This is a genomic window from Dokdonia sp. Asnod1-B02 (assembly GCF_045063955.1).
Taxonomy (GTDB): Bacteria; Bacteroidota; Bacteroidia; order Flavobacteriales; family Flavobacteriaceae; genus Dokdonia.
On sequence record NZ_JBEFNW010000002.1, the window covers coordinates 1,378,872 to 1,494,214 of the forward strand.

A 115,343-nucleotide genomic window follows, 5' to 3' on the forward strand; every position below is an offset into this window, starting at 1 on the left:
TACCACACAGCGAGCAACACAGGCCATTGCGCCTATCCTTGCTGCAAAAGATTTAGGAATCAAAACTGCGTGCTGGATATATAGTTGGGACAACCTGCCTAAGGGAATGACCACCATAGAGACGGATTACTATTTTGTATGGTCTGAGTTGATGAAGGAGCAGCTCTTACAGTATTATCCAAAAACGAGAGAAGAGCAGATATTTATAACAGGTACACCACAATTTGAGCCTCATTATGATAGTAGTATTTTACTTTCGCGAAAGCAATTTTGTCTAGAGCATAACCTTAGCGAAGAGACACGATATATTTGTTTTTCTGGGGATGATCAAACCACATCACCACTGGATCAATATTATCTAGAAGACACGGCAATTGCTGTACGCAAATTGAGAGAAGAAGGTGAAGATATAGCCATTGTATATAGAAAAGTGCCTATTGATTTTTCGGGCAGGTATGATGAGGTTTTGGCTAATTATAGTGATGTCATAACACCTATAGATCCTTTGTGGAAACCAATGGGCTCACAATGGAATCAAGTGATGCCTACCAAAGAAGATTTTGCTTTATTAGTAAATACTTGTCACCACTGCGAGCTCGTTGTAAATATATGCTCGAGTATGGTGTTTGACTTTGTTGCTCACGATAAGCCTACAATCTATCCAAACTATGAGCAGCCACAACTTAAAAATGGAATACGTGACATAGGGCAGAACTATAAATATGTCCACTTCCGCTCGATGCCAGATTATGATAAAAGTGTCACTTGGGCAATGAATAAAAAAGAGATTTATGATGGAATTAAGGGTTTGCTTAATGGTAGTCTTAATCCAGTGCCTGTCACAAAAAAGTGGTTTGGGATTGTAAATAAACCAGAAAAGCCTGAGAAAGCTAGTGAGCGTATTTGGGAGGGGATACATCAAACCTTAGAGTAAATGCTTTTTAATTCATTAGAATATCTCGTCTTTCTGCCATTAGTCTTTGTAGTCTATTGGTTTGGTCTTAAAAAAAGTCTGAAGGGGCAAAACTTTTTTATTCTCTTAGTAAGCTATGTGTTTTATGGATGGTGGGATTGGAGGTTTCTTGCGCTTATAGCCTTCAGCACACTTGTAGATTATATGGTAGGATTAAAAATCCAAAATAGTGATTCTAAGAAAAATAGAAAGCTACTTCTCGGCATCTCTTTAGCTGTGAATTTAGGGTTGCTAGGCTTTTTTAAATACTATAATTTCTTTGTTGATAGTTGGGTAGAAGCTTTTGATGCAATAGGCATAACGATGCACACTAGTACCTTACAAATTATCTTACCTGTGGGGATTTCATTTTATACATTTCAAACATTAAGTTATACGATAGATGTATATCGTAAGAAGCTAACAGCGACTCCTGATTTTATAAATTTTGCTGCGTATGTAGCATTTTTTCCACAGCTCGTGGCGGGTCCTATAGAAAGGGCATCTAACTTACTTCCGCAGTTTGCAGAGAAGCGAACTTTTGATGAGGAAAAAGCAATCTCAGGTATTAATCTTATTATCTGGGGTCTGTTTCAAAAAGTGGTAATTGCTGATAGTTGTGCTCCTTATGTGAATGCAATATTTGACAACTACGAGAGTATGAATTCCCTTAGTCTTTTACTGGGAGCTTTTTACTTTGCTTTTCAGATTTATGGGGATTTTGCGGGGTATTCAAACATTGCAATTGGTTCAGCGCGGTTATTAGGTTTTGACCTTATGCGTAATTTTAATTATCCGTACTTCTCAAGAGATATTGCTGAGTTCTGGAGGAGATGGCATATTTCTCTATCTACTTGGTTCCGAGATTATCTTTATATCCCATTAGGAGGTTCAAGAGGATCCAAGGCTAACCAACTGCGCAATGTATTAATCATTTTCATTGTCAGCGGATTCTGGCACGGAGCAAATTGGACGTTTATATTTTGGGGAGCGCTTCATGCCTTATTTTTTACACCGGTATTGTTATTTAATGCTAATAGGAAGAACTTAGATCAAGTTGCTACAAATCGATTACTACCCAATTTCAAAGAACTAGGGCAAATGCTGTTTACTTTTATACTTGCCTGCTTTGCTTGGATATTCTTTAGAGCAAGTTCTGTAAGCACTGCGTTTGCTTATATAGAAAGGATTTTTACAGATATGACCTTTACATTAGAGTACTTAAACATAGAGCGATATAATGTAGAGATGATATTGATTTTAGGTATTTTAATAGGTATAGAATGGTTTAATCGAACTTATGAGCATCCATTTCAAGGAAGATTTAAATGGGTGAAGTTTACCGCTGTTATCATCATGTTGCTTACACTTGGTATTTATTCTAACCATAACGACTTTATTTATTTTCAGTTTTAATATGATAGCATTTTTAAAACATATTGTATTAGTCGTAGTTATCCTCATTCTAAGTGCGGTAGGATTAGATAAAATTTATTCATATTTACTCATTATTCCAGGTTCTGATTCTCCATTGAAAGAAGCATTTAGTTATTCTAATCAAGAGTGGGATCTTGTTTTTTTTGGTAGTTCAAGAGTGGTGAATAATATTGACTGTGATTTAATTACAGAGCTAACAGGTAAATCGTGTTTAAATATGGGGGCAATGGGATCAACTTCAAAACTTGATGCTTTTTTATTTGAGACATTATTAAGTAATCAAAATACTATAAAAGAGGCTTTTTTTCAAGTTGATTATAAGTATAATGATCTTTCCATAGGTAGTCAGTTTAAAGCTGATTTAATACCCTATTCAGGAAGGAAATTAGTGGATCAACATCTTGAAGAGGAAAGAGAAAATATTTGGCTATGGAATACTCCTTTCTATAGATACGCAATTCATGATAAGGTTATTGGAATAAGAAAGGTTTTGATACCTGTCTTAGGGTTTTTCGGTAGAGATTCAAAAAATGGTTATAGGCCGTTAAATGGTGAAAGTGTCTTGATAAATGTATCGCTTCCTAAATCATATAAAAAAAACAGTAACTCGGATTTGTATATAATCGCTAAAGGAGATAATAGTGTAAATCTTAATTATTTTACAGCTCCTTTTTGCAAAGACATTGAAAATAGAGAAGAAATTGAGGTACTCGCTAGCTTTTACAATAATTATATTAATTATACTAAGATTTATGATGACAAGCAGGAATACTTTAATGACTGCCTTCATTTGAACAGTGCGGGAGCATCTTCATTTTCTAAACTTTTAGCAGAAGAAATAAAATCTAATTAATAACTAATTGTATCAACTTTGTTATCATTATTTATCGAAACATTTTTTTACTATTGTAAATTACGATGCGACTGATACGTTGATAAATTGCGACTAATTAGATGCTTGTGATGTCATAATAGCTACGAAAGTCTTAACTAAAGATAGATGAAAAAACTAATGCATATAGCCTATTTAACACCTGAGTACCCTCACCCTAAGCTAGGTAATTCTGGAGGAATGGGAACAAGCATAAAAAATCTTGTAACTGCTATCGTTGCTGAAGGACATCAAGTAAGCCTCTTTGTTTATGGTCAAAAATTAGATGAAGTTTTTAGCGAAGGTGGAGTGACATTTCATATCATTAAACAAAAGAGATATGGCTATGGAGGTTTTTTTCTATACCGAAAACATATAAGTCGCTATCTAAACAAGTACTCAGATAACATAGACATCATAGAAGCTCCTGATTGGACAGGAATCACGGCGTTTATGAAGCTTAAAAAACCGTTGGTGATACGTTTTCACGGAAGTGATACTTATTTCTGTCATATTGAAGGACGTTTGCAGAAGAAGAAAAATGCTTATTTTGAAAAACAAGCAGTCAAAAAAGCAATTGGCTTTATAGCTCCAACTACTTTTGCAGGAGAGGAGAGCATGCGGCTTTTTAATTTGCCATTATCAAAACTGAAAGTAATATACTATGGTCTTGAATTAGCTCAATTTAATAATGACAACCCTGATGATTTTTCTTCTAAGCGACTTTTAAATATAGGCACTCTTATTAGAAAAAAAGGAGTATTTCAATTGGTAGAGATGTTTAATAAAATTATAGTTAATCATCCTGATGCAACGCTTTATTTTATAGGGGTGGATAGTAATGATGTGAAGACGGGTAAAGATTCTACATGGGAACTTATGCAAGAATTAATGTCTCCAGCTTCCAAAAAAGCAATTACATACCTAGGTAAAATACCTTATAGTCAAGTTAAAAATGAAATAGAAAAAGCGCACGTGTGCGTGTTTCCATCACTAGCAGAAACTCTAGGTATGGTTACCATAGAATCCATGGCGCTACAAAAGGCAGTAGTAAATACGAGTATAGGTTGGGCTCAAGATCTCATTGAGCATGGTAAAGATGGGTTTATGCATCATCCAGATGATGTAGAGGCTTTTGTAAATACGATACAAACATTATTTCAAGATCCTCATTTAACACAAAAGATTAGCCTAAACGCTAGACACTCTGTCGCTCAAAAATTCGATATAAGTAAATTAGTACACGAGAATATTGCGTACTATAAAAAAGTAATTGCTTCATGATTTTTGTTGAATACGATAACGCTAAAATCACTAGCAGCCTTTGTTGTGGAGAGGAGGTGGTAACAGGATTGTACAGCATAGCAAATATGCATCCTGAGGATGGAATCATAATTCATAGAAAGGGGTGTGATACAGCCGAGTTTGAGGAAGTTATTAATACATATTATTCTGAGGCACTGCTTGTTTCTAATTCTAATACATTTAATGAAGATTTACAATATGTCGAGGACAGGCCTTTTTTAAGTATAAACACTACTGTTTATTATCCAACGTGGGCAAAAGGGACTAGGCTTGTTTATATACATGCTTCATTGATCAATCAAGTTCAAGGTCAAGTAACACAAGATTGTGGATTGCTATATTGGATAAATTCAGTAAGTAAACTTACTAGAGGACCAGGAGTGTTAAGTTATCAAGCTCCCGTTGCACCTATTTTAGAGAAATTACATATTACAGATGTATATCGTTTTGTCGCAGAGCATTATAAAAAAAGGTGGACTTTTTTATTATTAATTAATCATATTTTCTATGAAAAGCGATTTCCTCTGTACGCTTTCGCGAAAGCGCAATTTTATAAACAAAGGCATCCACAAATAGATATAGCCTCACTTCAAAAAAGTCACTCAAGTTCTGAGTATGAATTGATAGCTTATGATGTTGTGATTCCGACGGTTGGTAGACCGAGTTATTTGTATGACGTTTTAAAAGATCTGAATAGCCAAAAATTAACACCAGTTAACGTTATTATAATTGAGCAAGACGGGGATGAAAGCGCTCAGTCTCAATTGTCTGAAATTTTAGAGAATGATTGGAATTTTAATATAATACATGAGTTTACCCAGATAACTGGGGCTTGCCGTGCAAGAAATCGGGGTGTTCTTTTAAGTACTGCTCCGTGGTTATTGTTTTTTGATGATGATGTTAGTATTGAGAGTAATTTTATAACTAGAGCAGTACAATTTATAAATACTACAAAAGCGAAATGTATCACTTTTGCTTGTTTGCAAAAGGGAGAAAAGGAGTTGCAATTAACTTACAAACAATGGGAATCTTTTGGCTCTGGCTGTTCATTAGTGCATAGAGATATTTTTAGTAAGTGTTCTTTTGATATGGCTTTGGAGCATGGTTATGGAGAGGATATGGATTATGGAATGCAAATACGTAATCTAGGGGAAGACATTATATATGCTCCCCAAATACAAATACTGCATCTCAAGGCACCTGTGGGAGGTTTTAGAAAGCCTCACGTATTTCCTTGGCATAATGAGAATGTCCAGCCTAAACCTTCTCCGCAAATCATGTTTTTTAGAAAAAAGAATTTTACTAAAAAACAACTTCAAGGTTATAAAATGATCCAATTTTTTAAAAGTTTTGGCTTCTTCAGAACTAAGAATCCTTTTAAGCACTTTATGAGATTTAGAAAAGCTTGGGAGCAAAGCGAGTTATGGGCCTCAAAATTATTAGAATTGAATAAATAAGTTTAATCTTGTTTTTAATAGTGCAAGTGTTTTGCATGAAACTAATTAAACACAGAGTGTCTGCCAAAACAAGCAAAAATTAAGAAATGGCAAATAGGCTTAAAATCATAAGTTTTTTAATAACGCATTACAATAGACCTAAAGACTTGCTTAAATGTCTTGAGGCTATTCGTTTACTTGAACTAGATGACTACGAGATTGTCGTGAGTGATGATGCAAGTAGTCAAGAAGTTTTAAATACGATAAGAGCGTATCCTATAGACACATTAGTAAAAACTTCCATAAACGAAGGATTAGCTTCAAATATAAATCGAGGTCTTAAGGCATGTAAGGGTAGTTATGTAATATATTGTCAAGAAGACTTCTTAATCACAGCTGGCTTTAAAGATATATTGTCTAGCTTACTAAGCAATATTGATAATGGAACTGCCGACATGGTAAGACTTACGGCATATTTCCATTTTAATAAACTACATAAAATTGATGATGACCTCTCTCTAATTCCTAGATTCTCATTTTCAAATTTTTTTCAGAATTATTATAGATATAGTGATCATCCCTACATTGTAAAGCGTTCTTTTTATGACACTTATGGTTATTATTTAAACAATACTTCTGGTGGATATGGAGAGTCAGAATATGGAGTCCGCTTATCTAGATCTTCAGTAAAGATTGCTATTACAAATGTCTTTTATGCAAAAGGAATATTAGAAAGTAATTCTGTAATGATGTTAGAGAAAGGTAGGGTAGATGTTTCAAAAAAATACAACAAGAAACTAGTAAAATTACTGAGAGCCTTCAGGTTATATCTTGAATGGATATTATATAAGAAGGAAAAGAGAGGGTTAGTAACCTATAAAAATGAAAGGAATACCTAGTTTTCTGCATATGATCAAATTATACACAGACAGCTCACTTGTAATACCTGAAAATAGAGGAGAAGTACATCCGCTCATTTTTGACTTGCATTATTTTGAAAAAACGCATCAGGATGTAACGTCGCACTACTCGCTAGTAACAAATCCGGAAATAGCAGATGTATTTCTATTTCCTATTAATTACAATAGCATTCAAAATAAAGGGTATCAATCCCACTACAAGGCCTTGTATAATTTAGCTCAAAAAAATGATAAAAAATTAATGGTTTATACAGGTGGAGACTATGGTAAAACTTTTAATGACGATACTATCATTGTATGGCGAAATGCTGGCTTTAAAAAATCTAACGATACGCATACCATAATTATTCCCGCATTTATAGATGATCCTTTGCAAAGAAAGGGAATGAACCATAAAGCTATAGCATATGCAGCGAGACCTCAAATTTCTTTTACTGGATTTGCGACAGCGAGTTTAAAAGAAGTACTAAGAGCCACAACAGCTACATTAAAAGCTAATGTGTATAGATTGTGTAATAAAGATCAATCAGATAAGCAAGTGTTATTTAATGCGGCGAGAGAGCGATTTAAATATCTCAAACAATTAGAACAATCTGAGATTATAGAAACAGATTTTATTTACCGTTCAAAATATAGAGCAGGCGTAAAAACGCAACAAGAGAGAGCACGCACAACAGAAGAATTTTATACAAACCTCAGTGAGTCGCCTTACACATTTTGTTTACGCGGTGCAGGTAATTTTTCTGTGAGATTTTATGAATCTTTGGCATCTGGTCGTATTCCTGTTTTAGTAGACACAGATTGTCAATTGCCACTGGAACATGTAATTAATTGGCATGAACATGCGTGTATCGTGCATGATGACGAAAACCTTATAAAGGCTTTGAAAACTTTTCACAAAAAATACAATCAGGATTCCTTTACTAAGTTACAGGAATCTAATCGTAATTTGTACCAAAACTATTTAGTGCGAGATCGTTTTTTTTGCAGCCTATATAATCATCTTAAATCAATACTTTAAATTGAAATTTTCTCTAATTATTTGTACTTATATGCGTCCTGAGCCACTTGCTATCTTGCTAGCATCAGTGGTACAACAGACTATGTATCCTGACGAAATATTAATAATCGATGGAAGTACAGATGATGTTACGGGCGTTCGCTTTCGCGAAAGCGAAATAGAAAATCTCATATATCACAAGGTGCCTGAAACCGCAAGAGGACTCACAAAACAACGCAATTACGGAATAGATCGTGTAGACCCATCTATGGATATCGTGTGCTTTCTAGATGATGATACAATATTAAGACATACCTATTTTGAACGAATTCTGGATGTTTATAAAAAATATCCTGAAGCTTTGGGCGTAGGTGGGCATATAGATAATGAGGTGAGTTGGGAACAAGTTAATAATGAAAACCCTAGCGATATAAACCATTTTTATTATGATGGTTATAGAAGAACGGAAGGTGCTCGTTTTAAACTAAGAAGGCGTTTAGGCCTAGATGCAGATACGGTTCCTGGAGTTTTGCCTAAATTTGGTCACGGTCGCTCTACAGGATTTTTGCCTCTTTCCGGAAAAATTTACGAAGTAAAGCAGTTAATGGGTGGAGTCTCAAGTTTTCCGCTTAGTGTATTACAAGCAAATAAATTTTCAGAGTATTTTGAAGGATATGGTCTTTATGAGGATGCCGACTATACATTTAGAATTTCAAAATTAGGGAAGTTGTATGTCCATACAGGTGCAAATTTAGGGCATTATCATGCAGCTTCAGGCAGACCTAATCGATTTAAGTATGGAAAAATGGTAACACGTAATGGCTGGTATGTATGGAGAGTGATGCATCCTAATCCTGGATTTAAGAATGTTCTTAAATGGTATATGATTAGTACATTACTTTCTAAAATACGTTTAATAAACGTAATTACTACTTCAGAAAGAAAAGAATCTTTTACCGAATACTTAGGGCGCACAGTTGGCTTACTAAGCCTTTTTATTAATAAACCTAAATAAAGGGCTGTGCAAGACAATAAAGAAACAATCATAATAGCGACATCCTTGCCTTTTGGTACAATTACGAGCTATTTTCATCATCTAGCAAAGGCCTTTGTTAAAGAAGGATATCGAGTGGTTGTGGTAATAGATAATAATCCAAGTACGCTTCCTAAAGATGAGGTAAACTTGTTTTTTAGAAAATGGCCAAATCATAGACCTACAAAATGGAAGGATTTCGCTTTTTTAGTACAATTGTTAAGAGAGTTTAAGCCACTTATGTGTTTATCTAATTTCGGATCTACTAACATTGTTTCAGTAGCGAGTTATTTCAAGGGTGTCCCACATAGATGGAATTTTGTACATACACTAGGTGGGCAGATACGTATAGACAGTGGAAAAAAAGCAAGCTTTAAAAGCAACTTGCTAGATATAAGAAAACGAATCGTTTATCGATTAAATACTCATCTGATTGCAAACTCCCAAGGAACAAGAAATGATGTTATAAAGCGTTTTAATGTAAAAGGTAGTAAAGTATTTGTACATACCTTTTTGATACCTGAGACACAGCTATCTTTACAAACGCTAAAGGAACGAAGTAATACGTTATCTATAGTAGGGCGGTTAGCAAAATCAAAGGGACATTTTGAGCTCTTATCACAGTTTAAGGTGTTACTTGCTAAATATCCGGAAATTACATTGAATATTGTGGGTAATGGTGATGAAAGAGAACATCTTGAGAAAGAGGTGGCAAGGTTAGAGATTAAAAATAACGTTATATTCTCTGGAAATAAATCTAATGACCAGATAGGTAGTGTTTATGCAAATAGCTTAGCACATATATCAGCAAGCCATGAGGAGGCCTTTGGAATGGTTACTATTGAAGCACTGCGAGAAGGCACGCCTGTTATATGTACAAAAACAAGCGGGAGTTTAGATATTCTTGAACCGGGTATTAATGGCGAATTCTTTGAGCATTCTAATCAAAATAGTTTGCTAGAAGCATTTGATAAAGTAATAGCTCACTGGAAAATATATTCTCAAGGCGCTATCCGAACTTTTGAGAATACATATAGCTTAAAGAGTATGCCTTATCATATTAAGATATTAATTAACAAGCTAAACAATAATAATAATTAGTGAAGCTACTTGTAATCACAGACGCGCATCTCATTACCCAAAATGGACAAAAAGTAGCCTATGCTCCTTATGTGAAAGAAATGAACCTATGGATGTCACAAGTAAATCATACTACCTTCATTTGTCCCAATAAAATAAGAGGACCTTTACTTGGACTGCCATTTGAAATTCAAGACTTTAAGCAGATAGCCCTGCGCAGGTTAGAATTTCACACACTTATTTCAGCATTAATCTCGTTTCTAACCATTCCATACCAAGCCATAGTGCTATGGAATGCTATGCACAAGGCAGATCATATCCATCTAAGATGTCCAGGTAATCTTGCTTTGCTAGCCAGTATGATACAGGTTACGCTTCCGCGAAAGCGTAAAACGGCTAAGTATGCTGGGAATTGGGACCCTGCATCTAGGCAACCCCTAGCTTATAAAATGCAGAAGTGGATACTTTCTAATACCGTATTGACTAAGAATATGCGAGTACTGGTTTATGGAGAATGGAAGAGCCAAACTAAAAATATTAAACCCTTTTTTACGGCAAGTTATTACAATAATGAAAATGAGCCCATCATACAAAGAGATTTTAAGCTACCTCTGAAAGCCATGTATGTGGGCACTATGGGAGCAAATAAAAGACCTTTTGAAACTGTACAGCTTATAAAATTTTTACGTAGCTCTGGATTAGATATTACCCTTGAGATGTACGGTGATGGACCAGTGGTAGAAGACATCAAGTGGTATCGAAAAGAAAATGGGATTTTAGATCAAATCGTCATACGAGGAAACCAACCTGGGCATGTAGTAAAAGAAGCCTACAAAAATGCAGATCTTCTCATATTACTCTCCAAAAGTGAAGGATGGCCTAAGGTTGTCGCAGAGGCAATGTTTTGGGGTGTAGTGCCTATTGTCTCGAGTGTATCATGTGTGCCTTGGATGATTGGAAACGATAAGCGAGGGATACTCATACATGATCCAGAACATATCGATGTTGAGTATTTAGGAAAACAACTAACTAACAAAGAAGCTCTTCTAGAAATGAGTAAAGAGGCCGCAGAGTGGTCTAGACAATACACAATGGATACCTTTGCTCAAGAAATCAAAAAGCTATTGCAATGAAAGTGCTCCAACTCATAGATACATTGGATGCTGGCGGGGCAGAACGGATGGCTGTAAATATAGCTAATGCCGTAAATGAAGAGGGAGTAACCTCTTATCTGTGTGCAACCCGACGAGGAGGTACCTTAGAAAGAGAATTATCTTCTCAAGTGAGTTTCTTAATGCTTGGAAAGAAGGGTAAGCTAGATCTAGTCGCCTTTCGCCGATTTTTTAAATGGGTCAAGAAAGAACAGATTACTATCATCCACGCACATTCTACATCGCTAATGCTGGCAGTGCTGGCCAAAATCAATAAACGTAACATAAAGATTGTTTGGCACGATCACTATGGGATGAGTGATGCGTTGGAAGAACGTGATAGCAAACTCCTCAAAATTGTTGCTAGATATATTGATGTGACAATAGCGGTTAATGAGAAGCTTACAACATGGTCTAGGGAAATATTAGGTGTCAAGCAAACTTATTTTTTAGAGAACTTCGCATCACTTTCTGGGGATGCACTTAAAGTTACTACGCTAAAAGGAGTAGAAGGTAAACGCGTAATTTGCTTAGCAAACTTAAGACCACAGAAAAATCATATAGAGCTCATTGAAGCCTTTTCAAAAACACAAGATAATTTTCAAGAGTGGACTTTACATTTAGTAGGAAAGTCCTTTGAAGATGACTATTCTAGTGAATTAACCACTGCTATTGAAATACATAACCTTTCAGAGAAGGTATTTCTCTATGGTAGTTGTAATGATATAGCGCACATTTTAGAGCAGAGTACTATAGGCGTACTTGCTTCTATTTCAGAGGGATTACCTGTTTCGTTGTTAGAGTATGGAAACAGTAGTTTACCTGTTATTGTTACAAGTGTTGGACAATGTGCTGCTGTTGTAGGGAATGACGGTATAGTGATTAATAATGTAAGAGAAGAACTAAGCAAGGAGCTAGTAAAATTGTTTCATTGTGATCAAAAAGAAAGAGATCAGATGGGATTACGCTTTCGCGAAAGCGTACTGAAAAATTATAGTAAGAAGGCTTTTATGGACAAGGTGTTGCCTATCTATAAAGGATTGATATCTTAGAGCTGTGAATATATCCAAACAATCTACATACTTAACTTTTATGGTGATTCATATCATCATAGGAGTTTTAGTGTATCTCGTAAGGTCGCTTGCACTCGTGTATTTTGCAGGTAGTATTCTCTATTTTTTAGTGCAAATATTTAGAACTGGAAATAAAAATAATGAAGCACTCATGGCAGCAGGTTATATGACTGGTGCTGAGGTTTTCTTTAGAATGAGCCAATCTATACCTATCTATGAAGCAGGTAAGTATTCTGTAATTACTTTTATGCTTATTGGTCTTTTCTTAAATGGGACTAGTCGGAAATCTGGAATTTACTGGTTATACATTTTCTTATTGCTTCCTAGTATACTTGTGGCTTCGATGAACCTTAATTTAGGTACCAACGTTAGAAACGCAATCTTCTTTAATCTTAGTGGTCCGGTATGTTTAGGTCTTACTGCATTGTATTGTATAGATAGAAAATTAAGCTATAAGCAGCTTTCTACCTTGACTAGGTGGATATTATTACCTATTGTGGGGATGTCAATCTACATCACTTTAGGAACTCCAGACTTAAGAGAATCTCTAAGCGGTACTGGGGCTAACTATTCGGCTACAGGTGGTTTTGGGCCTAACCAAGTGTCTACAGTGTTAGGTTTAGGGATGTTCCTAGCACTTGTCCAGCTTGTTATTTATAGTAAGGATAAAGTGTTTTTATTTATTCATTTAGGATTAACTGGTTTTTTACTCTATAAGGGAATCATCACCTTTTCTAGAGGTGGAGTGGTTACGGGACTTGTATGTAGTGCAGCTTTTTTAATTATTTACTTTGCAGGTTCAAAAGGAGTCGCCCGTAGAAGAATGATGACGTACCTAATATTATTAGGAGGTGTGCTGGTGGCTGCGGGTGCTTATAGTTCTTTTCAGACTAATGGTCTGATTAATAAGCGATACACCAATAGAGATGCAGCTGGACGACTTAAAAGTGATATTACTACTGGGAGAGCAGATTTATTTGAAACAGAATTGAGCGCATTTTATAATAACCCGATAACAGGAGTAGGTGCAGGTAAGTCAAAAGAACTAAGAGCAGAGGAAACAGGTATAGGAGCAGCCTCCCACAATGAGGTGGGTAGATTGCTCTCCGAGCATGGTGTTTTAGGATTAATCATTCTAGCGATTCTTATTATTTATCCTTTAGTGTATCGCTCTAAAAATAGACGCAATTACTTATTTTATTCGGCTCTAGGATTTTGGTTTATGACCATAAATCACTCCTCAATGCGTATTGCAGCACCAGCATTTATATATGCACTTTCCCTTTTAAACGTTGTTCATGAAAAGAAAAAGACTCCTGTACGTAGGGAACGCGTTATCCAATAAAGGGAAGACGGTTACTACTATTGAGACGCTTAGTTTATTACTGAGGCAGGAAGGGTATGATGTTGAGGTAACGTCAACAATATCAAATAAGTTACTTCGCATGCTTGATATGATGCGTGCATTATTGCGTTCTCGCAAGAGTGTAGACACTGTTTTCATAGATACATATAGCACATCCAACTTTTGGTATGCGGTGGTCATTGCTAGTTTATGTAGAGCTTTCAGTATTCCGTATATCCCAATTCTACACGGAGGTAATTTGCCAGAACGCCTCATTAATAACAAAAAGGCATGTGAGAAACTCTTTGGCAAAGCAGCAGTAAATGTGGCTCCTAGTAGGTATTTATATAACGCTTTCGCGAAAGCGGGATTCTCAAACATCAAACACATCCCTAACAGCATTGAATTAGATAATTATCCATATAAAAAACGATTAGTATTTAAACCCAACTTATTATGGGTTCGGTCATTTGTCGAAATTTATAATCCGCTTATGGCTATTAAAGTGCTTGAGAAAATACTTGAAAAGTATCCCGAAGCTACTCTTACAATGGTTGGACCAGATAAAGATGGTAGTATAGTACTTTGTGAGGAATATGCAAGGAAAAACAGCCTCCCTGTACATTTTACGGGTAGATTATCCAAGGAGGATTGGACGACTCTAGCGCAAGACCATGATGTTTTTATAAGTACCACAAACTTTGATAATACTCCTGTGAGTGTGATAGAGGCAATGGCATTAGGATTACCTGTAGTATCTACAAATGTAGGTGGAATGCCATATCTTATTCATGACACCGTAGATGGTCTATTATCAGCTCCAGAGAATGTTTCTGCTTTCTCAGAAAAGATAAGTAAGTTGCTTGAAAACACAGCTAGCACAAAGGAAATAGTGTTGAATGCTCGTCAAAAAGTAGAATCCTTTGATTGGAGCGTAGTAAAAGAGCAATGGCATAAAGTGCTCTGCTAAATTTGTGATATATTTACGGTACTCAACCAACCTCGAATGTCCCTCTTACCTAGTATCCATTTTGATGTCTCAGAGCGTAAAGTATTACTGCGCATATTTGATATCTTATCTGTTCTGGGAGCACTTTATCTCACAGAATTATTCTTAGAATTTGATTACGTAATTATTAGTAAGGAAAACGCAACGGCAATCATAGTGCTTGTGGGGTATCTGTCCATCTTTGGGACGGTGTTTGAACTTTATTTCTTACCTAAGACGGTGAAGTTTCAAACCATGCTTAAGAATGTGATTCTTACCGTAGCAGTTACTGTGTTATTCTACTTGCTAACTCCTTTTTATACTCCCATTCTCCCAGAAAATAGACTACAGATAGTGTACTTCTTCTTGGCAATGATTATTGGTATTTCTTTGTGGAGGTGGTTATACGTGTCTATAATTTCAGCACCAAGATTTTATAGAAAAGCAATCGTAGTAGGAGATTCCTTTAATATTCATAAGATTATTAAGAATCTAGAAGGAGCAGATCCTAATTACAAAATAGCGGGTTATATCAACACAGAGCCTATGTCTATTGCAGATGTAATCTCAACAGAGGCAAAACGATTTCCTATTAAAGATCTCCAAGAAACCATTTCAGAAAATGGAATTTCAGAGATTATTGTTGCAAGTACATATGAGGATGGCGTTTCACTTGAGCTCTATAACCAGCTTATAGCACTCTTGAAATCAGGCTTCCCCATACGAGAGTATATGCAGGTTTATGAGGATATCACGCAGCGTGTTCCTGTAGAATATGTAGATAAAGATTTTTACCGTTACTTTCCATTTAGTCGTAGTAATCAAAACAAATTCTATAAACTCATTCATCGCATTTTTGATGTGGTCATGTCTGTCTTGGGGATTTTATCATTTATTGTAGTACTACCTATAGTCTTTATGGGTAATCTTATTGGTAATCGAGGTCCCCTATTTTATACACAAATACGCATAGGAAAAGGTGGTAATACATTCAAGATTATAAAGCTGCGCACCATGATTGTTAATGCAGAAAAAGATGGTGCTGCATGGTCTACTAAAAATGACACGCGTATTACTTCATTCGGTAAATTTTTAAGGAAGAGTAGACTAGATGAAATCCCGCAGTTTATTAATGTGTTTCTAGGAGAAATGAGCGTGATAGGCCCAAGACCTGAACGTCCCGTATTTGTAAAGGAACTTTCTAAAGAGATACCTTTTTATGAGACACGCCATATTATAAAGCCAGGACTTACAGGGTGGGCACAAGTGATGGGTGGTTATGCAAGCTCTGAAGAAAGTTCGCTAGAAAAGCTACAGTATGACTTATATTATATCAAGCACCGCAACCTCTTTATGGATTTAAGTATAGTACTTAAAACTATTAGTACTATAGTAAATTTTAGAGGGCAGTAATACTACTCCTCATTACCATTTGTTCTTGTAACTTTAATTCTTCTAAGTATAAATACGTAACGTATCGTAATTGCTATAAGGAGCGGTAAAAGAGATAATGCAAATCGCTGGACTCCTATAATCCAGTGAAAGAATAAAAGCGACATCATAATTACAGCCAACTTCATATAGGGATATACCCATTGTGGTGGCTGTACTCTTTTTACAGCAAATGCTGCTAGTATATGAAATGGGAAAGCCCAAAGTAAATTATAATTCCACGCCGTAGCATTATGATCTGTGCCAAACCATAATAAAAAGACTACAACTCCTATAAGCCCTGTGATTAGTAAAATACTCGTGTCTAGCCAGCCTAGTGGATTTTCATTCTTATGATCTTTGTAGGTTTTGTAGATGATAAGCCCTGCTAGAAGTCCAAGTATAAACAATGGACTTAGTAAGAAATTAGTACTATAGCGATGTTTGATTTGCGGTGAGAATACGGTTTTAGTTTCTTTTACGAGTGGTAGTGTTCCTGAAGGTGTACTTATGGTAGCTTCTTGAAAAGCATACATAAGCTCATGTGGTAAAAACAAGTACTCTTCTGGAGTGGCAGTTCTATCAATTACAGATCCTAGTGCAATATCAATTCCCATACTTCCCCAAGTGTTCCATGACACGTATTCATGTATGAGATCACGGTGTGTCATGCCAGTTTCTTGGTGATCATAGCTCATTGTTACATTAGATTCATCTTTGATGATCTCAAACGGTCTTGTAGAGCAATTATCGTAGAAGAAATCATATTTGTAATATTTGTTTTCTTCTTTGGCATTATTCACCAAAAACTCAAAGACGTCTTGCTTCTGATCTTGAGTGAGCTGTAGTTCTTGAGACTCAATCCATCGTTGCTGGAGCTTATAACTATATTCAAAGTCGTCATACTTATCTACACCGACCTCATATAGTAATTTTCCTCTTGCAAACTTGAGATAGAAGTTAGGAGTTTTAAAGTTGAACTTACCGTAGTTAAAAACTATATCTAACCCTTTTTTATAATCACGTACGTGAATTGCATTGTGCCCAAAAGCGTCATTGAGTACAGCTCCAGGACCTATGGTGATTAGATTAATAGTTGCGTCATCAGATAGGCTAATGAATTTATTCTGTCCAAACCCTAGGGTAGAGATACACAGAGAAATTAAAAGGATAAGATTTTTCATACCTTGTAAAGATAGTGGAGGTATAAAAATCTCACAATCAATACAGGGCATAAAAAAAGCCGAGCGACGCTCAGCTTTACGAACTTAGGTGAAGCTTCTTAAGCTCCTGGGACGATGCGTACTGGTAATGTAAATTGCTCTCCTATGGTTCTTGTGCTTAGCTTTTCATAGTTAAGACGAGCCTTAATAAAATCTGCTACATACTCTTCGTCAGTATCTACGCTTAATACAACAACTTCATGTTTGTTGTTTACCATTAATGTTACTTGAGCAACAAGCTCCTTAGTAACTTCAAATTCTGGCTTGTTCAAAAGTACAGCTACTTGCTCTGTAACTGTTTTTTCTTTGTTGTCTGATGTTGGTTCTGTTCCTGTTGCAAAGGCTGTGTTTACTGCAAGTAAAGCGGCTACCAATAATACGTTTAATGTTTTCATAATTTACTTTTTTGTCTCGACGTACTCGAGGTTTTTGATGAATTATTACAGTACAAATAGACGACTTATTTCTCGTTTTTCTACGGGAGTTAGTCAAGCTTAACTGTTGTTTAATGCTGGTTATGAGTTGTTAACGTAGGGGATTTGTTGGGGTAACGCTTTCGCGAAAGCGTGATTGTCAACTTCATAATGTATTGATAACAACAGTAAGTATTACGTGAAATATGGAGTAATATTTTATTATAATAGCTTGAGAATCCTTAAAGAAAGTATGGAGTAGTCAATGTTAAGAAAATGACCTATTTGGTAGTTGTCTAGCTAGAGATTATAATACCTAATGACATTTGTAAAACAAAAAAATCCCACTTTAAAGAAAGTGGGATTTAAAGGATGCCACAAGTAGCATCTATGTATTAAAAAGTATTAAGCTAGTACAGCCTGTACTTTGTCTGCAGCTTCTTGGAATTCAATAGCAGATTGAACATCAAGTCCAGAATCATCTATTAATTTCTTTGCGATATCTGCGTTAGTTCCTTGTAAACGTACAATGATAGGCACGTTGATAGTTCCCATGTTCTTGTATGCATCAATAATACCTTGTGCCACACGGTCACAACGTACAATACCTCCAAAAATGTTTACTAAGATTGCCTTTACAGCTGGATCTTTAAGTATTAATTGGAAAGCAGCTTCTACACGCTCAGCATCTGCAGTACCTCCTACATCAAGGAAGTTTGCAGGCTCACCACCAGATTGCTTGATAAGGTCCATAGTTGCCATTGCAAGTCCAGCACCGTTTACCATACATCCTACGTTTCCGTCTAGATCTACATAGTTAAGTCCTTTCTCACCAGCTTCAACCTCTACTTGGTTTTCTTCACGCTTGTCACGCATTGCTGCATATTCCTTACGACGGTATAATGCGTTATCATCTAGTGATACCTTTGCATCTACTGCCATAATTTTATCGTCACTTGTTTTAAGAACAGGGTTGATCTCAAAAAGTGAACTATCAGAATCTGTGTATGCTTTATAAAGAGCAGCAACAAATTTTGTCATGTCTTTAAAAGCAGCACCACTTAATCCTAAGTTAAAAGCAATTTTACGTGCTTGGAAAGGAAGTAATCCTGTTGCAGGATCAATTTCTTCATGAAAAATTAAGTGCGGAGTTTCCTCTGCTACTGTTTCAATATCCATTCCACCTTCTGTAGAATACATAATCATATTGCGACCAGTACCACGGTTAAGTAGTACAGACATATAATATTCTTCTGGCTCGCTGTCACCTGGGTAGTATACATCTTCTGCAACTAGCACTTGGTGAACTCTTTTACCTTCTGCACTTGTTTGTGGAGTAACAAGATCCATCCCGATGATCTGATCTGCAATAGATCTTACTTCATCTAGGCTCTTTGCTAGCTTTACACCACCACCTTTACCACGACCACCTGCGTGAACTTGCGCTTTAATAACGTGCCATCCAGTACCAGTTTCCTCAGTAAGTCTTTCGGCAGCTGCAACAGCCTCATCCGGAGTCTGTGCTACATAACCGCGCTGGATACGTACGCCAAAACTATTTAATATCTCTTTTCCTTGATATTCGTGTAGATTCATAATCTTCGTTTAAGATGCTTAATTTGCCTCGCAAAAATAACAAATGCGCCACGAGAGCGCAATAGTTATTGTGATTAATTATAAGTATTGGATTTTATACAATTTCTGCACTCAGTCCTGCTTGTAAAAGTTTTGAGCATCGAGGCTCTAGATCTTTATACTCACCAGACTTTACAGAGCATTTTCCTTTGTAATGCACTAGTAACGCACATTGATGTGCTTGATTCTCCTCATGATCACATGCATAAATAAGCGTATTTATCACATGGTCAAAAGTATTTACTTCATCATTATACAGAATAATCTCGTGTGATGGAGTTTCTTCTGTTAGTACATCTACGTCTTCTTGATATTTTTCTTGATTACTCATAGCGTTGAGATTTATGATGCAAATTTACAAATTTTAGAGATTATGCTTTCGCGAAAGCATAATTCTAACAATTATTTATCATCAATAACTTGAAATTACCCTCTTTTTTCAAACTTGCAAGCAACCCAATTATTACGCTCATAATTACTTACAAAGTAGAGTCCGTGCTCATTACACTTTTCTGAAATTAACGGAATGTCTTCTGTATAGAAACCACTTAACAAGAGTATGCCATCCTCAGAAAGGCAACTCGCATACACGCCGATATCTTGTAAAAGAATGTTGCGGTTTATGTTTGCGATAATGAATTCGTAATTTTTATCAGATAGCAATGAAGCCTCACCTTCATAAGTAGTAATGTGCTTACAGTTGTTGCGTTCTACATTTTCAATAGTATTAAGGTAGCACCAGTTATCAATGTCTATCGCGTCTATAGGTTGTGCACCTCTCATTTCGGCTAGGATGGCGAGTACGCCAGTACCACAGCCCATGTCAAGTGTTTTTTTGCCAGCAACATCAAGTTTGAGTAAGTGCTTGATCATCATGTGTGTAGTCTCATGGTGACCCGTGCCAAATGACATTTTTGGCTCAATCACTATATCAAACTCAACATCAGTTTTCTCGTGAAAAGGTGCGCGTACGGCACATTTTCCGTCTACCTCAATAGGTTCAAAGTTTTTCTCCCATTCCTCATTCCAGTTTACTTGCTCAATTTCTTCGGCAGTGTAGGTGATGTTAAACTCATCAGATTTGAGAATCTGAATATCAGTAAGAAGTGCGGCAAAATCAACTTCACCACTAGGAAATGCTTCTTCTTTCTGGATATATGCAATCACACCACTTGTAGTTTCTGTAAAGCTTTCAAAACCAGCGTAGCCTAGCTCTGCAATGATAATTTCTGTAGCAGGGTCACGAGGCTCAATAGTAAAGGTATATCCTAAGTAAATGGGTGTCATTCTTTTATAGTTTCTAAGTTATAAGATGCATTAGGATCAATAGTAAGTTTTATAGATCCGTTTTCTCCAGGCAAAAGTACGGTTTCTGCATTGATGAGAATCTCATCTTTTACAGTAAAATCTACTTTAGCGTCCTCTATAAATTGCTCATTTTTAATCATAATTTTATGCGCGGCATTAATTTTAAAGTTCCACCGAGCAAATCGCTGATTTTCAATGATCATATACGTGTCAGGTTGTAGCATTTCATGGGTCATCTTTACAGCTCTGCCTGTGTGTAATGATCCTGCTCCCCATAATCCTTTGAGTGGCGCGTTTGCTTTTATATGATCAATATTAGTCGCGCTTAATTTTATAATGCTGTTCACTTCATCTACTGAGAGCGATGGGTTAAGTGAAAACATAAGTCCTATAGTTCCGGTGACAAGTGGCGCCGCAGGAGATGTCGCTTGAAACGGATTATGAAATACTTCACCATTCTCCTTATAATTATAATATTGGAAAATATCATTTCCCGGTGCGACAATATCTACAGAGCTATCCAGATTATTTGTAGAACTTAGGTATAGCGTATATTCATTTTGCGGATCATTATTTTTAAAGCCGCCTGTGCGCGATAAGCGATATTGTTGCTTCTCTGCATAGTATTTTCCGTTCTTCTCTTCAATGAGAAGTCCATCTGAGATTTCATCATTTTTATGCTGCACACTTCCTACAGATATCACATGCTCATAAGCGCCTGGATATCTCAATTGTTCTCCATTAGTAACACTATATGCCGCATTATGTGGTACAGAAACAATGACGGTGCCAAGGTCGCGCATTTCATTAATGGCTTCTTGTGCAGTTTCATAATAGGTACGTGATCCCCAGCTGCAATTAATCACTTTTGCGCCTGCTCTTGATAGTTCTAGTAGTTGGCCCAACTCTTTAAAGTTACCATAGGTGGTTGTGTATATGTTGCAGTCATAGCAAACTCCCGCCGCGCCATATCCATTATTACCGCGAGCTGCAGCTATGGCAGCGATTGTAAATCCATGACCTTTGGATAGGCTGCTTTTTTTGAACATGGTAGTTTTGCCTGCAAACTCTGGATCTTCTGGGTCTATGTAACCGTCAGATATTCCAATGGATACTTTAGGAGAGCCTGTGATATAATACCAAGCCTGTGGTACACCGAGGAAATCATAATAATCAAGAACCGCTTGGGCTCCGGTATTCTTGCCAGTAGTGCTTGTAACGCCGTAATCATTAGGTTCATAAATTTGTAGCGATTCATTGGAGATACTCTCTGCAAACTCAAAAAGATCTGGCACTAGATTCATCAACTCTTCTTGAAACGTTTTATTCTCTGCAATAACAAAGTATGTGCGTTTGAGTTTATCTCGCTGCGCGTATTTAAATTCTTTTCTAAATACTTTAACCTTGTGCTCAGTAAACATTTTTTTGAGTCTTGTATCATTACCTAAGTAGGTTACAATCGAATCGTTTGTGCTAACAGGTACCTCCACTTTTTCAGATGTTGTGCGTATGTAAAAGCGATCTTCTTGCGCTTGAAGCAGGCAAGAATAGAATAGGAGAGATAAGATAATGAGTTTAGCCATTATTCTTGGTGTCAGATGGAGCGATAGTTTCTTTGAGAGCCTGTACGTCTTTAGTTAGTTGGTCAATTTGTTTTTCTTTCTCAATGAGGTGTAAGGTGAGCTCTTCAATTTTTTTTAGAAGTAGTGCATTCATGGCACCTAGTTCAATACCATTTTGTTCAACTTCTGCAGCAGACGGAATTTCGGGTAAGTGCCCATTTTTCTGAATGTAGGTTTCAATTTCGCGTAAGCGTGATAAATCATACCCATCTTCAAATACCGTATCCGCCCATTCTTTTATATCCACCTTTACTGATCTTGCATGTACCTGGCCATTTACCTCAAGCTTAACTTTTGGCTCTTTTTTACCTATTCCCATATTGCCATTAGTTGCGATATAAATGGACTTGGCTTCTTGAGCATTTTTGAGAAGTACGAGTGTGTCATCTTCTTGAGTGCTTGTGGTAACTGCTTGTTGTGAGGTGCAACTACAGATGGTGAGGAGTAGGACTAGCGATGTAAAAAAGAATTTCATGTGATAAAAGATTAAGCTCTAATGTACTAATACCAATTGATATAAAATAAAAATGCGCTTCCATCTCTGGAAGCGCATTGTCAATTCTTAAATTATTTGAGACTATGCAAACGCATTTACAATATCAAAAAAGTCATCTGCTTTAAGTGCAGCACCACCTATGAGACCACCATCTACGTCTGGCTTCCCAAAAATTTCTTTTGCATTAGCAGGTTTTACAGATCCTCCATAAAGGATTGATACGTTTTCAGCTACGTCACTATTATATTTTTCAGCAACAGTTTTTCTTATAAAGGCGTGCATGTCTTGTGCTTGCTCTGGTGATGCTGTTTCTCCAGTCCCTATTGCCCATACTGGCTCGTATGCAAGAACAATATTTGACCACGCGCTAGCATCTAAGTGAAATAATGCATTTTTGAGTTGGCTACCCACCACATTTTCTTCTTTTCCTGCTTTACGATCTTCTAGTTCTTCGCCAAAGCAGAATATAATTCTCATGTCATTTTTAAGAGCGCTATCTACTTTTTGAGCAAGTAGTTCATCACTTTCGTGAAAATAAGCACGGCGTTCACTATGTCCTAAAATCACAGAGTCTACACCTATTCCTTTAAGCATACCTGCCGAAATCTCTCCCGTAAAAGCACCACTTTCTGCTTGATGCATGTTTTGCGCAGCAACAGTGATGTTTGAGTCAGAAAGACTATCAAAAGCACTGTAAAGGTTTACAAATGTAGGAGCGATAATAACCTCTGCATTTCCCTCATTCTTCTTTTGTTTAAGTGCTGTTATTAAGGTTGCAGTAGCACCTAGGTCATTATTCATTTTCCAGTTTCCAGCGACGATATTTTTTCTCATTATAGTTCTTTTTTATCTCTTCATACAAAGAGATCTCGTTAGTAGTTAATTTCAGAAGCCTCAATGATGAAAACCAATAATGTAGTATTACATGTGGTTTTAAAAAGGCGTATGTGTTTTAATTTGCTGTGTTTCGGTTTCGCGAAAGCGAGTTCCTTAGAAACCAAATATACTAAGAGTAAGAGAGGTTTGCTCTTGATTTAACCCAGTTTTCACGATTACGTTTTCGTAAGAAGCTTGCAACCTAGCGTAGCCTAATTTTTGGATCTAGCCAGCCGTAGATAAAATCTACAAGAATATTTATGATTACAAATAGCGTAGCGATAATAAGTACGGCACCCATGATAATAGGTAAATCCAGTGTGTTGAGTGCATCTACTATTTCCTTACCTAAGCCATTCCACCCAAAAATATATTCTACAAAAACTGCACCTGCAAGCATAGAAGCAAACCATCCAGACACTGCAGTGACTACAGGATTTAATGCATTTTTAAGTGCGTGGTTTTTTATAATCTGGTAGGTGGTAAGTCCTTTAGCTTTTGCAGTTCTTATATATTCTTGATTATAAACCTCAAGGAGCGAGTTGCGCATTAATTGAATTACAACGGCAAGCGGACGTATACCTAAAACTAGCGCTGGTAAAATCAAGTTCTTCCACTGGATGTGAACATGCTCCCCAAAATCATCCATCTCATACAAGCTACCTGTCATATTGAGATTTGTATATTTATGAAGGGCATAACCAAAGAGCCAAGCAAAAAGAATAGCGCTAAAAAAACTAGGAACACTCATTCCTAGTGTACTTACAACCTGTATGGTTTTGTCAACCCATGTGTCCCGCATTTGCGCAGAAATAATCCCTAAAAAAACACCAATACATATGGCAATCACAATAGCGCTTACGGCAAGAACAATCGTGTTAGGTAACGTTTCGGCAATTACCTCTGTGACGGGTTTACCTGTCTTTTGAAAACTCTCTCTGAGGTATGGATATTTTACTGCTAGCGTGCTATTGCCAATCTCAAATAATGGAGTTGCGCTGTACTTGCCAGAAGCTAGCGACGTATAGTTTTGCTCATCATTAGCATGTAGAGAAAGTATAGAAAGGTCGTTAATGTAGTATGCGTATTGCGTACTTATAGGCTTATCAAAACCATATTTTGCTCGCACCTTTGCTAGTTGTTCTGGATTTTCATTTTGGTCAAGCATCATACTCGCTGGATCTCCAGGAAGTACGGTAAATAAGAAAAATATAACCGTTACTACTCCCCACAACGTGAGCAGCGCATAACCTAATTTATATAATAGGTATTTAATCAATTTGATGCCGCCTTTCCTTCGAGCATTTGCTGTTTTGCAGCAAGTGCTTCGTCTAGAGTTATTTCTTTGTATTCAAAGTCTTGACCAAAAAGGTCTTTTCCATATTGCTCAATAGTTTGAGGAAATCCAGCTGCAGCACGTCTTTCATTTACATCTTGAGGATTTGCTATAGGCCATATAAAATCGGCCATGTTTGGGTATGTTGCTCCTTGAGTACCGTAAATTTGAGGTTCGCCGTTACTCATAAGTAAGCGGTCTTCCATCATAGCAACCAGCGTGTATGGTAATTCTCCATCTTGTCCAGCTTTTTTAATGGTATCTATGTAGGTTGGGATTTTATCAGGATTGTGCTGGATCACATACCAAGCAGCAGTATTTGTAGGTTCGCCCACGATACTCTTCCCAGGATATCCTTTAGTTCTTATAGTATATTCAATGCGTTCAAGATTAATACTATCCAGTAATTCCTGTTGCTTCCATATAAAATTTTGAAATTCCTCTGGAGCTACGCCTAGCTTTTTAGCTTCGGTATTCTTTTCTTCTCCGTCTTGTAAGTACATCATCCGTCTGTACTTTTGATCGAGAACGGCGATACTATCTAGCTCATGTTTGAGGGTGAAATCAAGGTTAGGCTTACTGTTTTCTAGAGTTTGTAAGCGCAAGTCTTGGGCGTCATTATAGTGAAGCTTTTGTAAAATAGTTCCTTTATGAAGACTCACAATCCCAGGATTTGCACGTACAATAGTTTTTAAAACCGTTTCATCTGTAAAGTAAAACTTAAAAGGAAGTTTAAAGTCTTGCACAAACTCATCTGTTACATCTTGTGACGAGGAGCTTAGCCCTATGACGTTATATCCTTTTCTAATTGCATCTTCTGCAATGGTTCTTATATTATAGTAACCTTCTCGCTCAGTATTAGTTAAGTTATAAGCAACAATTACAACGAGATTTTCTTTCTCTAGAAATTCTGTAGTATAGTTTTCTTCTCCGCGCTCTATTGTAAAATCGTGTACTGGTGGCTCATAACCTTCGGCTGTCTGTACCACCTTGTATGAGATAAACTCTCCGTCTACCTGCGGGTAGCCACCTTCTGTAGTAATTACTTCTTCTTTGCCATCAATATTAAATTTCCATTGGTACTCAAACGTAGCTTCTGGTGCGCCCTCTGGGATTTTCATTCCTTCGGCTATGTTTGAGCCTACTTTATAAGCCCTAAAATCTAACCATGGCAGGTGCTCGAGTACGTGCATACCAAAGAACATACATGCTAAAAATGATACAAAGACAATAGAGGTGTTAATGAGTTTCCCAAAAGTAGGTAGGATATATTTCTGATTAAACATCAAGAAAAGGATAAGCACTAGCAAAATCACATCTTTTGCAAAAGACTCCCACGGCACTAGCGGAATAGCATCACCAAAACATCCACAATCTGTCACCTTGTTAAAATAAGCGGAGTAGAAGGTGAGAAATGTAAAAAATGCAATCATTGCAAACAGTAGCCACAGCGTAATTTTTTTACGATACCCTACCAGCAAGGCAATTCCTAAAAGTACTTCAACCACCACAAGTATGATGGCAATAAGTAAGGCATAAGTTGATAAGAACTCAAGGCCTAAAACCTCTGCGCTAAAATATTCTTGAAGCTTATAAGAAAACCCTAGAGGGTCGTTAAGCTTTATAAATCCGCTAAAGATGAAAAGCGCTCCTACAATAAAGCGAGCTATGTGTGTAAGTAGTTTCATATATAATCCAGCAGCACTGGAGGTGTATTAGTCACATTTTCGCGAAAGCGTAACTTTTATTCATAAATACTAATTCTTATGCTTCACCTAAGTGAATCATTGCAAAAACAGCATAATTAATCATGTCTTGATAGTTTGCATCAATACCCTCAGAAACGAGCGTTTTTCCTTTATTATCTTCTATTTGTTTCACGCGCAGCAATTTCTGGAGAATTAAGTCTGTAAGACTGCTCACTCGCATATCACGCCATGCTTCACCATAGTCGTGATTTTTATCCATCATTAACTGTTTTGTGAGTTTTATTTTCTCATCATATACACGAGTGGCCTCCTCAAGTTGCATGTCTGGTTGTTCTACCACGCCGCGCTCAAGATTTACTAGCGCCATAGCGCAGTAATTAATGATCCCTATAAATTCAGATTGCTGCCCTTCATCCACTTTTTGCACCTCGTTTTGCTGTAAACCGCGTATGCGCTGTGCTTTTATAAAAATTTGATCAGTGAGAGAAGGAAGTCTTAATATGCGCCATGCACTCCCATAGTCTTTCATTTTTTTAATAAAAAGGTCTCTACATTGTGTGATTATCGCATCATATTGGGCAGAAGTGTCAGGCATGCTGTGTTGTTTGATTTTCGGTAAATTTCGGTTAAAATCTTCAATATAAGAAATGAGTTCTTGCTTAGAAAGTAATGCTAGCTATTATCCTTTTGAAGCACAGCGTTTATGGTGTATTTTTGAAGCAGTATCCCGCTTTCTGTTGCAATTCCTCGCGGCGGTTGCACCAGCCAGCTGCGGGATTTTCACTACAATCGGGGCTATGGAGTAGAGGTAGTTTGTGATTAAAAGTAGCTGCTAAAGAAGTCAAACTATCCTAGAATAATAGCCAAAGATTTATAAATAATCATCTATGAAAATAAACTGTAAAGGAACGCTAATAGATCTCTCAAAGCCTAAGGTTATGGGAATACTAAACCTTACTCCAGATAGTTTTTATGATGGTGGTAGGTATAAAGATATGGAAGCTGCTATAGACCAAGTAAGAACAATGCTTGATGATGGTGCCACATTTATTGACGTAGGAGCTTATAGTTCGCGACCAGGAGCTGTAGATATTTCGGTAGAGGAGGAGGAGTTAAGATTGATACCAGTGATAGAGCAATTGGTGATATTATTCCCTGAGATTATAATCTCTGTAGACACCTTTCGCGCAAGCGTAGCAAGAAAAGCAATAGCAGCGGGAGCAGCTATTATTAATGATATTAGTGCAGGGCAGTTAGATCATGAAATGATGTCTACAGTAGGGGAGTTGGGTGTTCCTTATATAATGATGCACTTGCGTGGCACTCCACAAACCATGAAGAATCTTGCGATGTATGAAGATATTACTAAGGAGGTATTATATTATTTTAGTGAGCGAGTTGCTGTCGCAAGGTCTCATAAAGTAAATGATCTCATAGTAGATCCAGGATTTGGATTTGCAAAAACAGCTAGCCATAGTTTTGAGTTACTTAATAAGTTGGCAATCTTTAAACAGTTTGACCTCCCTATTCTCGCAGGCGTTTCCCGTAAATCTATGATTTATAAGACCCTTGAAACATCACCAGATAAGGCACTTAATGGGACTACAGTATTAAATACAATCGCGATAAATCAAGGCGCACATATATTAAGAGTTCATGACGTAAAGGAAGCTATGGAAGTAGTAACTCTTTGCCAAGCATGTTCCTGGTAGTTAAGCTTGTTTATTTTGCTGGTATTGACATTGCTAATTGGGATTTTTATTGTCAATAGTTCTTAACAAAACGAGTCTCTGTTAACAGGATTTTAGCAAAAAAACGCTATTTTTCACTCCTTAAATAATTCTATAATGAGAATCCTACGTGTAGCTTTAATTCTAATAGCTTTTTCTTTTATAAATACGTCGCTTTTTGCTCAGACATCGGCAGGAGGTTCTACGTTTCAAGATGCAGTTCCATTTTGTACCAATGACCCTGTTTTTGCAACGCCATTTGACGCTTGTTTTGCAGGTAGTGCAGACTCAAACTGTACTACCTCTGGACAAGCGGGTCCAGATTATGGTTGTTTAGGTAGTCAACCTTTTCCTACTTGGTATTTCTTGCAAATTGATCAAGCAGGAAATTTAAATTTTCAAATCACCCAGAATACAGCAATAGATGATGACGGAACTCCAACAGGAACAGGCCTTGATGTAGATTATATAATCTGGGGTCCTTTTGCAGATACTGATGTTTTTGACCAATTGACTGCAGCTAATATTGAAAGTTGTAGCTTTTCTTCAGCACCAGTAGAGTTTCCTACAATTACAAATGCGCAAGAAGGTGATGTCTATGTTTTTATGGTTACTAATTTTTCTGGTCAACAAGCGGAGATTTTTATAGAGCAAACTAATGACCCAATGAATACTGGAGTTGGTAGTACAGATTGTTCGATTGTAAATGCTTCACTAGGAGCAGATCAAGATGCTTGTGAAGGAACAACAGTAACACTAGATGCCACAAGTACCGAAGCAGCGAGTTATGCATGGGCTGTCGATACTGGAGCAGGTTTTATGCCTGTTTTAGATGGTGGTGGAGCTCAAGTTACCACAGCGATGCTTGATGTAACTACTAGTGGTGAATATCAAGTTACTATCACAGATACTGCTGGTGATACAGGAACAGACGAGGTTGTCGTTACATTTTTTACAGTTCCAACAGCAACAGCTCCAGATGATATTTTTGAGTGTGATACAGATGCAGATGGTTTTGCAAGTTTTAATCTAGACGCTCAGAATTCTGATATTTTAAATGGACAGAGTGCGACCGAGTTTTCTGTTTCTTTCCATTTGAGTCAAGCAGACGCAGATACAGGAGCGGGAGCTTTAGCAGGAACCACAACATATAACTCTGTAAGTGATGAGATTTTTGTTCGTGTAGAAAACAATGGCTTGCCTGCATGTTCAAGTACTACCTCATTTAATATTGAGGTTGTTGCATTACCTATAGCAACAATGCCTGCTACCTATGAAATTTGTGACGATAATATAGATGGTGATGATACCAATGGGGTGGCAACTTTCAATCTCTCGACATTAGATAGCCAAGTTTTAAATGGCCTAGATCCTGTGCAGTTTGAAGTGACTTATCATGTAAACGGACCAGAAGCATCTAGTAATACAAATCCACTCCCTGCAGCATATACGAATACATCGAGCCCTAATAACGATACTATTTTTGCAAGAGTTGAAAATACAGCTTTCACTGGTTGTTTCTCAATAACTCCAATTAATCTTAGAGTTAATGCTCTCCCAGTCCTAACCACACCAGTAACTTTACGTCAGTGTGATGATGACACTAATGGAGTTACAACTTTAAACTTAACGCAGTCACAAAGCGAGTTGAGTACAAATTCGGCCAACGAGACTTTTACTTATGTAGACGCTTCTGGCACACCTATAACTGATCCTACGGCTTATATAAACAGTGGTTCTCCTTTTAATGAGGCTATTGCTGTGACTGTTACAAACCTAGATGGATGTTCACGAGAAGGAATTATTAACGTTGTTGTGAGTGCTTCTCAAATTCCAACAGGAACACTCTTTGCAGATGAGATTGAGTGTGATACTGATGGTGATGGTATTGCTGTATTTGATTTCTCTGGCGCTACTGCTACTATAGAAACATTTTTCTCACCACAAGTAGTATCTGTTGCTTATTATGAAACAGAGCAAGAAGCCTTATCTGAGATTAACCCTATTATAGATACTGCTGCTTATAGCAACAATCCTTTATTTACAAATGCTGGCGGAGTTCAAAATATTTGGGTTCGTGTAGAGGCAGATACAGATAATGGATGTGTAGGTCTTGGAGAGCACGTGAGACTCACCGTCACTCCCAACCCAACATTCCTTCCTAATATTAGTAGTATTGAGACTTGTTCTGCTGTAGCAAATGCAGCTACTTTTGATTTAACGCAGAATGTAGCGGAGATCACTGGTGGAGATGCAGATCTAGAAGTTACTTTTTACGAGAGTATTGCGGCTTACACAGCAACACCTCCTGTAGCTATTGCAAGTCCTACTTCTTTTTCAAACAGTAGTAATCCGCAGACTATTTTCTATAGTTTAAGAAGTACGAGTAGCACGTGTACGACGTTTGATACTGCGATGAATTTTGAGATTATTGTCAATCAAAACCCTGTGGCTATAACGCCGTCTGAGCTTCAAGTATGTGATGATGATGGCGTGGTAGATGGATTTACAACGGTAGATCTTTCTCAAAAAGATGCAGAAATCACTAGTGGTTTTAATGCAAATCTTACAGTGACCTATCACTTGGATGCCGCTGGCGCCAGCACAGGCGATACAAGTATTCCAGATAGTACGACGTTTACCACCACGAGCAATCCTCAGATTGTAGGAGTGCGTGTGACTGATAATACAACAGGTTGTTTTTCAACGACGAGTTTGAGTATCCGTAGCTTCCCAGTTCCTGTGGCTGTCACTCCAGCCGACTATGAGGCTTGTGATGATGATAATGATGGTGTGTTTGACTTTTTTGTGCTTTCATCTAGAGATACTGAAATTACTGGTGGTGATCCTAGTTTAAGTGTTGCTTATTACCTCACCCAAGCAGATGCAGATAACGCGCCTGTAGGCCAAGAGCTGGACGCAGCAATGTATATCAATAACGATCCTTTTGAGCAGATTGTTTTTGCTCGTGTGTTTAATGCGATAGGTTGTTATGACACGACACCACTTACCTTGAGAGTGCTTAACACTCCAATGCCTAATGAAAATGCAACTCCTTTTGCACTTTGTGATGATAATAGCGACGGACTACAGATTTTTGATTTAAGCACGCAGGTGGTAAATATTTTAGGAGGTCTAGACCCTGCTACTCACAGTGTGGTGTGGTTTTCTTCTCTCGCTTCCGCGGAAGCTGGAACGCCTGCCATAGCAACTCCTACCGCTTACACCAGCAATACGGCAACCGTTTTTGCAGTAGTAACAGATACGGCGCAACCAACGACCACGGCTACTTTTTGTAGTAACATAGCGACCCTTTCTCTTGTTGTGAATCCGCTGCCTACACCAGTACAACCTGCCGAATATGAGCTTTGTGATGATCTAGCCAGTGGTAGTGATACTGATGAGTTTGCGAGTTTTGATTTACGTAGCCGTGATGATGAAATTACTGGTGGTAATGATGATTGGGCAGTAAGCTATCACCTTACCCAAGGCGATGCTGATGCAGGTGCACCAGCGCTTCCAGATGTATATCAAAACACCGTAATGGCTAACCAAACTATTTTTGCTAGAGTAGAAAATATAGTAACTAGCTGTTTTGAAACCACCACGCTTACTTTAGTGGTAAACCCATTACCATCACCTACTATCATTGTAGCGGTAGAAGAATGTGATACCATGGCAAATGATGGTGATGTGGATAATGATGGAGATGCGGTATTTGATCTAACGGGTCAAGTAACTACAGATATTATCAATGGAGAGACGTTTATGTCACTCACTTTTCACGAGACACTCGCTTCCGCGGAACTGGGCAGTCCATCGATAGCAACACCGGGGACTTATGAGACTGTATCTAGAACGATATTTGTACGAGCAACCGATACGGATCCAGCAACTGCAACCCAGTGTTACCGTGTTATCGAATTAGAACTTATCGTACAACCAGCTCCTGTGCTACCTACGGTAATTCCAGATCTTACCTCTTGCGATGATAATGAAGATGGACAAGCACTTTTTGATCTTACTCAAAATGATGCGATTGTTCTAGGAACACAAACCACTGCTGATGTTACTTTAACGTATCATGAAACCCTTGCCAGCGCAGAAGCTATGGTAGGAAGCGTAAGTGATATGCCAGTTGCTGATCCGCTGAACTATTTAGCAAGTGCGCCAACCACACCAATCTGGGTACGTCTAGAAAATACAACTACAGGATGTACGGTAGTTGGGACTTTTAATTTAAACATAGCGATGATTCCAGCAATCACACCTCCTGGTGTTTTTGAGGAGTGTGATAGCGAAGGAGCACTGGTAGGCACCGATACTGATGGAATTACAAGTTTTGATTTAACAAGCCTTGATACTTTAATTACTGGAGGAGACACCACTTTAAGTGTTAGCTATTATGAGTCGCAAGCAGACTTAGATGCTGGGACAACCAATGCGATTTCTACTCCAACAGCTTATGTAAATACAGGAATGAGTCCGCAGACTATTTTCATTTTAGTCACGAGTGATCAAGTAGGAATGTGTGGTGCTCAGACTACGGTAGACCTTCAAGTGAATCCGCTGCCAGTAATTGGAGAGCCTTTGCCTGCTGCAGCAGCTTGTGATGAGGACAATGATGGCTTTGGAGCTTTTGACTTGCAACAATATAATGACGACTTACTAGCAACAGTAACAAACATAGACTTACGTTTTTATGAAACACTAGATAATGCAACGGCAGATACAGGAGCAGGTCAAATAGACATTACTCTTCCTTATAATAACATCTCAGGAATGACTTCGCTATATGTAGTTGCACAAGATACAGACGCTACGACAGCCACGAGTTGTACGAAGATCTATGAGTTTGAGCTTATTGTGTTCCCTATTCCTGAACTTCCTACAACACTAGCAACCCTTGCTGCTTGTGATGATAACAATGATTTAATGGAGGTTATTGACCTTACCCAAAATGAGTCAGCGATTATAGGAACGCAAGATCCGGTAACCCTTGTCATTACCTACCATAATACACAAGCAGATGCTGATTTGGGAATCAATCCAATTGTAAACCCTACCGCTTATACAGCAACGCAGATAGCACCACTAGAAATTATCTGGGTACGCTTACAAGTAAGTGACGGCTCTCCAAATATATGTGCTGCCATTGGTTCCTTTCAGATATCGGTAGAGACACCACCTACGGCAAATCCGAATGGTGATGAGCTAGACCTGATGATTTGTGATGATGATACCGATGCCTTTACCGTATTTGACTTGAGCGTAAACCAAGCGAGTCTCACTGGTGGTGATCCGCTGCTTACGGTAACGTATTATGAGAGTCTTGCTGCTTTGAATGCCGGAAATCCTATTGTAGATCCTTCGGCTTACACTAATATTTTAAATCCGCAGACCATCCAAGCGGTAGTATCAAGCCCAGCAGGGTGTAGTGATGGAACGACCTTTAATATTGAAGTGTTACCACTGCCAACGCCAAATACCAATCCAGATGCGCTAGAAGTGTGTGATACGACTACAAATATTGATACTGATGGTGACGGAGTGATTGATGCAGGTTCAGGTTCGGCAACAGATGGTTTTGAAGTCTTTGATTTAACACCTGCTATCGCGCAGATTGCGGGAGCAGAACCGGTAAATATAACGGTGTATACAGAACTCGCTTTCGCGGAAGCGAACCCAGAAGACACCACGCTCGCCATTGCAGATGTGACTGCGTTTATCAATACCGTGACTGGCAACCAAACGTTATACGCAAGAGTAGAACGTGATGTGCCAGGAAACAGCGACTTGGATAGCGACGGAAATCTATGTTTTGTAGTCGTTCCTTTTGAAGTAGTGGTAAATCCGCTACCGATCTTGGCAGCAGCAGGACCTGTAGATTATACCTTCTATAGTTTAAGAAGTACGAGTAGCACGTGTACGACGTTTGATACTGCGATGAATTTTGAGATTATTGTCAATCAAAACCCTGTGGCTATAACGCCGTCTGAGCTTCAAGTATGTGATGATGATGGTGTAGTAGATGGATTTACAACGGTAGATCTTTCTCAAAAAGATGCAGAAATCACTAGTGGTTTTAATGCAAATCTTACAGTGACCTATCACTTGGATGCCGCTGGCGCCACTATTGGTGACGCAAGTATTCCAGATAGCACGATGTTTACCACCACGAGTAATCCGCAGATTGTAGGAGTTCGTGTGACTAATAATACAACAGGTTGTTTTTCAACGACGAGTTTAAGCATTCGTAGCTTCCCAGTTCCTGTGGCTGTCACTCCAGCCGACTATGAGGCTTGTGATGATGATAATGATGGTGTGTTTGACTTTTTTGTGCTTTCTTCTAGAGATACTGAAATTACTGGTGGTGACACTAGTTTAAGTGTTGCCTACTACCTCACTCAGGCAGATGCAGATAATGCGCCTGTAGGTCAAGAACTCGACGCAGCAATGTATATCAATAACGATCCTTTTGAGCAAATTATTTTTGCTCGTGTATTTAATGCGATAGGTTGTTATGACACGACACCGCTTACACTGAGAGTACTGAATACTCCAATGCCTAATGAAAATGTAACTCCTTTTGCACTTTGTGATGATAATAGCGACGGACTACAGATTTTTGATTTAAGTACACAGGTGGTAAATATTTTAGGAGATCTAGACCCTGCTACTCACAGTGTAGTGTGGTTTTCTTCTCTCGCTTCCGCGGAAGCTGGAACGCCTGCCATAGCAACTCCTACCGGTTACACTAGCAACACGGCAACCGTTTTTGCAGTAGTTACAGATACGGCGCAACCAACGACCACAGCTACTTTTTGCAGTAACATAGCGACCCTTTCTCTTGTTGTGAATCCGCTGCCTACTCCGGTACAACCTGCCGAATATGAGCTTTGTGATGATCTAGCCAGTGGTAGTGATACCGATGAGTTTGCGAGTTTTGACCTACGTAGCCGTGATGATGAAATTACTGGTGGTAATGATGACTGGGCAGTGAGCTATCACCTTACCCAAGGCGATGCCGATGCAGGTGCACCAGCGCTTCCAGATGTATATCAAAACACCGTAATGGCCAACCAAACTATTTTTGCTAGAGTAGAAAATATAGTAACTAGCTGTTTTGAAACCACCACGCTTACTTTAGTGGTAAACCCACTACCATCACCTACCACCATTGTAGCGATGGAAGAATGTGATACCATGGCAAATGATGGTGATGTAGATAATGATGGAGATGCGGTATTTGATCTAATGAGCCAAGTAACTACAGATATTATCAATGGAGAGACGTTTATGTCACTCACTTTTCACGAGACACTCGCTTCCGCGGAACTGGGTAGTCCATCGATAGCAACACCGGCGGCTTATGAGACTGTATCTAGAACAATATTTGTACGAGCAACCGATACGGATCCAGCAACTGCAACCCAGTGTTACCGTGTTATCGAACTAGAGCTTACCGTACAACCAGCACCTGTGTTACCTGCGGTGATTCCAGATCTTACCTCTTGTGATGATAATGAAGATGGACAAGCACTTTTTGATCTTACTCAAAATGATGCGATTGTTCTAGGAACACAAACCACTGCTGATGTTACTTTAACGTATCATGAAACCCTTGCCAGCGCAGAAGCTATGGTAGGAAGCGTAAGTGATATGCCAGTTGCTGATCCGCTGAACTATTTAGCAAGTGCGCCAACCACACCAATCTGGGTACGTCTAGAAAATACAACTACAGGATGTACGGTAGTTGGTACTTTCAATCTTAACATAGCGATAATCCCGGCAATCACACCTCCTGGTGTTTTTGAGGAGTGTGATAGCGCAGGAGCACTGGTAGGCACCGATACTGATGGAATTACAAGTTTTGATTTAACAAGCCTTGATACTTTAATTACTGGAGGAGACACCACTTTAAGTGTTAGCTATTATGAATCGCAAGCAGACTTAGATGCTGGGACAGCCAATGCGATTTCTACTCCAACAGCTTATGTAAATACAGGAATGAGTCCGCAGACCATTTTTATCTTAGTAACTAGCGATCAAGCAGGAATGTGTGGTGCTCAGACTACGGTAGACCTTCAAGTGAATCCGCTGCCAGTAATTGGAGAGCCTTTGCCTGCTGCAGCAGCTTGTGATGAGGACAATGATGGCTTTGGAGCTTTTGACCTGCAACAATATAATGACGACTTACTAGCAACAGTAACAAACATAGACTTGCGTTTTTATGAAACACTAGATAATGCAACGGCAGATACAGGAGCAGGTCAAATAGACATTACCCTTCCTTATAATAACATCTCAGGAATGACTTCGCTATATGTAGTTGCACAAGATACAGACGCTACGACAGCCACGAGTTGTACGAAGATCTATGAGTTTGAGCTTATTGTGTTCCCTATTCCAGAACTTCCTACAACACTAGCAACACTTGCAGCTTGTGATGATAACAATGATTTAATGGAAATCATTGACCTTACTCAAAATGAGTCAGCGATTATAGGAACGCAAGATCCAGCAACCCTTATCATTACCTACCATAATACACAAGCAGATGCTGATTTGGGAATCAATCCAATTGCAAATCCTACCGCTTATACAGCAACGCAGATAGCACCACTAGAAATTATCTGGGTACGCTTGCAAGTAAGTGATGGCTCTCCAAATATATGCGCAGCCATCGGTTCATTTGAGATATCGGTAGAGACACCACCTACGGCAAACCCGAATGGTGACGATCTAGATCTCATGATTTGTGATGATGATACAGACACCTTTACCGTATTTGACTTGAGCGTAAACCAAGCCAGTCTCACTGGTGGTGATCCGCTGCTTACGGTGACGTATTATGAGAGTCTTGCTGCATTAAACGCAGGAACTCCTATTACAGATCCTTCGGCTTACACTAATATTTTAAATCCTCAGACCATCCAAGCGGTAGTATCAAGTCCAACAGGATGTAGTGATGGAACGACCTTTAATATCGAAGTATTACCACTGCCAACACCAAATACTAATCCAGATGCGCTAGAAGTGTGTGACACGACTACAGATATTGATACTGACGATGACGGAGTGATTGATGCAGGTTCAGGTTCGGCAACAGATGGTTTTGAAGTCTTTGATTTAACACCTGCTATCGCGCAGATTGCGGGAGCAGAACCGGTGAATATAACGGTGTATACAGAACTCGCTTTCGCGGAAGCGAACCCAGAAGACACTACGCTCGCCATTGCAGATGTGACTGCGTTTATCAATACCGTGACTGGCAACCAAACATTATACGCAAGGGTGGAACGTGATGTGCCAGGAAACAGCGACTTGGATAGCGACGGAAATCTATGTTTTGTAGTCGTTCCTTTTGAAGTAGTGGTAAATCCGCTACCGATCTTGGCAGCAGCAGGACCTGTAGATTATACCTTCTGTGAAGAATTTGATGGTGATGACTCGATGGGAAGTGTAGATCTTACGACCCTCGCAGATTTAGCTGGATTACTTGCTGCGCCGCAGGTAACCAGTGANCTGCCGCTAGCGTTCATCCTGAGCCAGGATCAAACTCTTCATCGTGTATTGTAAATAAATTTAACTCCTCACGACTCGAAATATCTGGTCAATAATAAACTTCTAGTTTTCAAATTCTTTGTAATAACACCCGAAGGTATTAATACGCGCTGTCAATTCAATAAATCAATGAACTTTCTCTACCACTATTAATAATAGAAAACTCTTGTAAATGCTAAGGATTCGAACCTCAAATTAGACTAACTAATCTTCCAAAACATCTCAATAAAAACTTTTGAACTTCGCTAGATATCTTACTGTTTCTCTAAGCGGGTGCAAATATACAACTGTTTTTTAAACTCACAACTTAATCTTAAAAATAATTGAAAATTTAATTTCAAACTCTAAAACCAAGTAACAATCGCAATGAACATAACTCCCAAATAACCTCCATTTGTTAGCGGCTGCAAAACTACAACCTTTTTCCTAATCACAAACTATCTTTTTGAAAATAATTTAAAGAAATAAAAACAAACTTTTGAAGACATTTAAAAGAACAACCGCTTGCTGTTAAGCGGGTGGCAAAGATACACCGAAGTTCTAATCTGACAAGAATAAATATCAAAATATTTAAAATTATCTCAAAATAGACCTCCTAGAACCACCCAAAAACCCCTAATCAAATGAAAATAAAGCAGTTATTGTATTTCAAATTTTCGCGAAAGCGAAACAATCTTTCTCCTTATTATATAGTCAAACAGAATGTAATATATATTGTGAACCTTCATTGAAGATACTATCTTTGCGCCTTTAAACAATCGAACTATGATCAATATCACTTTGCCAGATGGCAATGTAAAACAGATGGACAACGGAGCTACTCCTATGGACGTCGCAAAGAGCATCAGTGAAGGACTGGCGCGTAATGTAATTTCGGCAAAATTTAACGGGCAAACGGTTGAGACCTCTACCCCACTTACCGAAGATGGTTCGATCACACTTTTTACCTGGAATGATGATGAAGGAAAGACAGCTTTTCGTCACTCTTCTTCCCACGTACTAGCTCAAGCAATTTTACAATTATATCCTGGAGCAAAACTTACTATAGGACCAGCTATCGAAAATGGTTTCTATTATGATGTTGACCTGGGTGACCAAACCATATCTGACAAAGATTTTAAGTCTATAGAAGACAAAATGCTTGAAATCGCTAGAGGTAAGCATGACTTTAGCCTACGCTCTGTAACTAAGCAAGAGGCTTTAGATAAATACAAAGCAGAAGGAAACGAGTTTAAGGTAGAACTTATAGAGAATCTAGAAGATGGAACAATCACCTTCTGTGATCATGATGACTTTACAGATTTATGCCGTGGTGGCCACATTCCGAATACAGGAATCATCAAGGCTGTAAAAATAATGAGTGTTGCTGGAGCTTACTGGAGAGGTGATGAGAACAAACCACAACTTACTCGTGTTTATGGAACATCGTTCCCAAAACAAAAGGATCTTAAGGAATACTTAGAATTAATAGAAGAAGCAAAAAAACGCGATCACAGAAAATTAGGTAAAGAGCTTGAACTTTTTACTTTTTCTCAACGTGTGGGCCAAGGTCTTCCATTGTGGCTACCTAAAGGAGCTGCACTACGTGAGCGTCTTGAAAATTTCCTTAAGGCTGCACAGAAAAAGCAAGGTTATGAGATGGTAGTTTCTCCTCATATAGGTCAAAAAGAACTTTATGAAACATCTGGTCACTATGAGAAATACGGTGCAGATAGTTTTCAACCTATACTTACACCTAATGAAGGAGAAGAGTTCTTACTTAAACCTATGAACTGCCCTCATCACTGTGAGATCTATAATAGCCGCCCTTGGAGTTACAAGGAACTACCTAAACGTTTTGCAGAATTTGGTACAGTATACCGTTATGAGCAATCTGGCGAACTTCATGGACTAACCCGTGTACGTGGCTTCACTCAAGATGATGCACATATATTCTGTACGCCAGATCAACTGGATGAAGAGTTTATGAAAGTAATAGACTTAGTGCTTTATGTTTTTGGTTCTTTAGGTTTTGAAAACTTTACAGCGCAGGTTTCTTTACGTGATCCAGAAAAACCAGAAAAATATATAGGAGCAGATGAAAACTGGGTAAAAGCAGAAAATGCTATCCTCAATGCTGCAAAAGCTAAAGGACTTAACTACGTTGTTGAAACTGGTGAAGCTGCTTTTTATGGACCTAAGCTTGACTTTATGGTTAAGGATGCTCTAGGCCGCAGCTGGCAACTGGGTACTATACAAGTGGACTACAACTTGCCAGAACGTTTTGAATTACAGTACAAAGGGAGTGATAATGAGATGCATCGCCCTGTAATGATACACCGTGCACCCTTTGGAAGTATGGAGCGTTTTATCGCAATTTTACTAGAGCACACAGGAGGAAACTTCCCACTTTGGTTAATGCCACAGCAAGCTACTATTTTGACATTGAGTGAGAAATACGAGAAATATGCTCAGAATGTTTTAACTTTGCTTGAAAATCACGAAATTCGCGCTCTTATAGATAACCGTGGTGAGACTATGGGTAAGAAAATACGGGAAGCAGAGATGCAAAAACTTCCGTTTATGATTATCATAGGAGAGCAAGAAGAGAATGATGGCACAATATCTGTAAGAAGACATGGTGGTGAGGATTTAGGTAGTATGACTATGGACGCTTTCGCGAAAATGGTAAATGCCGAGATAGCATCCACAATAAAAACATTTGAAGTTTAATTTAAAATAGAAACGCCATAGCAATACGTAGAAAAAGATCGAGAGGTCCTGCTAGGATCATTAAGGAAGACCAACACAAAATCAACCAAAAGATTCGTGCCAAAGAAGTACGACTCGTGGGAGAAAACGTGGAAGTAGGGATTTACCCTATCCAAAAAGCACAAGCACTAGCTGCAGAATTAGAGCTAGATCTTGTAGAGATATCACCTAATGCCGCACCACCGGTTTGTAAAATTATAGACTATAAGAAGTTTGTATATGAGCAAAAGAAGCGTGAGAAGGTAATGAAGGCAAAAGCCTCAAAAGTGATTATCAAAGAAATACGTTTTGGTCCGCAGACAGACGATCACGATTACGAATTTAAAAAGAAGCATGCTGAAAAGTTCCTTAAAGAAGGAGCAAAACTTAAAGCTTATGTATTCTTTAAAGGTCGTTCTATCATCTATAAGGATCAAGGAGAAATACTACTTCTAAGACTAGCACAAGAGCTAGAAGAACTAGGAAAAGTAGAACAACTCCCGAGACTAGAAGGAAAGCGTATGACAATGTTCATCGCTCCTAAGAAAAAATAAGCTTGCTAGCAAGCATAAGTTGCTAGTGTATAGCAGCTAGACATAAAACCCTCCTACTCTTTTGAGTCAGGAGGGTTTAGTAAGAAAATAAGTGAGATAATTTAAAAAATAGGAACAGATGCCTAAAATGAAAACAAAATCCAGTGCTAAGAAGCGTTTCAAGCTTACCGGAACTGGTAAAATCAAAAGAAAGCACGCTTTTAAGAGTCACATTTTGACTAAAAAATCTAAGAAGCGTAAGCTTGCGTTAACGCATGATGGCCTTGTGCACGATGCAGATACGAGTAATGTTAAATTGATGCTTAATCTTAAGTAATCCGTTTAACCGGTTAAAACAAATATTTTTAAACCCTGGAGTATGGCCTTCTCTCCGCTTAAGAGAGAGAACAAAAGAGTATACAGCGTGTACCGCCTGCTACAAAAACACATTAAATTATGCCTAGATCAGTAAATTCAGTTGCTAAAAGAGCCCGTAGAAAAAAGGTGATGAAGCAAGCCAAAGGTTACTTTGGAAGACGTAAAAACGTTTGGACAGTAGCAAAAAATGCAGTAGACAAAGCAATGTCTTATGCATACAGAGACCGTCGTCAGAATAAAAGAAATTTCCGTTCATTATGGATTACTCGTATTAATGCGGGTGCTCGTATGCACGGTATGTCTTATTCTCAGTTTATGGGGAAAGTAAAAGCAAATGGAATCGAGCTTAACCGTAAGGTGCTTGCAGATCTTGCTATGAACCACCCAGAAGCGTTTGAAGCAGTAATCAATAAAGTAAAGTAAGGCGCGAGCCTCATTTAATAATACATCTCACTTATTAAAAAGTCCTGCTCTTTGAGCAGGACTTTTTGTTTTAAACAACTTTTCTAAAATTTACTTGTACTACTGAGTAATTCAATTTTCGCGAAAGCGAGATTGCACAACTTATTATAAAACTTTTGAAGTAGCTTTAAAACACTTTCATCGAAATTCCGTTACTTTGAGTGTAATAAGAAAATCTATGTCTACACCTGTTCTTGAACTCTCACATGCTGCTATATATCAGCGAGAAAATTTAATTTTATCTGAAGTTAATGTTACCATTGAACCAGGTGACTTTGTATATCTCATAGGTAAAACGGGCTCTGGGAAAAGTAGTTTCATGAAAACGCTTTATGGTGATTTACCGCTCACAGAAGGAAAAGGGAATATTGTAGGGTTTGATCTCAATGGACTTAAGGAAAAGAATATCCCTTTTTTACGTCGTAAGCTTGGTGTTGTTTTTCAAGATTTTAAATTATTAAATGACCGAACGGTTATCGATAATTTAAAATTTGTTTTAAAAGCAACTGGATGGAAGGATAAGGCTGCTATGACAAATAAAATAGATTCGGTTCTTGATAAAGTGGGAATGAAAAGCAAGGGTTTTAAGTTCCCTTATCAGCTTTCTGGTGGAGAACAACAACGTATTGCTATTGCACGCGCTTTACTCAATGACCCCGAACTTATCCTTGCAGACGAGCCTACTGGAAATCTTGACCCGCAGACAAGTGTTGAAGTCATGGAAGTGCTCCAAGAGATTAATAAGAATGGCAACACTATACTAATGGCAACTCATGATTATGCGCTCTTATTAAAATATCCATCAAAAACATTGAAGTGCGATGGCAACAAGGTTTTTGAGGTTGTTCAGAAAACAGTTTAATATCCTTTCCGAACACTTACATATCATCCAACTCATTAATAAGTTACTGTTTGATTGGTAATCAATATGTATAAAATAATGAGTTAGACTCAAGATAGATTTTGGCTAGTAAAATACCTAAAACTTCTATTTAGCGTATATTGACATTACTTTAATGCTTTCTATACTTATACCTACATATAATACTGACATCACAGATCTTGTCCAGTCTATCTGTGAGCAAGCACATCGTACGAAAATTACTTTTGAAGTGATTTTCTGTGAAGATGCATCTTATCTATACGTAGAAAAAAACGTACAACTTCTAGGAAACACTAACGTAAAGCGGCTAATAAACGCTACCAATTTAGGTAGAACTGCCACCCGTACTAATCTTGCCGATAACTCAACATATAGTTGGTTACTATTTCTAGATGCAGATGTTGCACTATCGTCAAAGAATTTTATTGAAAATTATGTTTCACATCTAAATTCATCACATGATATTATTCATGGTGGTATATCATATGCTCTAGATGATAACGATGATTTCACTCTTAGGAGTACCTATGGTATACAAAGAGAAACACAACTAGCCAAAGAAAGATGTAAAACTTCTTATTTTATTATTTCTCAAAATATACTTGTAAAAAAGGAAGCGTTCTTAAAGCTAAATATTATTGCTTCAAACAGGTATGGTCTGGATAACATATTCTCCTATCAAATCCTTAAACAAGGTTATAATGTCCAACACATAGATAATCCAGTAATACATCATGGTTTAGAAAAGAACGATGTGTTTCTAAAGAAGTCTATACAAGCGATAGAAACTCTTATTTATTATGAAGAGAAAGGTCTAATGGCTCAAGACTTCACACGTTTACAAAAAAGCTATCTTACTCTTAAAAAGAATAAAGTAGTTCTTATTTTCAAGGTGATTATAAGTAAAAGTTTGAAGTACATCGAAAAAAACTTAATGGGCAAAAAGCCATCTCTATTCCTTTTTGACCTGTACAGATTACATCATTATATAACTCTTAAAGAAAATGCCTAAGTTCTCTGTAGTCATTACGGTATATAATAAGGAGGACTTTGTACAAGCAACTGTAGAAAGTGTCTTAAATCAGTCGGTGCAAGATTTTGAGATTATTATAGTTAATGACGCTTCAACTGATGATAGTGCTAACGTCATCAAAAATATTGATCAAGCAGCCATAAATTATATTGAATTACCTCAAAATGTAGGTGCTAGTGCAGCTAGAAATATAGGTATTAAATCTGCCAAGGGATCATTTATTGCACTTCTTGATGGTGATGATATTTGGGATAGCTATTACCTAGCCGAGATTGTAAGTCTCATACATGTGTTTCCGCAACATCACGTTTTCGCGACAGCGGTATTCAAAGAATATATAGGAAAAACTACAGCAAGTAATTATAGTTTTGATAATCCAAATGAAGATACTTTTCTAGATCTAAACTACTTTGAGAGCAGCTATAAAAACTCGCTATTAACGAGTAGTTCTGCAGTGATACATAAGTCCGTTTTTAATGATATTGGGTTTTATGATGAGTCCATAAAAAGTGGACAAGACACAGATTTATGGATTAGAATTGGGATTAAATATCGAGTAGCTTTCAGCACTAAGCCCGCTGTAACTTATATCTATGCGCCACAAAGTCTTTATAAAAGTATACGCAGTGTTACACATAGACCTGATTATCTAAATTATCTCAATGAAGAGGAAAAGCTTGAGAGCTTAAAGAAATTTATAGATCTCAATAGATATTCATTAATACTGAGGGCTAGATTATGGAATGAGTCACAAGAAGCGACCGTGTATCTTGATAACCTTGACCTAAATAATCTTAATAGTAGACAGCGGTTTCTACTTAATTTACCTCCGAGCGTGTTGAAAATAGCTTTTAAATCCCAAAAATTATTAGCACAAGCAGGGATTAATCTGTCTGCTTTTTAGCCAATAAAATCTTTATAATCACGGATGTAATCTTGTTCATTATATTCATGAGAAGCGAGTACGAGACAAACAGAACCAGATGAGAAATTTTCTAGTTCGCGCCATATATTCACATCAATCAATAAGCCTTCACTTGGATTGTTAAGCATTACCCGTTCTTTAATCGTTCCATTATCGAGTACAACCTCAAAGCTTCCGCTTACTGCAATGAGCAATTCTACACATTCTTTATGTGCATGCCCGCCGCGATATGCTCCACTAGGCACATCGTGTAAATAATAAACTCGCTTAATATCATGTGGAAACACACCATTTTCTATAACAGCAAGGTTGCCTCGCGGGTCTGTTATTCTAGGGATTTCTATAATTTTCTTCATAAGGAATTTATAAGGGTACTCCAGTCATTACTAATTTGTTCCTGTGATAAGTGTGCTACACTCTCTTTGGCATTTGATTTACAATGCGCTAAAAGTTCGCTATCAAGAACAAACATATGTATAGCTTTAGATAATGCCTCCATATCATAATTAGGAACTAATAATCCATTATGACCGTGCTGTACTATTTCATTAGGTCCAGACTCACAATCTACACTTATCACTGGAGTTCCTAGTGATAATGACTCTACAAGCACCATCGGGAAACCTTCATAATGACTAGTTAAGAGCGTAAATAACGCATTTTTAACGATGGAGGACGGTTGTTTTTGATGACCTAGAAAGTAGATTTTATTGCTAACGTTTAGCTTTTTGGCCAAGATAACTAGTTTTTCCTTGTCCTGACCGTCTCCCATTATTACGAGAGGTGTTTTTAAGTTCGCTTTCGCGAAAGCGGAAATCATCAAACTAAAATTCTTAACATCATCTACGAGTCTCCCATAACCAAGAATATAGGTGCTGGGTAATGCTGTAGAAGATTCTACTACTGAAAATTGAGGAATAGCATTGTAGACATGCTTTGTATTTTTGAATCCATATGTCTCCGTAATCTTATCACAAATGCGTTTTGAAACTCCGATAAACTTGGAGTTGTTGTAAAGTTTTTTTGCTATAGATATGGGCTTAGGAAAATAGGTTTCTAAGCGAGCGCTACGAACCATAAATGCAACCTTAAAATTACGATAGATGTATTGCGTATAGCAAATCTCTTTAAGTAGAGAAGGTCTAGATCTATTATCTATAATCAGATCAAAATCGTGCTGGAGTAAGTAGGCTCTTAATCTTTTCAAATGACGCCATCTAGCGGTTAAAGAATCATCGCTAGATTTATAACTTCCTAGATTAAAAAGTGTTCCAGTGTATGGAACTTCAATGTCATCTCTTAACGTCACAATATGCACTGAGTGCCCTAATCCCGATAACATAGTCGATAAAATTCCCAACGATCGCTCTGCGCCACCACCTGCCAAAGAGATGGTAACTAGCGCAATTTTATTATGAGTATCTTTAGGCAACGGAAGAAATTTTGAATACCAAATATAGTCAATGCGCATCTTACTTGTAGGCGAATACAGCCGACTTCACAATTCGCTCAAAGAAGGACTCCTAAAGTTAGGTCACGAAGTAAAGATTGTGGGAAGTGGCGATGGATTTAAAAACTATCCTGTAGACATTAGACTTGAAAGAGGCTATACTAACGGATGGAGAAAAAAACTAAAACTTGGTGTTCTTAAACTAACCGGCATTGATATTTCTGAAATCGCCTTAAGGAAATCATTCAACACTTTAAAACCACAACTTTCTGGTTATGATGTGGTACAGCTCATTAATGAGTCTAGTTTTAACACCACACCATCATTAGAACTAGAAATAGCTCAGTATTTAAAAAAACACAATAAGAAAGTATTTCTCCTCTCTTGCGGTGCAGATTATCCAAGTATCACACATGCGTTTACAGAGGAGCTTCCATACACTATAGTAACTCCGTTTAAAGAAGAAAAGATAGATAAGAAATCTTTTGCCCCTGCGCTTAAGTATCTAGATCTTGCTTACAAGGAACTGCATGAAAAATTATATGAGCTAGTAGATGGCGTGATTGCTACAGATCTTGATTATCACATACCGCTCAAAGGTCATAATGCATATGTTGGTTTAATTCCTAATCCCATAAACACAGATACCATAAAAAGCTTACCTCAGGAGAATTCCAATTCTATTATCATCTTTCATGGCATAAATCGCGCAAACTATTTTAAGAAGGGAAATGATATTTTTGAAAATGCGCTTGCAATAATTAAAGAGACATATACTTCAAGAGTTGCTATAATTACCACCGAAAGCTTACCCTATAAAACTTATATAGAAAAGTACAATAGTGCACATATTATTCTAGATCAAGTTTACTCACATGATCAAGGCTATAATGCACTTGAAGCAATGGCAAAGGGTAAAGTAGTATTTACTGGCGCTGGCATTCACTTTAAGAAGCACTACAATCTTTCAGAAACTGTAGCCATAGATGCTACGCCAGATGTAGATGAAATAATGCGCAGTCTAGAAAAACTCATTGAAAATCCAGAAAGCATTGAGGAGATAGGAAGGAACGCTCGCTTATTTATTGAGACTCATCATAGTTATAAGCAAGTCGCACAAAAGTATATAGACACTTGGAGTAATTAATTCTTTAAGAAAAGTTAGAAAACGTCGTTCCCGCAGCTACATTTACTGTAACCGTACTTCCTGCCGCTATCACAGCATTATCTCCTATGGTCACACCTTTCCAGATACTCACATTATTCCCTATAAAAACATTCTCACCTATGATTACAGCTGTGCTAGACCCTGTATGTGATCTTCGGTTTTGGAAATTGAGACTGTGAAAATTGCAATTATAAATACTACAATTTAAACCTATTGTAGTTCTGTCTCCTATAGTTATAGAAGCCTCATTTGCAATCGCGCAAAAGTTATTATTAATCGCAACATCTCTCCCGAAGATGATCTCACTACCTTCCTTCCTTGCTTCTATATACGCGTAGGTATTATAAAATAATGGCGAATTGATAACACCTATATGTACGCTTTCGCGAAAGCATACTTTTCCTTTTCCATTAATTTGCGCAGGTTGATGAAGTACCGCCTTGCCATCAATGCTTTTATGAGATGAAAGTATTTTATACTTCCAGATTCTAAAGGATTGTAATATGTTACTAAGTCTACTCACTTGCTGCTATTGTTTTACCAAATAATGGTTTCCGAAAGATAAACAGTAATACCAATAAATGTATAAAATAACTAAAGCAATGTCCCATAGACGCTCCCTCATATCCAAATTTACGCACCAAGTAAATTCCAGAACAATAGATAACTACTAGGGATATTATCTCTGTTATTAAAAATAGCTTTAGATTATTTTTTGCGATAATTTGATATCCTATCACGATGGAGGCAACCTTAAAAAAATCTCCAAGTAATTGCCATTTAAAAAGATGTGTCATCGGGATAAAATCTTCGGTAAAAATGAGTCCTACAATAAAATCACGTAGTAGATATATTACCACAAGTCCAACTCCAAAGAGCGGAAGAACGGTTTTGTAAAACCCAAATATCTCCTTTCTAAAGGATTCATCTGTAGTTGCCTTTGCGAGTTGAGGAAGTATATACAATGTCATAAGTGTGGCGACGAACTTCACATAATAACTAGATATTCTAGTCATTGCGTCCCAGTAACCAGCACCATCACCTATCTCTTTACGTATGGTAATATATACGAGCGGCAGGACAATCATAGAGAACAAAGCCATAAGTGTGTACGATCCTAGCTTACGTAACGCTGCCGTATCAAAGTTTGATAATGAAATATTTCTCAATACATCACCTTGCTTTCCTAATGCAATTAAGGTAATCACTAGTATCACTGCTGGACTTGCAACTAGCGAAAATAATGCACCTTGCACACCGTAGTATATAATACTTAACACTGTTATAGCAAGTCCAATAAGGTTAGAAAATATTTGAATTTTAACCACCTTCTTATAAGCCGACTGCCCATTAATAACGGCAAGTAAAATACCGTTAAGTGTTATAAACGGTAAGGCAATGGCTAGCAATTTAAAAACATAGATGTACTGTGTCCCTTCTCCAAAAACCTGTGCATTAAAATAAGAAGCGCCTACGTATAACATCGATGACACAATTATAGTAGCAACAAGACTTACAATAACAGCAGTAGATAATAATTTTGATAATGGATGACTATTCTCATCACCCGTAGCTACATACTTTACAATACCGTTAGACAGGCCTAGATTTCCAGCAGCTTGAGAAGAAGTCATAAAATTGCGCAGATGTCCTAGCAATGCCATACCACGCTCCCCTAGATAAATAGCAATAAGTTTTGAAGTTATAAGCCCTCCTAAAATTTGGAGAATTACACTCACAGCATTTATTGAGCCTATCTTTAAAAGCGTATTGTCACCTATACTAGCGCGTATTTTACTTAGCATCTAAAGCTGTTTAGCGCTGTTATAATGTCCTCAACATCTACAGCTGATAATGCGGGTGATAATGGAATACTGAGTACCTCTTTATGCAATTGCTCACAAACGGAAAATGATTGCATATTGTACTCGCTAAGTGCCTCTTGTTTATGAGGAGGAACTGGATAATGAATATTAGTCCCTATTCCTTTGTTTTGTAAGTGTGTCTGTAATTGATCTCGATAAACACTTCGTATCACAAACAAGTGCCACACATGATTTTCCTCTTTATCTAATTGAGGTAGTAAAATATGTTTATTATCAATCTTACTGAGATATTGGATCGCAATCTCACGCCGTCTACGATTTTGAATATCTAATTGCTTTAATTTTATTCTTAAGAAGGCCGCTTGTATCTCATCAAGTCTAGAATTAACTCCTGCATATTCGGCTACATAGCGTTCTTTAAAACCATAATTTCTATACTTTTTCACTACCTGAGCAAGCGCTTTATTATCTGTAGTAATTGCTCCAGCATCTCCTAAAGCTCCTAGGTTTTTAGTTGGATAAAAACTATGCGCACTCGCATCTGCTAGTGATCCGCTACGATTTCCATTAATATCCTTTGCTCCGTGTGATTGTGCGCAATCTGTAATTACGAGTAGGTTGTACGCTTTCGCGAAAGCGTTAACCCTTTCCATATCCGTAAGTTTCCCATACAAGTGTGTAGGTAACACTACTTTCGTTTTAGGTGTTATTTTACGTTCTAAATCTTCAAAATCAAAATTATAAGTAAGTAACGAAGCTTCTACTAATACTGGGATCAAACCAGCCTGCTTAATAGCAATAATCGTAGCGATATACGTATTACTTGCAACTAAAACTTCGTCTCCTTCCTGAAGCTGTTCTAAGATTTTATAGCCTTCAAAGATGAGTCGTAAAGCATCGAGACCATTTGCTGTACCTACACAATGTCTCGTTCCACAATACTGAGCATATTCTGCTTCAAAAAGTTGTACCTCTTCTCCTAGCACATACCATCCTTTCTCTAAAAAGGAATCGAACTTGATTTTAAACTCTTCTTCATAGGGAGCATTTATTTTTTTAAGATCTAAAAATGGGATCATACCAGTACGTTATTTAAATAGATATGATTTGCAGTGTCTATTTTGAAGCTTCGATGCACAGAGGTACGTGCGCCAAAACATTCTTTCCAGTAAGCAAGTCCTTTATTGAGTTGTTTTCCTGCATTTTCATTTGAAGTTCCAAAGTCGAAATATCTCTTGTTTTTAAAAGTAACTTTTATAAGATGATTAAAAAGAAAGTCTAGTGTGCCTAGAGTTTGTTTTTCACTATTTGCCGAGATATACTGGACATGTGCTGTCGTACTTGTCTCAAATATTGTAGCTCCCCCAACAATACGTCCATCATGGTAAACATTAAACTGTCTAATATTATTTGGGAATGACTTCTTTAGTAATGTTATCTCTTCTACAGTGTGTGTAGGTTCGGCGTTATGTTGCTCTTGAAGATTAGGAGTTAAGATAACGTTCCAGAAATCACCAAGGTTATCTTCTTCTTTAATAACTAAATTGTGTTTTTGAGCTTTTTTTACCCCTTCAAGCCGATTAGATTGAATCTGTATGTCATTTCTATAATCAATGACTGAAGCGCTATCCACCCTATAGCAAGCTGCTTGAACGAGTTGTAAAAGATAGTCTAGTCCTTCACTAGGCAAACGATTGTAAAAACTAGGAATCTGCTTTAAGTAGATCGTCTGAATATCTAGGGACTCTAAATAACTGAGTAACTTCTTAAATAGCTCTGTTAAATCTGCAATCTTTAAAGATGGTAGTATCAATAACCCTCCATAAGTAAGCCCTTGATGACTATAGATCGCTTCTCCCTCAATATTTGCAGGTAGCAGTGCAACTACTTTTTTATCCTTAAATATCATCAGCGAGTTATCTATAAAACGATCTGAATGATACTCCATAAATGCCCTATTATGGAGAAATGTTGCGTTGCATGATAGCGCGACAAAATCGTTCCACCGGTGGGTGTTCTTATGCTGATACTTTTGGATGATATAAGGTGATTTCAAATACTGGTAGTTACTCTGTTAGTACTGTAAAATACAAACATAATTATATATAATCGTTGTTTTGATAGATGTTACCCAGCGTATATAGATTTTCAAAATTTAAACGAGCTACCTCAAATACTAGACTTAAAAGCCACTACAAATAGTATCAATCACTATTATCCATAAAAAAACCTACTCAGTACGAGTAGGTTTTTTCTATAGTATTCTTATTTCTAAGATTCTTAAGCTATTTTAAAACGCTTACGATCTACCTCTTTAAGGTGAACTTTACGTAGTCTCAAGTGATTAGGAGTTACCTCTACATACTCATCTTTCTGAATATATTCTAGCGCCTCTTCTAATGAAAACTTGATAGCAGGAACAATCTTTGCTTTATCATCTGCACCAGATGAACGTACGTTAGATTGCTTCTTAGCTTTTGTAATATTAATGTTCATGTCATCTTGACGAGAATTCTCACCAATTACTTGACCTTCATAAATATCTTCACCTGGAGATACGAAGAACTTACCTCTATCTTGTAACTTATCGATAGAATAAGGAATCGCATTTCCATTCTCCATAGATACTAAAGATCCAGATATACGTCCAGGAATATCTCCTTTGAAAGGCTGGTATTCTTTAAAACGGTGAGCCATAATTGCTTCTCCTGCAGTTGCAGTAAGCAATTGGTTACGTAATCCTATAATACCACGTGATGGGATTAGGAATTCAATAATCATACGCTCTCCTTTTGCCTCCATAGAAAGCATTTCTCCTTTACGCATTGTTACAAACTCGACAGCGCGACCAGATACATTTTCTGGAAGGTCAATAGTAAGCTCTTCTATAGGCTCACATTTAACTCCGTCTATTTCTTTTATAATTACTTGCGGCTGCCCTATTTGTAATTCATATCCTTCGCGGCGCATTGTTTCAATTAGTACAGAGAGGTGCATTACTCCACGACCATATACTAAGAATTTATCTGCACTGTCTGTATCATTAACACGAAGTGCAAGGTTCTTTTCAAGCTCTTTTGTCAAACGATCTTTAATGTGACGAGATGTTACAAACTTTCCATCTTTTCCAAAGAACGGTGAATCGTTAATTGAGAAAAGCATACTCATTGTAGGCTCATCAATATCGATAGTTGCAAGACCTTCTGGGTTTTCAAAATCTGCAACAGTATCACCTATTTCAAATCCTTCTAATCCTACAATTGCACAAATATCACCAGCTTGAACGCTTGGTACTTTTAAACGACCTAAACCGTCAAAAGTGTGTAATTCTTTAATACGTGTTTTCTTTATAGTTCCATCACGCTTTACAAGGGATACTTGCATACCTTCTGTAAGCTCACCACGGTTAAGGCGTCCTATTGCGATACGACCTGTAAATGATGAGAAATCTAAAGATGTAATTAACATCTGCGTGTTTCCTTCTTTAACCTCTGGTACTGGAATATTTTCCATTATCATTTCTAATAATGGCTCGATAGAATCAGTTGGCTTCTCCCAGTCGTCACTCATCCAGTTGTTCTTTGCACTACCATAAACGGTAGGAAAGTCTAACTGCCACTCTTCTGCACCAAGTTCAAACATAAGGTCAAAAACCTTTTCATGTACGATATCTGGAGTACAGTTTTCTTTATCTACTTTGTTTACTACAACAAGAGGCTTTAATCCAAGATCAAGTGCTTTTTGTAGTACAAAACGCGTTTGTGGCATAGGCCCTTCAAATGCATCTACAAGAAGACAAACACCATCTGCCATGTTCAATACACGCTCTACTTCACCACCAAAATCGGCGTGACCAGGAGTATCGATAATGTTAATTTTCGTTCCCTTGTACATTACAGAAACATTCTTAGAAGTAATTGTAATCCCGCGCTCACGCTCAAGATCGTTGTTATCTAAAATAAGTTCTCCTTTAGATTCGTTTTCTCTAAAAAGCTCACAGTGATACATAATTTTGTCTACCAGGGTTGTCTTACCGTGGTCTACGTGGGCGATAATCGCGATATTCCTTACGTCCATAATGGGTTGTATTAATGCCGTGTTTTTGGCGGTGCAAAAGTAAGTATTTTTAATTAAAATATTTACTATTACTATATTATATGTGCTTTCTCCTTTTAAAATGAATCAAAAAGCACTCAATTTATTGAAATAAAACAGCTTAGTTAATATATCAGTCTACTATTTAGAGCGATTACGGCGTCTTATTATATGGGCGTTACCCTACGGGTCAGGCTATCCGTTTTTACTCCTCCTCATTAAGAAAACCTCGCTATCATCTCACATAAAAGTGAGATGGCTCGGTGTTCTCAATTCGTGTGGGGTAACCACTACTATCCTTAACGCAACAATAGCCGTAAATAAAAATGCTTCTTCTATGTTATATAGAAGAAGCATTTAAAATAAATCTTAATGTGTAAAAACACATGTAAGATATGTATATGTTTATTGCGCTAGCAATTAAAACATCTCACGTCCAGAAAAATGGAAAGCACCTTCAATAGCTGCATTCTCATCACTATCAGAACCGTGTACTGCATTTTCTCCCATAGAAGTTGCATATAAAGCACGGATAGTACCTTCTGCAGCATCTGCTGGGTTTGTTGCTCCTATAAGCGTACGGAAGTCTGCTACTGCATTTTCTTTTTCAAGAACTGCTGCAACGATAGGTCCGCGTGTCATAAACTCTACAAGCTCTCCAAAGAATGGACGCTCGTTGTGTACTGCATAAAATGTCTCAGCGTCTGCCTTCGTCATTTGAGTAAGTTTCATTGCTACAATACGGAAACCGCTAGCAGTAATTTTTTCTAAGATTGCTCCGATGTGTCCGTTTTCAACGCCATCAGGCTTAATCATTGTAAAAGTTCTGTTTGTCATAATTCTTTAATTTCTGCAATGGCGGTATTATCTCCCTACCTTCACTTAGTTTTTAGATGCCCACGTGTTGAGCTTTTAAAATTTTCGCGAAAGCGTAAAAACTCTTTCTTGAAATCGCGTGCAAAAATACTGCTTTTTAATGTTACCACCATATTAAGTTTTCATCTCCTTGAAAAGCTAAATATTTAATCACAAGCAGAAATAGAGCACAGCAGAAATTGTATATTCGCAAACTATGAATATCTCTCAAATCTCAACAACAAAAGAGTTACTTAAAGACTCAAAAAGCATAGCTGTAATTCCTCATAAAAATCCTGATGGAGATGCTATGGGAAGTACACTTGCACTTGTAGCATATTTAAATAAAAAAGGTCATAAGGCAGTTGTAGTGGCGCCTAATGAGTATCCACATTTTTTAAAGTGGCTGCCAGGTCATGACGATGTACTTTTTTACACATCTAATACAACTAACGCAAGGGATGCAATAAAAACAGCAGACCTCGTATTTACATTAGACTTTAATCATTTTTCTAGAGTAGGAGACTTAGAAGAGGTGCTTGATAATGTCAAGGCTCCATTTATCATGATAGACCACCACCAGCAACCAGCAGATTATGCTGCGGTTACTTATAGTGATACTACCATGAGCAGTACTTGTGAGATGGTATATCATTTCATAAAAGCTTTAGGTGATGAGCAGCTAATTACTGCAGACATGGCTAGCTGTTTGTATACAGGCATCATGACAGACACTGGATCTTTTAGATTCTCATCTACCACCGCTACTACTCACGAGGTTATTGCTGCTCTTATTAAAAAAGGAGCAAATAACGACCAGATACACCAAAATATTTACGATACTAATAGCGAGTCTAGACTTCAACTCCTAGGTGTTGCTCTTAATAACCTTGTAGTCTTAAGAGAGTATAGAACTGCTTTTATTACTATGACGCAGAAAGAGCTAGATGACCATAATTTTCAAAAAGGGGATACAGAAGGTTTTGTAAATTATTGTCTTTCGCTAGAGGGCATTATATTTGCTGTGATATTTATAGAACATAAAGCAGATAGTATTATAAAAATGTCGCTTAGATCTAAAGGTGAGTTCTCTGTAAATGAATTTGCTAGAGCTCATTATAATGGTGGAGGACATACTAATGCCGCAGGTGGAAGAAGCGAGGTAGCACTTGCAGAAACTATTGCTAACTTTAAAGAGTTATTGCCTTCATATAAAGACCAATTATCATCATGAGAAATGTAATATTTCTGTTTTCTATATTCCTTATTGTTTCATGCTCTGAGACAGTTGCTCGCAGACCAGTTTCTCAAAAAACAGGATCTTACGTGAAGACAGAAACTATCTCTCGTAACAAAGAGCTTATCGCCCAAGATGAAGCAGCTATTAAGAAATTTATAGCTAGAGATACTTTAAACACCTATAACCCTTCACCAAATGGTTTCTGGTATTCTTATATTGCAAAAGATACATTAGGTAAGCAAGCTCCTCAAGTAGGTGATCTTGTTTTGTTTAATTACAACCTCGCAACAATCACCGGTAAGGAACTTGTTACGCAAGAAGAACTAGGAAATACGGTTACTCAAATAGATCAAAGTAATCCAGATATAATTACCGGAATAAGGGAAGGACTTAAATTAATGAAAGAAGGAGAAACAATGACGTTTCTATTTCCTAGTTATAAAGCTTACGGCTATTACGGTTTTGAAGATAGAATACCTAGCAATACCCCAGTGCGTAGTACCGTTACTTTACTTGAAATAAAAGACCAATCAAACGAATAAATAAATCACAAACAATGAAGAAAACAAGTATGTTATTAGTTGCAGTAATTTTATCACTCTTTTCATGTAATGATAAATATCCAGATTTAGGAGATGGATTATATGCAGAAATCATCACAGATAAGGGAACCATGGTTGCAGAGCTTTTTTATAATGACGCCCCTGCAACGGTTGCAAATTTTGTTGCGCTAGCAGAAGGTACACACCCTCTAGCAGATAGCACATATGCTGGTAAGCCATTTTACAATGGATTAACCTTCCATAGAATCATAAAGGACTTTATGATTCAAGGTGGTGATCCTACAGGTACAGGTTCTGGTGATCCTGGCTACAAGTTCTTTGACGAACTTACTCCTGAGCGTAGACATGATTCTGCAGGAGTTCTTTCTATGGCAAACTCTGGATATGCGACTAACGGAAGTCAGTTCTTTATTACACATAAAGCGACACCACACCTTGATGGTTATGACTCAAACGGAAATCTTAAAAACTGTGATAACCCTAGAGTAAGCTGTCATACAGTATGGGGTAAAGTAGTTACTGGATTAGAAGTTGTAGATGCTATTACAGAAGTAGAACTTGAAGATCCACGCGCTGGAAAACCAAAAACTCCAGTAATTATCCAACAAGTAAACATCATCAGAAAAGGAAGTGATGTAAAAAATTACAACGCTGGTGAGACGTTTACAAATGAACTAGCTGCCTTTGAAGAAAACAAAGCAAAAGAAGCTGCCGAAAAAGCAAAGCAATTTGCTGGAAAGAAAGCTGAGCTTGATGCAAAGAGAGAAGGAATAGAAGAACTTCCTAGCGGACTAGGAATCTATTTTGATCAAAAAGGAAAAGGAATAAAGCCTAATACTGGTCAAAAAGTAAAAGTAGAATATGCTGGTTTCTTTACAACAGGAGAGTTATTTGACACAAGTAGCGAAGAAGTAGCTGCTGCAAATAACAAGCTAGATGACCGCAAGAAAGCTGCTGGACAGTACAAACTTCTTGAAACAGTATATAGCCCAGAAGCTAGACTTATTGCTGGATTTAAAGAAGGACTACAATTGATGTCTATAGGTGATAAAGCAACACTATTTATCCCTTACCACTTAGGGTACGGAGCACAAGGATATCCTGGTGCAATACCTCCTAAGGCAGATCTTGTATTTGAAATCGAACTTGTAGAGATTGTAAAGTAATACAAACATTACAGCACATTAAAAAAGCTAGCCATCTACGATGGCTAGCTTTTTTTTTATCTTATACTTTCAAGAAGTAATCAGCTGTTAAGCAACTGGAATATCTTTTAATATTTCTATTACAAAATCCCAGTACTTTTGAGCACTAGAGATACTTGCTCTCTCATCTGGAGAATGCGCTCCCTTAATAGTAGGCCCAAAGGAAATCATATCCATCTCAGGATAATTCTGACCTAAGATGCCACATTCAAGTCCTGCATGACACGCTGCTACATGTGGATCTTCATTATTGATCTCTTTATATTTTGCTTCTAGCACCTTTAAGATAGGACTCGCCATGTTAGGAGCCCATCCTGGATAATCACCAGAAAGTGCTACGTCAAAGTTTGCAAGTTCAAAAGTAGCTATAATGGCATTTGCAAGATCATCCTTTGTGCTATCTACAGATGAGCGTGTAAGACAACCTATTTTTATAGATCCGTCCTTTACAATCACTCTAGCTATGTTATTAGAAGTTTCCACAAGATTTTCTATCTCTGGGCTCATTCTATACACCCCATTATGAGCTGCACTTATCGCTTTAATAAGTTCTTGTTGAGCTTCCATGTTCATAACATTATCAGGAAGATCTGTTTTTTCTGCGGTAATGCTAAGGTTTTCTTCTAGCGAATTATATTCTGCTTGAATAGCACTTGCCACGTCTTGAAAATCTGCTTCAAAAGCTGCCAGCTGATTCTCATCTACCGCGATGATTGCTACGCTTTCCCTTGGGATTGCATTTCTCAAACTTCCTCCATCAATACTTGAAATACGTATATCAAAATTTTCTGATGCACTGCGCAATAAGCGATTCATCATTTTATTTGCATTACCAAGTCCCTTGATGATATCCATCCCAGAGTGACCTCCGTTAAGTCCATTTACAGTAACCTTATAAGCTACAAGACCATCATCTATTCCTTCTTCTGGATAATTACGAGTTGCTGTGATATCTACACCACCTGCACAACCTACTCCTATCTCGTCATCTTCTTCTGTATCCAGATTAAGTAAGATGTCGCCTTTAAGAATTCCTCCCTTAAGACCCATCGCGCCTGTCATACCTGTTTCCTCATCTATAGTAAATAATGCTTCTATAGCTGGATGCTCAATAGTAGTGCTCTCAAGCACTGCCATTATTGTCGCTACTCCAAGACCATTATCTGCTCCTAGTGTAGTTCCTTTTGCACGTACCCAGTCACCATCTACATACATCTCGATACCCTGATTATCAAAATCAAACTCGGTATCATTATTTTTCTGGTGTACCATGTCAAGGTGAGATTGCATCACAATCATTTTCTTGTTCTCATGACCAACAGTAGCAGGTTTTCTTATGATTACATTACCTACTTCGTCTTCTATCGTTTCTAAACCTAAGTTTTTACCAAAGTCTTTCATAAACGCAATGACGCGCTCCTCCTTTTTTGATGGACGAGGCACAGCATTAAGATCTGCAAATTTATTCCAGAGCGCCTTTGGGGCTAGATTTCTTATTTCTTGATTATCCATTTTCTAAGTTTTACACAAAGATAATGGCTACATAGATGAAAGACTACGCTTGCTCTTTAAAAACAATAGAAAGAAGGATGTAGAGAATGATGATGATAGGTATTCCTAAAAACTGGAAGAACACAAGCAGTAACACGCTTGCAAGTAAAAAGAGGTAACGCACTTTATTTCCTGTAAAAGACCAGTTTTTAAACTTTAGTGCAAATAATGGAAGTTCTGCATTGAGCATAAAACAACTTAATGCGGTAAGTAATATAAGGACGTATGGATTTTCTAATAACGCTTTCGCGAAAGCGTACTCTTCAAACATCAATATAAGAGGTAAACTTAGTATGAATAAGGTATTTGCAGGAGTTGGAAGCCCTATAAATGAGTTAGTCTGGCGATCATCTACATTAAACTTTGCAAGTCTATATGCCGAAGCCATCGTTATTGCAAAACCTATATACCCCAAGTGAAAGTGCTGTTCTTCTAGTGCCGCTCCCCAAGGAATGCCGCTAGCATCTTCTAGCAGTTGATACATAACTACTCCTGGCACAACGCCACTAGTGACCATATCTGCAAGGGAATCTAGCTGTAACCCTACATCACTAGAAGCATTGAGAATTCGTGCAAAAAAGCCGTCAAAAAAATCAAAGAAAATTCCAAGAGCTACAAATATCGCAGCAAGCTCTAAACGATCATTTACAGCAAAAACTACCGCAACACAACCGCTTAGCAAATTACCCATTGTGATGGCATTAGGAACGTAACTCTTTATAGACATTGTTTAATTTTTAGTAAAAGTATGGAAGAATTTTCGACTAATATAGGCTTGTGCAATATCTAGCTCGTTTTATTGTTTACAATGTGTACTAAAAGTGGGATATTTGCCCCATAAATCCTGCTATTGAAAAAATCACTTTCTATACTATTTCTACTTATTTCAGTTACTGCTGTATCACAAACGGTTCGTAAATATTCGAATGAATTTTTGAATATTGGTGTAGATGCTGCCGCTCTTGGCATGAGTAATGCCGTAGTCGCAGGTACGAGTGATGTAAATGCAGGCTATTGGAATCCTGCAGGTTTAGTAAACCTAGAAGATAACCAGATCTCATTAATGCACGCCTCCTATTTTGCAAATATTGCAAATTATGATTACATCGCTTTTGCAAAACCTCTTGATGATAGAAGTGCTATTGGAATATCAATTATACGTTTTGGCGTTGATGATATTTTAAATACTACCCAACTTATAGACGACCAAGGAAACATAGATTACAATCGTATCAGTCTATTTTCTACTGCAGATTATGCTTTTACTGTGTCTTATGCAAGAGCACTTCCGCTAGATGGTTTGAATTTAGGTGTGAATGCAAAGGTGGTGAGAAGAGTAATAGGTGACTTTGCAAACAGCTGGGGTTTTGGCCTTGATGTAGGGTTGCAATGGAAAAAAGGAGATTGGGATTTTGGAGTTATGGCTCGAGACATCACCACTACAGTAAACGCGTGGAGTATTGATGAAGATGAGTTTGCTACCATAAGCGATGCCGTCGAAGGTCAAAATCAAGATTTACCAGAAAGTACAGAAATCACCATCCCTAAACTTCAAGTAGGATTCGGTCGCCAGTGGATTTTTCATTATGACTACTCCTTACGTGCAGAACTAGATATGAATTTTAGATTTGCTCAAACTAATGATATAATATCATCCTCTGCCGTAAGTGCAACACCCGCCTTAGGACTTGAGTTTGGCTATGCAGAGCTAGTATATGTAAGAGCTGGCGTTGGTAATTTTCAAGAATTAACTGCTCTTGATGACTCCACGTCTATAGGTTTTCAACCTAATATAGGTGTAGGATTCAAGTACAAAGGGATCCATGTGGATTATGCACTTACAGATATAGGTGATCAGAGCGCTGCTATATATTCTAACGTATTTTCTGTAAAACTAGATTGGGAGCTTTTTAGATAGCCTTTTTCTTTACCTCAGGGCGTACCCCTATCCTTCTTTCATTTCATTCTTGAAGTCTAGTGACCGGGCTATACGTTTTTACGCTTCGTGCTATGTCGCTATCGCTCCACAACACTGCAGAGTAACCACTACTATCCCTCACGCACGTAATTAAAGGTTATCCATGTATTATAAAGTACTAAAACTTGCTTAAACGCTAAGATTACTTAGCAGATAACTGATATATTTCTATTCTAAATATCAAGACATAAAAAAGCCCCCAGTAACACATACTGAGAGCTTTTCTAAATCTAGTTGATATTAATTATCGCTTTAATGTAAAGTGACCATTTACGGTTCTTTGTGTTCCTAGCTCATCNCTATCCCTCACGCACGTAATTAAAGGTTATCCATGTATTATAAAGTACTAAAACTTGCTTAAACGCTAAGATTACTTAGCAGATAACTGATATATTTCTATTCTAAATATCAAGACATAAAAAAGCCCCCAGTAACACATACTGAGAGCTTTTCTAAATCTAGTTGATATTAATTATCGCTTTAATGTAAAGTGACCATTTACGGTTCTTTGTGTTCCTAGCTCATCAACTTCTGTAAACTCTACGCGGAACCAGTAATCACTTGACGGCATAGGCTGTCCATTAAAGGTACCATCCCATCCAGCACCTACTGGGCTGATTTGCTTTAATAGTTTACCATATCTATCAAAGATAAAAATCTTTGCATTTAAGTTTGGTGCCACTCCTAGTCCTATGATATTCCATGTATCGTGGAAACCATCTGCATTTGGCGTAAAGAATCTTGGGTAATCAATTATCCCTATTTCTACTTCTGAGATACTACAATTACCACTGGCCAGTCTTCCAAAAACAGTGTGTGTTCCTGGAGTTACCCCTGTAAAAGTAGTACTACTCTGGAACGGCCCGTCATCTATCGCAAACTCATATGCTGAAGCGACATCTGCTCCTGTAACATTAATTACTTCTACCGTGTATAATCCGCTATTGTTAAAAGAAGATTCTACAACGACGGCTTCAAAAACGGGAGCACTCTCTGCGCTATACACCGCTTCTGCTACATAATCACAGCTCGTGCCATCTCCATAAGTAGCGGTAATCATTACTTGATACGTCCCTGCAGCATCAATAGTTACCTCAGGGTTTAGCGATACTAATGCACCATCACGTGTCCAAGCATAACTATAAGTAACTCCAATCTGCGGACTCTCCACCGTACCATCAATGATAAATGGATTGAGCGCTTCACCTGTAATCTCATCTACACAAATCTGCCCGCCTTCATTAGTTAAGTTGGTGTATGGTAACGGTTGTACAAATATCTCAAAATCTACTACGGTGCTACTCTCACAGCTACTAGCCGTGTTTACCGCTCTAGCATAAATCACTTGCGGGTTCGTTGTGTTTTCAAAAGCACTAGGCGTAGCAATCGCATTGACCATCGCCTGCGCATCTGCAAGGCTAGTGTAATAACTTACGGAAGTTGCTGCGACGTTTCCAGTAATAACAGCGTTTTGCTGAGTAAGATCAAAAGTTGCCGTACTCTGCTCTGGCGCGATATTTACTCCAAAATCGTCTGCACATTGCACGATATTATCTGCTGGGAATACTTCTGGTCGTGACTCTACTGTAAAGATGATGCTGGTAAAATTCACACAGCCCGTGGTCACATTTTCTATACGCACAAATAATTCCTGATTATCTGCCACCGTGTATGGCGAGCTTAGCGCTGCAGCATTTGCAGTCGCTTGTACTTCTAGTTCGTGGTAAGTGATCATAAAATCACTGGTTACCTGCGGCGCAGCAAGTAATCCAGCTAAATCTGCGAGGGTCGTAAGATCTACACTTCCCATCGAGTCATCACCATCAAATTCTTCACAGAAGGTATAATCTACAGGTCCTGCTGCTGCCAAGATCGGTAGCGGATTTACCACTACTTCAAAAGGAACGACTACAAAACATAGATTTCCGTCGCTATCCAAGTCGCTGTTTCCTGGCACATCACGTTCNAAAGATGCACGCTTTAGGCATTAGGCCTTAAGCAAGCGGCGCAAGCCAACTGCTTATAGTCTATAACCGAAGCTAAAACTAAGGTGGTTATAGCGACGGGGCTCACCTCTTCCCATTTCGAACAGAGAAGTTAAGCCCGTCAGCGCCGATGGTACTGCACTCGTGGGAGAGTAGGTCGCCGCCTTTTTAAGGCTCCAATACAACTATTGTATTGGAGCTTTTTTTATGCCATAAAATCAAGGAAATGTAAGTCTTCAATTTCTTAAGTGATATATGGATGAGGATTCAGTAGCGTCGATCACTTACTTTATAAGCTTAAAAGGACTATGATAGTCATTATCTTTTGGACTTCCCTTAGGATTATAGAATGCCGTAGTTCTTGTATCAGATCTATAATGCTGTCTTTCTAATGTTGATACCTCAATAGTGATAAAATCAAATTCCGCTACTACTTTACCAGTTATCTTATAAACTGCTTTACCTTGTATAGGGTATTTCTTTAATGAAGGAGGAAAGTGAACAGTATCTATCCAGTCACCGTTATAATCTAAGAAGGTTCCAAAGCACATGCGATTACCATTTGAGGTACCTGTATTCTTTGCCGTTACCAGATATCCATAAATCGCTACTGTCATATTTAAATAGCTAGGCAAGTCTTTTGCTAAAAGTTAGATGTGCGATTTATTATTTAGTAAAATAGAATGCCATAACTAGTCTACTATTAATCTATAGTTAAATCTAGAAGGATTTGCAGCAATGGTTATTATGTCTAATAAGGGGGTAAGAAGCTGTATTCCTATTCTAAAGTTTGACTATCAAGGTTATACTAGTGCTGAAAGGATGCTCTATTAGGATTTTATAAAATCCTGATATTCCATGTAGAAGAGTTCTAGTTTGGACATGTTTTCAAACATGAAATCAAAAACCTGTGGCCAGTGATTCTTATTATGAATGTTAACACCTTCTAATTTGATATATGCTCTTGAGATGAGCTTGCCGCTTTCTAGAATATAATCTGAATCAAAAATCATATTTTGAGACACTTCGTCCAGAAGTAGGTTTTTAAGACTTAATATTTTATCGAAGTAATAAGTTCTATCTATTTCATCCCGAGATTCTGAATCTATAGAGACTATAGCTTTGTCATTATCAAAATCAAACTTGAGATTTAAATCTTTGACTCCAGTATTATACAACATCCACTTCTTAGGATATCTCTTCCCGAAGAAAATCCAAAATTGTTTTCGTATTTCTTTAGACTCTTCTCTTGTGAACATTATAAAAAGTATGCTATTATTATACCCAGTAATATTACGGCTAATTTTGAGGCATTAAATTGATGATCTTTTGAAGATTCAAATAGAATAGTAGTAGATACGTGCAATAGTACGCCTACTACAAATGCATTTACATAGGTGCTATATTCTTGTAGAAATATCAATTGAGACTTCAAAAACGCTCCTATGGGTGTCATTAAACCAAAAAGAACTAGAAATATACCTGATTTTATATTACTCATTTTAGAGTTAAATAAAAAAGCCGATATAATGATGGCAATTGGAATCTTGTGGATAACCACTCCATAAAGTAAATCCTGATTATCTGCAATGGGAAAACCTTCAATTACAGAGTGTAAACATAAACTTATGAATAGTAAAAAAGGGAAGCTCCCTTGATCTTGATGATGCATATGGCCGTGTTCAGCTCCTTTAGAGCCAAATTCTAAAAGTATTTGAACGAGCAATCCAGCCATAATGTAAATACCTATATTATTCGCACTTTCACTATAAACCTCAGGTAGAAATTCAAATATGATAACCGATAATAGAAAAGCGCCGCTAAATGAAAGCAAAAGCTTGATGCTATTATTTACTACAGGCTTAAAAATAAGCGCAATAGTGAAACCAATAATAACTGCGATAATGGGTAAGATAATTGCTAACAAATGGTTAGGTATTTTGCGGTGTTAAGGCGATAAAATTAACGTATTTTTGCGGTATATGAGCGAGACAAGTCAAAACTTTAAGATGGTAGCCAAAACGTTTTTTGGCTTTGAAAATATATTAGCAGAAGAACTCCGTATTTTAGGTGCTGGTAATGTGCAAATAGGCGTACGTAATGTTTCTTTTGAAGGTGATAAAGGCTTTATGTATAAGGCAAATCTTTGCTGCCGTACAGCTATCAAGATTTTAAAACCTATTGCTGAGTTTAGGGTGATGAATGAAGACGACTTGTATCGTCGCATGCAGCGAATTAATTGGCGTAAATATATGGACGTGAATACTACGTTTGCAATAAATGCAACCGTAAGCGGTCCTACATTTACCCATTCTCAGTATATCTCATTTAAGACCAAGGATGCTATTGTAGATAAATTCCGTCGTGAAGAGAATGTAAGGCCTAATGTGGATACAAAGCATCCAGACCTTCGTCTCAATGTGCATATACAAGATAATTGGTGTACGCTATCTTTAGATAGTAGTGGAGCTTCTCTTCACCATAGAGGTTATCGTACTGCTACAAATATTGCTCCTATTAATGAAGCACTTGCTGCTGGGCTAATAATGATGAGCGGATGGTACGGACAGTCAGATTTTCTTGATCCTATGTGTGGTTCTGGAACCATGTGTATAGAGGCGGCAATGATAGCTTGTAATGTTCCTGCAAATCTTAATAGAAAAGAGTTTGCTTTTGAAAAGTGGGGAGACTGGGATGTTGATCTCTTTGAGCTCATTGAAGCCTCTGCTTTAAAAAGAGTTAAAGATTTTAGGTACACCATCACTGGATATGATAAAGCTCCATCTGCTGTAGAGAAAGCAAGAGAGAATGTTAAGAATGCTCAGCTATCTGATTTCGTTACTATAAGAGAAGAGAATTTTTTTAAGACAGAAAAGGAAGGGAATGACTTCTTACAGATGGTATTTAACCCACCATATGGGGAACGTTTACCTATTGAGATGGAAGAATTTTATAAAGAAATAGGAGACACTCTTAAATCTGGATATCCTGGATCTCACGCCTGGATGATTACATCAAATATGGAATCTTTAAAACATGTAGGACTTAGACCGAGTAGAAAAATTAAATGTTTCAATGGTAGTTTAGAGAGTAGACTTGTCAAGTATGAAATGTACGAGGGAAGCAAAAAAGGTAAATACTTAGACAGGGAAGAGGAGTAGTCTTTTTTCGCGAAAGCGTAAATAATTACTTTTTGAAAATAGGGATAAGATATGATAGTGTATATCCATATCCTACGCCTATAGGAGTACCTTCTGTAAGTTCTCCGAATCCTGGTATATATAAATTTGAGTAGCCGTCTGGGTCTGTAGTTGTAATAGTTCTTTTCAATTGTGCATTGACCCCTAGGTAAATGTTGCTAAATAGCTCTACCTCTAAACCAATTTTGAGTTCAAGCCAAGTGGCATTAAGGCCTTTGAATTCTTGACTTACTGACCTCGTGTCATCACCAAATACAGGATTAGTGGTATAGATTGTATAACTCTCTAGCTCTTGACTAAAACTTGAGAAACCAGCTCTAACCCCTGCATAAATAAGATTGTTCATCCCAAACCAATTTTCATAGGTATTATAATTAAAACCTGCTTTAATGTAACTTCCGCTTGTGGTATTCTCAAGATTAGGGAGGTCAGAGTTCCAGGTTTCGTTACCTATTTCTGCAGCAACATAGTAATTCTTCTTAAGTCTAAAGTCTGCAACGAGTTCTAGTCCTTTGTAATTATCGTCAAGGAAAGATCTAATAGGTTTAGATACATCCACACCAAGGCGTAAGCCATAGTAGTCTGTAGGTGCAGTGATAGAATCACTAGCAGTATTTTCTATAGACGTTTTTTGAGCTCTTAGAGAGCTAGTGAAAACGGTGAGAATTATACTAGTGAAAAATAGAAATATGTGCTTCAGTTTGATCATTAACCGTTGAGTTTTCAATATCTATATTTTGTATCCATGCTCCATCTTGTAGAGGATCATTTGTATTTTGTAAATCGTCATATACTACTCTAAAGCCACATGCTTTATTTACAAACTCTTCTGTGACGGTATATGTGAAGTTCAAAACATCAGTATTGACATCTTCTTCATCATCTTCGGCAGTATTGATGCTAAATGAGTACGTTGTGAGTTCGTCATTTGTACGTAAAGGAATCTCTATACTCTCTAGGTTTACGAGCGCTAACACTTCGTTTACCTCTTCATTAACAATTGTTGAGATAGTTAGATTATTAGGAGCTTTTAATAATGTCGGATTATTTACATCGTAAAATTCAATAATAAGTAATGGAGTAGTGGGAGTAGTCTCTGCGCAGATATCATCTCGTTCGCAAGAACTCTGTCCAAAACTGGCACCTATTATTAATATTAAAAGTAGCTTTCTCATATTATCTCTTTTCAAGCAACACTACATTCTCAACATGATGAGTCTGCGGGAACATATCTACAGGTTGAACCTTAGTTACTTTGTAGGTGTCATCTAATAACGCAAGATCACGTGCTTGTGTTGCACTGTTACAACTCACATACACCACTTTTTCTGGTGATATGTTTATAATTTGCTGTACAACGTCTGCGTGCATTCCATCTCTAGGGGGATCTGTGATGATAATATCTGGAACTCCATGGGCATTTATAAATTCTGTATTGAATACCTTCTTCATGTCACCCACAAAAAACTCTGTATTTTCAATGCCATTAAGCTTTGCATTTTCCTTAGCTGCTTCAATTGCGTCTGGCACAGCTTCTACACCAATTACTTTTCTAGCTTTCTTTGCTACAAACTGAGCAATAGTACCGGTTCCAGTATATAAGTCATACACTAGCTCATTACCACTAAGTCCAGCAAAGTCACGTGTAATTTTGTACAACTCGTAAGCTTGTTTTGAATTCGTTTGGTAGAATGATTTGGCATTAATTTTAAACTTAAGACCTTCCATTTCTTCAAAAATATGATCTCTTCCAGAGAAGCATATAACCTCTTGGTCATAAATGGTATCGTTCCCTTTACTATTTATTACATATAATAGCGAAGTTATTTCTGGCCAAGTGTCTTTTATATAGTTGAGGAGTAATTCTCTATTCTCAGTTTCTTCCTTAAAGAATTGAACTAAAACCATTAACTCACCATTAGATGATGTGCGTATCATTAATGTACGAAGGAGTCCATCTTGATTACGGGCATTATAAAATGCCATATTATTTGCAGTTGCAAATTCTTTTATACCATTACGTATGGCATTACTAGGATCACGTTGTAAATGACATTTATCAATATCAAGTATTTTATCCCACATTCCAGCGATGTGGAAGCCTAAGGCGTTTCTATCTTCAATGACTTCATCACTTTTTATTTGTTCAAGTGTAAGCCATTTTGAGTCAGAAAAACCAAACTCCATTTTATTGCGGTAAAAGTATTGCTCTGAGCTTCCAGCGATTGGAGTAAGTTCAGGAAGTTCTATTTTACCCAAGCGTTTCAGGTTATTTTCTACTTCTTGCTGTTTGTATTCTAGTTGGAATTTATAATCCATGTGTTGCCACTTGCAACCACCACATGCATCAAAATGCTCGCATTGAGGTTGAGTACGCTTTCGCGAAAGCGTTAAAACCTCCGTTGCAGTTCCCTCGTAATAAGCTTTACGCTTCTTTGTAGTTTGTACGTTTACAACATCACCAGGCACTGCGTTATTAATAAAAATCACTTTTCCATCTGGCGCGTGGCCGATAGCTTTGCCTTTTGCACCTGCATCTGTTACACTAATATTTTCAAAAACCTGTCTGTTCTGTTTACGTCTTCCCATAGGCGCAAAAGTAGGACTTATATCAAAACCTTAATTGATTAAAAGTAGTTTTTTATAAAGTACTATCTACGCAGTATGAATAGCACCTACGTAATAAGCATGGGCCAAAAAAAAGGCTACTTTATTTAAAAAGTAGCCTTAAGAGTAAAATTAATTAGTGTTTAGTCAACTTTATTGTCAAACTTATTTAAGATTTTCTTCATATGATGACCTGCAGCTTCACGTCCACCTAGTCCAAAACTTAATACTATGGTGAGTGCTATAGTACCTAATGTAAGGCCAAAAGCAAGATTGATGATTTCATCTGCAATACCCATCGTGTTAAGACCTATTGCAAGAAATATAGCAATAATTGCCATGCGTACAATAGATGCCAAAAATGCATTTTCTTTTACAGCCATATTTTTATATACAATGCTAGCGATCCAATTACCAATCACTAAAATCACGAGGCCAAAAAGAATCTTGCCACCATAAACATTTACTGTAGCTAGAATTTCTGAAAGTTGGCTAAATTCAAGTTTTTCTACGGCTGTAGTGATACCAAATAATACAATAAAGAAATACACAATGTTACCTATGAGGTTTACCACATTGACACTGCCAACCATTTTATCTAATTGGATTTTTTGAAGTGTTTCATTCATATTCATACCATTAAGAATATCCTTTACAAGGCTACTTAAGAAACGTGCACCAATAGTGAAGGCGATAAGTATGATTGCTGCTGTGGCAATTTTTGGAATAGCTTCCATAAAGCTCGATAGCATTTCAGTAGCAGGTATAGAAATAGCATCCATTCCTAAAATATTGAGAGCAACTATAAGTAATGGAATGAAAATAAAAATAAATACTATCTTCTTTAAAATATTTACAACATCAATCTTGGTTGAAATTTTTAATTTTGGAAGAAATTTACGAATAGTATCTCCTGACATTCCAACAAACTCAGCAATAATAGTAGCTAGCATATAACCAATGTAGCCTACAAGACCAGCACCTACAATTTTAGGTATGAAGCCTAGGAAATCATCAAGCATATTTTTAAGAGGATCTAAGGCAGAGGTAAGTCCTAATCGTCCTAGTACAAGAGTAAATACGAATATCATAACAAGTAGGTATACTAGTTTTGATATGAATTTCGACAGAGTGATATTCTCACTCTTTAGCTTTTCGTCAAGGCCACTCTTTTTAATAATATTTGCGGTGAGTTTTTTGAGTAGTTTTGCTATAAAAATACCAACTATAAGTAGTAGTATTGCAATAAGCGCATTGATTAGATAATCACCGCTCGTTAAGTTTCTTAGTAAATCGTTGAGATAGTTCATTTTGATTAATTATTTTAGTTTTTTCAAAAGTAAACTGTCTGTAAGTGAAGACTACTTTATTTCACTTATCATGTAATGATATCGATTAAGTGTTTTGTTTTTTCGATGTAATACATTAATTTAAGCATATACGTTTTATGGGGTTGATTTCTTACCTCTAGCTTTAAGCACAAATTAGGAATTGTAGATTACTATCTTTAAAATATTATTATTATGGCCACTGTTGATCAACTTTCTTCACAAGAGGCAATTGCACTAGAAGACAAGCATGGAGCACACAATTATCACCCACTTCCTGTGGTTTTAAGTAAGGGAGAAGGCGTTTATGTGTGGGACGTAGAAGGAAAAAAATACTACGACTTTCTATCTGCTTATTCTGCTGTAAACCAGGGACACTGTCACCCACGCATTGTAAATGCAATGACAGAACAAGCTAAAACACTTACGCTTACTTCGCGTGCTTTTTACAACGATACCTTAGGACCGTACGAAAAATACGCTACAGAGTATTTTGACTTTGATAAGCTATTACCTATGAATACGGGAGCAGAGGCTGTAGAGACAGCTATAAAGCTTGCGCGAAAATGGGCTTACGAGAAAAAAGGTGTAGAAGAGCATGAAGCTCAGATTATTGTTTGTGAAAATAACTTTCACGGAAGAACAACGACCATAATTTCTTTTTCTAACGATGAAGGTGCTCGTAAAAACTTTGGACCATATACTCCAGGATTTATTAAAATACCTTATGATGATGTTGATGCGCTAGAAAATGCCCTTAAGTCACATAAAAATATTGCAGGTTTTCTAGTAGAACCTATACAAGGTGAAGCGGGTGTATATACTCCTGCAGATGATTATATGCGTAAGGCGCAAGCTTTGTGTAATAAGCATGAAGTACTTTTTATAGCAGACGAAATTCAAACAGGAATTGCAAGAACTGGAGGTTTACTTGCAGTTTGTGGTAATTGTTCTTGTGAGTCTCATTGTGAGAAGCAAGAGGATACCTATGCACAACCTGATATTTTAATATTAGGAAAAGCACTTTCTGGCGGAGCTTATCCAGTATCTGCCGTGCTAGCCAATGATCACATTATGGAGGTTATAAAGCCAGGGCAGCATGGTTCTACCTTTGGTGGAAATCCAATTGCTGGAGCAGTAGCAACAGCGGCATTAGAAGTTGTAAGGGATGAACACCTAATACAGAACGCTCGTAAACTAGGAACAATTTTCCGTGAGAAGATGCAGGAGTTTGTAGATTCAAGTTCTATCGCAACTTTAGTGCGTGGTCGAGGTTTATTAAATGCAGTAGTGATTAACGATACAGAAGATAGCTCAACAGCTTGGGATATATGTATAGCGCTTCGTGATAATGGACTTCTTGCAAAACCAACACATGGAAACATTATTCGTTTTGCTCCACCACTAGTAATGAATGAAAAACAATTATTAGAGTGTACTGATATTATTATCAACACACTTAAGCAGTTTGAAAAGTAGATCTTTTTGATTTAAAATATAAAGCCGTTAGGATTATGAATCCTAACGGCTTTTTTGCTTTCATGATTTGGCAAAAAAAAACACGTCGTGAGACGTGTTTAATGTTTATTCAAGAATAATAAGACTATTGTCCCATTCCTGCTTGTTCCATTTGTTGTTGCTGCCATTCTTGCATGCCTTCCATTCCTCCAAACATAACGAGCATTACAACTATCATTAATAGTGTCAGCACACCTAAAACTAAACCAATAATAGCGATAATTCTTGCAGTTTTAAGCTGTCCATAATTATCATAGCTGTCAGGTGATAGTAAGTATGTTTTCTTGTCTTTGTTTGCTAAAAATAAGCCTATTCCAGAGAGTAAAACTCCTCCTATTCCCCAAGAGAAGCAGCAAGCTATGAATGATACAATCCCTAATACTAGAGATATGGTTACATTAGGCAGTTTACGATTTTCCATTTTAATGTTTGATGTTTAGTTAATTGATTAGTTAGTCATTTTTATTGTGTAGCTAATGATGATAGTAGCGACCGTCAATATAGCTAAAAATATTACACCTTTATTTGCAAATTTTAAATTTGTAAACTGATTGAGCATTAAAAAACCCAACAATGCTATCAAAGGATAGATTGCTGGGTACATATGAAATGCTTCTATAAATTCTCCTTTAAAAAGGAGGGAAATGGATCTTTGAATACCGCAGCCCATGCATTCAAAACCTAAATATTTCTTGTTCAGGCAGGGCAACATGTATTCATCCATATAACTTTTTTAATTTACGATACTGATTTTACGTCCTTTTGTAAGTCCGTCGCGAGTTGTAAATTTAACTACATATATTCCTGTTGCCAAGTTTCTTGTAGGAAAAGTATATTCACTCTGGCCACCTAGGTTTATTTCATTAAAGATCTTTTTTCCAGATAGATCAAATAAAGTTACATCCTCAACAACAATGTTATTTGGGTTGTAAATTTCAAGTTGGTTGTTTATGTTGTTCTGTATAATAGTAAAAGATTCAAGAACACTTTCTTCAATAAATGGATCTTGTTCGTTTACCGCTATGTCAACAGTTTCATCTGCTACATCAGTATCTTCTTCTGTAGTTTCTTCCTCTGTTGTTTCTTCCTCTTCAGTTGTTTCTTCTTCTTCTTGAGCGTCAGATGTTGTAAATCTAATAAAAAAGCGATCATCATAAACGCCATCTTCAAGCATCATAAGAACTTCTTCACCTAGGATAGAATGATATGCTTCTGTTTCCATATCAACTAAGAAAACGTCGTTGTACTCAAATGCTTCTGTGTAATGCACTGCAAATTTAAATTCTGTAGGTCCTGACGCCTTTATAGAAAGTGGTATCCATTGGTACTCGTCTTTTGGTACGGCATTGATTACGTAGTTGCTCTTCCCATCAATTTTGAAACCTACATCTGCTGCAATTTCACTAATAGTTTGCGCATCCATCGTGGTGTCATGACCAGCAGTTGCCTCATCTAGAAAAGCAATACTCATTTCTCTTGAGTAGGTGTCATTTATACCTGCGTAAAATTTGATATGTGAAGGTTTTCTTAGTTCGTTTATGTTTTCATAATAATTAGCAACACCATGTGCTGATACAATATCATTATTTGAATTTTGAGCAGATCTAAAGTCAGAATTATCTCCCTCACGTACGAATACCCTTTGCTCATTGCTAAAGGTAATGTCTTCAGGTACTGCACCATTCATATCTTGATTAGTCGCTCCAGTTACCATAAAGCCCTGTCCTACAGGAGAAAATCTTCTGTCATAAGATAATGATGTTCCATCTGTATCTGCTGTTCCAGTAGATTCTCCAGTAATGTCATATGTCAAAAACGTTGCATTCACATATATACCATCTCCACTTAGTCCACCCATTGGAGAATAGGTTCCATAACCTCCTTTATAATCTACCAAGTAGTGAGAAAGAGCTAGTGGGTCGCTATCCCAGAAATATGCTGTACCAGTAGTCACTCTTTTTCTATCTATAGTCTTATTTATTACTTCTCCAGAATATGGTGATGTATATGAGTATGCATATGAATTTGGTTCACTTTCACCTCTCGAGTTTTTAATTAAAAAGTGATTTAGATCTAAAGCCGATGGGTAAGGGTTTCCTACTTGCGTTTGTTTATCAGCACCAACAGCAATTTGAATATCACCACTATTAGGGCGTCCTCTAAAGTCATAACGTTGTGAATCTCCTGGGTTGTTCTCTGGTTGAGCAACTTCAGTGGATATTGTTGTATTATCAGTACCGGCAACACCCTTCATAGTAAAACCATATCCTGGTTCTAGCGTTTGAGTATTAGAAATATGTATCCAATCTCCGTAGTTTTCTCCAGACTGAAAAGACCATATCCAGTAGCTAGCAATGTTTAAAGATCCAGCATTTTGATTACCATCATAACCTCCTATTGCAAATGCAGGGTTACTTAGAGTGACAGTTGTTGGTTTAAATAATACTTGCGCTGCAGAGTTTGTACTTTTAAATGCAAATGGGCCATTACCTTCACTTCTCGCAGGTTCTGCAAAGCCATTAGCACCTTCAACTCGTGATAAGCCCACAGGTGATCCCCATACATTGTAATCAAAGTTGTTTACCGTACCTTCTTGAAAGATTGATATCTCGCCCGTTCCTTTGTTATTCTTACTTAGAGTACCTTCTCCTTGTAAAATTTGAGCATTGTTTCTTAAAAGAATATTAGGTATCCCATTATCTGTAGTAGATGTTAAACTTCTATTAGACTCTAGCTCAACATCATTTTCAACGTAAATGAAAGTATCATTTACAAACACATAAGAAGCTGTATTTGTATCCGTAGGCTTCACAAAAAGTTGTGCATGAGCAGAGAATCCTAGGGAGAGTACTGCTACAAGGAGTAGATTTTTCATAATTTAAACTTTACACTTAGTTATAATTTGGGGTCAAACTTAGTCAAATGTAGATAGGACAGCGTAAGTACGATACTTTTCTGCTTAATTTTCGATAGATTGTATATTTTTACCGACTAAAAACATATTCGACTGTAAATTTATGAAATTAGGAGATCAAGTGCAAGCGTTAGACGATGATTTTGAGGGCGTTGTGGTGCATATAAAAGAAGATGAAGTTTCGGTAGAAGATGAGTATGGCTTTATATCCTATTTTCGCGAAAGCGAGCTTATACCAGCAGTTTCTAAGAGTATGAGAGCAGCACTTTCTGTAGTGCCAGATTCTGTGATTTCAGAAAAAGAAGAGGCAAAAAGAAAGAAAGCAATAAAGGTAAATCCCAAAGAGCGCAATGCTTCCATTTTTGAGGTGGATTTACATATCCATAAGTTAGTCGATAGGGAGCGGGGTATGAGTAATTATGAAATTCTTACCGTTCAACTCGATACTGCAACCAGACAATTAGAATTTGCTATCAAAAAGCGTATACCTAAGATGGTTTTTATACATGGAGTGGGAGAAGGAGTGCTTCGTGAGGAGCTCTATACACTACTTCGTAGGTATGATAATCTTAGGTTTTATGATGCGGATTTTCAGAAGTATGGAGTAGGAGCTACCGAAGTCTATATTTTTCAGAATACGTAATTTAATTAAACACTGGGGTATCTTTTATTGAAACATCACCTGCGGAGTATGTTCCTAGTAATTGTAATGTCTCATTTCGCAATTCTTCTTGGTTAGCAGGGTTAATTAGTACTGTATTAGTAATCGTGATATCTAGCGTTAGATCTGATATAAAGTATTCGTTTTCACGATAGACGTCTACAACAGTTTCTACAGTTATATTTGGGTTTAAGTAATCTGGAACTGTTGGAAAATCAAGATCAGATTTGTCATTATTTGGGTTTAAGTCTCTGTTTAGGTCTTCATTTCTTGTAAGAATCCCATCGCCATCATCGTCGTCATCAAGATAATCTGGAATCATATCTCCGTCTGTATCGCGGGATAACACTAAATCTATCGCTGTCTCATCTTCATTTAAAACTACACCCTCAAGTCTAGTAGGTACATTATCTCCATCATCATCAAAATCTAGGTAATCAAGAATTCCGTCAAGATCTGTATCTAGTAAAAGTGTAGGGTCTTCTATTTCTGTAGGTATAGCATCTGCGTCGCTTTCTGTACCGCTAGAAAATATTTCTACCAGACCATCTGTACTTATAAACTCTTCTTGAACTAAAGGACTTGTAGGCGGTATCGCATTACAAAAGTAATTGCTTGGATCTCCATTAAATACGCGGTATGAGTATTGATCTGTTCCAGAAAGTAATATAGAATATGAAGTATTTACCTCTTCAAATAAAGGCTCATCTGTCTCAAATTGTAAAGCAAGCGCCTCATTAGTGCTAGACTTAGTTTTATAAAACACATAGTTAGTAACATCACTTACATTCTCACATCGTTGTAACTCAACATCGTCAAAATCAAGTTCCGTAACAATAACGTCGCCGTCATCACATGACACGATTAAAAATATAAGAGCAAGTAAAAGCGTGAGCTTCTTCATAGTTATAATGTTTAATGCAAAAATAGGGCAAAGTGATTGAAATACGCTTTCGCGAAAATGTTATTTACTTTCTAAAAAGCAGCTATTAGAATTGTCGTTTAGCTCTGCAAATTCTAATAACCAAATAGGCAGCTATCGAGCAGTCTCGAGTTATTTTGGTTATTTTTGTACGCAAATCCCTAATGAGTAACGCTTATGTCTAAGGTTTATTTTGATAACGCAGCCACCACGCAAATAAGAGAGGAAGTACTTGACCGTATTATGCAAGTAATGCGTGATGTTTCTGGAAATCCATCCTCTACACATGCTGTAGGTCGCAGTGCCAAAAGTATTGTAGAAAATGCTCGTAAGACAGTAGCTAAAATTCTCAATGTATCTGCTGGAGAAATATTCTTCACTTCTGGTGGTACAGAAGCAGATAACCTTGTAATAAATAGCGCAGCACGCGATTTAGGAATACAACGCATAATTACTTCGCGCATCGAGCACCATGCTGTACTTCATGCGGCCGAAGAGGCAGCACGTACTAATAATATCAAATTAGAGTATGTAAACCTCAAGAACTGCGGGACACCGGATGAGAAGCATCTAGAAGAAATGCTAAAATCGAGTGAAGAGAAGACGCTTGTGAGCTTAATGCATGTTAATAATGAAGTAGGTAATATGATTGACATAGAAGCTGTGGCGACTATGTGTAAGTCATATGGAGCACTAGTGCATAGTGACATGGTACAAAGTATAGGTCATTATAATATAGACTTACAGAAGATACCTGTAGATTATATTGCCGCAGCTGCTCACAAATTTCACGGTCCTAAAGGAGTAGGGTTTGCCTTTGTGAGAAAAAATAGCGGCCTACGACCTTTAATTTATGGAGGTTCGCAAGAAAGAGGATTAAGAGCTGGAACAGAAGGAGTTCATAATATTGCAGGATTAGAAACAGCAATGGAGTATGCTTATAAAAATCTTGAAGAGGAAAGCGCTTATGTGAAGGGTATAAAAGACTATTTCGCCGAAAGGCTACAAGAAGAAATTCCTGAAGCTAAGCTTAACGGTAATTGTTCTAACTCAGAAAAAAGTACGTACACCTTACTTAATGTTTGTTTACCTATAGCTTCAGAAAAGGCACTTTTACTATTATTTCAACTAGATATGAAAGGTATATCTTGTTCTAAAGGAAGTGCTTGTCAAAGTGGTAGCGATAAGGGCTCGCATGTGTTACAAGAAATTTTATCGGGAGAAGATTTAGGAAAGCCTAGTGTGCGTTTTTCATTTTCAAAATATAACACCAAAGCTGATGTGGATTATGTAATCCAGATCTTAAAAGAATTTCTAGAAGGCGTTCCTGCCTAATTTAGAACTTTGCAGACATTCTTACATTAAATACTCTAGGTGATAGAAAATTAGGGATTGCAAATTGTTGTCTCGTACTAGCATCTCTCACAAAAGTATTTGTAATCGAGTTTTGTCTATCAAAAATATTATAGATTTCAAAACCTGCCGTTAGATCCTTAAATACATGAAGCCAATGTCCTTTTGGGTACGGTTTTGTTGCATCTGTGATGACATAGTTTATACCGATATCTGATCTAAAGTAATCTCGTAGTCTCGGTAGCTCTGCAAATTGATATGGGTCTGCATAACTTGGAGATCCTCCTGGTAATCCTGTTTGATATACCATATTGATATATAATTTTAGATTTGGAATACTAGGAGCATAATCTTGAAATAAGAAAGCAACCTTTAATCGCTGGTCTGTTGGTCGAGGTATATAGCCTTGATTATTTATATTTTCTTCTGTGCGTAATACACCCAGGCTTATCCAGCTCTCTGTACCAGGTACAAACTCTCCATTAAGTCTTGTATCCAGACCGTACGATCGAGCAGTAGCATTATTAGTAGCTCTATATCGTATACGTACATTTTCTAACGTATATGGATTTACGTCTGTAAGTCCTTTGTAGTAAGCTTCTGTAACTAGTTTAAAAGGACGCTCCCACATATTAAAGCTCCAATCGTGTCCAGCTACAATATGATAAGATTTTTGAGCTTTTACTTCTGGGCGTACTTGACCTAGTGAATCTCTTAACTCACGATAGAGAGGAGGTTGTGCATAAAGCCCTCCTGAGAGTCTAAAAATCATATCCTCATTCCCGCCAGGTTTTAAGCTTATTTGAGCTCTAGGACTTACAATAGTTTGTGTATTGCTTTCTATGCCTTCGCCACTCACTGTCCATTGTTGTGCCCGTACTCCCGCATTAATCCATACTTCACGTTCTCCCCAATCTATTCTTTTACTGTATTGACCATAAGCAGAGATGCGATCAATTTGAACATCATTTCTAGCTCTGATATTTGTAAAGGGTTCAAGAGGAGCGTCAAAAGCTTCATAAGGTTGCTGGTTTACAAAATCACCTATGGGAGGTCTAATTGAAAAGCCAGCCGAATCTATTACTTCATATTCCTCGAGACGGTCGCGTATATCCTCTCTAGTATATTTAATTCCCCAATCTATCTGATCATCATTTTTTAAGTAAGTTCCTTTGTGCTCCAGATTAATAAAGAGCGCATCAAGATCATTACGTGCATGAGTAAGTTGAGACCCTATACCTTGAGTAAATTCTACTTCTCCTAGATTTTCATCTCCTATATTAGTGTTAGGTCTTCCCAAACGGTAATTTGCAAAAATGTCAAAATACTCTTGCTCTTGTGTGTGATATGCAGAGCCTAATAGCTTTAGAGTAGTATGCTCATTAAGTTCGTAAGTTCCTTTTAGTGCTCCAAAGTAGGTCTCATACTTATCTTTTTCTTGACCTTCATAAAAAACAACAAGTGCTATAGGATCTGCTAGGGTTCCAAAATTAGTCTGCCTTGTAAGTGGCTCATAATCGTATTTGTTTACAGCAATATTACCTAGAAAGTCCAATTGGAATTTATTTGAAAACTTATAGGTCAAAAAGGTCTGCGCGTCAAAAAAACGAGGTCTAAAATTTGTTTCTGTCTGCTTTGCATCTACAAGCAAGCTATTGTCTCTGTAGCGAATACCTGCGAGTGCTGTAAAACGACCATCTTTTGTTATTCCCTCACCAGATATACTTCCTCCTAGTAAGCTTGCGTCTACACTAGCTGCAAAACCTGTAGGTCTCCTATAGCTTATATCTAAAACAGAGGATAATTTGTCTCCATATTTTGCCTGAAAGCCACCGGCACTAAATGCTACATTTTGAACAAGATCACTATTTACAAAACTCAATCCTTCTTGTTGCCCAGATCTTACCAAGAAAGGTCTGTACACTTCAATCTCATTTACATACACAAGGTTCTCGTCAAAGTTTCCACCACGTACAGAATATTGTGTACTTAATTCGTTATTGTTGCTTACACCTGGTAAGGATTTTAATAAATTTTCTACTCCAGCATTTGCTCCGGGTGTTTTTCTAATAACTTCTGGAGATATGGTAACAACACCCTCAACGCGTTGTTGTGTTGTTGCGGTTATAATTACTGTTCCTAGCTGCTCTACGTCTGCTTTTAACACTGGATTAAACTCCACTTCAGCATTAGGAGAGAGGTTAAAAGGCTGAGATATTTTCTTAAAACCTACATAGGTAAAGTTTATAGTTACTTCCTCACCAGAAGGTATTTCTAGTATGTAAAAACCATTATCATTTGTAGTTGTTCCATCCGTTCCATAAGAAACAGAAACCCCAGGAACTGGAGTGTTTCTATCATCAACCACAATACCGCGTATAGTTGCGGTTTGTGCTAGACTAGTAGCAGTTGTGACTAGAAATATAATTAGTAGGAGTAGATAGTTGTTTTTCAAAAGGCAGATTTTCTAAAGAAAGTAGTTTCAAATGTAGTGTTATTTCCCACATTGTCAGTTACAATCAGTTTTAAGTTGTTTTCTGTGTCTGTTACCACATTGTCATTAAAGTCATGAGTAAGCAGCTTAGTCTTTGGGTCATACTCCAGTAGAATATACTTTCCATTTACAGTAGCCCTATAGCCTTTAATGCCGCTAGTAAGATCTGTTATTTCAAATTTGAGATATCTGTATTTAGACATCCATTTTCCCTTTGTAATATTTACAGCTTTTACGATTGGTGAATCCGTATCTTTTCCTATTGTATAGTCGCCTAGTATACGAGTACTTATTTGTAGCTTATTATCCTTAATTCTTGTATTACTATAATACACGTCTCCTTTGTATCCTATTCTACCTAAATATAGCTTATCTCGGTCTTCTTCATTATAACTAGACAGGTCATAAGAGATAGCAATATTCTTATGCACTGGAATTAAATCTTCGTGCAGTATAAGTTTATCCCCTTCTGTTTTTAAGTTGAGAAAAGTGTCTTCGTATAACGCTCCCTTTGGTATATAAACTTCAAATTTGCCATCATTATATGTGTATCCTTGATCACTATAGACATAATCTTCTATTCCACTTTTGTCAGCAGGTGTTATTGTTTCTTTTTTACCAGTGATAGGTACGTTAATGATTACGTTATTACCTGCATAGTCACGCACATTTATTTGATATTGATAAGAGAGACTATCTATTATATTCAGCACACCATTATCTACTTGTTTTGTGTAGATGCTTAGAGGATTGTTTCTTTCTATAAATAATTTTTGAACTCTTTTACGCTTGTCCTTGTAGAGACTATAATCAATCATTCGGTTGAGGTAGCGAGTCTCTGCAAATGAGAATTTATCCATAGTTACTTCAAAGTTTTCTTGACCATTTACAGCTGTGGTAATGGCATAAATACCATTTTTATTATTGGCCAAATCTTGTTGGTCTATGGTACCTATTGCAAAACCTATTTCTCCATATGCATTGAGATTTTCGGCGAGGTAGCTTCCGTCAGGTTTTTGTGTGAGTCTCACAGACACTGGACTTGCATTTTGATTAATAGATGCATTTTCTCCTACAGGATACGCGCGCAGCTCATTAATAGTAGGTTTACGCGTGTCTTTTGCTGTAAGTCCAAATAAAAACGGATTCATAGGGCGTTCATTTGCATCTCTTATTTCAAAATGTAAATGCGGTCCGCCGCTGCTTCCAGTATTACCACTATATGCTAGAATTTCACCTTGTCCTATTTCTAGTTCGCCCTTTTTAGGGAAAAGCTCTATCTCAAAGCTTTCTTTTTTATACTGTGCATTTTTTACAAATTCTTCTATTTCATCACAGAATTTCTGCAAGTGTCCGTAAACGGTAGTGTATCCATTAGGATGAGTAACATAAATTGCCTTCCCATAACCGTAGTGCGATATCTTAATACGTGTAACCATACCAGCCGCAGATGCATAAACTGGAAGTCCTTCTCTTCTTTGTGTTTTTAAATCTAAACCACTATGAAAGTGATTACTCCTCAACTCTCCAAAACTTCCAGCAAGGACAAGCTGACCATCCAGCGGATTAACAAAATAGTCTTGAGGTATATCTTGCTGTGAGAATAGAAGCGTGCTTGTTGCTATAAATAATGTAAAGGATAAAATACTTTTAATCATAAAGGCTAATGTAGGTAATCAAGTAATAAAATAAAATCTAGATGTATGTTATTAGTACGCTTTAGCGAAAGCGTAAAAAGAAAATTACTCTTCTATAACGAAGCTGGTTGTAAATTCTTGTGATAACGAGAAGTAGCCTAAGATAAAAGCATCTGGTCTGTTTACGTTATCAAACTGGTCTATGTTATCTATGTCAGTTACATTAAGAAAGTTTCCTCTTACGGTGGCGGTAGGAGTTTGAAAAGGTCCATTATCTCCCTGCTGACTCTGTTCTACAAGTCCGTTCATGTAGTTGAAAAAGTCTTCTGTAGCTCCCAGAATACTGATGTTTACTTCGTCTCCCGTTGCAATACCGGTATCTTCTGCATCATAAAAATAAGAGAACTCAAATTGTTGTCCCTCATAAAAACGGTCTTCCGTAGGTAAGAATTCATTAAAACCGAAGTCAAAAAGATAATAGTTTTCTTGAGCTTCGATATCTGTAAATGCAACAATAACTTCCTTGTCATCTTCATCAAAGAGTCCTCCATCACCCTGGGTGACAGAATCAATAGGAGAAGAAGGCGCAAATGAAGTTCTTGCGAGGTATAGTTGATCTTGATAGGTTACATATAATAGAAACTCACTATCATCTACGAGCCAGTTAGTCACAATTTTATTGTCTGACACAGGAGAAGTTGTCGTGCTGAAAGGGCGATACATTCCAGGTGACCCAGGAATAGGTTCATAGGGAACAGTGCTGCCATCGTCTTCTTTTCTTAATTCTAGATTTTCTATTGAGGCAGGCTCAATAGCTCCAAAAAATGAAGATGATAAAGAAACCTTTATGGTTGCATCTGTTAGATTTTGCGCTGTATCAATTCTAATAAGTGCATCTACTATAAGTCTTGGTTCTTCGTTTTCAAGATCTACATCTACTACGTCTTCACAAGAAGTAGCGATGAAAAGCAGTACGAGTATGGAAAATAAATATTTCATATTCTTAAAATTTGAAATTATAAGTTACTGCTGGTATTGCCCCAAAAATAGAAGTTCTAATAGCTTCATTGTTTCCAGTTTCTGCATTTTGCCTAAAGTTAATTGAAGCAGCATTTCGACGATTATAGGCATTATAAAGACTAAAAATCCACTCGGATTTCCATGAGCGACCTTCATTTGCACTAGGAGTTAGTGTAGCGCTTAAGTCTAGCCTATGGTAAGATGGCAATCGTTGTTCATTGCGAGGACCATATGTTGGGATTACTATTCCTTGAAACTCAAATTGTCCTACAGGAAAATTTGTAGGCTGTCCTGTTTGAAAAAGAAAGTTACTACCAAATTTCCACTTCTTACTGAGCTCATAGCTTAGATTCATAGAGATGTCATGAGTTTTGTCATAAGGAGTGTTATACCACTGCCCTCTATTTATACCTAGCTCATTCTCATTTCTGCCCGGAGTACGTTGCTCAGATTTTGAGAGCGTGTATGCTATAAATCCTTTAAGGTCACCATCATTTTTTCTCAATAAGAACTCTAGGCCGTAAGCTCTTGCTTCACCTTGTAATACTACCTGCTCGATGGCATCATTTGCGATAAGTTGTGCGCCATCAATATAATCTACTCTACCATCTATATTTTTATAAAAAGCCTCAGTTTCTAGGGTGTACTCTGTGTCTTTTACTTCAAAGTTCTTAAAATATCCCAAAGCATATTGATCTAGTTTTTGAGGTTGTACAAATTGCCCACTAGGAGTCCATATGTCTAATGGAGTAGGGGAGCTTGTATTTGACAATAAATGAAGATATTGAACGAGTCGTGTGTAACTTGCTTTTATAGAAGTGTCGTCATTAAACGCATAAGATGCAGCAATACGTGGTTCTAGTGAGTTAAAGGTAGCTAGTTTATCGCTTCTCGATAGTGAAGTATCTGTTTCAATAGGATCTTCACTTTTATAAATCAATAGAAACGGATCAAAAGTAACAGGTTGATTATCTCTATATATATTAATCTCATCTTGACCAAGACGAGTAAAATTACTATAACGTAAGCCGTACTCCATAGTGAAGTCTTTAGATAGTTTGTGCTCAACATCTACGTAGGCTGCAAACTCATTTGCATACTTCTTTGTGAGTTGCTCTTCTATAATGCCAGAATCTGGTCCATTAGGTTTTATACGTCCAGGATTAAATGTGTAGTATAGATTATTAATCCCAGAGTAAATCTTCATCTTATCATTTAAGTAATGAGTAAGATCATACTTGAGGTTAATATTGTTGATGCCTGAGTTCCACTCAAAGCCTACAAAGTCAAGATCTAAACCATAATAATAGTCACTATAAATCAGGGAGGCGTTAGAAAATAATTTATCAGAAAAGATGTGATTCCATCGTAAGTTTCCTACAGCATTTCCATACACATTTTTAAAACTGTCATCTATACTAAAGAGGTCTCTACCGAAGTATCCAGAAAGATATAGACTATTGTTGTCGTTTATGTTATAGTTAATCTTAGTGTTGAGGTCGTAAAAGTATGCCTTGTTGTCTATATCAAATAAGGGTAAAAATAAATGAGCATATGATGCTCTTCCTCCTAGTAGAAACGCAGCTTTGTCTTTTACAATAGGTCCTTCTACAAGTAATCTACTTGCTACAGCGCCTATTCCTCCGCTTACTTTTACATTTTTGCTATTACCTTCTTTTTGATAAATATCTAGTACAGAAGAGACGCGACCACCATAACGTGCAGGGATTCCGCCTTTATATAGCTTTAAATCTTTAATCGCATCAGGGTTAAACACTGAGAAAAATCCAAAGAGGTGAGAGGAGTTGAATATGGTTGCCTCATCAAGAAGTATCAAATTTTGATCTGCCGCACCACCGCGCACGTTAAATCCAGAGGCACCTTCGCCAGCACTTGTAACTCCAGGGAGTAATAAAATCGCTTTAATGACATCTGCCTCTCCTAGTACTACGGGAATTTGTTTAATAGTAGCCGAACTTAAAGCGTTTACACTCATTTGAGGTTTGCGTATACGTACTCGTTCTACTTTTTCTTCTAAGATAACTTCATTGAGTAGCTCTTCAGAAGGTGTTAGTTTAAAATTGCGACGTATATCACTTGTAAGATTAACAGTCTCAATTACATCTTTAAATCCTAGGTAGCTTACTTGTAATTGATAGGTTCCTTCGGGTAGTGTTATGGAATAGAATCCATAAGAATTTGTCACTACGCCATCGCTTAATTCTGGAAATAGGATACTCACACCAATTAAGGTTTCATTACTTGAGTTATCGGTGATTGTTCCACTTAGTGTATACTTTTCTTGTCCCAGTGAAAGTTGAGTAACCCCTATGAGAAAGAGTAAAGTAAAGAACTTTTTCATGTTATAGTTTTGAGTAAAGCTAACCACAATTCTTTAATTAAACTTGTTAAAAAAAATGAAAGCCTCTTCTGTTTAGAAGAGGCTTTTAAGTGATTTTGTACGCTTTCGCGAAAGCGTTATAATCTAATCAATAATTGCATTAAATGTAGCACTAGGTCTCATGGCTGCAAATGTTTTCTCACTGCTTACGCTGTAATAACCATCTATATTTTGAGGCTCACCTTGTGCGGCATTTAGTTCGTTAATAATCTTATGCTCGTTTTCTTCCATAGTTTTTGCTATAGGTGCAAACTCTGATGCTAGGTCAGTATTTACAGTCTGTGCAGCAAGGCCTTGTGCCCAGTAAAGTGCAAGATAAAAGTGACTACCACGGTTATCTAGCTCGTTTACTTTACGAGAAGGAGACTTTCTATTTTCTAAGAATTTAATTGTCGCTTCATCCAGCGTGTCTGCAAGAACTTGAGCGCGATCGTTACCACGGCTAGTTGCTACATGCTCTAGAGATACTGCTAGTGCTAAGAATTCTCCAAGAGAATCCCAACGCAGGTGACCCTCTTCTAGAAACTGCTGGATATGCTTAGGAGCAGATCCTCCAGCTCCAGTTTCAAATAAACCTCCACCATTCATAAGAGGAACGATAGATAGCATCTTTGCACTAGTTCCTACTTCTAGAATAGGGAATAAATCTGTGTTATAATCACGAAGTACATTTCCTGTTACAGAGATAGTGTCTTGTCCATTCTTGATACGTTCTAAAGAAAAACGTGTAGCAAGTACAGGAGACATGATTTGTATATCAAGACCATCGGTATCGTGATCTTTTAAGTAAAGATTTACTTTCTTGATAAGTTGTGCATCATGAGCTCTCTCTTGATCTAACCAGAATATAGCTGGCACACCAGTAGCTCTTGCACGACTTACAGCAAGTTTAACCCAGTCACGTATAGGTGCATCTTTTACCTGGCACATTCTCCAGATATCTCCTTCTTCTACCTTGTGTTCTGTTAGTGTATTTCCAGCGTCATCTACTGTACGTACTACTCCAGCTGCTGGTATTTCGAATGTCTTATCGTGAGATCCATATTCTTCGGCTTTTTGAGCCATAAGACCTACGTTAGGAACTGTACCCATTGTTGTAGGGTCAAAAGCTCCATGTTTTTTACAGAAATCTATAGTTTCTTGGAAAACCCCAGCATAACTACTATCTGGAATTACCGCTTTTGTGTCTTGTTGTTTTCCTTCTGCATTCCACATTTGTCCAGATGCACGTATCATTGCTGGCATAGATGCATCAATAATAACATCACTAGGAACGTGTAGGTTTGTAATTCCTTTATCAGAATTTACCATTGCAAGATCTGGTCTTGCATCATAACAAGCTTTTATAGCAGCAAGGATTTCTTCTTTTTCTGAAGATGGTAATTCGTCAATTTTAGAAACTAAGTCTCCAAATCCATTATTTACATCTACTCCTAATTTATCAAAAGTAGCTCCGTACTTCTCAAATACTGGTGCAAAAAACACACGTACTGCGTGTCCAAATATTTTAGGGTCAGAAACCTTCATCATAGTCGCCTTCATGTGAAGGGAGAAAAGGATATCTTTTTCTTTTGCATCTACTACTTGCTCTTCAAGGAAAGAAATCAAAGCTTTCTTCTCCATAAGAGAAGCGTCTATAATTTCTTCTGCTAGTACTGGTGTATTAGCTTTAAGAACAGTAACAGTTCCATCTGTAGCTACATGTTCAATACGCACATTTCCAGCTTCTTGAATAGTAACAGATTTTTCATTGTTTCTAAAATCTCCATGAGACATTGTCGAAACATGTGTTTTAGAATCTGCACTCCATGCGCCCATACTGTGTGGGTTGTTTCTCGCATATTGCTTCACAGGCTTAGGAGCTCTGCGGTCTGAGTTACCTTCACGTAATACTGGGTTTACAGCACTACCTAATACTTTTGCATATCTAGCACGTATTGATTTCTCTTCGTCAGTTTTTGGCTCTTCTGGAAAATCTGGAATATCGTATCCATCACTTTGTAATTCCTTTATAGCAGCCGTAAGCTGAGGTATAGAGGCAGAGATGTTTGGAAGTTTGATAATATTTGCTTCTGGTTGCTTTGCTAGTTCTCCTAGCGCAAGCAATGCATCTTCTTGTTTTTGATCTTCAGTAAGGTTGTCTGGAAAATTTGCAACGATACGACCAGCTAGAGAAATATCCACTAGCTCCATGTCAATATTAGAAGACTGGGTAAAACGTTTTATAATAGGGAGGAATGAATGCGTCGCAAGCATAGGAGCTTCATCCGTAAGTGTATACTTTATAGTGGTCTTTTCTGTCGCCATTTAGAAGGTATTTGTTTAGTAAATCTATTGAAAATCACTCGTAAGTCGAGCCTAGCAAATATACCAAATCACTAAGGTTACTTGCAATGCTTCGGTGCGCGAATACACTCAGAATTATGAAGAATATTGTATTTAACCATCCATTAAATTCATTTAAGCATTTAAAGTAGATGAATGATGCTTTTTTGAAGTTATGTAAAGTATAAGGTGGTCTTGATTTTGGTTGTGTAACAAGACGCTAATACTAATAACTGTGTTTGTTGTGTAGTATATGAGTAGAGGAGTTTAGTTTGAGGAGAAGGGTGGTGGCTTTGATATTTCTTATCAACGACTAGATGGAGATTCTAATTAGTTAGAAAGATGATAACAGTATTTAACTTGATTAATTAACCTGTCTTATTCTAAGCTGAGTGGTGGATATCCGCTTAATTTTTATCTCTTGTATGATGTTTTTATGCTAACATATATCCAAAAAAAAAGCTCCATCGTTATGATGGAGCTTTTTGATAATATATTGTGGTAGCTTAAGCGCCACGTCTTTCTTTAATACGAGCTTTCTTACCAGTAAGACCTCTAAAGTAAAAGATACGTGCACGACGTACAATACCTTTCTTGTTTATTTCAATCTTTTGGATTGCAGGAAGGTTAAGTGGGAATACACGTTCCACACCAACAGTACCAGACATTTTACGGATTGTAAATGTTTGAGTTCTTCCAGTTCCTCTTAATTGAATCACAACTCCTCTAAAGAACTGTGTTCTACTTTTTTCACCTTCCTTAATTTCATAAAATACAGTAATTGTATCTCCTGCTGAAAAAGTTGGGAAATCATTTTTTGGGATGAATTCGTCTTGTACGAATTTTACTAAATCTTCCATTTCTATGGATATTAAAGTGGTTTTACGTTAGGGCAACATTCACGAACATCGTCAGAGGTTAGCCTAATCAGTTGCAAGAATTTCTTGCGGTATTAATCTTAATATGTAAAAGTAGTAGAGAGGTTTTGCTTTCGCGAAAGCGTAAGTTGTACTTATCTACTTCTTAAATAACAAAAGAACCCCTATAGAAATATAGAAGTTCTCTGTATATCATAATCGTAGTGCTATTATAGCGCTGCTACGTGCTTTGCAAGCTTAGATTTCAGGTTAGCTGCTTTGTTATCATGAATGATATTACGCTTAGCTAACTTGTCAATCATAGAAGCTACAGCTGGATATAAAGCCTGTGCATCTTTCTGCTCAGTCATATCGCGTAGTCTTTTGATCGCGTTACGAGTCGTTCTGTGTTGGTAACGATTTCTAAGACGCTTAGCTTCGTTGCTTCTAATTCTCTTTAAAGCTGACTTGTGATTTGCCATTATTGTTTTTTCTAGTAATTATAAAAATTGTAGCCCGTAGGGGAATCGAACCCCTCTTACATGGATGAAAACCATGCGTCCTAGCCGATAGACGAACGGGCCAGAAAAATTCTGAAGTGTTACCTTCAGAATTTATGTATTCAAAATGTGTAGCCCGTAGGGGAATCGAACCCCTCTTACATGGATGAAAACCATGCGTCCTAGCCGATAGACGAACGGGCCTAGAACAATCGCTTAAATTGCGGATGCAAAAATAAACATTTTTCTAGATGTTGCAAGACTATTTGAAACTTTTTTCAAAAAAAAATTAATATGCCTTGGCAAACAGTACTCTACGATTAGAAGGAGCGCCAGAAAAAACGCATTTTCCTTCTTCTTCAACAGCATCCATAGGTATGCATCGTATGGTTGCTTTTGTGATTTGTTTGATTTTTTCTTCAGTTTCTGCAGTGCCATCCCAATGTGCACTTAGAAATCCACCTTTGGTCTCTAGTACTTCTTTGAATTCTTCAAAGTCATTTACAGGCGTTATATGCGTATCTCTGTAATTTTTTGCCTTAGTATATAGGTTTTCTTGTATTTCCTTTAAAAGGTCAACTACAGTCTCTACAATATCCTCTTTGGCTACAAACTCCTTTGTGAGCGTATCGCGCCTAGCAAGTTCTACTGTTCGTTTCTCAAGGTCTTTAGGTCCTATTCCTATTCTTAAAGGAACACCCTTGAGCTCATACTCATTAAATTTCCATCCTGGTTTGTGTGTATCTCGATTATCAAACTTTACAGAAACTCCATGAAGTTTGAGGTCTTGTACAATTTCATTTGCCACTTGGGAAATCGCATCCAGTTGTTCTTGTCCTTTATATATTGGAACAATGACCACCTGGAACGGAGCGAGATTTGGAGGTAACACAAGTCCTTGATCATCACTATGCGTCATTATAAGCGCTCCCATAAGGCGTGTAGATACACCCCAAGAGGTAGCCCATACGTGCTCTTGTTTTCCTTGGTTTGTTGTAAATTTTACATCAAACGCTTTCGCGAAATTTTGACCTAAAAAGTGAGATGTACCTGCTTGTAGTGCTTTTCCATCTTGCATAAGTGCTTCGATACAAAAGGTTTCATCTGCACCAGCAAAACGTTCACTCTCTGTCTTTACACCTTTTACTACAGGAATAGCTAAGAAATTCTCAGCAAATTCTGCATAGATGTTATTCATTAATTCTGCCTCTACTAGTGCTTCTTGTTTAGTAGCGTGTGCTGTATGACCTTCTTGCCATAAGAATTCGGCAGTCCTTAAGAATAAGCGAGTGCGCATTTCCCAGCGTACTACGTTTGCCCATTGGTTTATTAATAATGGAAGATCTCTATATGATTGAATCCATCCTTTATATGTATTCCATATAATAGCTTCACTAGTAGGACGAACGATAAGTTCTTCCTCTAATTTTGCATTAGGATCAACAATAAGCTTGCTAGGATTATCAGGATCTGTTTTTAATCTGTAGTGAGTAACTACTGCACATTCCTTTGCAAAGCCCTCTGCATTCTTCTCTTCTGCTTCAAAAAGACTTTTGGGTACAAATAATGGAAAATATGCATTTTCATGTCCTGTTTCTTTGAACATGCGATCAAGCTCTGCTTGCATTTTTTCCCAGATGGCATATCCGTATGGTTTGATAACCATACAGCCGCGCACTGCTGAGTTTTCTGCTAGGTCTGCTTGAACTACTAATTCATTATACCATTTAGAATAATCTTCACTTCTTTTCGTGAGGTTCTTGCCCATAAAACTTGTTTTGGCACAAATGTTGTGTTAATTTGAATGTAAAAATACCTAGCGAAATTAGGTATTTTTGAATCAAGCAACAATTAAAACACTATCGATATGGAATTTTATACTTCACTTATACGCACAACAAAGAATTTGTCATTTGTGGCTGTTACGTCAGTATTTTTGATAGGTTGTAGTTCTACACAAAATTTTTATGATGAGGATGGAATTTACAGTAGTCCTCAAACTGATGCAGCTAGCGCTTCTGATAAAGAAATTTCTAGTGGTGCAAATACTAATGTTTATAAAAATTACTTTGAAAAAGGAGTTCAAGAACTCAGTGAGCTAGAAGAAGATGGTGCCATATTTACTGATATTGAATCTTATTCTTCGGAGGCTGGGACAGATATCTACGTAGAAGGAGCTAGTTTTGAAACAAATACTGGGTATGCAGCTTGGGGTGATGAAACTCAAGACGTAGAAATCAACATATACAACAACACTCCTTATTGGGGCTTCAATAACTGGGGAGGTTTTGGAGGCTACGGTTACGGATGGGGTGGAGGATTCTACGGAAATGCATGGGGAGGCGGATTCTGGTCACCATGGGGATATGGCATACATAGAGGATTTAATAGTCCATTTTTTGGGTACGGTGGTTATGGATATGCATATAATCGTCCTTTCTTTCACTATGGTAATAATTTTAACAACCACTACTATGGAAACAATGGTAGGAACTATAGAGGTCGTGTAGCGTATAGCGCAGGTAGAAGATCTTCTATATCTAATACAGGAAGAAGAAGTAGTGCTGTAAATGCAATCTCATCTTCAAGATCTCGTTTACGTTCGTCTTCAGGAAGGACATCAAGAGCCACAAGTAGAAATACATATTCTAGAAACAGAGGGACTAGCTCGCGAGTAATTGGAACTAGACCAACATCTGCAAATCGTGATGGCGTTACTAGAGGAAGACCTACAACTACAAATCGCGATGGTGTTACTAGGGGAAGACCAACAACAGCTAATCGTGATGGTGTTACAAGAGGTAGGCCTAATGCAACGAGACCAAGCCGTCCTACAAGACCATCTGGAACTCAATCAAGACCTTCGCGTCCAGTAAGACCTAGTGGAACTAAATCAAGACCTGCATCAAGTTCGTCTAGACCTACAGCGACGCCTAGCAGATCTTCATCAAGAAGTAGCTCTGCATCTAGATCGTCTTCACCATCAAGAAGTAGTAGTGGATCATCTTCAAGATCTTCTGGTAGAAGCGGAGGACGCAGAGGATAAGCGATATAGTCTACAATATTAAATTTTTTATATGAAAAAACTTATTATAATAGCGGCTTTAGTGGCCACGGGAACATCTTTTGGACAGAGTATTTCTGATGCACTTTTATATACCTCATCAAATGTAACTGGAACAGCTCGTTATAGAGCAATGGGAGGTGCATTTGGGGCTTTAGGTGGAGACTTAAGTGCAATAGGTGATAATCCTGCAGCAAGTGCTGTTTTTACAAAAGGTACAGTATCACTATCTATTGTTAATGATAACTTCGATAATGATACGAGATACCTTGGAAATACAACAAATGTTTCAGATTCTGATTTGTCTATAAATCAGGCTGGAGGTGTTTTCATTATAGGTGGTTCAGGTAATTCTAAGTGGAATAAAGTTTCTCTTAGCTTCAATTATGATCGAACATCAAATCTTGATAATCAATACACAGCTGTCGGAAATAATACAAATTCTATTTCTAGCTACTTTAGTGATTTTGCACAAGGAATTCCTCTTGATCTGTTAGAGACGGTTGATGGGGAGTCTGTTTCAGATTTATATCAATTTCTTGGAGAAAGTGAAGGGTTTGGTGCGCAACAAGCGTTATTAGGATTTCAATCTTTCATCATAGACCCAGCTTCAAATGATTTTGGTAATACAGAGTATTTTGTAAACACCGTTGCCGAAAATTATGACCAAGAGTACATATTTGCATCATCGGGTTATAGTGGTAAAGCATCATTTAATATTGGAGCTCAGTATGATGAAAATCTTTATTTAGGGCTTAACTTAAATTCTCACTTTATAGATTATAATCAGTCTACTGTTTTATTTGAATCTAATAATGTAGGGGCAGATGAAGGTTTTACAAACATTACAGATATTCGTTTTGAAAATAATTTAAGAACTACTGGTAGTGGATTTTCTTTCCAACTAGGAAGTATTTATAAGGCTGGAGAAAACTTGAGAGTTGGCTTTACCTATGATTCACCTACGTGGACAACTATAAGCGAAGAGACTAATCAAAGTATTTCTACTACAGCAATAGATGATGCGGGAGTATTCAACACAGTGATTAATCCTAGAGTAACTAATATCTATGAGGATTATGAAATCAAAACTCCTGGAAAATATACAGGTAGTGTTGCATATCTTTTTGGACAGCAAGGTTTATTGAGCTTCGATTACTCTTACAAGGATTATACAAATCTTAGTTTTAGACCAGAAAGCGATTCTTTCTTCAATGCGCAAAATGCAGCGATAGATAATTTATTGCAACCAGTGAATTCTTATAAATTAGGTGGAGAGATTAGATCTCAAGCATGGAGTTTTAGAGGTGGTTACCGCTATGAAGATAGCCCATTTAAAGATGAGACTACAGTAGGTGACTTATCTGGATACTCTGCAGGAATTGGTTATAATTTTGGAAAGATAAAATTAGACGTAGCTTATGATACATTCTCTCAAGAGCGCACTAATTCTTTATACAGCACAGGATTAACAAATGAAGCTACGGTAGACCGTGATAACACATCGATTATTGCTACACTTACATTGAGCCTATAATTGAGAAAATATATAATTAATAAAAAAGCTACCTTCGGGTGGCTTTTTTTATGAAACTATGGGAACAATTATTGCACTATCCGGAAGTAATAGCAAAACATCTATAAATAGTATGTTGCTGGATTATATTATCAATTCGATTCAATCTCAGCCCGCATCGCGTTTACATCTTCTAGATTATGATATTTCTATGTATAATTTAGATCTTGAGCAAGAGCGAGGAATTCCAATAGATATTCAGATTATTAAAAATAAGATAGCCGAGGCTTCTGGGATTATCATAGGAGTAAATGAGCACAACGGGATGATATCTGCTTATTTTAAAAATATTCTTGATTGGCTTTCTCGTGCAGACAGGAATTTCTTAGCAAATAAAAAAATCCTATTAGTGAGCACTTCTCCTGGGGCTAGAGGAGCCTCTTCTGCACTTGAATATATGAAGAGCACAGCTCCCCGTTTTGGAGGAGTTATAGCAGAGAGTTTTAGCTTTCCATCATTTCAAGAAAACTTTGACGTAAACAATCTCTCCATAACAAATCCTGCTATGGAGTTAGGGATTTCTCAAGTGCTGGCTTCATTTCTTCAGCAGCTGGATGATTAGTCTTGTACAACTTCTAGTAAAACAATATCGTAAGGAGTATCAAGAGTTATCTTGCCGTCGATTACACTAGCTTCTTGTCCTGAGTAGGTGTCCTTGACAGTTTGCGCTTTCGCGAAAGCGTTACCAACCACAATTTCTTTCACCCCGATATTAAGGTCTAATCCTACGACCACAGTATCTGTAACACCATTTTTATCAAATGATCTTTTAAAAACATAAGGAGCGGCACTTAGCATCTCATGAGTACCAGCACCTACCGAAGGGTGATCTCTTCTAAAAGTACCCAGCTTTTGCCAGTGAGTAAGAACCTCATTTGTTGTAGTACTGTCAATATCTTGCCAGTTCATAAAGCTACGCAGGGTTGCATCACCATCTGTTCCTTCTATCGTTAAGTCTCTTGCAGTTTCATCACCATAATAAACCTGAGATATCCCCGTAGTTAATAAAAGCTTAGTACCTGTTTCTATAGCTTTGTTTCGGTCTTTATCAAATGGTTGTCCATCATCATGTGAGGTAGCATAGTTTACAAAACTCTTATCGCTAAAAATAGAATCCTTGATTCCTGCATACTTACTAAAAAGTTGCTCGTAGCTGCCTTGAGCATCATATTTAAATTGGAAATTAATCAGGTTATCAAAGCCGTTTGCAAAGTAATCTACCTTTTTATCTCCAAAATCATAAGCACGACCTCCATCTATAGAGTAATTATAAACTTCTCCAAACATGAAAAAGTCATTGTCATCCATCACTTTGTCTTCATTGTTTGCTTTATAGTCTGCAAAGGCTTTATCTGCTTGTGCTCTCAATGCCACCCATGAGGCTTCGTCTACATGTTTTGTAGTATCAACTCTAAAAGCATCTATTCCAAAATCACGTATATAATCCGTAAGCCATTTTATAATGTAATTGCGTGGTGTTTTCTTAAGGTTGTTTGCTGCAAAATAAGAGTCAAGCTCTGCCATTTCCTCATCATAACGTCCTTCAGACTTCCACTTTGCAACTAGTGTAGCTGGAAGCGCAACTTCTTGATTACTCTCGGTAAGGATGTCTGGAAGGTTTTCTACAAGACTACAAGCGGTAGTATTTTCATAAGTGCTAAAGGCACAATTAGGATTTTCTCTTGCCCAATCTTCACCCCAGAATGGATCTTGCTCTGTAACTGGACCTGTGTGGTTAAGTACCACATCCATGACAATACGTATATCTTTTTGATGTGCTGCTGCTATAAGAGCCTGTAAGTCCTCTCTAGTGCCAAAGTTAGGGTCTAGTGAAGTCCAGTCCTTAGTCCAGTAACCGTGATAACCGTATGTGACACCTGTGCCTTCATCTACTGCTCCATGTACTTGCTCTACAACTGGAGTAAACCAGATGGCATTGATCCCAAGATCTGTAAAGTAACCGTCTTCTATCTTTTGTGTGATTCCTTTGATATCACCACCCATAAAATCTCTTAGTACAGCACTCTCTTGAGTTCTATCAAAGTTGACATCATTACTTGTATCGCCATTATTAAAACGATCTGTAAGCAAGAAATACATATTTGCAGCTTCCCAGAAAAAAGGATTTTTTTCTTCCACTTCAACCTGCGTTACTGTAGTTTCTTTTTGTTTACAACTTGATACTGAAAGAATAACAAGGAGTAGCGCGGCAATAGATTTTAGATTCATCATGAGAATATTTTTGATCATTACGAAGCTAGTAAATCCTTTTGAAATTTGAGAAGGCTAGAAGCCCAAAGAAAATAGTACATTTACGCACTTAAAAATATTTATGCCCTCATTCCAAGTTTGGCTTAGTGCCGCCCGTCCTCGTACCTTACCACTTTCTATAGCTGGGATTCTTGTAGGGGGCGGACTAGCTCTACAGGAAGGCGCATTTAACTGGAGTATTTTTATACTAGCCATACTCGCTACTTTAGGATTTCAAATCTTATCTAACTATGCAAATGATTATGGTGACGGAGTTAAGGGAACAGATAATGCAGAGCGGGTAGGGCCTGCAAGAGCCATGCAAAGCGGACTTCTAACTGCGCAAGATCTCAAGAAGGCAATTATAATTACATCAATTATCACCGTGGTTATTGTACTGCTCTTGATTTATGTCTCTTTTGGTGTGAATCACTTTTTGCTTTCCATCTTATTCTTACTTTTAGGAATTGCCGCCATCGTATCAGCCATAAAGTACACAGTGGGAAAAAGTGCTTACGGTTATAGAGGACTAGGAGATGTCTTTGTTTTTATATTCTTTGGTCTCGTGGGTGTTCTAGGGTCTTTCTTTTTATTTACACAGTATATTAATTTTATACAGATTCTTCCTGCGCTTACTATAGGTTCATTATCTACTATGGTGTTACACCTTAATAATATGAGAGACCGTGAAGCAGATGCTCGCGTAGGTAAAAATACACTAGCTGTTGTTTTGGGAGCCGCAGGTGCAGAGAAGTATCACGCTGTATTATTCCTTGTAGGAATTTTAAGCTGGGTTTCTTACCTCTTACTTACAGCAACGCATATTATTGATTATATCTCTCTTGTGGCTTTTATACCACTAGTGAAGCACATGTTTACGGTAAGAAGTACTTCAATACACGCTTTACTTGACCCAGAACTTAAAAAAGTAGCTTTATCTACATTTTTGCTTGCAGTGCTATTTTTTATAAGTTGTTACTTATAACGGTTTAATTCTGCTTTCGCGAAATTTTTATAAGCTTCTAAAATAAACATCCTAATAATTTTACAACGTAATCCCATTACCGCTTATGGGGTAGTATGATTTATAATTAGACAATGAGCGATTACCAAACTATAAAGTAAAAAGAGGGTAGTTTCATTTAAAGCTGGTGTAAAGCAAAAAAAACGGGTAGCGTGAGCTACCCGTTTTTTATATAACAGTTAAAACTGACTAGTTTACAGAAGTTGCAAGCTCAGATCCAGCTTTGAACTTTACTACGTTCTTTGCTGCAATTTTAATAGTTTTTCCAGTTTGTGGATTTCTTCCTTCACGTGCGTTACGCTTAGAAACAGACCAAGATCCAAAACCTACAAGAGAAACACGTCCTCCGTCTTTAAGAGTCTTTTCAACATCTCCTAAGAAAGATTCTAATGCTTTTTTTGCTGCAGCTTTAGTGATACCTGCGTGCTCTGCCATTCCGTCAATTAATTCTGATTTGTTCATAATGTAAATTGTTAATTAATTAAATTGTTGGTTAAGCTAAATGCTTAATTCCCTAACAAATTTATCCGAATTAATTGCCTATGCAAGCAATAGCAAGGGAAATCAGAGGTTTTGTTAATAAGTCAAGCCAATTGTTGATAAAGGTAGTCTCTTTTTATAATTCCCTTAACACCAATAGGAGCAAGGGTTTAGCGCATTTTTGCATTTTTATCAAATTTGTATCCGTTTAAAAGGTCTTTAACGGCCATTTTTTTCTTCCCAGAAAGCTGTATTTCGGTGATGCATATGTAACCTTCTGGCGTTGCGATAGCTAGATAATCTTCTACCTGAGTTACTGCTCCAGATGGAATAAACATCTCTTTTTCTGCTTTCGCGAAAGCGCTATAAATTTTTACACGCTGCTCTTTTCCTCCATTTTCTAGCATCGTGTAAGCTGCTGGATAAGGACTCAATCCTCTTATGTGATTGTATATATCTTGAAGAGGAGCATCCCAGTCTATTCTCGTGTTCTCACTATGTAACTTGTATGCTGTTTTGAGTTCTCTACTGGAGTCTTGTACAAAAGTGCTTACTTCATCTATTGCTATTGCTTTTACCGTTTTTACAACAAGATCCTTACCTGCAATCATAAGACGGTCATGTAACACGCCAGCATTTTCCTTATCATCTATAGCAAGCTTTTCTTGTAAGATAATCTCACCGGTATCAATTTTTTCATCTATAAAGAAAGTAGTCACTCCTGTTTCTGTCTCTCCATTAATGATTGCCCAGTTTATAGGTGCGGCACCACGATATTGAGGTAGGAGTGATGCGTGTAAGTTAAAGGTTCCATAAGCTGGCATTTTCCATACAGCTTCTGGAAGCATTCTAAAGGCAACTACAATCTGTAGGTTTGCATTAAGGTCTTTAAGTTCTTCTAAAAACTCCTCGCTTTTGAGGTTTGTAGGTTGTAGGATGTTGAGGTTTCTTGCCTTTGCAAATGCCTTTACATCACTTTCTCTTACTTTCTGTCCTCTTCCTGCAGGACGATCTGGTGCGGTGATTACTCCCACTACATTATATTCTTCTTCTAGTAAACCGTTTAATATAGTTACTGCAAACTCTGGTGTACCCATAAAAACTATGCGTAAATCTCTCATAATAAGGTGTAGGTGTTATTTGCCAAGATGGCTATCTTTTTCTGATCCAAAAGTAGTCGAATCGTATTAATTATAGTTTGTTGTGGGTAGTCTAGTTGTGATATTTCGCGAGAAGTTTTTGGGCCTTCTCTTAAAATATCGATAATAGCACTGTGTATAGCAGTTCTTGAAACTTGGTGTGTTGCATTTGTACATACATCACATTTTCCACATGGTGTGGTTAATGTTTCGTCAAAATACTGCATAAGTTGGATTGCTCTACAAACGGTATCTGTGGCCAAGTATGTTTTTATAGCATCTACTTGGTTTTTCTTGTATGTTGCCTGTGCTTTAATATACGGTGCGATAACGTTTATTGTTCTATCATCATCTCTAGGGACAAGGAAAGTAATTGCGGTATCATAATTTTGATGCTCATAATCTATAATATCATCTTTTTCAAGCGTGAGCAGGACTTGATGTACTTGCTCTATAGTTTTACTTGCTTTTGTAGCAACTATGCTATAGTTGATATTTGTGACTTGTTCAAAAACGGCTCCATATGTTCTAAGAACAGCCTTAACCACATCATCCAGCTGATTATTGCGAATCAAATAGTAAGAAAGTGCAAAATCATTTACCTTAAAATTGATAGTAGCACGTTTTGTAAATTCTTGAGACAAGCTTATCACGCTATTGCGATCCAGCACTTGAAGCGCGTTAAATGTGAGGATAGTGTGCAGCTTATAGGTTGCACAAAACTCGCTAAAGTTAAATCGATGCAGTGTCTCTTGCCCTTCGCCGTAAGAGATTTGAAAGTAGTTGTTGAGGTGCTTGTATATCTTTTTTACATCTGCTACCTGAGGAATCACTTTTATAAACTGATTTTCTAGTCGTACCTCGTCATTTTCATTATAAAGAAGTACGGCTTGTGATTTTTGTCCTGCTCTTCCAGCTCTTCCAGACTCTTGAAAGTAATTTTCTATACTATCAGGGATTTCTAAATGCACTACAGTTGCTACGTCTGCTTTATCAATTCCCATCCCAAAGGCACTTGTGCCTACCATGACTTGTACTTTGTTATTTCGCCATGCGAGATATTGTTTGTGACGTTCATCACGAGACATACCTCCGTGGTAAGAAGTAGCAGAGATGCCTCTACCTTTTAAAAAGTGTGCAGTATTTAGTGTAGCTTTTCTATTACGCACATATACAATAGCACTAGCCCTTGTATTTGCAAGGATAGATTCTAGCTGGTAGAACTTGTCTGTAGCTTGCACTACATTATATGTGAGGTTAGGGCGATGATAAGAAGTTTTAAATAACTGCGGGTCTTCTAACTCTAACTGCTCTGTGATATCTTTAAGTACCTTAGGAGTAGCCGTTGCTGTAAGTGCTATAAATGGCACGGTAGGCTTGAGAGCACGTAGTTGTGAGATTTCTCTATATGCAGGTCTAAAGTCATGTCCCCATTGAGAAATACAATGAGCCTCATCTACCGCGATGAGAGAGACATTCATAAGTTTAATACGTTCTCTTACAAGCTCTTGTTGTAACCGCTCAGGTGAGAGATATAAAAGTTTGTAGTTACCATAAATGCAATTATCGAGTAGCGTGTCTAGCTCGCTAAAGGAAATTCCGCTCGTGATAGAGAGCGCTTTGATACCTTTTTCCTGCAAAGTCATGACTTGGTCCTTCATGAGAGCGATAAGTGGTGATACCACTATCGTAATTCCGTCCAGTAATAACGCAGGTAATTGATAGCATAGAGACTTTCCGCCACCTGTGGGTAATAGTGCAATACTATCACTCCCAGCAAGCACATTCTTTATAATTTCTGCTTGTTGTGGTCTAAAGGTGGAGTGACCCCAGTATTGTTGTAATATGTCTTGCGCTTGATTACTCAAGAGCTAGTGTTTTTAATATAAACGCCGCTCTATCCTCTACTGGAGACATAGGTACTACAATAGGGGTGTACCCATAATTTTGGTACGTTTTTACAAGGTGTTTTTCAATTTTTTGAGCTTGTTCAAAAGTCTCGTATCGCTCTTGATCTACCTTGTGTATTTTCTCCCAGGTAGGTAATATGAATACGATATCATAAGTATACGTCTTGCAAGCCTGTACAAAAGCCTCAGGATATTCTTGTCCTATAAAATCCATGTATGCCACGGTGTCAGGAATCCCTCGGTCTATAAAAACAGTGTCTGTGATGTATGTATCTACATCTTTGTGCTGTTCTATGCGAGCATCTCTCAGAAGCTCAGAAAACAACAGTGGTTTCTCTAGAAATAACTGATCTATACCTTCCTTTTGGGCTTGGCTTATCACTTGTCTTGAGATTTCCTCAAGGCACGGATACCCTAGTTGTTCTAGGTGCTTGAGTAATGTTGTTTTCCCGGTAGATGGACCTCCTATGAGAAGTATACGTTTTGGCATAAAAATGGTAGTCTTTTTAGCAAAATTAAGCAAACTACAAAGAACGTGAATTTTGTACCTTTGTATTATAATAGATACCCATGAGTTCAGATAAAAATCCAGAAGAATTTTATAAAAAATTAAAGACACAACTAGAAGAAACTTCTAGCTGGCCTGCACCTTATTTGTACAAGTTTATTGTGCCTGCAAATGCAGAGAAAGAAGCGCAAATAGAAGGTCTCTTTGACCACCTAGGAGCTGTAATAAAGAAGAATGTCTCTCGCACAGGCAAGTACACAAGCGTTTCTATTAACGTGCGTCTTGATAATCCTGATGTTGTGATAGAAAAGTACAAGGAAGTAGGTAAGATAGAAGGCGTTATTTCATTGTAAGAGATGCACGCTTTCGCGAAAATGTTATTAATCACCACTATTTTGTAGCATTACTAACTCCGCGTGAGGGATCGCAGTGGTTACCCTACAGGCTCATAAAGCGATAGCGCAAGGAGCCGAAGCGTATAAACGTAGAGCGCGACCCTTGTGGTCACGGCCAAAGCATCCCAAGAACACAATAAGAGGCTTTTTTTATTGTTATGTTATCAATTTACTAAAGACTAGATGCGTTTAGACAAATTTTAGTATTTTGCACATGTCTTTGCTTAAAGGACGACTTCACTTAATTTTTTACAATTGATAGATCAATTAGAGTACAACACGGAGAGAGTTCATCTCATCATTCCCGAGTATGGGCGCCATATACAGAAAATGGTAAATGATGCGACGGCAATGGAAGACGCCGAAGAGCGTAACAAAACAGCTAAAGCTATTATCGCAGTTATGGGGAATTTACAGCCTCACTTGCGTGATGTACCAGATTTTCAACATAAGTTGTGGGATCAGTTATTTATAATGTCTGATTTTAAACTAGATGTTGAGTCACCATATGGAAAACCATCTAGAGAGGAGCTTGCAGAGCGTCCAGAGCCTTTAGAATATCCGCAAAACCATCCTAAATACCGTTTTTACGGTAACAACATCAAACGTATGATTGATGTAGCGGTAAGCTGGGATAAAGGAGATATGCGCGAGGGACTTGCAATGACTATCGCAAACCATATGAAAAAGTGTTTCTTAAACTGGAATAAGGATACTGTAGATGATGAGGTCATCTTTAATCACTTATTTGAGTTGAGTAATGGGGAAATCAATCTAAAAAATAGTGGAGAAGAATTAGGAGATTCTGACAGGCTTATAAGAGCTAACAAGAAAGCTAAAGCCGCAGATAATCCAATCAAGAAAAGAAGTTACTCAAAAAATACAAACAACAATAACAATCGCAAAAAGCGTTATTAAAATATATTTCTAATTAACTATGGCAACATTTCAGATCGAGGGAGGTCACCAACTTAAAGGTGATATCCAACCACAAGGCGCAAAAAACGAAGCATTACAAATATTATGTGCAGTACTACTCACTCCTGAAAAAGTTACCATAAGTAATGTGCCAGACATTATAGATGTAAACAAACTCATCATGATCTTGGAAAATCTAGGTGTAAAGGTGGAGAAAGTCGCAAAAGGTGAGTTCACGTTTCAAGCAGATGAACTTGACCTTGAGTACCTAGAAAGTGAGAAATTTAAAAAAGAGGGAAGTGGTCTAAGAGGATCTATAATGATTGTAGGGCCATTACTAGCTCGTTTTGGTAAAGGATACATTCCTAGACCAGGAGGTGATAAAATAGGTCGTCGTCGTCTTGATACGCATTTTGAAGGTTTTATAAAACTAGGAGCGACTTTCCGTTACAATCGTGAAGAACGTTTTTATGGCGTAGAAGCACCTAACGGACTTACAGGAGCATACATGCTACTAGATGAAGCATCTGTTACAGGTACGGCAAATATCGTGATGGCTGCTGTATTAGCCAGAGGGACTACGACTATATATAACGCAGCCTGTGAGCCATATTTACAACAGCTTTGTAAAATGATGGTGCGCATGGGAGCAAATATCCAAGGGATAGGTTCAAACATGCTTATCATAGAAGGAGTAGAAAAGCTAGGTGGTTGCGAGCATAGAGTATTACCAGACATGATCGAAATAGGATCATGGATAGGTCTTGCTGCAATGACTAAGAGTGAGATTACTATTAAAAATGTAAGCTGGGATGATCTAGGTGTGATACCTAATACCTTTAGAAAACTAGGGATTACTCTAGAACGTAAAGGGGATGATATTTATATCCCTGCACATACAGACGGTTACCAGGTAGAATCATATATTGATGGTTCATTTATGACTATCTCTGATGCACCATGGCCCGGTTTTACGCCAGATCTTTTAAGTATTATTCTTGTAGTGGCAACCCAAGCAAAGGGCGAACTAATGGTTCACCAGAAAATGTTTGAAAGCCGTTTGTTCTTTACAGATAAGCTTATAGATATGGGAGCAAAAGTGATACTTTGTGATCCGCATCGTGCAACTGTGATTGGACATAACTTCCAGTCTACGCTTAAGGCTACCACAATGACATCGCCAGATATACGTGCGGGTATCTCATTGCTTATTGCAGCGTTAAGTGCAAAGGGAACTTCTACTATTCATAATATCGAGCAAATAGACCGCGGATATGAAAATATAGATGAGCGTCTTAGAGCAATAGGAGCAAAAATCACTAGAATAGATTAATCTAATCTCTAGTTATAAAATTTAAAAAAGGCGCAAATGATATTTGCGCCTTTTTTGTGGAATAGATTCTACCTTTGTGTACATGATTAGTTTAAAAAGAATAACGCTTTTATTTTCAGTACTCATCTTATCTTGTAATCACATGGAGCAACCTCAAATTCATAATACGCCTATTGTAATTGCACACAGGGGCGCGCAATTTTTATATCCAGAGCATACGATGGAAGGGTATAAAAAAGCAATCGAACTAGGCGCAGATTTTATAGAGCCAGATCTAGTGATGACAAAGGATGGAGTTCTTGTAGCTAGGCATGAGCCTTTTATTTCTGAAACGACTAATGTATCAGAACTTCCAGAATATGCAGATCGTAAAACCACCAAAATGCTTGATGGTGTGCCTGTGACAGATTGGTTTGTATCTGACTTTACGCTTAGCGAACTCAAAACACTACGAGCAAGGCAGTCTTGGGAGGAGAGAACTCACGAGTATGATGATTTTTTTAAGATTCCTACGTTTGAGGAGATTATCGCTTTCGCGAAAGCGCACAAAACCACATCAGGAAATCCTGTGGGTATTTACCCAGAATTAAAGCATCCTAGTTTTCATGAAAGTCTAGGGCTCGCCATGGAAGATATATTTCTTAATCAGATTACAAAGGCTGGTTATGTAGATAAAACTTCTCCCATTTTTGTGCAATGTTTTGAGGTGAGTACGTTACAGTACATTTCAGCACGTTCAGATGTGCGGCTTATACAACTTATAGGTGCGGCTGGAATCTCTAGTAACGGAGATTTACACTTTACAAAAGAAGACGGAAGCTATGATCCAGAAGGGCAACCTTATGATTTCATACTGAGTAAAGATGCTCGTACATACAGTTACTTCGCAACCGAGGAAGGAATAAAGTTTGTTTCTACCTATGCAGATGGAATAGGTCCTTGGAAACCTTTTGTGATTTCTTATAGCAAGGCGAGCAAAGAAGAGGTTGAGGTGCTAGCCCCTACAGATTTTGTAGCGCTGGCACATAAGCATAAGCTAGAAGTGCATCCTTATACCTTTAGAAAAGAAGATACTTTGTGGAGTAATAATAAGAGTGGAGCAACCGAGTATCAATTGTTTTTTGAGGCAGGCGTAGATGGAGTATTTAGCGACTATACTAAAGATGCCGTTTCTGCTAGAAACAAATTCTTAGCAAGCAAAGATTAGTTGTTATAAGTAGTAATATTTTCTTTACTTCTTTTGTTACCTTTGCAGTCCTCAAAAATTGAGCAATTTTTACAAATCATCACCACATGTCCTCTAAAAAGAAAGTCGCATTTTATACACTAGGTTGTAAACTGAATTTTTCAGAGACTAGTACCATTGCTCGTAGTTTTGGGCAAGAGGGATTTGATAAAGTTGAGTTTTCTGAGCCTGCAGATGTCTACGTGATTAATACATGTAGTGTGACAGAAAATGCAGATAAGCGTTTTAAGTCTATTGTAAAACAAGCTCAAAAAGCAAATCCAGAAGGAGTTACTGTCGCAGTAGGTTGTTATGCACAACTTAAGCCAGAAGAGCTTGCTGCTGTAGATGGTGTAGATCTCGTTCTTGGAGCGACAGAGAAGTTTAATGTCACTAGTTATATTAATGATTTACTAGATAATCCAGATAGATCTAAGGAAGGTGGAGAAGTACACGCTTGTGAGATTCAAGATGCAGATTTCTACGTAAGTTCTTATTCTATAGGGGATCGAACTCGTGCCTTTTTAAAAGTGCAAGATGGCTGTGATTATAAATGTACCTATTGTACGATACCACTTGCTAGAGGTATTTCTAGAAGTGATACATTACAAAATGTACTTGATAACGCTTCCAAAATTGCTGCACAAGACATAAAAGAGATTGTACTTACTGGAGTTAATATAGGAGACTACGGTAAAGGTGAGTTTGGAAACAAGAAGCACGAACATACTTTTTTAGAACTCGTACAAGAGCTTGATAAAGTAGAAGGAATAGAACGTTTAAGAATATCTTCTATTGAGCCTAATCTACTTAAAAATGAAACGATTGATGTGGTGTCTAAGTCACGTACATTTGTACCTCATTTTCATATCCCATTACAGAGTGGAAGCAATAAGATTCTTGGGTTGATGCGTCGCCGTTATCAACGGGAGTTATATGTAGACCGTGTTGCCAAAATAAAGGAAGTAATGCCTCACGCTTGTATAGGTGTAGATGTGATTGTAGGTTTTCCAGGAGAAACAGATGAGGATTTTCTAGAAACTTATAACTTCCTTACCGGATTAGACATCTCTTACCTTCATGTCTTTACATATTCAGAACGTGATAATACTCCTGCCGCTACGATGGAAGGGGAAGTGCCTAAAAAGGTAAGAAGTAAACGTAGTAAAATGCTACGAGGACTTTCAGCCAAAATGCGTAGAGCATTCTATGAGTCTCAATTAAACAGCACGCGTACAGTGCTTTTTGAAAGTGAGAATAAGGAAGGTTACATTCACGGGTTTACAGAAAATTACGTAAAAGTAAAATCTCCTTGGAATCCAGAACTTGTAAATACATTGCACGAGGTGGAGCTTACCTCCATAGACGATGATGGGATGGTAAGATTTGAATTTGCAAACGTTGAGGTGTAGGTGATCGCTTTCGCGAAAGCGTACTGTTAAATAATCTACTCTTCTTTACTATCCAGTATATCAATAAATCGCGTGTTCTTGATTTCTTCCCATTCTTCTTTGAGAATTGAATAACAACAAGAATTACGACGTCTACCGTTTTTTGTAATAATATCCTTGCGCATGATACCTTCTAAGGTAGCGCCTAGTTTTTCTACTGCTTTTCTTGAGCGAATATTGCGCTCGTCAATACGAAATTCTACACGTTCATAACGAAGTTTTTCAAAAGCATAACGTAGCATGAGAAACTTGACATGTAAGTTAAGACCGCTTCCGCGAAAATCTTCTCCAAGCCACGTCCATCCTATATGGACAATTTTATTGACGTCATCTATATTTCCATAACGTGTGGAGCCAGCAAATTTGCAAAGTTTTTTGTCAAAAATAATAAAAGGTAATGCTGTACCCAGCTCACGTCTTTGGATTGCATCTTTAATATAGGCCGTAAGTTTAGGCCCAGTAGATATATCCGAACCGCCATAAGCGTTAAGGTCTACTTCTTGCGATAGTGGAAGAAGATCACTGTAATGATAATTCTCTAAGGCAAGTAATTTTGCTCTTTCGTTTTCTAATGTCTTTACTTTCATATCAAAAAAAATGTGTCGTATTTAAAAATACGACACATTTTGTAAGAAGCGATATGTTATGAGTTATTATACTCCTAAAATCTCTGCATCTACTTTAAATTTAGTGTAGATCTCTATTTCATGATCAGACTCGATGGTTTGATCTGTTGTTGTTTCTGTGCGCAATCTGTAAGAATCTTTCTTGATATACTCTTCAAGCTCTACATTTTCTATATCTAGCGTAAGTGAGCGAGCTCCATTTTCTGGAATGCCCACTTTTGAAGCGATGAGTTGCTCTGGAAGACCATCTGCAGTGATGTAAATAAAAATATCATTTAAGAAATCAAAATCACCAGAAGCAGGTGTTTGAAGATCAAGTCTCAAGGTGGTTAACTTTACGCTTTCTACAAGATTAGAATTTGTGTTATTGTTCTCAAATTCTGACTCTGAGTTTGTTGTGGTCTCGGGAGTGACAATATCAAACGGCGTACCTAGAAGTGTAGTGGCTTGTATGGTGAAATTTGTAGTATAGTCTATGTCAAACTTAGTGAGCTCGTCAATTTTATCACAAGAGATAAATGTTAGTATAAGTAATGTGATAGCTAGTGTCTTTTTAATCATAATAGAGGGTTTTGTGTTCAATATTAACGAAATTTGATATGCGAAAGTATCTATAATTTGTTCGCTTTAAAGATTTGTATGAAAAATAACAAAGAAGAAGTACTGGCACGTCTAGCAGAGAGTTGTAAAAACACTTTAATGGAAACCTTAGATATTACTTATATAGATTTTGGAGAGGATTTTCTTGTAGCACAAATGCCTGTAACTCCAAAAGTACATCAGCCTGATGGAGTATTACATGGTGGAGCTATGGTTGCTCTTGCAGAGAGTGTAGGTAGCGCGGCTAGTTTTATGTTTCTCAACCAGGAGCATACTATAAGGGGTATAGAAATCTCGGCAAATCATGTAAAGAGTAAACGCGATGGGATGGTTTATGCAAAAGCTACATTTATACATAAAGGTAGAACCACCCAGCTTTGGAACATCGATGTGGTAGATGAAAACGATGCTCTTATTTCAAAATGTAAATTGACTACAATCGCTTTGCCTAGGAAGTAATGAATAGCACAGACTTTTTTGAACATATCGAAGAGCATTTTGAAAGTACATTACCATTTGTAGTGTACAGAAAACCTAATGAAGAAAAGATTCATGCGCTTTTACAAGATGATGAAACTCTTCATGAAGTACATGAATTCTCAGAAAGCGGCTTTGTGTTTGCTCCTTTTGATGCATCAACATCAGAGACTGTCTTAATTCCTGCCGAAGAGTCTTTTGTAATGGAGCTCGATTCCTTTGAAAATGAGATGTTATTAGAAGCAGAAACAATCTTAGTTAACCATACAAAGGAGGATCGTGAGGTTCATATTAAACTAGTAAATAGAGGAATTGAAGCCATAGCAGATACGGCTATGAAGAAAGTTGTGCTTTCGCGAAAGCAAAACATACCACATAATTATGAGTCTCCTGTTGAGATTTTCAAGCGATTACTTGGAACTTATAAGACCGCGTTTGTGTATTGCTGGTATCACCCTAATGTAGGTCTATGGCTAGGAGCTACGCCGGAAACATTATTATCTATAAATAATAGACGTTTGCATACAATGTCGCTAGCTGGAACTCAGAAAAAAAGCGCTAGTTCTGATGTGGTCTGGGGAGAAAAAGAACAAGAGGAACAACAATTTGTGACAGATTCTATTGTCGAAAATCTATCGACGCTTGTAAATGATCTTCAAGTTTCTGATGTTACGACCCAGCAAGCGGGAACTTTGCTGCACCTCAAGACCGATATTTCTGCAACCATTAATGAAAATGAAACAAGCATAGCTGCTGTAATAAATGCTCTACATCCCACACCAGCCGTTTGCGGACTACCAAAAAATGAAGCAAAAGAATTTATCCTTAATCATGAAGGTTATGCTCGTTCTTATTACACAGGTTTCTTAGGAGAGCTTAATTACATAACAGAAAAAAAGAGAGCAAGTACACGTAGGAATGTTGAGAATCTTGCCTATAGCGCCATAAAAAAGCATACGCACTTATTTGTAAACCTACGATGTATGGAAGTAGATGCTAGTGGAGCACAGTTATATGTAGGTGGCGGAGTAACAGCATCAAGTGACGCAGTAGCTGAGTGGGAGGAAACGGTAAATAAATTGCAAACTGTAGCAAAAGTACTGCGTACTACGTAATATGAAGTGTGCTGTTTGAGAAACTAAGTATCTCAAATTTTCTATAATTCCTGATTATAGATGCTCAATTCTAAATGGTAGAAATCGTATTTTTGTTACTAATGATTCACTCTAAAATTCCTGTAGCACAATCTATCGTTCACCTTTGCTTAAGTAAAGGAATTGATACGGTTATTATATCTCCAGGATCCCGTAACGCACCGCTCACCATTGAGTTTACAAAAAATCCAAACATTAAAGCATACAGCATTGTAGATGAGCGCTGTGCAGCTTTTGTAGCTTTAGGAATAGCACAACAATCTAGAAAGCCTGTGGCTATTTTATGTACTTCTGGGAGTGCTTTACTCAATTACTATCCAGCAATCTCCGAAGCTTTTTATAGTGATATCCCGCTCATTGCCATAAGTGCAGATAGACCTATTGAACGTATAGATATAGGAGATGGACAAACGATAAGACAAAAGAACGTTTTTGAAAATCACATTTTATATTCGGCAAACTTATACTCCGAATTAGTGCCTGTAAATGAGGTTACGGATACTAAGGTTGCTCAGAAAATAAAGGAAAGCCAGCGACATAATGATCAAGAGATTAATAAAGCGCTTAATATAGCGATTGAGCAATCTGGTCCAGTACACATCAATGTCCCTTTTTACGAGCCGCTGTATGAAATGACAGATGTGGCGATAGCAAAACCTATAGAAGTAGCACCTCATAAAATTATTGGTCAGCTATCTTTAGATGAGTTACAGCCATATATGGATAGCTGGAATAATGCAACACGAAAGCTTGTGATTATTGGAGTACAAGGGCCTAATGTGATGGAACAATCATTACTTGATATGTTAGGTAATGATTCTAGTGTTATTGTTTTTACAGAGACTACTTCAAATGTTTCTCATCCTAATTTCTTCACGCGCATAGATAATATTATAGGTAGTCTAGATGATGACGGTTTCAAAGCATTGCAGCCAGATATTCTATTAACCTTCGGAGGAATGGTAGTTTCAAAAAAGGTAAAAGCTTTTCTTAGAAATTACCAGCCACAACAGCACTGGCATGTTGATGCAAAGAAAGCTTATGACACTTATTTCTGTCTTAATAAACATTTTGAAACTTCGGCTTCCCACTTTTTAGAAAACTTACGAGAGCACACTTCGTACGCTAAGAGTGCTTACCAACAGGAATGGCTTACTATACGAGAAAAACGTGATGTACTACATACAGAGTATATCAACCAAATGGAATGGTGCGACTTTAAAGCATTTGACCATATTCTCAGTGAGATTCCAGATCACTCAATGCTACAACTAGGTAATAGTAGTACTGTGAGATATGCCCAGCTATTTGATATTAATAAAACGCTTGAGGTTTATTGTAATAGAGGAACTAGTGGTATAGATGGAAGCACGAGTACTGCAATAGGTGCTGCTATGGTAAGTACAAAGCCTACTACATTCATCACGGGAGAGCTAAGTTTCTTTTACGATAGCAATGCGCTGTGGAATAAAAATATCCCAAGAGATTTTAAAATTATTGTTATTAATAATAGTGGAGGAGGTATTTTCCGCATCTTGCCTAACAAGGATAAGAATACAGATAACTTTGATGAATTCTTTGAGACAACCCACGAGCTTTCGGCAGAGAAGTTATGTGAGATGTATAATTTCAAATACTTGAAAGCAGATAGTGAGGAGAGTTGCGCTTTCGCGAAAGCGCAGTTATATGCATCAAATGATAAACCTACCTTGCTTGAAATCTTCACACCGCGCAAAATCAACGATAAAGTGTTACTTGATTACTTTAACTTTATCAAGTGATCTTTTTTAAGGATAGTTTAACTTTTTGTTTATCTTTAAGATGTAATAAAGAATTAACTAAACTAGTAACAATACAATTATGAGCAAAAGAGAAGAACTCATCGCCAAGTATGCAGATGATTTAAAAAACAAATGTGGAGTAACTCCAGATATGGATTTCCTTACTAAAGTGACAATAGGTTGTGGACCGTCTATTTACAATAAAGACTCATCTACAGTTTCTGGAGGTTCTGCTACAGAAATCGCTACTGTAAAGAATAACTTCTTAATAAAAAAACTAGGTCTTGCAGATAGCGCAGACTTAGATAAGGCTATCGATAGTGTTCTTGAAACATACGGAAAGTCTAATCGTAATAAATACCGTGCAGTAGTATACTATATGCTAGCAAAGCACTTTAAGAAAGAGTCTGTTTACAAATAGACTACTCTTACAATATCTAAAAACGCCTTGACTTACCGTCAAGGCGTTTTTTTTGTTTTGAGCCAACTATTAAATTGTTCAATCTGTTTGTGACATTGTGCTTAAAGCTTTGTTGTTTTCTACCCTATGGATTAAGTCTATAGTAGATGGTTGTTTGTAATTTAAGTAATCGTATTTTTGCACTTTAATTAAGATTATGTTAGATATAGGAAAGTACCATATAATGAGAATAGATAGAGAGACAGAGCCTGGGCTTTTTCTTTCTAATGAAGCAGGAGATGACGTCTTGTTACCTAATAAATATGTTCCAGAAGAGTATAAAATATGGGATGAACTTAACGTGTATGTTTATCTTGATCATGAAGAAAGACCGGTAGCGACAACTCTTAAGCCGTTTATAGAGCTCAATAATTTTGGTTATTTACGTTGTACGGCGGTAAATGAAGTAGGAGCATTTTTAGACTGGGGACTTGAAAAAGAACTTTTTGTTCCTTTTGCTCAGCAAGCTAGACCTATGAAAGTAGGTAGCTGGTACATTGTTTACATGTATCTAGACGCAAAAACAAACCGTCTTGCTGCTACAAGTAAAACCATGAAGTATTTATCTAACGATAACGTTGAGGTAAAGAAATTTGATAAAGTAGAGGTGATTATATCTCACATTACAGAGCGCGGTGCAAACGCAATTGTAGATGGTAAGCATAAAGGACTTATATACAAGGAAGATATTTTTGAAGATATAAGAACTGGTGATAAGCTTGAAGCATGGGTAAAGAAAATACGCCCAGATGGCAAAATAGATTTGATTCTTCAAGAAGAAGGATATAAAAGTATAGAGCCTAATGCTCAGTATATCTTTGACGAACTTCAGGCAAATGATGGATTCATGCCTTTGCATGATAAATCTGATCCAGTAGATATACAGAACCAATTAGGTTTAAGTAAAAAGAGTTTTAAAAAGGCAATAGGAACTTTATACAGAGATCGTAAAATCCTAATAAAGGAGGATGGAATACATCTTATAGATTAAGTTTCCTTAAATAAGTAACAAAAACAGCAGGCAGCTCTATGAGCTGCCTGCTGTTTTTTATATATGGATGTTTTTAAATAGTCGGTTAGCAAGAAGTGATAATGTCATCACTAGTTACCCATGCAAGTGCATTAGGAAGATTGTCAAATATTTCTGGCTTAAAGGGGTAGAAGTTACTCTCAAAAATGGAAGACTTTTTACTAGTCTCATTATAACTTACAATGGCGACTTTAGCATTAGGTATATTAAAAGGCTCAGTATTCATAAGCGCTGTGGGAACAACGGCGTATGCATTAAGTCTATTAGATATATATCCAAATGTGTCTAAATGTTCAAAGTGATCTTTAATAAGTGATGCTAGATATTGATAATTTAGAGCATCAAGTAATACACCTTCTTTAAACTCTGTTACGAGATAATTTTCAAACATAGTAACAGATCCGATATCTAGATGATATATAGTTTCAATATCTTCTAGAGACTTTAATTCACTTATACTCATTGACTTTGGTGGTTGTAATTAATATCTTAAAGATAATTTGAATAATAACCCTCGTGATTCTAGGTAGCTCGTATTCTATAAATTAGCCGCAAAACCCCATTAGTCGGTAAAAATGGTTGCTTTGCCGATTTTAAAAACCAATTTTTCTTGAAGTTTGTTTTAAAAGTCCTTCCTTATGAAGAAGTACAGAAATGGCTTTTAATCTCATATATGCAACGCTCATATATACATAACCATCATAAGTAGTCTTTGCGGGATCTGTTCCCCATGAGTTTTTTACTTTATAGTAAACAGTCCCATTTTGATCTGTAGCTTTCCCTGTGATATGCATTAAGTGGTCATCTGTCGTATTGTAGTTTTCAAATTCCTCTTGTCTATATTGCTGTGAGATCATTTTTTCTGGCTCTGGACCTAATACGGCAACTCTCTTATTCTCATCACGAGAAGGAATCACGGCTACACCCTGCTTTGAAGAAAATGTAAGTTCGCTCACGTCACAGTCAAGTGTAACTGTAAAGCCATTGTCTAGTGCGTGATCTATATTACTTATAAATTCATCTAGCGGGAGATTGTACATTGATCCATTTGAAAAGTTATCAGGAATATTAAGTACAAAAGAGTTGTAAAATGGTTGGTGTGTAAAAGAAGTGAGCGTCACATAGTTTTTAGGGTTTACTTTCATTTCCCTAGCAAACTCTTTAGGTGAATATGTTTTTCCATTGTAATCAAATGTTGATAGATTTTCTCCTAGATATACATCCAGAACTTTACTAACGGCATCTTTCCATTTTTTGCTTAAGCTACGTCCAGGATTATCAATGTAGGTGTCCAGCATAGCATGCAGTACTGCTACCATTTCGGCATGATTGTGTGATTCTTCTGCATCAGCAAGTCCAGTATAAGCAGTAGCAGGAACTAGTCCATAATTTGTCACGCTATGTAAGACATCATGAGCCAGACCACCCTCAGAAAACTGTGCGCTACCTTGTCTCATTATATAGTTATCTGCTTTTTCTGGATATATATTCCTTACCGTGTACATTTCAGATAAATCAACATTGTTTCCTGTAAGTCTAAGTATTTCACTTTCTAAAAAGGAAGACGTACTAAAGCTCCAGCAGGTTCCGGTGACACCTTGACTTATGACAGCTGTGGCTTGTAAATCAATAGTATCTGTAAAAATATAGGGAGCGGTGGTGACTTCTTGTGCGTAGTACGCTTTCGCGAAAGCAAAAACAACCATCACACTTAGTACTACTTTTTTCATCGGTCTAGGAATAAAGAATTATTTTTACGCTAAAATAGCATTTTATGGATAAGCCAAACTGGCAAACAGCCAAAGAATACAAAGACATTACTTATAAAAAGAGTAATGGTGTAGCGAGAATAGCATTTAATAGGCCAGATGTGCGCAACGCATTTAGACCTAATACTACAAAGGAATTATATGATGCCTTTTATGATGCAAATGAAGATACATCTATAGGTGTAGTACTTCTATCTGCCGAAGGGCCATCATCTAAGGATGGTGTATATAGTTTTTGCTCAGGTGGTGATCAAAAAGCACGTGGTAAAGAAGGATATGTAGGAGAAGATGGATATCATAGACTTAATATATTAGAAGTACAACGTCTTATTCGTTTTATGCCTAAAGCCGTAATCGCAGTTGTTCCTGGATGGGCAGTAGGAGGAGGGCACAGTTTACATGTAGTTTGTGACTTAACACTTGCAAGTAAGGAACACGCAATTTTTAAGCAGACAGATGCAGATGTAACTTCTTTTGACGGTGGTTATGGAAGTGCTTACCTAGCAAAAATGGTTGGACAAAAGAAAGCAAGAGAGATTTTCTTCTTAGGTAGAAACTATTCTGCGCAGGAAGCTTATGAGATGGGAATGGTAAATGCCGTAATACCACATGCAGAGCTAGAAGATACTGCATACGAGTGGGCGCAAGAGATTCTTGCAAAATCACCTATCTCTATAAAGATGCTCAAGTTTGCTATGAACCTTACAGATGATGGTATGGTGGGGCAACAAGTATTTGCTGGAGAAGCGACACGCCTTGCGTATATGACAGACGAAGCGGTAGAAGGTAGAAATGCCTTTCTAGAAAAAAGAGCACCTAATTTTGAGAAGAAGTGGATTCCATAGAGGAAGCTTTAATGTTTTAAAAGTAAAAACCCGTTCAATGATATTGAACGGGTTTTTTTATTTCAATTTTTTCGCGAAAGCGGATTATTCAAAATAAGAGAACGTCTCACCATCTTCTATAGTAAGTAGCGTTTCATATATAAGTTTAATCACATTTTCTACATCTTCACGGTGTACCATCTCTACAGTAGTGTGCATATATCTTAATGGTAGTGATATAAGGGCAGAGGCTACGCCGCTACCGCTATAAGCAAATGCATCTGTATCTGTACCCGTAGCACGAGAAAGTGCAGCTCTCTGGAAAGGAAGTTTATTCTTTTCGGCAGTTTCTGTAATACGATCACGTAGCTTTTGTTGTACCGCAGGAGCATAAGCAATCACGGGTCCTTTACCTAGTTCCACATGTCCTTGCTTTTTCATCTCTATCATAGGTGTTGTGGTGTCATGAGTTACATCTGTAACGATTGCCACATTAGGCTTAATACGCTCTGCAATCATTTGTGCACCACGTAAACCTATTTCCTCTTGAACCGAGTTTGTAATATAAAGACCAAAAGGTAGGGTCTTCTTATTTTCATGAAGCAGTCTAGCAACTTCTGCAATCATAAAGCCACCTGCACGATTATCTATCGCACGGCACACGAACTTATCTCCGTTTAAAACATGGAACGTATCTGGGTAGGTGATTACACAGCCCACAAATATGCCCATTTTTTCAACTTCTTCTTTATCTGCTGCACCTACATCTATAAAAATGTTATCAGGTTTTGGAGCTTCTTCTTTAGACTTATCGC

Annotated in this window: 98 protein-coding genes, 2 tRNA genes and 1 rRNA gene (2 of these 101 cut by a window edge); 48 read left to right on the forward strand and 53 right to left on the reverse strand. The window is 37.4% G+C overall.

What is annotated here, in order from left to right; genetic code table 11:
- The 14 genes from ACJJVU_RS06340 to ACJJVU_RS06405 all read left to right on the forward strand — a co-directional run.
- Positions 1-934 carry the 3' portion of a UDP-glycosyltransferase gene (locus ACJJVU_RS06340; RefSeq protein WP_405223485.1) on the forward strand. The gene continues 473 nt to the left of window position 1, outside the view, so 934 of the gene's 1,407 nt are visible here — the last part of the coding sequence; its start codon lies beyond the left edge, outside the window; it ends in the stop codon at positions 932-934.
- Positions 935-2,368, forward strand: coding sequence for an MBOAT family O-acyltransferase (locus ACJJVU_RS06345; RefSeq protein ID WP_405223487.1), 1,434 nt, complete (start codon positions 935-937; stop codon positions 2,366-2,368). It begins immediately after the preceding gene.
- Between the two features lies 1 nt (position 2,369).
- On the forward strand, positions 2,370-3,242 hold the full coding sequence (locus ACJJVU_RS06350; RefSeq protein WP_405223489.1) for a hypothetical protein: 873 nt from the start codon (positions 2,370-2,372) through the stop codon (positions 3,240-3,242).
- A gap of 147 nt (positions 3,243-3,389) precedes the next feature.
- A complete protein-coding gene (locus ACJJVU_RS06355; protein ID WP_405223491.1) occupies positions 3,390-4,544 on the forward strand; it encodes a glycosyltransferase family 4 protein in 1,155 nt (384 codons plus the stop codon).
- 86 nt (positions 4,545-4,630) lie between these two features.
- Positions 4,631-6,022, forward strand: a complete 1,392-nt coding sequence (locus tag ACJJVU_RS06360) for a glycosyltransferase family 2 protein (RefSeq protein ID WP_405223493.1) — start codon at positions 4,631-4,633, stop codon at positions 6,020-6,022.
- Between the two features lie 86 nt (positions 6,023-6,108).
- Positions 6,109-6,900, forward strand: a complete 792-nt coding sequence (locus ACJJVU_RS06365) for a glycosyltransferase family 2 protein (protein WP_405223495.1) — start codon at positions 6,109-6,111, stop codon at positions 6,898-6,900.
- Entirely contained in the window at positions 6,884-7,942 is a 1,059-nt protein-coding gene (locus ACJJVU_RS06370; RefSeq protein WP_405223497.1) for an exostosin family protein, read from the forward strand. Before ACJJVU_RS06365 ends, ACJJVU_RS06370 begins: the two co-directional genes overlap by 17 nt.
- A gap of 1 nt (position 7,943) precedes the next feature.
- Positions 7,944-8,936 (forward strand): glycosyltransferase family 2 protein, encoded by a 993-nt coding sequence (locus ACJJVU_RS06375; RefSeq protein ID WP_405223499.1) that lies wholly within the window; start codon positions 7,944-7,946, stop codon positions 8,934-8,936.
- 6 nt (positions 8,937-8,942) lie between these two features.
- Positions 8,943-10,055, forward strand: a complete 1,113-nt coding sequence (locus ACJJVU_RS06380) for a glycosyltransferase (protein ID WP_405223501.1) — start codon at positions 8,943-8,945, stop codon at positions 10,053-10,055.
- The gene (locus ACJJVU_RS06385; protein WP_405223503.1) at positions 10,055-11,167 is read left to right on the forward strand and encodes a glycosyltransferase family 4 protein; all 1,113 of its coding nucleotides are present in this window, start codon (positions 10,055-10,057) and stop codon (positions 11,165-11,167) included. The genes ACJJVU_RS06380 and ACJJVU_RS06385 overlap by 1 nt, the downstream gene beginning before the upstream one ends.
- Positions 11,164-12,237 (forward strand): glycosyltransferase, encoded by a 1,074-nt coding sequence (locus tag ACJJVU_RS06390; protein WP_405223505.1) that lies wholly within the window; start codon positions 11,164-11,166, stop codon positions 12,235-12,237. Before ACJJVU_RS06385 ends, ACJJVU_RS06390 begins: the two co-directional genes overlap by 4 nt.
- Before the next feature lie 4 nt (positions 12,238-12,241).
- On the forward strand, positions 12,242-13,603 hold the full coding sequence (locus ACJJVU_RS06395; protein ID WP_405223507.1) for an O-antigen ligase family protein: 1,362 nt from the start codon (positions 12,242-12,244) through the stop codon (positions 13,601-13,603).
- Complete coding sequence (locus ACJJVU_RS06400; RefSeq protein ID WP_405223509.1) at positions 13,557-14,573, forward strand: glycosyltransferase family 4 protein; 1,017 nt, start codon at positions 13,557-13,559, stop codon at positions 14,571-14,573. The genes ACJJVU_RS06395 and ACJJVU_RS06400 overlap by 47 nt, the downstream gene beginning before the upstream one ends.
- Before the next feature lie 36 nt (positions 14,574-14,609).
- Positions 14,610-16,004 carry a sugar transferase gene (locus ACJJVU_RS06405; protein ID WP_405223511.1) on the forward strand — a complete coding sequence of 465 codons (1,395 nt, stop codon included), beginning with the start codon at positions 14,610-14,612 and terminating at the stop codon, positions 16,002-16,004.
- A 2-nt stretch (positions 16,005-16,006) separates the two neighbouring features.
- On the opposite strand, the gene ACJJVU_RS06410 is transcribed toward ACJJVU_RS06405, so the two are convergent.
- The 11 genes from ACJJVU_RS06410 to ACJJVU_RS06460 form a co-directional block, all read right to left on the reverse strand.
- Complete coding sequence (locus ACJJVU_RS06410) at positions 16,007-17,206, reverse strand: DUF4105 domain-containing protein (protein ID WP_405223513.1); 1,200 nt, start codon at positions 17,204-17,206, stop codon at positions 16,007-16,009.
- Positions 17,207-17,304: 98 nt separating this feature from the next.
- Positions 17,305-17,640, reverse strand: coding sequence for a hypothetical protein (locus tag ACJJVU_RS06415; protein WP_405223515.1), 336 nt, complete (start codon positions 17,638-17,640; stop codon positions 17,305-17,307).
- A 423-nt stretch (positions 17,641-18,063) separates the two neighbouring features.
- A complete protein-coding gene (sucC, locus tag ACJJVU_RS06420; protein ID WP_013751570.1) occupies positions 18,064-19,254 on the reverse strand; it encodes an ADP-forming succinate--CoA ligase subunit beta in 1,191 nt (396 codons plus the stop codon).
- Between the two features lie 94 nt (positions 19,255-19,348).
- Positions 19,349-19,624, reverse strand: a complete 276-nt coding sequence (locus ACJJVU_RS06425) for an ATP-dependent Clp protease adaptor ClpS (protein ID WP_013751571.1) — start codon at positions 19,622-19,624, stop codon at positions 19,349-19,351.
- 95 nt (positions 19,625-19,719) lie between these two features.
- Complete coding sequence (gene prmA / locus ACJJVU_RS06430) at positions 19,720-20,580, reverse strand: 50S ribosomal protein L11 methyltransferase (RefSeq protein ID WP_405223518.1); 861 nt, start codon at positions 20,578-20,580, stop codon at positions 19,720-19,722.
- On the reverse strand, positions 20,577-22,184 hold the full coding sequence (locus tag ACJJVU_RS06435; protein WP_405223520.1) for a S8 family peptidase: 1,608 nt from the start codon (positions 22,182-22,184) through the stop codon (positions 20,577-20,579). Before ACJJVU_RS06435 ends, prmA begins: the two co-directional genes overlap by 4 nt.
- Positions 22,177-22,698 carry a hypothetical protein gene (locus tag ACJJVU_RS06440; RefSeq protein WP_405223522.1) on the reverse strand — a complete coding sequence of 174 codons (522 nt, stop codon included), beginning with the start codon at positions 22,696-22,698 and terminating at the stop codon, positions 22,177-22,179. Before ACJJVU_RS06440 ends, ACJJVU_RS06435 begins: the two co-directional genes overlap by 8 nt.
- A gap of 102 nt (positions 22,699-22,800) precedes the next feature.
- Positions 22,801-23,553: a triose-phosphate isomerase gene (gene tpiA / locus ACJJVU_RS06445; RefSeq protein WP_405223524.1), complete on the reverse strand. Its 753-nt coding sequence runs from the start codon at positions 23,551-23,553 to the stop codon at positions 22,801-22,803.
- A 244-nt stretch (positions 23,554-23,797) separates the two neighbouring features.
- Entirely contained in the window at positions 23,798-24,874 is a 1,077-nt protein-coding gene (locus ACJJVU_RS06450; RefSeq protein WP_405223526.1) for an ABC transporter permease, read from the reverse strand.
- Positions 24,871-26,619, reverse strand: coding sequence for a BT_3928 family protein (locus ACJJVU_RS06455; protein WP_405223528.1), 1,749 nt, complete (start codon positions 26,617-26,619; stop codon positions 24,871-24,873). The genes ACJJVU_RS06450 and ACJJVU_RS06455 overlap by 4 nt, the downstream gene beginning before the upstream one ends.
- Before the next feature lie 76 nt (positions 26,620-26,695).
- Positions 26,696-27,235 (reverse strand): DUF1599 domain-containing protein, encoded by a 540-nt coding sequence (locus ACJJVU_RS06460; RefSeq protein WP_405223530.1) that lies wholly within the window; start codon positions 27,233-27,235, stop codon positions 26,696-26,698.
- Positions 27,236-27,527: 292 nt separating this feature from the next.
- Between ACJJVU_RS06460 and folP the strand changes: the two genes are divergently transcribed.
- The 9 genes from folP (at position 27,528) to ACJJVU_RS06505 (ending at position 44,860) form a co-directional block, all read left to right on the forward strand.
- Positions 27,528-28,352: a dihydropteroate synthase gene (folP, locus tag ACJJVU_RS06465; RefSeq protein WP_405223532.1), complete on the forward strand. Its 825-nt coding sequence runs from the start codon at positions 27,528-27,530 to the stop codon at positions 28,350-28,352.
- 135 nt (positions 28,353-28,487) lie between these two features.
- Positions 28,488-37,952, forward strand: a complete 9,465-nt coding sequence (locus ACJJVU_RS06470; RefSeq protein WP_405223534.1) for a hypothetical protein — start codon at positions 28,488-28,490, stop codon at positions 37,950-37,952.
- A 750-nt stretch (positions 37,953-38,702) separates the two neighbouring features.
- On the forward strand, positions 38,703-40,649 hold the full coding sequence (gene thrS, locus ACJJVU_RS06475) for a threonine--tRNA ligase (protein WP_405223536.1): 1,947 nt from the start codon (positions 38,703-38,705) through the stop codon (positions 40,647-40,649).
- Between the two features lie 59 nt (positions 40,650-40,708).
- Positions 40,709-41,221, forward strand: a complete 513-nt coding sequence (infC, locus tag ACJJVU_RS06480) for a translation initiation factor IF-3 (RefSeq protein ID WP_262485281.1) — start codon at positions 40,709-40,711, stop codon at positions 41,219-41,221.
- A gap of 118 nt (positions 41,222-41,339) precedes the next feature.
- A complete protein-coding gene (rpmI, locus tag ACJJVU_RS06485) occupies positions 41,340-41,537 on the forward strand; it encodes a 50S ribosomal protein L35 (RefSeq protein ID WP_013751600.1) in 198 nt (65 codons plus the stop codon).
- Positions 41,538-41,656: 119 nt separating this feature from the next.
- On the forward strand, positions 41,657-42,001 hold the full coding sequence (rplT, locus tag ACJJVU_RS06490; RefSeq protein ID WP_013751599.1) for a 50S ribosomal protein L20: 345 nt from the start codon (positions 41,657-41,659) through the stop codon (positions 41,999-42,001).
- Positions 42,002-42,218: 217 nt separating this feature from the next.
- A complete protein-coding gene (locus tag ACJJVU_RS06495; RefSeq protein WP_339850382.1) occupies positions 42,219-42,902 on the forward strand; it encodes an ATP-binding cassette domain-containing protein in 684 nt (227 codons plus the stop codon).
- Positions 42,903-43,056: 154 nt separating this feature from the next.
- Positions 43,057-43,935, forward strand: a complete 879-nt coding sequence (locus ACJJVU_RS06500; protein WP_405223540.1) for a glycosyltransferase — start codon at positions 43,057-43,059, stop codon at positions 43,933-43,935.
- Positions 43,928-44,860 carry a glycosyltransferase family 2 protein gene (locus ACJJVU_RS06505; protein ID WP_405223542.1) on the forward strand — a complete coding sequence of 311 codons (933 nt, stop codon included), beginning with the start codon at positions 43,928-43,930 and terminating at the stop codon, positions 44,858-44,860. Before ACJJVU_RS06500 ends, ACJJVU_RS06505 begins: the two co-directional genes overlap by 8 nt.
- On the opposite strand, the gene ACJJVU_RS06510 is transcribed toward ACJJVU_RS06505, so the two are convergent.
- Together ACJJVU_RS06510 and ACJJVU_RS06515 are read right to left on the reverse strand one after the other, a co-directional pair.
- Positions 44,857-45,237: a sugar 3,4-ketoisomerase gene (locus ACJJVU_RS06510; protein WP_405223544.1), complete on the reverse strand. Its 381-nt coding sequence runs from the start codon at positions 45,235-45,237 to the stop codon at positions 44,857-44,859. The two genes, ACJJVU_RS06505 and ACJJVU_RS06510, sit on opposite strands and share 4 nt — an antisense overlap.
- Complete coding sequence (locus ACJJVU_RS06515; RefSeq protein ID WP_405223546.1) at positions 45,234-46,313, reverse strand: glycosyltransferase; 1,080 nt, start codon at positions 46,311-46,313, stop codon at positions 45,234-45,236. The genes ACJJVU_RS06510 and ACJJVU_RS06515 overlap by 4 nt, the downstream gene beginning before the upstream one ends.
- 31 nt (positions 46,314-46,344) lie before the next feature.
- Here ACJJVU_RS06515 and ACJJVU_RS06520 point away from each other — a divergent pair, with 31 nt between their 5' ends.
- Positions 46,345-47,478, forward strand: a complete 1,134-nt coding sequence (locus ACJJVU_RS06520) for a glycosyltransferase (RefSeq protein ID WP_405223547.1) — start codon at positions 46,345-46,347, stop codon at positions 47,476-47,478.
- 4 nt (positions 47,479-47,482) lie between these two features.
- Here ACJJVU_RS06520 and ACJJVU_RS06525 read toward each other — a convergent pair whose 3' ends face one another.
- From ACJJVU_RS06525 to ACJJVU_RS06550, 6 genes are all read right to left on the reverse strand, one after another.
- Complete coding sequence (locus tag ACJJVU_RS06525) at positions 47,483-48,022, reverse strand: DapH/DapD/GlmU-related protein (protein ID WP_405223549.1); 540 nt, start codon at positions 48,020-48,022, stop codon at positions 47,483-47,485.
- Positions 48,015-49,304: an O-antigen translocase gene (locus ACJJVU_RS06530; protein WP_405223550.1), complete on the reverse strand. Its 1,290-nt coding sequence runs from the start codon at positions 49,302-49,304 to the stop codon at positions 48,015-48,017. Before ACJJVU_RS06530 ends, ACJJVU_RS06525 begins: the two co-directional genes overlap by 8 nt.
- Positions 49,298-50,404: a DegT/DnrJ/EryC1/StrS family aminotransferase gene (locus tag ACJJVU_RS06535; RefSeq protein WP_405223552.1), complete on the reverse strand. Its 1,107-nt coding sequence runs from the start codon at positions 50,402-50,404 to the stop codon at positions 49,298-49,300. Before ACJJVU_RS06535 ends, ACJJVU_RS06530 begins: the two co-directional genes overlap by 7 nt.
- On the reverse strand, positions 50,401-51,273 hold the full coding sequence (locus ACJJVU_RS06540) for a GNAT family N-acetyltransferase (protein ID WP_405223554.1): 873 nt from the start codon (positions 51,271-51,273) through the stop codon (positions 50,401-50,403). Before ACJJVU_RS06540 ends, ACJJVU_RS06535 begins: the two co-directional genes overlap by 4 nt.
- Positions 51,274-51,605: 332 nt before the next feature.
- Positions 51,606-53,402, reverse strand: coding sequence for a translational GTPase TypA (typA, locus tag ACJJVU_RS06545; RefSeq protein WP_339850338.1), 1,797 nt, complete (start codon positions 53,400-53,402; stop codon positions 51,606-51,608).
- A gap of 438 nt (positions 53,403-53,840) precedes the next feature.
- Positions 53,841-54,260 carry a nucleoside-diphosphate kinase gene (locus ACJJVU_RS06550; protein WP_041295684.1) on the reverse strand — a complete coding sequence of 140 codons (420 nt, stop codon included), beginning with the start codon at positions 54,258-54,260 and terminating at the stop codon, positions 53,841-53,843.
- A gap of 232 nt (positions 54,261-54,492) precedes the next feature.
- Here ACJJVU_RS06550 and ACJJVU_RS06555 point away from each other — a divergent pair, with 232 nt between their 5' ends.
- From ACJJVU_RS06555 to ACJJVU_RS06565, 3 genes are read left to right on the forward strand one after another with little or no spacing between them, the layout of a single operon-like run.
- A complete protein-coding gene (locus tag ACJJVU_RS06555) occupies positions 54,493-55,509 on the forward strand; it encodes a bifunctional oligoribonuclease/PAP phosphatase NrnA (protein ID WP_405223556.1) in 1,017 nt (338 codons plus the stop codon).
- On the forward strand, positions 55,506-56,057 hold the full coding sequence (gene gldI, locus ACJJVU_RS06560; RefSeq protein ID WP_405223558.1) for a gliding motility-associated peptidyl-prolyl isomerase GldI: 552 nt from the start codon (positions 55,506-55,508) through the stop codon (positions 56,055-56,057). Before ACJJVU_RS06555 ends, gldI begins: the two co-directional genes overlap by 4 nt.
- Positions 56,058-56,071: 14 nt before the next feature.
- On the forward strand, positions 56,072-57,244 hold the full coding sequence (locus ACJJVU_RS06565) for a peptidylprolyl isomerase (protein WP_013751594.1): 1,173 nt from the start codon (positions 56,072-56,074) through the stop codon (positions 57,242-57,244).
- An 87-nt stretch (positions 57,245-57,331) separates the two neighbouring features.
- Here ACJJVU_RS06565 and ACJJVU_RS06570 read toward each other — a convergent pair whose 3' ends face one another.
- Complete coding sequence (locus tag ACJJVU_RS06570) at positions 57,332-58,795, reverse strand: aminoacyl-histidine dipeptidase (RefSeq protein WP_405223560.1); 1,464 nt, start codon at positions 58,793-58,795, stop codon at positions 57,332-57,334.
- A gap of 43 nt (positions 58,796-58,838) precedes the next feature.
- Complete coding sequence (locus ACJJVU_RS06575) at positions 58,839-59,561, reverse strand: CDP-alcohol phosphatidyltransferase family protein (protein ID WP_405223562.1); 723 nt, start codon at positions 59,559-59,561, stop codon at positions 58,839-58,841.
- Between the two features lie 123 nt (positions 59,562-59,684).
- Here ACJJVU_RS06575 and ACJJVU_RS06580 point away from each other — a divergent pair, with 123 nt between their 5' ends.
- Positions 59,685-60,752, forward strand: a complete 1,068-nt coding sequence (locus ACJJVU_RS06580; RefSeq protein ID WP_379952657.1) for a PorV/PorQ family protein — start codon at positions 59,685-59,687, stop codon at positions 60,750-60,752.
- Between the two features lie 532 nt (positions 60,753-61,284).
- Here the strand turns inward: ACJJVU_RS06580 and ACJJVU_RS06585 are convergent.
- Positions 61,285-62,769: a T9SS type B sorting domain-containing protein gene (locus tag ACJJVU_RS06585; protein WP_405223565.1), complete on the reverse strand. Its 1,485-nt coding sequence runs from the start codon at positions 62,767-62,769 to the stop codon at positions 61,285-61,287.
- Positions 62,770-62,858: 89 nt separating this feature from the next.
- Between ACJJVU_RS06585 and rrf the strand changes: the two genes are divergently transcribed.
- A 5S ribosomal RNA gene (gene rrf / locus ACJJVU_RS06590) occupies positions 62,859-62,966 on the forward strand.
- 115 nt (positions 62,967-63,081) lie between these two features.
- On the opposite strand, the gene ACJJVU_RS06595 is transcribed toward rrf, so the two are convergent.
- The 3 genes from ACJJVU_RS06595 to ACJJVU_RS06605 all read right to left on the reverse strand — a co-directional run bounded on the left by ACJJVU_RS06595 (position 63,082) and on the right by ACJJVU_RS06605 (position 64,724).
- Positions 63,082-63,414 (reverse strand): hypothetical protein, encoded by a 333-nt coding sequence (locus tag ACJJVU_RS06595; RefSeq protein WP_405223567.1) that lies wholly within the window; start codon positions 63,412-63,414, stop codon positions 63,082-63,084.
- Positions 63,415-63,627: 213 nt separating this feature from the next.
- On the reverse strand, positions 63,628-64,056 hold the full coding sequence (locus ACJJVU_RS06600) for a DUF4268 domain-containing protein (RefSeq protein ID WP_405223569.1): 429 nt from the start codon (positions 64,054-64,056) through the stop codon (positions 63,628-63,630).
- Positions 64,056-64,724, reverse strand: coding sequence for a ZIP family metal transporter (locus ACJJVU_RS06605; protein WP_405223571.1), 669 nt, complete (start codon positions 64,722-64,724; stop codon positions 64,056-64,058). Before ACJJVU_RS06605 ends, ACJJVU_RS06600 begins: the two co-directional genes overlap by 1 nt.
- An 82-nt stretch (positions 64,725-64,806) precedes the next feature.
- Here ACJJVU_RS06605 and ACJJVU_RS06610 point away from each other — a divergent pair, with 82 nt between their 5' ends.
- Complete coding sequence (locus ACJJVU_RS06610; RefSeq protein WP_405227476.1) at positions 64,807-65,958, forward strand: class I SAM-dependent RNA methyltransferase; 1,152 nt, start codon at positions 64,807-64,809, stop codon at positions 65,956-65,958.
- Between the two features lie 25 nt (positions 65,959-65,983).
- Here ACJJVU_RS06610 and ACJJVU_RS06615 read toward each other — a convergent pair whose 3' ends face one another.
- From ACJJVU_RS06615 to ACJJVU_RS06630, 4 genes are all read right to left on the reverse strand, one after another.
- Positions 65,984-66,706, reverse strand: coding sequence for a DUF6048 family protein (locus ACJJVU_RS06615; protein ID WP_405223573.1), 723 nt, complete (start codon positions 66,704-66,706; stop codon positions 65,984-65,986).
- The gene (locus ACJJVU_RS06620; protein WP_405223575.1) at positions 66,669-67,172 is read right to left on the reverse strand and encodes a DUF6452 family protein; all 504 of its coding nucleotides are present in this window, start codon (positions 67,170-67,172) and stop codon (positions 66,669-66,671) included. Before ACJJVU_RS06620 ends, ACJJVU_RS06615 begins: the two co-directional genes overlap by 38 nt.
- A 1-nt stretch (position 67,173) precedes the next feature.
- A complete protein-coding gene (gene rlmD, locus ACJJVU_RS06625; protein WP_405223577.1) occupies positions 67,174-68,586 on the reverse strand; it encodes a 23S rRNA (uracil(1939)-C(5))-methyltransferase RlmD in 1,413 nt (470 codons plus the stop codon).
- Positions 68,587-68,747: 161 nt separating this feature from the next.
- Positions 68,748-69,914, reverse strand: coding sequence for a mechanosensitive ion channel (locus ACJJVU_RS06630; protein ID WP_405223579.1), 1,167 nt, complete (start codon positions 69,912-69,914; stop codon positions 68,748-68,750).
- Between the two features lie 213 nt (positions 69,915-70,127).
- On the opposite strand from ACJJVU_RS06630, the gene rocD reads away from it, so the two are divergent.
- Positions 70,128-71,411 (forward strand): ornithine--oxo-acid transaminase, encoded by a 1,284-nt coding sequence (gene rocD, locus ACJJVU_RS06635; protein ID WP_379953341.1) that lies wholly within the window; start codon positions 70,128-70,130, stop codon positions 71,409-71,411.
- 124 nt (positions 71,412-71,535) lie between these two features.
- Here rocD and ACJJVU_RS06640 read toward each other — a convergent pair whose 3' ends face one another.
- The 3 genes from ACJJVU_RS06640 to ACJJVU_RS06650 are packed head-to-tail and all read right to left on the reverse strand — an operon-like array spanning position 71,536 to position 74,325.
- The gene (locus tag ACJJVU_RS06640) at positions 71,536-71,871 is read right to left on the reverse strand and encodes a CCC motif membrane protein (RefSeq protein ID WP_108876620.1); all 336 of its coding nucleotides are present in this window, start codon (positions 71,869-71,871) and stop codon (positions 71,536-71,538) included.
- Positions 71,872-71,898: 27 nt separating this feature from the next.
- On the reverse strand, positions 71,899-72,174 hold the full coding sequence (locus ACJJVU_RS06645; RefSeq protein WP_298330707.1) for a DUF2752 domain-containing protein: 276 nt from the start codon (positions 72,172-72,174) through the stop codon (positions 71,899-71,901).
- A gap of 9 nt (positions 72,175-72,183) precedes the next feature.
- Positions 72,184-74,325 carry a T9SS type A sorting domain-containing protein gene (locus tag ACJJVU_RS06650; protein ID WP_405223582.1) on the reverse strand — a complete coding sequence of 714 codons (2,142 nt, stop codon included), beginning with the start codon at positions 74,323-74,325 and terminating at the stop codon, positions 72,184-72,186.
- A 142-nt stretch (positions 74,326-74,467) separates the two neighbouring features.
- Between ACJJVU_RS06650 and ACJJVU_RS06655 the strand changes: the two genes are divergently transcribed.
- The gene (locus ACJJVU_RS06655) at positions 74,468-75,007 is read left to right on the forward strand and encodes a Smr/MutS family protein (protein WP_405223584.1); all 540 of its coding nucleotides are present in this window, start codon (positions 74,468-74,470) and stop codon (positions 75,005-75,007) included.
- Position 75,008: 1 nt separating this feature from the next.
- On the opposite strand, the gene ACJJVU_RS06660 is transcribed toward ACJJVU_RS06655, so the two are convergent.
- On the reverse strand, positions 75,009-75,929 hold the full coding sequence (locus tag ACJJVU_RS06660) for a hypothetical protein (RefSeq protein ID WP_405223586.1): 921 nt from the start codon (positions 75,927-75,929) through the stop codon (positions 75,009-75,011).
- Positions 75,930-76,124: 195 nt separating this feature from the next.
- On the opposite strand from ACJJVU_RS06660, the gene ACJJVU_RS06665 reads away from it, so the two are divergent.
- Positions 76,125-77,282: a cysteine desulfurase family protein gene (locus tag ACJJVU_RS06665; protein WP_405223588.1), complete on the forward strand. Its 1,158-nt coding sequence runs from the start codon at positions 76,125-76,127 to the stop codon at positions 77,280-77,282.
- 1 nt (position 77,283) lies between these two features.
- Here ACJJVU_RS06665 and ACJJVU_RS06670 read toward each other — a convergent pair whose 3' ends face one another.
- The 10 genes from ACJJVU_RS06670 to proS form a co-directional block, all read right to left on the reverse strand.
- Positions 77,284-79,755 carry a carboxypeptidase-like regulatory domain-containing protein gene (locus tag ACJJVU_RS06670; RefSeq protein ID WP_405223590.1) on the reverse strand — a complete coding sequence of 824 codons (2,472 nt, stop codon included), beginning with the start codon at positions 79,753-79,755 and terminating at the stop codon, positions 77,284-77,286.
- The gene (locus ACJJVU_RS06675; RefSeq protein WP_405223592.1) at positions 79,752-81,452 is read right to left on the reverse strand and encodes a M23 family metallopeptidase; all 1,701 of its coding nucleotides are present in this window, start codon (positions 81,450-81,452) and stop codon (positions 79,752-79,754) included. The genes ACJJVU_RS06670 and ACJJVU_RS06675 overlap by 4 nt, the downstream gene beginning before the upstream one ends.
- An 84-nt stretch (positions 81,453-81,536) precedes the next feature.
- Complete coding sequence (locus ACJJVU_RS06680; RefSeq protein WP_405223594.1) at positions 81,537-82,430, reverse strand: DUF4249 family protein; 894 nt, start codon at positions 82,428-82,430, stop codon at positions 81,537-81,539.
- Between the two features lie 4 nt (positions 82,431-82,434).
- A complete protein-coding gene (locus ACJJVU_RS06685) occupies positions 82,435-84,813 on the reverse strand; it encodes a TonB-dependent receptor (RefSeq protein WP_405223596.1) in 2,379 nt (792 codons plus the stop codon).
- Positions 84,814-84,936: 123 nt separating this feature from the next.
- Positions 84,937-87,159: an NADP-dependent isocitrate dehydrogenase gene (locus ACJJVU_RS06690; protein WP_405223598.1), complete on the reverse strand. Its 2,223-nt coding sequence runs from the start codon at positions 87,157-87,159 to the stop codon at positions 84,937-84,939.
- A gap of 524 nt (positions 87,160-87,683) precedes the next feature.
- Positions 87,684-88,037: a 50S ribosomal protein L19 gene (gene rplS, locus ACJJVU_RS06695; RefSeq protein WP_013751622.1), complete on the reverse strand. Its 354-nt coding sequence runs from the start codon at positions 88,035-88,037 to the stop codon at positions 87,684-87,686.
- Positions 88,038-88,264: 227 nt separating this feature from the next.
- Positions 88,265-88,516, reverse strand: a complete 252-nt coding sequence (rpsT, locus tag ACJJVU_RS06700) for a 30S ribosomal protein S20 (protein ID WP_013751623.1) — start codon at positions 88,514-88,516, stop codon at positions 88,265-88,267.
- A 30-nt stretch (positions 88,517-88,546) separates the two neighbouring features.
- Positions 88,547-88,618 (reverse strand) — tRNA-Glu (locus tag ACJJVU_RS06705).
- Between the two features lie 48 nt (positions 88,619-88,666).
- Positions 88,667-88,738, reverse strand: a tRNA-Glu gene (locus tag ACJJVU_RS06710).
- Positions 88,739-88,823: 85 nt separating this feature from the next.
- Positions 88,824-90,302, reverse strand: a complete 1,479-nt coding sequence (gene proS, locus ACJJVU_RS06715; protein ID WP_298330739.1) for a proline--tRNA ligase — start codon at positions 90,300-90,302, stop codon at positions 88,824-88,826.
- A 99-nt stretch (positions 90,303-90,401) separates the two neighbouring features.
- Between proS and ACJJVU_RS06720 the strand changes: the two genes are divergently transcribed.
- From ACJJVU_RS06720 to ACJJVU_RS06730, 3 genes are read left to right on the forward strand one after another with little or no spacing between them, the layout of a single operon-like run.
- Complete coding sequence (locus ACJJVU_RS06720; protein ID WP_405223601.1) at positions 90,402-91,580, forward strand: hypothetical protein; 1,179 nt, start codon at positions 90,402-90,404, stop codon at positions 91,578-91,580.
- Between the two features lie 31 nt (positions 91,581-91,611).
- Positions 91,612-93,135, forward strand: a complete 1,524-nt coding sequence (locus ACJJVU_RS06725; RefSeq protein WP_405223603.1) for an OmpP1/FadL family transporter — start codon at positions 91,612-91,614, stop codon at positions 93,133-93,135.
- A 58-nt stretch (positions 93,136-93,193) separates the two neighbouring features.
- On the forward strand, positions 93,194-93,736 hold the full coding sequence (locus ACJJVU_RS06730) for an NADPH-dependent FMN reductase (RefSeq protein WP_405223605.1): 543 nt from the start codon (positions 93,194-93,196) through the stop codon (positions 93,734-93,736).
- Here ACJJVU_RS06730 and ACJJVU_RS06735 read toward each other — a convergent pair.
- The gene (locus ACJJVU_RS06735) at positions 93,733-95,403 is read right to left on the reverse strand and encodes an alpha-amylase family glycosyl hydrolase (RefSeq protein ID WP_405227478.1); all 1,671 of its coding nucleotides are present in this window, start codon (positions 95,401-95,403) and stop codon (positions 93,733-93,735) included. The genes ACJJVU_RS06730 and ACJJVU_RS06735 overlap by 4 nt on opposite strands.
- Positions 95,404-95,506: 103 nt before the next feature.
- Here ACJJVU_RS06735 and menA point away from each other — a divergent pair, with 103 nt between their 5' ends.
- A complete protein-coding gene (gene menA, locus ACJJVU_RS06740; RefSeq protein ID WP_405223607.1) occupies positions 95,507-96,409 on the forward strand; it encodes a 1,4-dihydroxy-2-naphthoate octaprenyltransferase in 903 nt (300 codons plus the stop codon).
- Positions 96,410-96,637: 228 nt separating this feature from the next.
- On the opposite strand, the gene ACJJVU_RS06745 is transcribed toward menA, so the two are convergent.
- From ACJJVU_RS06745 to ACJJVU_RS06760, 4 genes are all read right to left on the reverse strand, one after another.
- Positions 96,638-96,910 carry an HU family DNA-binding protein gene (locus ACJJVU_RS06745; RefSeq protein ID WP_013751630.1) on the reverse strand — a complete coding sequence of 91 codons (273 nt, stop codon included), beginning with the start codon at positions 96,908-96,910 and terminating at the stop codon, positions 96,638-96,640.
- Positions 96,911-97,098: 188 nt separating this feature from the next.
- Positions 97,099-98,049 carry a methionyl-tRNA formyltransferase gene (gene fmt, locus ACJJVU_RS06750; RefSeq protein WP_298330755.1) on the reverse strand — a complete coding sequence of 317 codons (951 nt, stop codon included), beginning with the start codon at positions 98,047-98,049 and terminating at the stop codon, positions 97,099-97,101.
- Complete coding sequence (locus ACJJVU_RS06755) at positions 98,046-99,935, reverse strand: ATP-dependent DNA helicase RecQ (RefSeq protein ID WP_405223609.1); 1,890 nt, start codon at positions 99,933-99,935, stop codon at positions 98,046-98,048. The genes fmt and ACJJVU_RS06755 overlap by 4 nt, the downstream gene beginning before the upstream one ends.
- A complete protein-coding gene (locus ACJJVU_RS06760; protein WP_298330760.1) occupies positions 99,928-100,467 on the reverse strand; it encodes an ATP-binding protein in 540 nt (179 codons plus the stop codon). Before ACJJVU_RS06760 ends, ACJJVU_RS06755 begins: the two co-directional genes overlap by 8 nt.
- 80 nt (positions 100,468-100,547) lie before the next feature.
- On the opposite strand from ACJJVU_RS06760, the gene ACJJVU_RS06765 reads away from it, so the two are divergent.
- From ACJJVU_RS06765 to mtaB, 5 genes are all read left to right on the forward strand, one after another.
- Entirely contained in the window at positions 100,548-100,838 is a 291-nt protein-coding gene (locus tag ACJJVU_RS06765; RefSeq protein WP_298330763.1) for a DUF493 family protein, read from the forward strand.
- 297 nt (positions 100,839-101,135) lie between these two features.
- Entirely contained in the window at positions 101,136-101,798 is a 663-nt protein-coding gene (locus ACJJVU_RS06770; RefSeq protein ID WP_298330766.1) for a DUF4290 domain-containing protein, read from the forward strand.
- 19 nt (positions 101,799-101,817) lie between these two features.
- On the forward strand, positions 101,818-103,131 hold the full coding sequence (gene murA / locus ACJJVU_RS06775; RefSeq protein ID WP_405223612.1) for a UDP-N-acetylglucosamine 1-carboxyvinyltransferase: 1,314 nt from the start codon (positions 101,818-101,820) through the stop codon (positions 103,129-103,131).
- Positions 103,132-103,273: 142 nt separating this feature from the next.
- Positions 103,274-104,338: a glycerophosphodiester phosphodiesterase gene (locus ACJJVU_RS06780; protein ID WP_405223614.1), complete on the forward strand. Its 1,065-nt coding sequence runs from the start codon at positions 103,274-103,276 to the stop codon at positions 104,336-104,338.
- A gap of 86 nt (positions 104,339-104,424) precedes the next feature.
- Positions 104,425-105,768, forward strand: coding sequence for a tRNA (N(6)-L-threonylcarbamoyladenosine(37)-C(2))-methylthiotransferase MtaB (gene mtaB / locus ACJJVU_RS06785; RefSeq protein ID WP_405223616.1), 1,344 nt, complete (start codon positions 104,425-104,427; stop codon positions 105,766-105,768).
- A 35-nt stretch (positions 105,769-105,803) separates the two neighbouring features.
- Here mtaB and ACJJVU_RS06790 read toward each other — a convergent pair whose 3' ends face one another.
- Positions 105,804-106,394: a GNAT family N-acetyltransferase gene (locus ACJJVU_RS06790; RefSeq protein ID WP_298330777.1), complete on the reverse strand. Its 591-nt coding sequence runs from the start codon at positions 106,392-106,394 to the stop codon at positions 105,804-105,806.
- A gap of 66 nt (positions 106,395-106,460) precedes the next feature.
- A complete protein-coding gene (locus ACJJVU_RS06795; protein ID WP_339850249.1) occupies positions 106,461-106,994 on the reverse strand; it encodes a hypothetical protein in 534 nt (177 codons plus the stop codon).
- Positions 106,995-107,072: 78 nt separating this feature from the next.
- On the opposite strand from ACJJVU_RS06795, the gene ACJJVU_RS06800 reads away from it, so the two are divergent.
- The 5 genes from ACJJVU_RS06800 to ACJJVU_RS06820 all read left to right on the forward strand — a co-directional run bounded on the left by ACJJVU_RS06800 (position 107,073) and on the right by ACJJVU_RS06820 (position 111,896).
- Positions 107,073-107,492, forward strand: a complete 420-nt coding sequence (locus tag ACJJVU_RS06800) for a PaaI family thioesterase (protein WP_108876597.1) — start codon at positions 107,073-107,075, stop codon at positions 107,490-107,492.
- Positions 107,492-108,625: a chorismate-binding protein gene (locus ACJJVU_RS06805; RefSeq protein WP_405223619.1), complete on the forward strand. Its 1,134-nt coding sequence runs from the start codon at positions 107,492-107,494 to the stop codon at positions 108,623-108,625. Before ACJJVU_RS06800 ends, ACJJVU_RS06805 begins: the two co-directional genes overlap by 1 nt.
- Positions 108,626-108,726: 101 nt before the next feature.
- Positions 108,727-110,445: a 2-succinyl-5-enolpyruvyl-6-hydroxy-3-cyclohexene-1-carboxylic-acid synthase gene (menD, locus tag ACJJVU_RS06810; protein ID WP_405223621.1), complete on the forward strand. Its 1,719-nt coding sequence runs from the start codon at positions 108,727-108,729 to the stop codon at positions 110,443-110,445.
- Between the two features lie 79 nt (positions 110,446-110,524).
- Positions 110,525-110,866: a DUF2853 family protein gene (locus ACJJVU_RS06815; protein ID WP_035336332.1), complete on the forward strand. Its 342-nt coding sequence runs from the start codon at positions 110,525-110,527 to the stop codon at positions 110,864-110,866.
- Between the two features lie 196 nt (positions 110,867-111,062).
- Positions 111,063-111,896, forward strand: coding sequence for a S1 RNA-binding domain-containing protein (locus tag ACJJVU_RS06820; RefSeq protein ID WP_298330791.1), 834 nt, complete (start codon positions 111,063-111,065; stop codon positions 111,894-111,896).
- Between the two features lie 85 nt (positions 111,897-111,981).
- On the opposite strand, the gene ACJJVU_RS06825 is transcribed toward ACJJVU_RS06820, so the two are convergent.
- Complete coding sequence (locus ACJJVU_RS06825) at positions 111,982-112,398, reverse strand: hypothetical protein (RefSeq protein WP_405223624.1); 417 nt, start codon at positions 112,396-112,398, stop codon at positions 111,982-111,984.
- 130 nt (positions 112,399-112,528) lie between these two features.
- Positions 112,529-113,665, reverse strand: coding sequence for a C1 family peptidase (locus ACJJVU_RS06830; RefSeq protein ID WP_405223626.1), 1,137 nt, complete (start codon positions 113,663-113,665; stop codon positions 112,529-112,531).
- Positions 113,666-113,709: 44 nt separating this feature from the next.
- Here ACJJVU_RS06830 and ACJJVU_RS06835 point away from each other — a divergent pair, with 44 nt between their 5' ends.
- Entirely contained in the window at positions 113,710-114,549 is an 840-nt protein-coding gene (locus ACJJVU_RS06835; protein WP_108876591.1) for a 1,4-dihydroxy-2-naphthoyl-CoA synthase, read from the forward strand.
- A gap of 84 nt (positions 114,550-114,633) precedes the next feature.
- Here the strand turns inward: ACJJVU_RS06835 and ACJJVU_RS06840 are convergent, their stop codons facing one another.
- Positions 114,634-115,343, reverse strand: partial view of a M42 family metallopeptidase gene (locus ACJJVU_RS06840; protein ID WP_405223628.1) — the 3' portion only. The gene runs 379 nt beyond the window's last position; only the last 710 of its 1,089 coding nucleotides appear in the window; its start codon lies beyond the right edge, outside the window; it ends in the stop codon at positions 114,634-114,636.

What these genes read in the sequence shown, in the direction of transcription:
- ACJJVU_RS06345 (WP_405223487.1), top strand. Translation starts at nt 935, where the DNA reads ATGCTTTTTAATTCATTAGAATATCTCGTCTTTCTGCCATTAGTCTTT.
- rpsT (WP_013751623.1), bottom strand. Translation starts at nt 88,516, where the DNA reads ATGGCAAATCACAAGTCAGCTTTAAAGAGAATTAGAAGCAACGAAGCT.
- ACJJVU_RS06660 (WP_405223586.1), bottom strand. Translation starts at nt 75,929, where the DNA reads ATGAAGAAGCTCACGCTTTTACTTGCTCTTATATTTTTAATCGTGTCA.
- ACJJVU_RS06655 (WP_405223584.1), top strand. Translation starts at nt 74,468, where the DNA reads ATGAAATTAGGAGATCAAGTGCAAGCGTTAGACGATGATTTTGAGGGC.
- proS (WP_298330739.1), bottom strand. Translation starts at nt 90,302, where the DNA reads ATGGGCAAGAACCTCACGAAAAGAAGTGAAGATTATTCTAAATGGTAT.
- ACJJVU_RS06535 (WP_405223552.1), bottom strand. Translation starts at nt 50,404, where the DNA reads ATGATCCCATTTTTAGATCTTAAAAAAATAAATGCTCCCTATGAAGAA.
- rplS (WP_013751622.1), bottom strand. Translation starts at nt 88,037, where the DNA reads ATGGAAGATTTAGTAAAATTCGTACAAGACGAATTCATCCCAAAAAAT.
- ACJJVU_RS06355 (WP_405223491.1), top strand. Translation starts at nt 3,390, where the DNA reads ATGAAAAAACTAATGCATATAGCCTATTTAACACCTGAGTACCCTCAC.
- ACJJVU_RS06360 (WP_405223493.1), top strand. Translation starts at nt 4,631, where the DNA reads ATGCATCCTGAGGATGGAATCATAATTCATAGAAAGGGGTGTGATACA.
- ACJJVU_RS06400 (WP_405223509.1), top strand. Translation starts at nt 13,557, where the DNA reads ATGAAAAGAAAAAGACTCCTGTACGTAGGGAACGCGTTATCCAATAAA.
- ACJJVU_RS06835 (WP_108876591.1), top strand. Translation starts at nt 113,710, where the DNA reads ATGGATAAGCCAAACTGGCAAACAGCCAAAGAATACAAAGACATTACT.
- ACJJVU_RS06815 (WP_035336332.1), top strand. Translation starts at nt 110,525, where the DNA reads ATGAGCAAAAGAGAAGAACTCATCGCCAAGTATGCAGATGATTTAAAA.
- prmA (WP_405223518.1), bottom strand. Translation starts at nt 20,580, where the DNA reads ATGACACCCATTTACTTAGGATATACCTTTACTATTGAGCCTCGTGAC.
- ACJJVU_RS06820 (WP_298330791.1), top strand. Translation starts at nt 111,063, where the DNA reads ATGTTAGATATAGGAAAGTACCATATAATGAGAATAGATAGAGAGACA.
- ACJJVU_RS06745 (WP_013751630.1), bottom strand. Translation starts at nt 96,910, where the DNA reads ATGAACAAATCAGAATTAATTGACGGAATGGCAGAGCACGCAGGTATC.
- ACJJVU_RS06540 (WP_405223554.1), bottom strand. Translation starts at nt 51,273, where the DNA reads ATGGAGTATCATTCAGATCGTTTTATAGATAACTCGCTGATGATATTT.
- ACJJVU_RS06495 (WP_339850382.1), top strand. Translation starts at nt 42,219, where the DNA reads ATGTCTACACCTGTTCTTGAACTCTCACATGCTGCTATATATCAGCGA.
- ACJJVU_RS06365 (WP_405223495.1), top strand. Translation starts at nt 6,109, where the DNA reads ATGGCAAATAGGCTTAAAATCATAAGTTTTTTAATAACGCATTACAAT.
- ACJJVU_RS06435 (WP_405223520.1), bottom strand. Translation starts at nt 22,184, where the DNA reads ATGGCTAAACTCATTATCTTATCTCTCCTATTCTATTCTTGCCTGCTT.
- ACJJVU_RS06505 (WP_405223542.1), top strand. Translation starts at nt 43,928, where the DNA reads ATGCCTAAGTTCTCTGTAGTCATTACGGTATATAATAAGGAGGACTTT.
- rocD (WP_379953341.1), top strand. Translation starts at nt 70,128, where the DNA reads ATGGCCACTGTTGATCAACTTTCTTCACAAGAGGCAATTGCACTAGAA.
- ACJJVU_RS06510 (WP_405223544.1), bottom strand. Translation starts at nt 45,237, where the DNA reads ATGAAGAAAATTATAGAAATCCCTAGAATAACAGACCCGCGAGGCAAC.
- ACJJVU_RS06780 (WP_405223614.1), top strand. Translation starts at nt 103,274, where the DNA reads ATGGAGCAACCTCAAATTCATAATACGCCTATTGTAATTGCACACAGG.
- ACJJVU_RS06675 (WP_405223592.1), bottom strand. Translation starts at nt 81,452, where the DNA reads ATGATTAAAAGTATTTTATCCTTTACATTATTTATAGCAACAAGCACG.
- ACJJVU_RS06575 (WP_405223562.1), bottom strand. Translation starts at nt 59,561, where the DNA reads ATGTCTATAAAGAGTTACGTTCCTAATGCCATCACAATGGGTAATTTG.
- ACJJVU_RS06415 (WP_405223515.1), bottom strand. Translation starts at nt 17,640, where the DNA reads ATGAAAACATTAAACGTATTATTGGTAGCCGCTTTACTTGCAGTAAAC.
- ACJJVU_RS06800 (WP_108876597.1), top strand. Translation starts at nt 107,073, where the DNA reads ATGAAAAATAACAAAGAAGAAGTACTGGCACGTCTAGCAGAGAGTTGT.
- ACJJVU_RS06610 (WP_405227476.1), top strand. Translation starts at nt 64,807, where the DNA reads ATGGTAGCCAAAACGTTTTTTGGCTTTGAAAATATATTAGCAGAAGAA.
- ACJJVU_RS06725 (WP_405223603.1), top strand. Translation starts at nt 91,612, where the DNA reads ATGAAAAAACTTATTATAATAGCGGCTTTAGTGGCCACGGGAACATCT.
- ACJJVU_RS06665 (WP_405223588.1), top strand. Translation starts at nt 76,125, where the DNA reads ATGTCTAAGGTTTATTTTGATAACGCAGCCACCACGCAAATAAGAGAG.
- ACJJVU_RS06350 (WP_405223489.1), top strand. Translation starts at nt 2,370, where the DNA reads ATGATAGCATTTTTAAAACATATTGTATTAGTCGTAGTTATCCTCATT.
- ACJJVU_RS06460 (WP_405223530.1), bottom strand. Translation starts at nt 27,235, where the DNA reads ATGCCTGACACTTCTGCCCAATATGATGCGATAATCACACAATGTAGA.
- menD (WP_405223621.1), top strand. Translation starts at nt 108,727, where the DNA reads ATGATTCACTCTAAAATTCCTGTAGCACAATCTATCGTTCACCTTTGC.
- ACJJVU_RS06405 (WP_405223511.1), top strand. Translation starts at nt 14,610, where the DNA reads ATGTCCCTCTTACCTAGTATCCATTTTGATGTCTCAGAGCGTAAAGTA.
- ACJJVU_RS06795 (WP_339850249.1), bottom strand. Translation starts at nt 106,994, where the DNA reads ATGATTAAAAAGACACTAGCTATCACATTACTTATACTAACATTTATC.
- ACJJVU_RS06620 (WP_405223575.1), bottom strand. Translation starts at nt 67,172, where the DNA reads ATGAGAAAGCTACTTTTAATATTAATAATAGGTGCCAGTTTTGGACAG.
- ACJJVU_RS06680 (WP_405223594.1), bottom strand. Translation starts at nt 82,430, where the DNA reads ATGAAATATTTATTTTCCATACTCGTACTGCTTTTCATCGCTACTTCT.
- ACJJVU_RS06645 (WP_298330707.1), bottom strand. Translation starts at nt 72,174, where the DNA reads ATGGATGAATACATGTTGCCCTGCCTGAACAAGAAATATTTAGGTTTT.
- ACJJVU_RS06630 (WP_405223579.1), bottom strand. Translation starts at nt 69,914, where the DNA reads ATGAACTATCTCAACGATTTACTAAGAAACTTAACGAGCGGTGATTAT.
- ACJJVU_RS06690 (WP_405223598.1), bottom strand. Translation starts at nt 87,159, where the DNA reads ATGGCGACAGAAAAGACCACTATAAAGTATACACTTACGGATGAAGCT.
- mtaB (WP_405223616.1), top strand. Translation starts at nt 104,425, where the DNA reads ATGTCCTCTAAAAAGAAAGTCGCATTTTATACACTAGGTTGTAAACTG.
- ACJJVU_RS06600 (WP_405223569.1), bottom strand. Translation starts at nt 64,056, where the DNA reads ATGTTCACAAGAGAAGAGTCTAAAGAAATACGAAAACAATTTTGGATT.
- ACJJVU_RS06410 (WP_405223513.1), bottom strand. Translation starts at nt 17,206, where the DNA reads ATGAAAAATCTTATCCTTTTAATTTCTCTGTGTATCTCTACCCTAGGG.
- ACJJVU_RS06455 (WP_405223528.1), bottom strand. Translation starts at nt 26,619, where the DNA reads ATGAAACTACTTACACACATAGCTCGCTTTATTGTAGGAGCGCTTTTC.
- ACJJVU_RS06720 (WP_405223601.1), top strand. Translation starts at nt 90,402, where the DNA reads ATGGAATTTTATACTTCACTTATACGCACAACAAAGAATTTGTCATTT.
- ACJJVU_RS06650 (WP_405223582.1), bottom strand. Translation starts at nt 74,325, where the DNA reads ATGAAAAATCTACTCCTTGTAGCAGTACTCTCCCTAGGATTCTCTGCT.
- ACJJVU_RS06730 (WP_405223605.1), top strand. Translation starts at nt 93,194, where the DNA reads ATGGGAACAATTATTGCACTATCCGGAAGTAATAGCAAAACATCTATA.
- ACJJVU_RS06805 (WP_405223619.1), top strand. Translation starts at nt 107,492, where the DNA reads ATGAATAGCACAGACTTTTTTGAACATATCGAAGAGCATTTTGAAAGT.
- ACJJVU_RS06565 (WP_013751594.1), top strand. Translation starts at nt 56,072, where the DNA reads ATGAAGAAAACAAGTATGTTATTAGTTGCAGTAATTTTATCACTCTTT.
- ACJJVU_RS06425 (WP_013751571.1), bottom strand. Translation starts at nt 19,624, where the DNA reads ATGAGTAATCAAGAAAAATATCAAGAAGACGTAGATGTACTAACAGAA.
- ACJJVU_RS06555 (WP_405223556.1), top strand. Translation starts at nt 54,493, where the DNA reads ATGAATATCTCTCAAATCTCAACAACAAAAGAGTTACTTAAAGACTCA.
- ACJJVU_RS06370 (WP_405223497.1), top strand. Translation starts at nt 6,884, where the DNA reads ATGAAAGGAATACCTAGTTTTCTGCATATGATCAAATTATACACAGAC.
- typA (WP_339850338.1), bottom strand. Translation starts at nt 53,402, where the DNA reads ATGGACGTAAGGAATATCGCGATTATCGCCCACGTAGACCACGGTAAG.
- ACJJVU_RS06825 (WP_405223624.1), bottom strand. Translation starts at nt 112,398, where the DNA reads ATGAGTATAAGTGAATTAAAGTCTCTAGAAGATATTGAAACTATATAT.
- ACJJVU_RS06440 (WP_405223522.1), bottom strand. Translation starts at nt 22,698, where the DNA reads ATGAAATTCTTTTTTACATCGCTAGTCCTACTCCTCACCATCTGTAGT.
- rlmD (WP_405223577.1), bottom strand. Translation starts at nt 68,586, where the DNA reads ATGGGAAGACGTAAACAGAACAGACAGGTTTTTGAAAATATTAGTGTA.
- sucC (WP_013751570.1), bottom strand. Translation starts at nt 19,254, where the DNA reads ATGAATCTACACGAATATCAAGGAAAAGAGATATTAAATAGTTTTGGC.
- rpmI (WP_013751600.1), top strand. Translation starts at nt 41,340, where the DNA reads ATGCCTAAAATGAAAACAAAATCCAGTGCTAAGAAGCGTTTCAAGCTT.
- folP (WP_405223532.1), top strand. Translation starts at nt 27,528, where the DNA reads ATGAAAATAAACTGTAAAGGAACGCTAATAGATCTCTCAAAGCCTAAG.
- ACJJVU_RS06760 (WP_298330760.1), bottom strand. Translation starts at nt 100,467, where the DNA reads ATGCCAAAACGTATACTTCTCATAGGAGGTCCATCTACCGGGAAAACA.
- menA (WP_405223607.1), top strand. Translation starts at nt 95,507, where the DNA reads ATGCCCTCATTCCAAGTTTGGCTTAGTGCCGCCCGTCCTCGTACCTTA.
- ACJJVU_RS06830 (WP_405223626.1), bottom strand. Translation starts at nt 113,665, where the DNA reads ATGAAAAAAGTAGTACTAAGTGTGATGGTTGTTTTTGCTTTCGCGAAA.
- ACJJVU_RS06765 (WP_298330763.1), top strand. Translation starts at nt 100,548, where the DNA reads ATGAGTTCAGATAAAAATCCAGAAGAATTTTATAAAAAATTAAAGACA.
- tpiA (WP_405223524.1), bottom strand. Translation starts at nt 23,553, where the DNA reads ATGAGAAAAAATATCGTCGCTGGAAACTGGAAAATGAATAATGACCTA.
- ACJJVU_RS06570 (WP_405223560.1), bottom strand. Translation starts at nt 58,795, where the DNA reads ATGGATAATCAAGAAATAAGAAATCTAGCCCCAAAGGCGCTCTGGAAT.
- thrS (WP_405223536.1), top strand. Translation starts at nt 38,703, where the DNA reads ATGATCAATATCACTTTGCCAGATGGCAATGTAAAACAGATGGACAAC.
- ACJJVU_RS06685 (WP_405223596.1), bottom strand. Translation starts at nt 84,813, where the DNA reads ATGAAAAAGTTCTTTACTTTACTCTTTCTCATAGGGGTTACTCAACTT.
- ACJJVU_RS06615 (WP_405223573.1), bottom strand. Translation starts at nt 66,706, where the DNA reads ATGATCAAACTGAAGCACATATTTCTATTTTTCACTAGTATAATTCTC.
- ACJJVU_RS06735 (WP_405227478.1), bottom strand. Translation starts at nt 95,403, where the DNA reads ATGAATCTAAAATCTATTGCCGCGCTACTCCTTGTTATTCTTTCAGTA.
- murA (WP_405223612.1), top strand. Translation starts at nt 101,818, where the DNA reads ATGGCAACATTTCAGATCGAGGGAGGTCACCAACTTAAAGGTGATATC.
- ACJJVU_RS06595 (WP_405223567.1), bottom strand. Translation starts at nt 63,414, where the DNA reads ATGACAGTAGCGATTTATGGATATCTGGTAACGGCAAAGAATACAGGT.
- gldI (WP_405223558.1), top strand. Translation starts at nt 55,506, where the DNA reads ATGAGAAATGTAATATTTCTGTTTTCTATATTCCTTATTGTTTCATGC.
- rplT (WP_013751599.1), top strand. Translation starts at nt 41,657, where the DNA reads ATGCCTAGATCAGTAAATTCAGTTGCTAAAAGAGCCCGTAGAAAAAAG.
- ACJJVU_RS06390 (WP_405223505.1), top strand. Translation starts at nt 11,164, where the DNA reads ATGAAAGTGCTCCAACTCATAGATACATTGGATGCTGGCGGGGCAGAA.
- fmt (WP_298330755.1), bottom strand. Translation starts at nt 98,049, where the DNA reads ATGAGAGATTTACGCATAGTTTTTATGGGTACACCAGAGTTTGCAGTA.
- ACJJVU_RS06640 (WP_108876620.1), bottom strand. Translation starts at nt 71,871, where the DNA reads ATGGAAAATCGTAAACTGCCTAATGTAACCATATCTCTAGTATTAGGG.
- ACJJVU_RS06520 (WP_405223547.1), top strand. Translation starts at nt 46,345, where the DNA reads ATGCGCATCTTACTTGTAGGCGAATACAGCCGACTTCACAATTCGCTC.
- ACJJVU_RS06790 (WP_298330777.1), bottom strand. Translation starts at nt 106,394, where the DNA reads ATGAAAGTAAAGACATTAGAAAACGAAAGAGCAAAATTACTTGCCTTA.
- ACJJVU_RS06530 (WP_405223550.1), bottom strand. Translation starts at nt 49,304, where the DNA reads ATGCTAAGTAAAATACGCGCTAGTATAGGTGACAATACGCTTTTAAAG.
- ACJJVU_RS06500 (WP_405223540.1), top strand. Translation starts at nt 43,057, where the DNA reads ATGCTTTCTATACTTATACCTACATATAATACTGACATCACAGATCTT.